This is a genomic window from Senegalia massiliensis, from assembly GCF_009911265.1.
Taxonomy (GTDB): Bacteria; Bacillota; Clostridia; order Tissierellales; family SIT17; genus Anaeromonas; species Anaeromonas massiliensis_A.
This window is the reverse complement of sequence record NZ_QXXA01000011.1, coordinates 1-115,343: the sequence shown is the minus strand read 5'-3', so window position 1 is coordinate 115,343 and position 115,343 is coordinate 1. Positions and strand designations below refer to the sequence as shown.

General features: G+C 27.9%; 115 protein-coding genes, 3 tRNA genes, 5 pseudogenes and 3 riboswitches (1 of these 126 running past the window's edge). Of the genes and pseudogenes, 94 read left to right on the top strand and 29 right to left on the bottom strand.

Going from position 1 to position 115,343, the window contains the following annotated elements; all coding sequences use genetic code 11:
• The 9 genes from D3Z33_RS10905 to D3Z33_RS10865 form a co-directional block, all read left to right on the top strand.
• A protein-coding gene (locus D3Z33_RS10905; RefSeq protein ID WP_160197789.1) for a metal ABC transporter permease crosses the window boundary here: on the top strand, positions 1–435 show its 3' portion. 378 nt of this gene lie to the left of the window's left edge; the window shows 435 of its 813 coding nt (coding positions 379–813); its start codon lies off the left edge, out of view; it ends in the stop codon at positions 433–435.
• 102 nt (positions 436–537) lie between these two features.
• On the top strand, positions 538–1,773 hold the full coding sequence (locus tag D3Z33_RS10900) for an MFS transporter (protein ID WP_243153489.1): 1,236 nt from the start codon (positions 538–540) through the stop codon (positions 1,771–1,773).
• 177 nt (positions 1,774–1,950) lie between these two features.
• Positions 1,951–7,308, top strand: coding sequence for a SpaA isopeptide-forming pilin-related protein (locus D3Z33_RS10895; protein ID WP_160197787.1), 5,358 nt, complete (start codon positions 1,951–1,953; stop codon positions 7,306–7,308).
• 92 nt (positions 7,309–7,400) lie between these two features.
• A riboswitch (FMN riboswitch) is annotated at positions 7,401–7,522 on the top strand.
• Between the two features lie 97 nt (positions 7,523–7,619).
• On the top strand, positions 7,620–8,222 hold the full coding sequence (locus D3Z33_RS10890) for an ECF transporter S component (RefSeq protein WP_160197786.1): 603 nt from the start codon (positions 7,620–7,622) through the stop codon (positions 8,220–8,222).
• 88 nt (positions 8,223–8,310) lie between these two features.
• Positions 8,311–8,799, top strand: coding sequence for a tRNA (adenosine(37)-N6)-threonylcarbamoyltransferase complex ATPase subunit type 1 TsaE (gene tsaE, locus D3Z33_RS10885; protein WP_160197785.1), 489 nt, complete (start codon positions 8,311–8,313; stop codon positions 8,797–8,799).
• On the top strand, positions 8,768–9,481 hold the full coding sequence (gene tsaB, locus D3Z33_RS10880; RefSeq protein ID WP_160197784.1) for a tRNA (adenosine(37)-N6)-threonylcarbamoyltransferase complex dimerization subunit type 1 TsaB: 714 nt from the start codon (positions 8,768–8,770) through the stop codon (positions 9,479–9,481). Before tsaE ends, tsaB begins: the two co-directional genes overlap by 32 nt.
• On the top strand, positions 9,474–9,926 hold the full coding sequence (rimI, locus tag D3Z33_RS10875) for a ribosomal protein S18-alanine N-acetyltransferase (protein WP_160197783.1): 453 nt from the start codon (positions 9,474–9,476) through the stop codon (positions 9,924–9,926). Before tsaB ends, rimI begins: the two co-directional genes overlap by 8 nt.
• A gap of 13 nt (positions 9,927–9,939) precedes the next feature.
• Positions 9,940–10,662 (top strand): Yip1 family protein, encoded by a 723-nt coding sequence (locus D3Z33_RS10870; protein WP_160197782.1) that lies wholly within the window; start codon positions 9,940–9,942, stop codon positions 10,660–10,662.
• 49 nt (positions 10,663–10,711) lie between these two features.
• Complete coding sequence (locus D3Z33_RS10865) at positions 10,712–10,933, top strand: hypothetical protein (RefSeq protein ID WP_160197781.1); 222 nt, start codon at positions 10,712–10,714, stop codon at positions 10,931–10,933.
• Positions 10,934–10,968: 35 nt separating this feature from the next.
• Here the strand turns inward: D3Z33_RS10865 and D3Z33_RS10860 are convergent, their stop codons facing one another.
• Positions 10,969–11,145, bottom strand: coding sequence for a hypothetical protein (locus D3Z33_RS10860; protein WP_160197780.1), 177 nt, complete (start codon positions 11,143–11,145; stop codon positions 10,969–10,971).
• A 102-nt stretch (positions 11,146–11,247) separates the two neighbouring features.
• Between D3Z33_RS10860 and tsaD the strand changes: the two genes are divergently transcribed.
• Positions 11,248–12,267, top strand: coding sequence for a tRNA (adenosine(37)-N6)-threonylcarbamoyltransferase complex transferase subunit TsaD (gene tsaD / locus D3Z33_RS10855; protein WP_347561263.1), 1,020 nt, complete (start codon positions 11,248–11,250; stop codon positions 12,265–12,267).
• 295 nt (positions 12,268–12,562) lie between these two features.
• On the opposite strand, the gene D3Z33_RS10850 is transcribed toward tsaD, so the two are convergent.
• Positions 12,563–14,473: an ABC-F family ATP-binding cassette domain-containing protein gene (locus tag D3Z33_RS10850; protein ID WP_160197778.1), complete on the bottom strand. Its 1,911-nt coding sequence runs from the start codon at positions 14,471–14,473 to the stop codon at positions 12,563–12,565.
• Positions 14,474–14,695: 222 nt separating this feature from the next.
• Between D3Z33_RS10850 and D3Z33_RS10845 the strand changes: the two genes are divergently transcribed.
• The 13 genes from D3Z33_RS10845 (at position 14,696) to groL (ending at position 30,264) form a co-directional block, all read left to right on the top strand.
• Positions 14,696–15,325, top strand: coding sequence for a redox-sensing transcriptional repressor Rex (locus D3Z33_RS10845; protein WP_160197777.1), 630 nt, complete (start codon positions 14,696–14,698; stop codon positions 15,323–15,325).
• Positions 15,326–15,366: 41 nt separating this feature from the next.
• Positions 15,367–17,115 carry a sigma 54-interacting transcriptional regulator gene (locus D3Z33_RS10840; RefSeq protein WP_160197776.1) on the top strand — a complete coding sequence of 583 codons (1,749 nt, stop codon included), beginning with the start codon at positions 15,367–15,369 and terminating at the stop codon, positions 17,113–17,115.
• 320 nt (positions 17,116–17,435) lie between these two features.
• The gene (locus tag D3Z33_RS10835; RefSeq protein ID WP_160197775.1) at positions 17,436–18,575 is read left to right on the top strand and encodes an acyl-CoA dehydrogenase; all 1,140 of its coding nucleotides are present in this window, start codon (positions 17,436–17,438) and stop codon (positions 18,573–18,575) included.
• A gap of 20 nt (positions 18,576–18,595) precedes the next feature.
• Positions 18,596–19,381, top strand: coding sequence for an electron transfer flavoprotein subunit beta/FixA family protein (locus D3Z33_RS10830; protein ID WP_160197774.1), 786 nt, complete (start codon positions 18,596–18,598; stop codon positions 19,379–19,381).
• Positions 19,382–19,400: 19 nt separating this feature from the next.
• Positions 19,401–20,624, top strand: a complete 1,224-nt coding sequence (locus D3Z33_RS10825) for an electron transfer flavoprotein subunit alpha (RefSeq protein ID WP_160197773.1) — start codon at positions 19,401–19,403, stop codon at positions 20,622–20,624.
• A gap of 176 nt (positions 20,625–20,800) precedes the next feature.
• A complete protein-coding gene (locus tag D3Z33_RS10820; protein WP_160197772.1) occupies positions 20,801–22,882 on the top strand; it encodes a methyl-accepting chemotaxis protein in 2,082 nt (693 codons plus the stop codon).
• Between the two features lie 73 nt (positions 22,883–22,955).
• Positions 22,956–23,771 carry a hypothetical protein gene (locus tag D3Z33_RS10815; protein ID WP_160197771.1) on the top strand — a complete coding sequence of 272 codons (816 nt, stop codon included), beginning with the start codon at positions 22,956–22,958 and terminating at the stop codon, positions 23,769–23,771.
• Between the two features lie 142 nt (positions 23,772–23,913).
• Positions 23,914–25,257 carry an NADP-specific glutamate dehydrogenase gene (gene gdhA, locus D3Z33_RS10810; RefSeq protein ID WP_160197770.1) on the top strand — a complete coding sequence of 448 codons (1,344 nt, stop codon included), beginning with the start codon at positions 23,914–23,916 and terminating at the stop codon, positions 25,255–25,257.
• Positions 25,258–25,360: 103 nt separating this feature from the next.
• The gene (locus D3Z33_RS10805) at positions 25,361–26,245 is read left to right on the top strand and encodes a DNA-3-methyladenine glycosylase family protein (RefSeq protein ID WP_160197769.1); all 885 of its coding nucleotides are present in this window, start codon (positions 25,361–25,363) and stop codon (positions 26,243–26,245) included.
• A gap of 14 nt (positions 26,246–26,259) precedes the next feature.
• Positions 26,260–26,952 carry a DUF554 domain-containing protein gene (locus tag D3Z33_RS10800; protein WP_160197768.1) on the top strand — a complete coding sequence of 231 codons (693 nt, stop codon included), beginning with the start codon at positions 26,260–26,262 and terminating at the stop codon, positions 26,950–26,952.
• Between the two features lie 67 nt (positions 26,953–27,019).
• A complete protein-coding gene (locus D3Z33_RS10795; protein ID WP_160197767.1) occupies positions 27,020–28,117 on the top strand; it encodes an AI-2E family transporter in 1,098 nt (365 codons plus the stop codon).
• A 196-nt stretch (positions 28,118–28,313) separates the two neighbouring features.
• Entirely contained in the window at positions 28,314–28,595 is a 282-nt protein-coding gene (locus tag D3Z33_RS10790; RefSeq protein WP_130806008.1) for a co-chaperone GroES, read from the top strand.
• Between the two features lie 31 nt (positions 28,596–28,626).
• Positions 28,627–30,264 carry a chaperonin GroEL gene (gene groL, locus D3Z33_RS10785; protein ID WP_160197766.1) on the top strand — a complete coding sequence of 546 codons (1,638 nt, stop codon included), beginning with the start codon at positions 28,627–28,629 and terminating at the stop codon, positions 30,262–30,264.
• Between the two features lie 78 nt (positions 30,265–30,342).
• On the opposite strand, the gene D3Z33_RS10780 is transcribed toward groL, so the two are convergent.
• Positions 30,343–30,528 carry a CsbD family protein gene (locus tag D3Z33_RS10780; RefSeq protein WP_130806011.1) on the bottom strand — a complete coding sequence of 62 codons (186 nt, stop codon included), beginning with the start codon at positions 30,526–30,528 and terminating at the stop codon, positions 30,343–30,345.
• A 140-nt stretch (positions 30,529–30,668) separates the two neighbouring features.
• On the bottom strand, positions 30,669–32,210 hold the full coding sequence (locus D3Z33_RS10775; RefSeq protein ID WP_243153488.1) for a Na+/H+ antiporter NhaC family protein: 1,542 nt from the start codon (positions 32,208–32,210) through the stop codon (positions 30,669–30,671).
• 302 nt (positions 32,211–32,512) lie between these two features.
• Between D3Z33_RS10775 and larE the strand changes: the two genes are divergently transcribed.
• The 3 genes and pseudogenes from larE to larC all read left to right on the top strand — a co-directional run bounded on the left by larE (position 32,513) and on the right by larC (position 35,283).
• Entirely contained in the window at positions 32,513–33,325 is an 813-nt protein-coding gene (gene larE, locus D3Z33_RS10770; protein ID WP_160197765.1) for an ATP-dependent sacrificial sulfur transferase LarE, read from the top strand.
• Positions 33,318–34,073: a nickel pincer cofactor biosynthesis protein LarB gene (gene larB / locus D3Z33_RS10765; RefSeq protein ID WP_160197764.1), complete on the top strand. Its 756-nt coding sequence runs from the start codon at positions 33,318–33,320 to the stop codon at positions 34,071–34,073. The genes larE and larB overlap by 8 nt, the downstream gene beginning before the upstream one ends.
• Positions 34,074–34,108: 35 nt before the next feature.
• Positions 34,109–35,283, top strand: a pseudogene (gene larC, locus D3Z33_RS10760) (nickel pincer cofactor biosynthesis protein LarC).
• A 45-nt stretch (positions 35,284–35,328) separates the two neighbouring features.
• Here the strand turns inward: larC and D3Z33_RS10755 are convergent.
• On the bottom strand, positions 35,329–36,291 hold the full coding sequence (locus D3Z33_RS10755; protein ID WP_431768836.1) for an LCP family protein: 963 nt from the start codon (positions 36,289–36,291) through the stop codon (positions 35,329–35,331).
• A 122-nt stretch (positions 36,292–36,413) separates the two neighbouring features.
• Positions 36,414–36,515, top strand: a riboswitch (purine riboswitch).
• 76 nt (positions 36,516–36,591) lie between these two features.
• On the opposite strand from D3Z33_RS10755, the gene guaB reads away from it, so the two are divergent.
• Together guaB and guaA are read left to right on the top strand one after the other, a co-directional pair.
• Positions 36,592–38,046 (top strand): IMP dehydrogenase, encoded by a 1,455-nt coding sequence (guaB, locus tag D3Z33_RS10750; protein WP_160197762.1) that lies wholly within the window; start codon positions 36,592–36,594, stop codon positions 38,044–38,046.
• 11 nt (positions 38,047–38,057) lie between these two features.
• Positions 38,058–39,602: a glutamine-hydrolyzing GMP synthase gene (gene guaA, locus D3Z33_RS10745; RefSeq protein ID WP_160197761.1), complete on the top strand. Its 1,545-nt coding sequence runs from the start codon at positions 38,058–38,060 to the stop codon at positions 39,600–39,602.
• Positions 39,603–39,709: 107 nt separating this feature from the next.
• Here the strand turns inward: guaA and D3Z33_RS10740 are convergent, their stop codons facing one another.
• The 10 genes from D3Z33_RS10740 to D3Z33_RS10695 all read right to left on the bottom strand — a co-directional run bounded on the left by D3Z33_RS10740 (position 39,710) and on the right by D3Z33_RS10695 (position 45,550).
• Complete coding sequence (locus tag D3Z33_RS10740) at positions 39,710–39,937, bottom strand: hypothetical protein (protein ID WP_160197760.1); 228 nt, start codon at positions 39,935–39,937, stop codon at positions 39,710–39,712.
• Between the two features lie 69 nt (positions 39,938–40,006).
• Complete coding sequence (locus D3Z33_RS10735; RefSeq protein WP_160197759.1) at positions 40,007–41,170, bottom strand: tyrosine-type recombinase/integrase; 1,164 nt, start codon at positions 41,168–41,170, stop codon at positions 40,007–40,009.
• Entirely contained in the window at positions 41,154–41,369 is a 216-nt protein-coding gene (locus tag D3Z33_RS10730) for a DUF3173 domain-containing protein (RefSeq protein ID WP_431768835.1), read from the bottom strand. Before D3Z33_RS10730 ends, D3Z33_RS10735 begins: the two co-directional genes overlap by 17 nt.
• Positions 41,359–41,973: a rolling circle replication-associated protein gene (locus tag D3Z33_RS10725; protein WP_243153487.1), complete on the bottom strand. Its 615-nt coding sequence runs from the start codon at positions 41,971–41,973 to the stop codon at positions 41,359–41,361. Before D3Z33_RS10725 ends, D3Z33_RS10730 begins: the two co-directional genes overlap by 11 nt.
• 443 nt (positions 41,974–42,416) lie before the next feature.
• Complete coding sequence (locus D3Z33_RS10720) at positions 42,417–43,772, bottom strand: FtsK/SpoIIIE domain-containing protein (RefSeq protein WP_160197757.1); 1,356 nt, start codon at positions 43,770–43,772, stop codon at positions 42,417–42,419.
• Positions 43,753–44,106, bottom strand: coding sequence for a hypothetical protein (locus D3Z33_RS10715; RefSeq protein WP_160197756.1), 354 nt, complete (start codon positions 44,104–44,106; stop codon positions 43,753–43,755). The genes D3Z33_RS10720 and D3Z33_RS10715 overlap by 20 nt, the downstream gene beginning before the upstream one ends.
• A complete protein-coding gene (locus tag D3Z33_RS10710; protein ID WP_160197755.1) occupies positions 44,107–44,646 on the bottom strand; it encodes a hypothetical protein in 540 nt (179 codons plus the stop codon).
• Positions 44,647–44,659: 13 nt separating this feature from the next.
• Positions 44,660–44,884 (bottom strand): hypothetical protein, encoded by a 225-nt coding sequence (locus tag D3Z33_RS10705; RefSeq protein WP_160197754.1) that lies wholly within the window; start codon positions 44,882–44,884, stop codon positions 44,660–44,662.
• Between the two features lie 36 nt (positions 44,885–44,920).
• A complete protein-coding gene (locus D3Z33_RS10700; RefSeq protein WP_160197753.1) occupies positions 44,921–45,142 on the bottom strand; it encodes a hypothetical protein in 222 nt (73 codons plus the stop codon).
• A gap of 48 nt (positions 45,143–45,190) precedes the next feature.
• On the bottom strand, positions 45,191–45,550 hold the full coding sequence (locus tag D3Z33_RS10695; protein WP_160197752.1) for a hypothetical protein: 360 nt from the start codon (positions 45,548–45,550) through the stop codon (positions 45,191–45,193).
• Between the two features lie 261 nt (positions 45,551–45,811).
• Here D3Z33_RS10695 and D3Z33_RS10690 point away from each other — a divergent pair, with 261 nt between their 5' ends.
• The 4 genes from D3Z33_RS10690 (at position 45,812) to D3Z33_RS10675 (ending at position 48,305) form a co-directional block, all read left to right on the top strand.
• Positions 45,812–46,279 carry a hypothetical protein gene (locus tag D3Z33_RS10690; RefSeq protein WP_160197751.1) on the top strand — a complete coding sequence of 156 codons (468 nt, stop codon included), beginning with the start codon at positions 45,812–45,814 and terminating at the stop codon, positions 46,277–46,279.
• Positions 46,280–46,481: 202 nt separating this feature from the next.
• On the top strand, positions 46,482–46,661 hold the full coding sequence (locus D3Z33_RS10685; RefSeq protein WP_160197750.1) for a hypothetical protein: 180 nt from the start codon (positions 46,482–46,484) through the stop codon (positions 46,659–46,661).
• A 126-nt stretch (positions 46,662–46,787) separates the two neighbouring features.
• Positions 46,788–47,219: a DUF2871 domain-containing protein gene (locus tag D3Z33_RS10680; RefSeq protein WP_130806027.1), complete on the top strand. Its 432-nt coding sequence runs from the start codon at positions 46,788–46,790 to the stop codon at positions 47,217–47,219.
• A gap of 102 nt (positions 47,220–47,321) precedes the next feature.
• Positions 47,322–48,305, top strand: a complete 984-nt coding sequence (locus D3Z33_RS10675; RefSeq protein WP_160197749.1) for a D-cysteine desulfhydrase family protein — start codon at positions 47,322–47,324, stop codon at positions 48,303–48,305.
• 224 nt (positions 48,306–48,529) lie between these two features.
• On the opposite strand, the gene D3Z33_RS10670 is transcribed toward D3Z33_RS10675, so the two are convergent.
• The 3 genes from D3Z33_RS10670 to D3Z33_RS16970 form a co-directional block, all read right to left on the bottom strand.
• A complete protein-coding gene (locus D3Z33_RS10670) occupies positions 48,530–49,108 on the bottom strand; it encodes a methyltransferase domain-containing protein (RefSeq protein WP_201750503.1) in 579 nt (192 codons plus the stop codon).
• A 92-nt stretch (positions 49,109–49,200) separates the two neighbouring features.
• On the bottom strand, positions 49,201–50,382 hold the full coding sequence (locus tag D3Z33_RS10665) for an FAD-dependent oxidoreductase (protein WP_347561262.1): 1,182 nt from the start codon (positions 50,380–50,382) through the stop codon (positions 49,201–49,203).
• Between the two features lie 36 nt (positions 50,383–50,418).
• Positions 50,419–50,544 (bottom strand): hypothetical protein, encoded by a 126-nt coding sequence (locus tag D3Z33_RS16970; RefSeq protein ID WP_278044677.1) that lies wholly within the window; start codon positions 50,542–50,544, stop codon positions 50,419–50,421.
• A gap of 140 nt (positions 50,545–50,684) precedes the next feature.
• Between D3Z33_RS16970 and D3Z33_RS16755 the strand changes: the two are divergent.
• The 4 genes and pseudogenes from D3Z33_RS16755 (at position 50,685) to D3Z33_RS16745 (ending at position 53,330) form a co-directional block, all read left to right on the top strand.
• Positions 50,685–51,959, top strand: a pseudogene (locus tag D3Z33_RS16755) (NAD(P)/FAD-dependent oxidoreductase).
• Positions 51,960–51,986: 27 nt separating this feature from the next.
• Positions 51,987–52,196, top strand: a pseudogene (locus D3Z33_RS10650) (Rieske 2Fe-2S domain-containing protein); the annotation flags it as partial.
• Positions 52,197–52,291: 95 nt separating this feature from the next.
• Complete coding sequence (locus tag D3Z33_RS16750) at positions 52,292–52,600, top strand: hypothetical protein (RefSeq protein WP_243153486.1); 309 nt, start codon at positions 52,292–52,294, stop codon at positions 52,598–52,600.
• Between the two features lie 160 nt (positions 52,601–52,760).
• Positions 52,761–53,330: a hypothetical protein gene (locus tag D3Z33_RS16745; RefSeq protein ID WP_243153485.1), complete on the top strand. Its 570-nt coding sequence runs from the start codon at positions 52,761–52,763 to the stop codon at positions 53,328–53,330.
• 142 nt (positions 53,331–53,472) lie between these two features.
• Here D3Z33_RS16745 and sfsA read toward each other — a convergent pair whose 3' ends face one another.
• Complete coding sequence (gene sfsA / locus D3Z33_RS10640; RefSeq protein WP_160197744.1) at positions 53,473–54,168, bottom strand: DNA/RNA nuclease SfsA; 696 nt, start codon at positions 54,166–54,168, stop codon at positions 53,473–53,475.
• A 27-nt stretch (positions 54,169–54,195) separates the two neighbouring features.
• The gene (locus tag D3Z33_RS10635) at positions 54,196–54,777 is read right to left on the bottom strand and encodes a rhomboid family intramembrane serine protease (protein ID WP_160197743.1); all 582 of its coding nucleotides are present in this window, start codon (positions 54,775–54,777) and stop codon (positions 54,196–54,198) included.
• A gap of 230 nt (positions 54,778–55,007) precedes the next feature.
• On the opposite strand from D3Z33_RS10635, the gene D3Z33_RS10630 reads away from it, so the two are divergent.
• The 13 genes and pseudogenes from D3Z33_RS10630 (at position 55,008) to D3Z33_RS10570 (ending at position 62,677) form a co-directional block, all read left to right on the top strand.
• A complete protein-coding gene (locus tag D3Z33_RS10630) occupies positions 55,008–55,469 on the top strand; it encodes a GNAT family N-acetyltransferase (RefSeq protein ID WP_160197742.1) in 462 nt (153 codons plus the stop codon).
• Positions 55,470–55,486: 17 nt separating this feature from the next.
• Positions 55,487–56,299, top strand: a complete 813-nt coding sequence (locus D3Z33_RS10625) for an EFR1 family ferrodoxin (protein WP_160197860.1) — start codon at positions 55,487–55,489, stop codon at positions 56,297–56,299.
• 146 nt (positions 56,300–56,445) lie between these two features.
• Positions 56,446–56,919 carry a DUF2975 domain-containing protein gene (locus tag D3Z33_RS10620; RefSeq protein ID WP_160197741.1) on the top strand — a complete coding sequence of 158 codons (474 nt, stop codon included), beginning with the start codon at positions 56,446–56,448 and terminating at the stop codon, positions 56,917–56,919.
• A gap of 35 nt (positions 56,920–56,954) precedes the next feature.
• A pseudogene (locus D3Z33_RS10615) lies at positions 56,955–57,133 on the top strand (helix-turn-helix domain-containing protein).
• 170 nt (positions 57,134–57,303) lie between these two features.
• Complete coding sequence (locus D3Z33_RS10610; protein ID WP_160197740.1) at positions 57,304–57,729, top strand: universal stress protein; 426 nt, start codon at positions 57,304–57,306, stop codon at positions 57,727–57,729.
• 277 nt (positions 57,730–58,006) lie between these two features.
• The gene (locus D3Z33_RS10605) at positions 58,007–58,435 is read left to right on the top strand and encodes a C-GCAxxG-C-C family protein (RefSeq protein ID WP_160197739.1); all 429 of its coding nucleotides are present in this window, start codon (positions 58,007–58,009) and stop codon (positions 58,433–58,435) included.
• Positions 58,436–58,450: 15 nt separating this feature from the next.
• Positions 58,451–58,642: a transcription initiation factor TFIIIB gene (locus tag D3Z33_RS10600; protein ID WP_160197738.1), complete on the top strand. Its 192-nt coding sequence runs from the start codon at positions 58,451–58,453 to the stop codon at positions 58,640–58,642.
• Positions 58,643–58,777: 135 nt separating this feature from the next.
• On the top strand, positions 58,778–59,152 hold the full coding sequence (locus D3Z33_RS10595; protein ID WP_160197737.1) for a GntR family transcriptional regulator: 375 nt from the start codon (positions 58,778–58,780) through the stop codon (positions 59,150–59,152).
• A 1-nt stretch (position 59,153) separates the two neighbouring features.
• Complete coding sequence (locus tag D3Z33_RS10590) at positions 59,154–59,999, top strand: ABC transporter ATP-binding protein (protein ID WP_160197736.1); 846 nt, start codon at positions 59,154–59,156, stop codon at positions 59,997–59,999.
• A gap of 2 nt (positions 60,000–60,001) precedes the next feature.
• Positions 60,002–60,640: an ABC-2 transporter permease gene (locus D3Z33_RS10585; protein WP_160197735.1), complete on the top strand. Its 639-nt coding sequence runs from the start codon at positions 60,002–60,004 to the stop codon at positions 60,638–60,640.
• A gap of 10 nt (positions 60,641–60,650) precedes the next feature.
• Entirely contained in the window at positions 60,651–61,310 is a 660-nt protein-coding gene (locus tag D3Z33_RS10580; RefSeq protein WP_160197734.1) for an ABC-2 transporter permease, read from the top strand.
• Positions 61,311–61,476: 166 nt separating this feature from the next.
• Positions 61,477–62,178, top strand: coding sequence for a GTP pyrophosphokinase (locus D3Z33_RS10575; protein ID WP_160197733.1), 702 nt, complete (start codon positions 61,477–61,479; stop codon positions 62,176–62,178).
• A complete protein-coding gene (locus D3Z33_RS10570) occupies positions 62,168–62,677 on the top strand; it encodes a GNAT family N-acetyltransferase (protein ID WP_160197732.1) in 510 nt (169 codons plus the stop codon). Before D3Z33_RS10575 ends, D3Z33_RS10570 begins: the two co-directional genes overlap by 11 nt.
• Before the next feature lie 85 nt (positions 62,678–62,762).
• Here D3Z33_RS10570 and hutG read toward each other — a convergent pair whose 3' ends face one another.
• Positions 62,763–63,764: a formimidoylglutamase gene (gene hutG / locus D3Z33_RS10565; protein ID WP_160197731.1), complete on the bottom strand. Its 1,002-nt coding sequence runs from the start codon at positions 63,762–63,764 to the stop codon at positions 62,763–62,765.
• A gap of 159 nt (positions 63,765–63,923) precedes the next feature.
• Here hutG and D3Z33_RS10560 point away from each other — a divergent pair, with 159 nt between their 5' ends.
• The 6 genes from D3Z33_RS10560 to D3Z33_RS10535 all read left to right on the top strand — a co-directional run bounded on the left by D3Z33_RS10560 (position 63,924) and on the right by D3Z33_RS10535 (position 68,022).
• Entirely contained in the window at positions 63,924–64,214 is a 291-nt protein-coding gene (locus tag D3Z33_RS10560) for a DUF488 domain-containing protein (protein WP_160197730.1), read from the top strand.
• A gap of 111 nt (positions 64,215–64,325) precedes the next feature.
• On the top strand, positions 64,326–64,631 hold the full coding sequence (locus D3Z33_RS10555; RefSeq protein ID WP_160197729.1) for a DUF3784 domain-containing protein: 306 nt from the start codon (positions 64,326–64,328) through the stop codon (positions 64,629–64,631).
• Between the two features lie 115 nt (positions 64,632–64,746).
• Entirely contained in the window at positions 64,747–65,133 is a 387-nt protein-coding gene (locus D3Z33_RS10550; RefSeq protein WP_160197728.1) for a PadR family transcriptional regulator, read from the top strand.
• 81 nt (positions 65,134–65,214) lie between these two features.
• A complete protein-coding gene (locus tag D3Z33_RS10545) occupies positions 65,215–65,736 on the top strand; it encodes an ECF transporter S component (RefSeq protein ID WP_243153484.1) in 522 nt (173 codons plus the stop codon).
• A 1-nt stretch (position 65,737) separates the two neighbouring features.
• Complete coding sequence (locus tag D3Z33_RS10540) at positions 65,738–66,304, top strand: uridine kinase family protein (RefSeq protein ID WP_160197726.1); 567 nt, start codon at positions 65,738–65,740, stop codon at positions 66,302–66,304.
• Positions 66,305–66,464: 160 nt separating this feature from the next.
• A riboswitch (purine riboswitch) is annotated at positions 66,465–66,567 on the top strand.
• A 75-nt stretch (positions 66,568–66,642) separates the two neighbouring features.
• Complete coding sequence (locus tag D3Z33_RS10535) at positions 66,643–68,022, top strand: NCS2 family permease (RefSeq protein WP_160197725.1); 1,380 nt, start codon at positions 66,643–66,645, stop codon at positions 68,020–68,022.
• Between the two features lie 56 nt (positions 68,023–68,078).
• On the opposite strand, the gene D3Z33_RS10530 is transcribed toward D3Z33_RS10535, so the two are convergent.
• The 3 genes from D3Z33_RS10530 to D3Z33_RS10520 all read right to left on the bottom strand — a co-directional run bounded on the left by D3Z33_RS10530 (position 68,079) and on the right by D3Z33_RS10520 (position 71,948).
• Positions 68,079–68,225, bottom strand: a complete 147-nt coding sequence (locus D3Z33_RS10530; protein WP_160197724.1) for a hypothetical protein — start codon at positions 68,223–68,225, stop codon at positions 68,079–68,081.
• Positions 68,226–68,286: 61 nt separating this feature from the next.
• Complete coding sequence (locus D3Z33_RS10525; protein WP_160197723.1) at positions 68,287–68,679, bottom strand: YkvA family protein; 393 nt, start codon at positions 68,677–68,679, stop codon at positions 68,287–68,289.
• A 32-nt stretch (positions 68,680–68,711) separates the two neighbouring features.
• A complete protein-coding gene (locus tag D3Z33_RS10520; RefSeq protein ID WP_160197722.1) occupies positions 68,712–71,948 on the bottom strand; it encodes a DEAD/DEAH box helicase in 3,237 nt (1,078 codons plus the stop codon).
• Positions 71,949–72,176: 228 nt separating this feature from the next.
• Here D3Z33_RS10520 and D3Z33_RS10515 point away from each other — a divergent pair, with 228 nt between their 5' ends.
• The 9 genes from D3Z33_RS10515 (at position 72,177) to D3Z33_RS10475 (ending at position 80,853) form a co-directional block, all read left to right on the top strand.
• Complete coding sequence (locus tag D3Z33_RS10515) at positions 72,177–73,778, top strand: ABC transporter substrate-binding protein (RefSeq protein WP_160197721.1); 1,602 nt, start codon at positions 72,177–72,179, stop codon at positions 73,776–73,778.
• A 58-nt stretch (positions 73,779–73,836) separates the two neighbouring features.
• Complete coding sequence (locus D3Z33_RS10510; protein ID WP_160197720.1) at positions 73,837–74,790, top strand: ABC transporter permease; 954 nt, start codon at positions 73,837–73,839, stop codon at positions 74,788–74,790.
• A 19-nt stretch (positions 74,791–74,809) separates the two neighbouring features.
• Positions 74,810–75,634: an ABC transporter permease gene (locus tag D3Z33_RS10505; protein ID WP_431768834.1), complete on the top strand. Its 825-nt coding sequence runs from the start codon at positions 74,810–74,812 to the stop codon at positions 75,632–75,634.
• A gap of 1 nt (position 75,635) precedes the next feature.
• Positions 75,636–76,607, top strand: a complete 972-nt coding sequence (locus D3Z33_RS10500) for an ABC transporter ATP-binding protein (protein WP_160197718.1) — start codon at positions 75,636–75,638, stop codon at positions 76,605–76,607.
• Positions 76,608–77,576, top strand: coding sequence for an ABC transporter ATP-binding protein (locus D3Z33_RS10495; RefSeq protein WP_160197717.1), 969 nt, complete (start codon positions 76,608–76,610; stop codon positions 77,574–77,576).
• Between the two features lie 155 nt (positions 77,577–77,731).
• Positions 77,732–79,750, top strand: coding sequence for a copper-translocating P-type ATPase (locus D3Z33_RS10490; RefSeq protein ID WP_160197716.1), 2,019 nt, complete (start codon positions 77,732–77,734; stop codon positions 79,748–79,750).
• A 179-nt stretch (positions 79,751–79,929) separates the two neighbouring features.
• Positions 79,930–80,157, top strand: coding sequence for an SHOCT domain-containing protein (locus D3Z33_RS10485; RefSeq protein ID WP_201750502.1), 228 nt, complete (start codon positions 79,930–79,932; stop codon positions 80,155–80,157).
• A 12-nt stretch (positions 80,158–80,169) separates the two neighbouring features.
• Positions 80,170–80,430, top strand: a complete 261-nt coding sequence (locus D3Z33_RS10480) for an SHOCT domain-containing protein (RefSeq protein WP_160197715.1) — start codon at positions 80,170–80,172, stop codon at positions 80,428–80,430.
• 36 nt (positions 80,431–80,466) lie between these two features.
• The gene (locus D3Z33_RS10475) at positions 80,467–80,853 is read left to right on the top strand and encodes a DUF302 domain-containing protein (RefSeq protein ID WP_160197714.1); all 387 of its coding nucleotides are present in this window, start codon (positions 80,467–80,469) and stop codon (positions 80,851–80,853) included.
• A gap of 225 nt (positions 80,854–81,078) precedes the next feature.
• On the opposite strand, the gene D3Z33_RS10470 is transcribed toward D3Z33_RS10475, so the two are convergent.
• Entirely contained in the window at positions 81,079–82,509 is a 1,431-nt protein-coding gene (locus D3Z33_RS10470; RefSeq protein WP_347561257.1) for a sodium:solute symporter family protein, read from the bottom strand.
• Between the two features lie 265 nt (positions 82,510–82,774).
• Between D3Z33_RS10470 and D3Z33_RS10465 the strand changes: the two genes are divergently transcribed.
• From D3Z33_RS10465 to D3Z33_RS10390, 16 genes are all read left to right on the top strand, one after another.
• A complete protein-coding gene (locus tag D3Z33_RS10465; RefSeq protein WP_160197712.1) occupies positions 82,775–83,308 on the top strand; it encodes a hypothetical protein in 534 nt (177 codons plus the stop codon).
• A gap of 403 nt (positions 83,309–83,711) precedes the next feature.
• Positions 83,712–85,511, top strand: coding sequence for an ABC transporter ATP-binding protein (locus D3Z33_RS10460; RefSeq protein WP_243153483.1), 1,800 nt, complete (start codon positions 83,712–83,714; stop codon positions 85,509–85,511).
• Complete coding sequence (locus tag D3Z33_RS10455; RefSeq protein WP_160197711.1) at positions 85,508–87,322, top strand: ABC transporter ATP-binding protein; 1,815 nt, start codon at positions 85,508–85,510, stop codon at positions 87,320–87,322. The genes D3Z33_RS10460 and D3Z33_RS10455 overlap by 4 nt, the downstream gene beginning before the upstream one ends.
• Positions 87,323–87,383: 61 nt before the next feature.
• Complete coding sequence (locus tag D3Z33_RS10450) at positions 87,384–88,280, top strand: GNAT family N-acetyltransferase (protein WP_160197710.1); 897 nt, start codon at positions 87,384–87,386, stop codon at positions 88,278–88,280.
• A 133-nt stretch (positions 88,281–88,413) separates the two neighbouring features.
• Entirely contained in the window at positions 88,414–88,950 is a 537-nt protein-coding gene (locus D3Z33_RS10445) for a GNAT family N-acetyltransferase (protein WP_160197709.1), read from the top strand.
• 137 nt (positions 88,951–89,087) lie between these two features.
• Complete coding sequence (locus D3Z33_RS10440) at positions 89,088–91,895, top strand: UvrD-helicase domain-containing protein (protein WP_160197708.1); 2,808 nt, start codon at positions 89,088–89,090, stop codon at positions 91,893–91,895.
• Positions 91,896–91,908: 13 nt separating this feature from the next.
• Complete coding sequence (gene ligA / locus D3Z33_RS10435) at positions 91,909–93,903, top strand: NAD-dependent DNA ligase LigA (RefSeq protein ID WP_160197707.1); 1,995 nt, start codon at positions 91,909–91,911, stop codon at positions 93,901–93,903.
• Between the two features lie 64 nt (positions 93,904–93,967).
• Entirely contained in the window at positions 93,968–94,258 is a 291-nt protein-coding gene (gene gatC, locus D3Z33_RS10430) for an Asp-tRNA(Asn)/Glu-tRNA(Gln) amidotransferase subunit GatC (RefSeq protein WP_160197706.1), read from the top strand.
• A gap of 12 nt (positions 94,259–94,270) precedes the next feature.
• Positions 94,271–95,734 (top strand): Asp-tRNA(Asn)/Glu-tRNA(Gln) amidotransferase subunit GatA, encoded by a 1,464-nt coding sequence (gene gatA / locus D3Z33_RS10425; protein ID WP_160197705.1) that lies wholly within the window; start codon positions 94,271–94,273, stop codon positions 95,732–95,734.
• The gene (gene gatB, locus D3Z33_RS10420) at positions 95,734–97,161 is read left to right on the top strand and encodes an Asp-tRNA(Asn)/Glu-tRNA(Gln) amidotransferase subunit GatB (protein ID WP_160197704.1); all 1,428 of its coding nucleotides are present in this window, start codon (positions 95,734–95,736) and stop codon (positions 97,159–97,161) included. Before gatA ends, gatB begins: the two co-directional genes overlap by 1 nt.
• 452 nt (positions 97,162–97,613) lie before the next feature.
• A complete protein-coding gene (locus tag D3Z33_RS10415; RefSeq protein WP_160197703.1) occupies positions 97,614–98,537 on the top strand; it encodes an ABC transporter permease in 924 nt (307 codons plus the stop codon).
• Positions 98,538–98,552: 15 nt separating this feature from the next.
• On the top strand, positions 98,553–99,470 hold the full coding sequence (locus tag D3Z33_RS10410; protein ID WP_160197702.1) for an ABC transporter permease: 918 nt from the start codon (positions 98,553–98,555) through the stop codon (positions 99,468–99,470).
• 11 nt (positions 99,471–99,481) lie between these two features.
• Positions 99,482–100,510 (top strand): ABC transporter ATP-binding protein, encoded by a 1,029-nt coding sequence (locus tag D3Z33_RS10405; protein WP_160197701.1) that lies wholly within the window; start codon positions 99,482–99,484, stop codon positions 100,508–100,510.
• Positions 100,510–101,487, top strand: coding sequence for an ABC transporter ATP-binding protein (locus tag D3Z33_RS10400; RefSeq protein WP_160197700.1), 978 nt, complete (start codon positions 100,510–100,512; stop codon positions 101,485–101,487). Before D3Z33_RS10405 ends, D3Z33_RS10400 begins: the two co-directional genes overlap by 1 nt.
• 551 nt (positions 101,488–102,038) lie before the next feature.
• Positions 102,039–103,745, top strand: coding sequence for a peptide ABC transporter substrate-binding protein (locus D3Z33_RS10395; RefSeq protein WP_160197699.1), 1,707 nt, complete (start codon positions 102,039–102,041; stop codon positions 103,743–103,745).
• Positions 103,746–104,056: 311 nt separating this feature from the next.
• The gene (locus D3Z33_RS10390) at positions 104,057–105,727 is read left to right on the top strand and encodes a peptide ABC transporter substrate-binding protein (RefSeq protein ID WP_160197698.1); all 1,671 of its coding nucleotides are present in this window, start codon (positions 104,057–104,059) and stop codon (positions 105,725–105,727) included.
• A gap of 15 nt (positions 105,728–105,742) precedes the next feature.
• Here D3Z33_RS10390 and D3Z33_RS10385 read toward each other — a convergent pair whose 3' ends face one another.
• On the bottom strand, positions 105,743–105,886 hold the full coding sequence (locus D3Z33_RS10385; protein ID WP_160197697.1) for a hydroxymyristoyl-ACP dehydratase: 144 nt from the start codon (positions 105,884–105,886) through the stop codon (positions 105,743–105,745).
• Positions 105,887–106,031: 145 nt separating this feature from the next.
• Between D3Z33_RS10385 and D3Z33_RS10380 the strand changes: the two genes are divergently transcribed.
• From D3Z33_RS10380 to D3Z33_RS10340, 9 genes are all read left to right on the top strand, one after another.
• On the top strand, positions 106,032–106,652 hold the full coding sequence (locus D3Z33_RS10380; protein ID WP_201750501.1) for a hypothetical protein: 621 nt from the start codon (positions 106,032–106,034) through the stop codon (positions 106,650–106,652).
• Complete coding sequence (locus tag D3Z33_RS10375) at positions 106,630–107,604, top strand: AIR synthase family protein (RefSeq protein WP_160197696.1); 975 nt, start codon at positions 106,630–106,632, stop codon at positions 107,602–107,604. Before D3Z33_RS10380 ends, D3Z33_RS10375 begins: the two co-directional genes overlap by 23 nt.
• A gap of 82 nt (positions 107,605–107,686) precedes the next feature.
• Entirely contained in the window at positions 107,687–108,703 is a 1,017-nt protein-coding gene (locus D3Z33_RS10370) for a GerMN domain-containing protein (protein WP_160197695.1), read from the top strand.
• Between the two features lie 89 nt (positions 108,704–108,792).
• Positions 108,793–109,527, top strand: a complete 735-nt coding sequence (rph, locus tag D3Z33_RS10365; RefSeq protein WP_160197694.1) for a ribonuclease PH — start codon at positions 108,793–108,795, stop codon at positions 109,525–109,527.
• Position 109,528: 1 nt separating this feature from the next.
• Positions 109,529–110,140: an RdgB/HAM1 family non-canonical purine NTP pyrophosphatase gene (gene rdgB / locus D3Z33_RS10360; protein WP_160197693.1), complete on the top strand. Its 612-nt coding sequence runs from the start codon at positions 109,529–109,531 to the stop codon at positions 110,138–110,140.
• Positions 110,133–110,624, top strand: a complete 492-nt coding sequence (locus D3Z33_RS10355) for a metallophosphoesterase (protein ID WP_160197692.1) — start codon at positions 110,133–110,135, stop codon at positions 110,622–110,624. Before rdgB ends, D3Z33_RS10355 begins: the two co-directional genes overlap by 8 nt.
• 73 nt (positions 110,625–110,697) lie before the next feature.
• Positions 110,698–110,774, top strand: a tRNA-Arg gene (locus D3Z33_RS10350).
• Positions 110,775–110,803: 29 nt separating this feature from the next.
• Positions 110,804–110,880, top strand: a tRNA-Arg gene (locus D3Z33_RS10345).
• 38 nt (positions 110,881–110,918) lie between these two features.
• Positions 110,919–110,995 (top strand) — tRNA-Arg (locus tag D3Z33_RS10340).
• Between the two features lie 96 nt (positions 110,996–111,091).
• On the opposite strand, the gene D3Z33_RS10335 is transcribed toward D3Z33_RS10340, so the two are convergent.
• The 3 genes from D3Z33_RS10335 to D3Z33_RS16740 are packed head-to-tail and all read right to left on the bottom strand — an operon-like array spanning position 111,092 to position 113,176.
• Positions 111,092–112,264, bottom strand: coding sequence for a tyrosine-type recombinase/integrase (locus D3Z33_RS10335; RefSeq protein ID WP_160197691.1), 1,173 nt, complete (start codon positions 112,262–112,264; stop codon positions 111,092–111,094).
• A gap of 55 nt (positions 112,265–112,319) precedes the next feature.
• Positions 112,320–112,766, bottom strand: coding sequence for an ImmA/IrrE family metallo-endopeptidase (locus tag D3Z33_RS10330; protein WP_160197690.1), 447 nt, complete (start codon positions 112,764–112,766; stop codon positions 112,320–112,322).
• A 2-nt stretch (positions 112,767–112,768) separates the two neighbouring features.
• A complete protein-coding gene (locus tag D3Z33_RS16740; protein WP_243153482.1) occupies positions 112,769–113,176 on the bottom strand; it encodes a helix-turn-helix domain-containing protein in 408 nt (135 codons plus the stop codon).
• 174 nt (positions 113,177–113,350) lie between these two features.
• On the opposite strand from D3Z33_RS16740, the gene D3Z33_RS10320 reads away from it, so the two are divergent.
• From D3Z33_RS10320 to D3Z33_RS10300, 5 genes and pseudogenes are all read left to right on the top strand, one after another.
• Complete coding sequence (locus D3Z33_RS10320; RefSeq protein WP_160197689.1) at positions 113,351–113,578, top strand: helix-turn-helix transcriptional regulator; 228 nt, start codon at positions 113,351–113,353, stop codon at positions 113,576–113,578.
• A gap of 89 nt (positions 113,579–113,667) precedes the next feature.
• Complete coding sequence (locus D3Z33_RS10315) at positions 113,668–114,018, top strand: helix-turn-helix domain-containing protein (protein ID WP_160197688.1); 351 nt, start codon at positions 113,668–113,670, stop codon at positions 114,016–114,018.
• A gap of 137 nt (positions 114,019–114,155) precedes the next feature.
• Positions 114,156–114,635 carry a helix-turn-helix domain-containing protein gene (locus D3Z33_RS10310; RefSeq protein ID WP_160197687.1) on the top strand — a complete coding sequence of 160 codons (480 nt, stop codon included), beginning with the start codon at positions 114,156–114,158 and terminating at the stop codon, positions 114,633–114,635.
• A gap of 46 nt (positions 114,636–114,681) precedes the next feature.
• Positions 114,682–115,143 (top strand): hypothetical protein, encoded by a 462-nt coding sequence (locus D3Z33_RS10305; RefSeq protein ID WP_160197686.1) that lies wholly within the window; start codon positions 114,682–114,684, stop codon positions 115,141–115,143.
• Positions 115,144–115,343: pseudogene (locus D3Z33_RS10300) on the top strand (hypothetical protein); the annotation flags it as partial.

The following is a 115,343-nucleotide window of genomic DNA, read 5'->3' as shown; positions in this document are numbered from 1 at the left end:
ACAGTATCAGATTTTTCTATGAACATAATGATTGTAGCAAATATTGTGGTAGTTACTTCTATTGTATTATTATTTAATTATTGGAAATCTTATTTATTTGATGAAGAATTTTCAAGAGTATTGGGAATAAAAACTAGATTTTTAGAGAACTTTTTATTTGTAATGATAGCTTTAACTATTGTAGTATTACTTAAAGTAGTAGGGATAATACTTGTTATAGCTCTTCTTACTATACCACCTGCTATTGCTAAATTATTTACTTATGATTTGAAAAATATGATGATAATTTCCAGTATAATAGGAATTGTATTTACAGTTACAGGATTATTTATATCATATACATTTGATATAGCTTCAGGGGCTACAATAATACTTTTATCAGCATCAACATATTTCATATTAACTATTATTAAGGGAAAAATTTTAAAGAAATAAACTTATTAATCTTGGAGAATACTCTTCAAGATTTTTTTATTAATTGTATTATTATGTATGATATACTTAAAATTAGATATATATTTTAAAGGAGGAATTTATTTGGAAAGCATAAATGAGAAGGAATATAATAGGCGATGGATTATATGGGGAGTACTTGCTCTTTCTTATGTTATAGTATTTTTTCATAGGGTAGCAGCAGGTGTTGTAAGAGAAGAACTTATAAATTCATTTAGTATAACAGATGTAGAATTTGGAAATTTTGGTTCCATGTATTTTTATCCATATATGTTAATGCAAATACCAAGTGGAATACTTGCGGATACTTTAGGCGCTAGGAAAACGGTTACATTAGGAGCCGTATTTGCAGGAATAGGCTCTATTATATTTGGATTTTCTCAAAATATTACTATGGCTTATATTGGCAGGCTTATAGTAGGTTTTGGAGTTTCTGTAATTTTTATTTCAATACTTAAAGTATTATCACAGTGGTTTAAGCCTTCCGAATTCGGAAAAATGTCAGGCCTTACATCTTTTATCGGAAATGGTGGAGCTTTACTTGCCCAATATCCTTTGGTATTACTAGTAGCAACTATTGGATGGAGAAATTCTTTTTCTGTAATTGGATTTATAAGTATTGGTATAGCAATACTTGCCTATATTATAGTAAGAAATAATCCTGAGGATGTAGGGCTTGAGCCTATTGTGATTATTAATGAAAAAGACGATTTAAATATTAGAAGTGGTATCAAAACAGTATTTAAAAATCCACATACATGGCCAAGTTTCTTTGCCATGGGAGGAATTTTTGGTACAGTCATAGCTTTTATGGGTACATGGGGAGTTCCTTATATGATTTATACATATAATATTTCTAAAAGTGAAGCTTCCATATTCACCATGATGATAACAATTGGACTTATGATAGGAAGCTTAGTTATTGGGAATATTTCAGATAAATTAAAGAAAAGAAAATTGCCATTTATAATTTCAACTATAATTTATTTATTCATATGGTTAATATTTATATTTGTAGATCTTGATATAAATTATTTGTATATATTATTTTTTCTTATGGGATTATTTTCTTCTGGATTTATACTTTCATGGGCAATAGCAAAAGAAGTGAATCCTGAGAAATATCCAGGAGTATCTACATCTATAGCTAATATGGGAGGATTTTTGTTTGCAGCAATTATTCAACCACTTATAGGGTATGTTTTAGAATTAAGTAACTATGATTATACTTTAATCTTATATGTTTGTTTAATATTTATAATAATGTCTATGGTATCAATATTATTTATAAAGGAAACTAACTGTAAAAATATTTATTAATTTGAGAAAAGAATTACATTTTAATTATTTTAGTAATATATTACATAATAAATGTTATATCTTAATTAAAACGGGTATAGTTCTAATATCCTATTGTAAATAGGAAATTAGAACCAAGTTTAAAAGGAGGATAGAACTATAACGTTATGTAATATAAAAAAGTAAGGAGAATGTAATATGAAAATGTCATGGACAAATAGCAAGAAATTTTTAGCTGTGCTTTTAGTATTAACATTAGTTCTGCAAATGGGAAGTACTTTCACTTTAAATACTGTATCTGCAGATGAAAATGTTAATACTCAACAGCTTGACGAAGAGATTACAAATGTAAGTAGTCAACAAAAGCTTGTTGATGAACAGCAAAAATCAATTGAATTAGATAATTCTAAGGGTACAGAACCTATAGAAACTGAAGAAAATTTAGAAGAAACTAATTCAAATAAAACAGAGCCTGAACAAAATAATGAAGGAGAAACAGACAATTCATTAATAAAAGCTTCTCAAAGTTCAGAGTCTAAGGATTTAGGTAATATTTTCAGCTCTGTAATTCTCAAAGTTAATGGAAATCAAATATCTACAGATACTACAATTGAAGTAACAGAGGATACTACAATAAGAATAGATTATAATTGGGAATTAGAAGATAGTGTAAATCTTCAATCAGGTGATTGGGCTGAAATTTCAATACCAGATGAATTTATACCATTTTCAGATACAGATGGTGATTTATTAAGTGGTGAAAATATAAAAATAGGTACATACTATTTAAATAAAAATAGTAAAACACTAAGAGTAGAATTTAATGATGAATTAGTAGGAAAACAACAGAGAAGTGGAAATGTATGGTTTAATTTTGAATTCGATTTAGAAGAATTTGAAGATGATACTTCTCAAGAGGTTAAGTTTAATGATAAAACAGATAAATCTTTTACTATTACACTTAAACCTAAAGGTAATAATCCTATAATTGATAAAAGTGGTTTAGCTGATAAAAAAATGAACCCAACTAATATTACTTGGACATTAGATATAAATAAAGGTCTAGAAGAGTTAAAAGGAGTAACAGTAGAAGATGTTCTTCCAGAAGGAGTAGAACTTGAAAATATAGAAATATATGATCTTACTATTGGTTATGATGGAAGTATAACTGGTGAAAAACCTAGTACTGATAAAAGTGCAACTAAATTTCCAATAGATTTTGGAGATATAAATAGTGCATATAGTATAAGATATACTACAAAAATAACTGATAATAGTAAATTATCATTTACAAATGAAGCTACTATAAATAGTAATGATGGACCTCATACAGATAATGCCACAGTAGAAATTACTAGAGGAAACTATATAGAAAAGAAAGATGGAATAGCTAATAAAGACTTAGATGCAACTGAGATTAATTGGGTTATAAATGTAAACGAATCTGAAGACACAATTAATAATGCTAAGATTATAGATCAATTACCGGATGGATTAACTGTCCAAGAGGGTACTATAAAAATATATGAATTGACTTTTGATAATGCTGGTAATGAAGTAATAGGTAATGAAATAAAAGATAAAATTATAACTAATAATGGAGATAACTTTGAAATAGCATTAGGAGATATAAATGAAGCTTATCAAATTAAGTATACTACTGATATAGACTATAGCAAAGTAAATAGTGGTGAATACCAACAATCTAATAAATTCATAAATAAAGCTACTTTAACAGCAAGTAATATAGAACAAAAAGAAGATACTGGTGAAGTTACAATTAAAAGAGATAGTCTATTGAAAAAAAATGGTGACGCTGATATAGATTATAATAATAAAACAATTGAATGGACTATACATGTAAATAAAGCTAATGCTAATATCAAAAATGTAAAAATAACTGATACAATTGGTGAAGGATTAGAATTAATAGAAGATAGTTTCATAATAACTGATTCTAGTGGAAAGGAAATTACAAATCCTAAACCACAAGTAACTACTGATGGATTTACAATAGATTTTGGAAATATAGATTCATCATATAAAATTGTATATAAAACAGAAATAACTAATTATGATCAAGTAAGTTTTGAAAATAAAGCAAAACTTACTGGTGATGGAATTGGTGTAGGTGATATTACCGAGGAAGCAAATGAAGAACCTGAAATATCAAATAACTTTAATAAAAGTGCAAAAGACATTAATTATAAAGATAAAACAATGAGTTGGGAATTAAAGATCGATCCTAAAAAAGGTAAGATAACAGATCTTAAAATAGTAGATACATTCCCCAATAATGGGTTAGTGTTTTTAGAAGATAGTTTAGTGTTTAAAGGATTTGATAAAGAATTAGAAAAAGGTACTGACTATACTATAATACCTAATGGTAGTAATTATGGTGAAGGTTTTATATTGGAATTTAAAAATACAGTGTTACCACTTGAAGGAAAAGAGTATTCTATATCATATAAAACATCATTTGATCCAGATGATAAGCATCTTACAGAAAATACTGGCTCAGATAAAAGTATATATAAAAATAAGGCAGAGTTTATAGGAAAAACTGAGTATAACGGAAAAACTGTAGATTTCAAAGAACCAAGAAAAGCAAGTCATAAAATAAATGACACAGCAACGAACAATGGTAAGAAGTCAGGTAAACTTAATAAACCAGAAAGAAAAGTTGATTGGAAATTACATTTAAACTATTTATCTAAAGACTATACAGGTAGTGAATTTGTAGTTGAAGATACATTAAGTGAGGGTCAATATATAATAGATTTAGATAGTATTGTAATAAAAGAATATAGTGTAAATCCTGATGGGACTATAGATGAAACAGGACAAGTCTTAACTACTGATTCATATACTATAAAAGGAGTAGGAGAAGAAGGAAAATATACAGGCTTCAACCTAACATTCCATGGTGGTATAGATAAACCTTATTTAGTAGAGTATACTACTAATATAGAGGGCATATCAAAACCTAATTATTCTAATTCTGCAACTGTTAATAAGGATAAAACTTATACTGCAGAGGTAAAGTATCCAAAATCCAACAGTTTTGTAGTAAAGGAAGGCGAAGGTATAGAAGGTAATACTGTTTATACTGATGATGAAATAAACTGGAAAATTACTATAAATGAATCCTTATCAGAAATTAAGCCAGGCTCAGTATTTATAGATACAATAAGTTCAGGCCTTGTATATATTCAAGATAGTTTGAAAATATATGATAAATCAGATAATAGTGAATTAGTAAAAGGTGAAGATTATACATTAAAAACTAATGATTTAGCTAATGATGAAACTGAATTAAAAATAGAATTTTTAAATAGCATAAATTCAGTCTATGAAGTTAAATATGATACAGTTGTAATATCTGAAACAGGTACAGTTAAAAATAATGCAAGTTTCTCAGGATCAGAACAAAATATAGACCAAAATGATTCTGTAGAGTATACAGCTAAACAAACTTCAGGTGGATCAGGAAGTGGAGTTAATAGAGGTTCTATATTAGTAGAAAAGAAAGATGGAGAATCTGGAGATTTATTACCTGGAGCAGAGTTTGAGTTGTATTATCTGTTAAATGGTGATGAAAAGATAGTTGAAACAAAAGCTACTGATAAAAACGGAAAGTTAGTTTTTGAAGGCTTATCATATAGAACATATTATTTAAGAGAAAAAGCAGCACCAGATGGATATGAAATAATTGATGAAGAGGCAATAGAAATAAAAGTAGATTCAACTAATCAAATAAAACAAACAATAGAGAATCTTAAAAAAGGATCTTTATCAATAGTAAAGAAAGATGGTTATACGGAATCACCATTATCTGGAGCAGAGTTTAAGATAACAAGTGAAGATGGGACATTTGAAAAGACTTTAAAAACAGATAATGACGGTAAGGCAAATATAAGCAATTTACCAAGAGGTAAGTATACTCTTAAAGAAACAAAAGCACCAGAAGGTTATGTGCTAGATGAAACTATTCATGAAATAAATATAAACTCTGAAACATTAAATATAGAAAAAACTATTCAAAACTATAAAAATGCTTCTATATTAATAGTTAAAGATGATGGTTATACCGAATCACCATTATCAGGTGCAGAGTTTAAGATAACAAGTGAAGATGGTACATTTGAAAAGACTTTAAAAACAGATGATGAAGGTAAAGCAAGTGTAGATAATTTAAGAAGAGGTAATTATACTATAGAAGAAACAAAAGCACCAGAAGGTTATGAATTAGATGATACGAAGCATCAAATAGAATTAAATGATGAAAATCTAAATTATACTCATAAAGTTTCAAATTTCATGAAAGCATCAATATCAATAGTTAAAAAAGATGGCTATACAGAAGCACCATTATCTGGAGCAGAATTTAAGGTAACAAATGAAACAGGAACAGTAAACGAAATTCTAACAACAGACGAAAATGGTGAAGCAAGCCTTGATAACTTAAGAAGAGGTAAGTATACTATAGAAGAAACAAAAGCACCAGAAGGATATATTATAGATGAAACAAAACATGAAGTAGAATTAAATGCTGAAAACTTAAATTATGAGTATGAAGTATCAAACTTTATGAAAGCATCAATATCAATTAATAAGATAGATGGAGATACTGAAGAACCTCTATCAGGTGTGAAGTTTAAGGTAACAAATGAAGCTGGAACAGTAGATGAAGAGCTAGTAACAGACGAAAATGGTTATGCAAGTCTTGGTGATTTAAGAAGAGGCGAGTACATTATAGAAGAAATAGAAACAAAAGAAGGATATGTACTAAATGAAACAAAACATAAAATAGAATTAAATTCTGAGAACTTAAATCCAGAAATGACTATTAAAAACTTTAAACATGGTTCAATAATTATAAACAAGATAGATGGAGATACAGAGGAGCCTCTATCTGGAGCAGAGTTTGAACTAAGAGATAGTGAAGGAAACTTAGTAGAAACTCTAGTATCAGATGAAAATGGTCAAGCAGGTATTGGTAGCTTACCAAGAGGTAAGTATACTATTCAAGAAATAAAAGCACCAGAAGGATATGAGTTAGATGAAACAAAATATGAAGTAGAGTTAACTGCAGATGAATTAGATATCCAAAAGACAGTTGAAAACTTCATGAGAGGATCTATTAATATTCTTAAAGTAGAAAAAGACACAGATAAAGTACTATCTGGAGCTAAATTTGAATTAAGAGACAGTGAAGGAAACTTAGTAGAAACTTTAGTAACAGATAAAGAAGGAAAGGTAAGTGTTAACGATTTAATAAGAGGAGAATATACAATACAAGAAATTGAATCACCAGAAGGATATGTATTAGATAAAACTAAGCATAAAGTGGAAATCACTTCTGATAATTTAAACTTAGAATTAGAGATTGAAAATGAACTAGAAGATTCTAAAGTTGCAGGAGCGGATGATTCAAATAAAGATGGCTCATTACCACAAACAGGTGAAAAGAGTAGTTTATCATTTTATATAACAGGATTAACACTTATATTAATTGGTTTCTTTATGGCAAGAAAGCATAAACTATCTCTTTAAATAAAAACTAGAAGGAAGTTTCCTTCTAGTTTTTTTATTGACAAACTAATAACTATATATTATAATTAAGTTAACAAAAATAAAAAATAATAGTTAATCTTCAGGGCAGGGTGAAATTCCCGACCGGCGGTAAAGTCCGCGACCCATATGAAAATATGGTTGACTTGGTGAAACTCCAAGACCGACAGTAAAGTCTGGATGGAAGAGGATTAAGTATGATACATACTTAATTATGTAGAATTTAAAGCCCTTGGAGTTTTCCAAGGGCTTATATTATCTACCTGAAGAAACTAACACAGGAGGTAAGTTAAATGTTGGCAACTAAAAAGAAAGTAAATACAAAATATCTTACAAAAACAGCAGTGTTATCAGTATTAGCATTTTTAATTATGTTTATAGAGGTACCATTATGGTTTGCTCCACCATTTTTAAAGATCGATTTTAGTGATATACCAGCTTTGATAGGTGCATTTGCTTTAGGACCAATGACAGGAGTTGTTATTGAACTACTTAAAAATATTTTAAATCTTGCACTTGAAGGTACAGCTACAGCAGGTGTAGGAGAGCTTGCCAATTTTATAGTAGGTAGTTTATTCGTATTTACTGCAGGAATAATTTATGAAAAGGGAAAAAGTTTTAAATCAGCTGTAGTTGGGTTATTAGCAGGAACTATTGTTATGACCATTGTAGCAGGTATTGCAAATTACTTTTTCTTATTACCTTTTTATTCAAAGCTATATGGATTACCAATAAGTAGTTTTGTGGAAATGGGATCTGCCCTTAATGGTTTTGTAAAAGATGTAGAAACACTTGTTATATTTGCAATAACACCTTTTAATATTGTAAAAGGTATACTAATTTCCGCTATAACTATACCATTATATAAGAGAATATCACCGTTACTTCATAAATAACCAAAGCTAATTGCTTTGGTTTTTTCTTGTATATAATGGGCAATAATTATATAATACATATTAGGATTAGGAAAGGAAAAGATTAAATATGATAAGAATAATTACAGAAAGTACAGAACAAACAGAAAGATTAGGAAAATTAATAGGTAGTTTATTAAACTCAGGAGATATAATTTGTTTAGATGGTGATTTAGGTGCAGGAAAAACTACACTTACTAAATCTATTGTAAAGGGTTTAGGCGTAGATGAATATGTAACAAGCCCTACATTCACTATAGTAAATGAGTATGAGGGAAAAGTACATGTAAATCATTTTGATGTTTACAGAATATCAGATGTAGATGAGATGTATGATATAGGTTATGATGAATATATGGATTCAGAAAGTGTAAATATAATTGAATGGTCATCTATTATAAAGGAGATACTTCCAGAAGATAGGATAGAAATAAATATAGAAAGATTAGAAAAAGATAATAAAAGAAAGTTTAATATAAACTCGATAGGTGAAAGATATAAAGATTTAGTTGAGGAGTTGAAAAAATATGAAGATACTAGCAATAGAAAGTTCCTCTAGAGTAGCAACATGTGCAGTAATGGAGGATGAAACTTTATTAGGTGAATATATAATAAATGACAATATGACTCATTCAGTGAAATTAATGCCTAGCATAAAGACACTTATGGATAGTTTAGATTTAAAACCGGAAGATATTGATATATATGCAGCAGGAGTAGGTCCAGGCTCTTTTACAGGTCTTAGAATAGGATTAGCAAGTATTAAGGCAATGGCACATGCTCACAATAAAAAGACAGTAGGAATACCAACAATGGATGCTTTAGCATTTAATATACCATTTGGAGATGGAATTATAGTTCCAATGATGGATGCTAGACGTGATAGAGTATATACTGGAATATATAAATGGGTAGATGGAAAATTTAATATATGTATGGAACAGGATGTTTTAGAATTAGACAATATAATAGAAATACTTGAAAAAAGAGATGAAGATATAATTATAAATGGGGATGTAGAATCTAAATATGGAAGCATATTAAAAAACAGATTAGGTGATAGAATAATATTTTCAACTGTTTCTACAAGAATGCCAAGGGCATCATCAATAGCAGAACTTGCATTTAGAAAAGTGAAAAATGGTGAATATATAGATTATAAATTATTGGTCCCTGACTATTTAAGAAAATCTCAAGCAGAGAGACAATATGATGAGAAGATGAAGAAAAAAGATGAATAGTATAGTGATTAGAAATATGGAATCTGAAGATATTGATAATATATTAGAATTAGAAAATATGTCATTTTCAACTCCATGGTCAAAAGAATCATTTATAAAAGAGATAAAAGAAAATAAGCTTGCAAGATACATAGTGGCCAAAAATGATACTAAAATAGTTGGTTATGGGGGAATGTGGCTTATACTTGATGAAGCTCATATTACAAATATTGCAGTTCATCCTGAATATAGAGGAGAAGGGGTAGGGACTAAACTATTAAATGGACTTGTAGAAATATCTAAAGAAATGATGATAAAAAGGATGACACTTGAAGTAAGAAAGTCTAATGATCCTGCTATAAAATTATATAAAAATAATGATTTTGTAGAAGTGGGAATCAGACCTGGATATTATTCTGATACAAATGAAGATGCAATTATTATGTGGAAAGAAGTTTTATTTTAAAAGGAGTGTTTTTATGAGTGATAATTTTAATGAATTTATAGATTATAGTGATGCACGTGAACTTACAATGAAAGAAAAGATAAAAGATGTATTTACAAATCCAAAAGAATTGTTTAAAAGCATAAAATTTTATCCGAATTTAAAATTGGCTATAATAATTATATTGGTAATTTCATTTTTAGCAGCATTTATTGAAATAAGTTCTACTGATTTTATAAATAGTATGATAGATAGTGCAAAACAAAGTGGCCAACCTATTCCAAGTGATTCTCAATTAGAAGTATATAAATACATGACAATTGCTTTAGCTGGAATAATGCCTTTAATTGTAATTGGTTTTAAAGCCTTTATGATAACAGGTCTTTCTGTACTTGTTGGAGGAGATGGAGATACAAAAGAAGGCATGCTTGTAACAAGTTATTCATATATACCTATAGTGCTTGGAACATTAATTTCTAGAACAATAATATATTTCACAAATTTTGATGTTTTTAAATTTAATTTAGCTCAGATATTACCTTCATCATTAGAAGGGACGCTATTTTTTGGAATAGCTTTGAGTATAGATATTTTTATAATATGGTATCTTGTACTATCATTTATTGGAACAAAATATATATTTGAAATTTCATATAAAAAGGCAATATTACCAGTACTTATTCCGTGGATTTTTTGGGTTATATTTTATGCAGGAGTTTATATTCTAACAAGTGGTGGTTTAAATATTGGAATATAATTTTCTAAAATAGTTATACTAAGGATATAACTATTTGGGAGATGATAAATTGAGCGATATAAATATGGCAAATAAAGATCAATTAAAAAATATAGCTGAGAGATGTAGTGAATATAATTTTGAAGAAAATGAAAATCTAAGGTCAGAAGTAAAGTCTATGGGGGAAGAGACTATTAGTTGTGAAAATTGCAAACATTTTAATGCAAATCATAAATGTAGTTTAAATCTTATAGATCAAATTTTATCAAGTATGGATGTAAAGTTAGATTAGGACACCTAATTAGGTGTCCTAATATTTTTTATTACTTATCTAAATTCATTTTTTCTTTTATCAAAATGAATTTTATCTCTTTTTGGATTTGTAAATTCATTCATATTGTTATAAAGAGATAAATCACCAAAGGCAGTTGCTTTATATACTTCTTTGAAAAAACTATTATTTTTATCTACACCATCATATCCTATATGTCTATTTTTTGGCATAAGATCACACTCCTTTTTAAAGTGATTAAAATTAGTTTTTGTAGAACTTGTTTATAATATTCAACATGGTATATAATTAAATTAAATAATTTTGGAGGGATAATTTTGAAAAATGTAATTACATTGGGAGTAGAAACGTCTTGTGATGAAACTTCAATAGCTATAGTTAAAAATGGACGAGAAGTTTTAACTAATAGAATATCTTCACAAATAGATCTTCATAAAAAATTTGGAGGAGTAGTTCCAGAAGTTGCTTCCAGAAAACATATTGAAACAATAGATTATATATTAGATGATGCTTTAAATGAAGCAAAGTTATCATTAAATGATATAGATAATATAGCAGTAACATATGGACCTGGTCTTGTAGGAGCTCTCTTAGTTGGGCTATCATATGCTAAAGCACTTAGTTTTGCATTAGATAAACCTTTAATAGGAGTTAATCATATAGAAGGTCATATTAGTGCAAATTATATAGAATATCCAGATCTTAAACCACCTTTTGTATGTCTTATAGTATCAGGTGGACATTCACATTTAGTTTATATAAAAGATTATGGGAAATATGAAATATTAGGTCGAACTCGAGATGATGCTGCAGGTGAAGCATTTGATAAAATAGCAAGAGCTATGAATTTAGGTTATCCAGGTGGTCCAATCATTGATGATTTAGCAAAAAAAGGAAATGAAGATGCAATAGATTTTCCAAGAAGTTATTTAGAGGAAGACAGCTTTGATTTTAGTTTCAGTGGTCTTAAGTCAGCAGTATTAAATTATCTTAATAGCATGAAGCAAAAAGGTGAAGATATAGTTGTAGAAGATGTTTGTGCAAGCTTTCAAAATGCTGTAATAGAGGTATTAGTTGATAAAACAGTTAAATTAGCTAATATGAAAAACTCTAAAATAATAGCTATAGCTGGAGGAGTAGCATCAAATAGTGGACTTCGTGAATTAATGAAGAAAAAAGCTGGAGAATATAATATAGAGGTTAAATATCCATCAAGACTATTATGTACTGATAATGCAGCTATGATTGCATCAGCTGGATATTACAATTATATAAATAATAAGTATTCTGACCTTAGTTTAAATGCAGTTCCAAATTTAAAACTTGGAGATTAGGTATTATGTTAACTTAAAAATTGAATTTTGACGAAAAATATAATAACATGACTTTTCCACAATGTTTACAGTTTTATCTACAAATTCTGTGGATAATGTGGAAAAGAACTCTGAAATAGATATGTTCTAAAAAAAAATGTTGATAAGTTTGGGGATTATGTGTATAAAATGTGGACTATTTGTATATAATTTTTAATTTATACCTAATTATATATAAACATATATAATTAGTACGCATGTTTGGTAAACAATAATCTTTTTTTAATGATAAATTAAGACAAAATGCTACTTTCTATTAATCTGAAAGTAGCATTTCCCATTCATTATATAAATGTTCTAATTTTTCATTTATTATTTTACTTTGTTTTATATTTTCAGTACTTTTTTCAGGATCTGAATATATTTCAGGTAAACACATATCATATTCTAATTGAATTAATTGTTTTTCATAATCAGAAATTTGTTTTTCTATTTCTTTAACTTTCTTTTTTTTCTTTTTTTCATTACGTATTTTTTCTTTTTGCTTTTTTTGTTCATTTTTTAATTGAGTTTTTGTTTTAGTAGGTTTATTTTCTTCAACATCTATTATTTCATTCTTTTTTTCAATATAGTAATCATAATTTCCTAGGTATTCTTCTAAACCTTCATTAGTTAATTCAAGTATTTTGTCTGTTACTTTATTTAGAAAATATCTATCATGAGATATTACAAATAAAGTGCCTGTATAATCTATTAAAGCATCTTCTAATGATTCCTTTGAATCAATATCTAAATGATTTGTTGGCTCGTCCATAAGTAGGAAATTAGCTTTAGAAAGCATTAGTTTCATAAGAGATAATCTGCTTTTTTCTCCACCACTAAGTGTAGATATTTCTTTGAATATATCATCACCAGTAAATAAAAATCTAGCTAAAATACTTCTAATAGTATAATGATCAAAGGATGGATTTTCATCCCAAATTTCATCTACTATTGTTTTATTATTATTTAAGTTTGTTTGTTCTTGGTCATAATATGCTGCATTTACTTTGTGACCAATATTTACTTTGCCACTATCTGCTTCTATGGTTTTTAATATTATATTGAAAAGTGTTGTTTTACCAACACCATTTGGTCCTATTAATCCTACTTTTTCTTCTCTATATATATTAAATGAAACATTTCCAAATAATTTATTTTCTCCAAAGGATTTTGATATTTCTTCTACTTTTAAAACATCATCGCCACTTTTTATTTTAGGATCAAATTTTATTTTGGAACGACCATCAATAGATTTAGGCTTATCTAAAACATTTATTTTATCAAGCATTTTTTGTCTGCTTTTAGATTGTCTAATGGCTCTTTTACCACCTAATGCAAGTTTTCTTATTTTTTCTTTTTCATCTTTTATTTCTTTTCTTTGATTTTCATAATCTTTAGTTTTTAGTTCTATTATTTTTTTTCTCTTTTTCATGAATGTACTATAATTACCATTATATATTTGAAGTTTTCTATTTTCTAATTCAAATATTTTAGTAACAGTAGAATCTAGAAAATATCTGTCATGAGAGATTATAATTGCAGCTCCATTATATTCTTTTATATATTTTTCTAACCAATTTATTGCATCAATATCTAGGTGATTAGTAGGCTCATCTAATAATAATAAATTTGGTTTTTTAAGTAATAGCTTTGCAAGTAGAACTCTTGATTTTTGACCACCACTTAAGTTATTTATGGGTTTGTAGAATTCTTCTTCTGAAAAACCAAGTCCCTTTAATACACCTTTAATTTCACTACTATATGCATATCCATTTTTTTCATTAAATTCTTCTGATAATCTAGAATATTTATTCATAAGTTTATCCATTTGTTCTAAGTTATCACATTTACTTTTTTCACTTATTTCTATTTCTAATTTTCTTATACTTTTTTCTAAATCAATAATATTTTTAAATTCTTCTAAAGCTTCATCATATACTGTTTTTTCACTTTCAAACAATGTATTTTGTTTTAAATAACCTAATTTAGTTTCATTTGCAATATATATTTCTCCACTATCCATAGAAATTTCATCTATTAGTATTTTAAAAAGTGTAGATTTTCCAGCACCATTTAATCCTACTAATCCTACTTTTTCTTTTTCATTTATTGCAAAAGATATACTTTCTAAAATTGGCTCTCCAATATAAGATTTATTTATATTATTGCATGATAAAATTATCATTTTTTTCACTCCTTATTTCTTATCCTATTATATATGATATTTTTTTTTTAGTACAGTTTTTAAAAATAGATATAATTGGGTATAGTATTAAGAATGGTAGATAACCTTTGATAATTATATAAAAATCTAGTATAATAATCTTAGTGCAAAATTTGACACATGCTGATATTATGTTATATAATTAACATATTTATAAATTTGAATGAATGAGAGGGATTAGAAATGAAAAATAAAAATGTTTCTATGGCTGTAATAAGAAGACTGCCGAAATATTATAGATATTTGTCTGAACTTCTAGAAAATGATATTAAAAGGATTTCATCAAAGGAGCTAAGTAAACTTACAGATTTTACTGCTTCTCAGATAAGACAAGATTTAAATAATTTTGGTGGGTTTGGACAACAAGGTTATGGTTATAATGTAGAAGATCTACAAAGAGAATTAGGGAAAATTTTAGGATTAGATAAAACATATCGTGCTGTACTAATAGGAGCAGGTAATTTAGGTCAAGCAATTGCAAATTACAGAGGGTTTTCAGATTCAGGATTTGAAATTTTAGGTATATTTGATAAAAATCCTAAAGTAACAGGAAAAAAATTAAGAGATGTAGAAGTTAAGGCTATGGAAGATATGGGTGATTTTATAAAAGAGAATGATATTGAAATAGGTATTATATGTACACCTAAAGAAGGTAGTCAAGAAATAGCTGATACTTTAGTAGAAAGTGGAGTTACAGGTATTTGGAACTTTGCTCCAGCAGATCTAAAAGTACCAGAAAACATAACAGTTGAAGATGTACATTTAAATGAGAGTTTATTTACATTATCTTATCTTTTAAAAGAGAAAAAATAAAGGCCGTCTTATAGATGGCCTTTTCTAATATGGAGGAAATTATGAGAGTAAATGATGTAATGACTAGAAATCCTATAACTATAAATCAAGATAAACAAATAATATATGCTACAAAATTAATGTATGATAATAAGATAGACTCTTTACCTGTATTAGATTCTAAAGGAGAACTTATAGGGATTTTTCAAAAAGAAAACTTGTATTATGCTATATCGAATAATATAGATTTAAATAGTGAAATTAAAGATATAATGAATAAGGACATCAAATGGATTTATCCAGATCAGGACACAGATAAAATATTAGATATGAATATGGGTAGGAATTTAGTATTAGATAAAGAAAATAATTTAGTAGGAGTTTTGACAAATACTGATTTATTAAAAGCATATTATAATACAAACAATGTAATTAATAGGAAGTTAGATACAGAAAAAAACTTAACTGGAACATTAAAGACCATATTAAACAATGCATATGATGGAATAGTTGTAATTGATAAAAGTAGAAAAATAACTATGATAAATCAGTCTTATGCAAAATTTTTGAATGTGGATAAAGATGATGTAATAGGAAAAGATGTTACAAATGTAATAGAAAATACAAGACTTCATGTAATACTTGATACAGGCGAATCAGAAATTGGAGAAATACAAAAAATAGGTTCAAGAAATATTGTAGCTATGAGAATACCAATTGTTGAAGATGGTAAAGTGGTTGGTGCTATAGGAAAAATCATGTTTAGAGACATACAACAGGTAAATTCACTTGCTAACAAGTTAAATGTTATTAAAAATGAACTTAAATATTATAAAAAAGAACTTATAAAAGAAAGAAGAGCTAAATATTCATTTGAAAATATTCCATCAAATAGTGATATTATGAATAAAGTAAAGTTACTTGCACAAAAATCTTCAAAAAGTAACTCTACAATACTTGTAGTAGGTGAGAGTGGAACAGGTAAAGAGTTATTTGCCCATTCTATTCATAATGCAAGTCCAAGAAAATTAAAACCATTTGTAAAAATGAATTGTGCTGCAATACCAGAGGATTTATTAGAATCAGAGTTATTTGGATATGAAGAAGGAGCTTTCACTGGTTCAAAAAAAGGTGGTAAAATAGGAAAATTTAAATTAGCTGATGGAGGTACTATTTTCTTAGATGAAATAGGAGATATGCCATTAAATATGCAAGCTAAGATACTTAGAGTTTTACAAGAAAAAGAATTGGAACCAATTGGTTCTAATAAGACACATCCAATTGATGTAAGGGTTATATCTGCTACGAATAAAGATTTAAGCAGTATGATTAGAAAAGGCGAATTTAGAGAAGATTTATATTATAGATTAAATGTTATAAAACTTAATATTCCTCCTTTAAGAGAAAGAAAAGAAGATTTAGATATTTTAATAGATATATTGTTAGAAAAACATAAAGGTGATGTAGGTAAATATATTAAGGGAATATCTGATGGGGCTAGGAATGTTTTAAAGACATATCATTGGCCTGGTAATGTAAGACAACTTGAAAATGTACTTGAAAGAGCTATAAATATTGTTGAGTCAGGATGTGAGATAGATATTCCTCATTTACCTGAATATATAAGAGGTAAAAATAATAATAATGAAGAAAGTAGTTTTTCATTAAAAAAAGCAGTAGAAATTACTGAGAGAAATACAATAATAAATGCCCTTGAACTTACAAGTGGAAATAGGGTACATGCAGCAAAGATACTAAATATTAGTAGGTCTTCATTATATGAAAAAATGGATAAATATAAGATAGAATAAAAGCTTAGGGAAACCTAAGTTTTTATTATGTCTTGATTTCCATACAGTGTATAAAATTTAACACACATCATCTTTGTCTTGTAATTAACAATAGTATTAGGGGTTTTTATTTTGAGTGTATAAGAAACAACACAGAATTAGTTATATAATTAACAATAAAATATAGTTATTATTTTTCAAGAAAAATTATATAACATAGTAATTTAAGCATTTAAATATAAAAAATGATAATTTTTTATCTATTGGCACGTATTATGCATTATAAATAGACGAAACGAAAAAGTAAATAATTGTTTTGTATATTTAAGGAGGGTAAAAAAATGAATTTCAGTCTAAATGACGAGCAAAAAATGATTAGAAAAGTCATGGAAGAGTTTTCTGAAAAAGAAGTTAAACCTATTGCAGCAGAAATAGATGAAACTGAAAGATATCCAAAAGAAACAGTTGAAAAAATGGTGAAAGCCAAAATGATGGGAATACCATTTCCTAAAGAGTATGGTGGAGCAGGTGGAGACGAAGTTGCTTATGCTATAGCAGTTGAAGAGCTATCTAAGAAATGCGGTACTACAGGTGTTATATTATCAGCACATACATCACTTGGTGCATGGCCAATATATAAATATGGTACAGAAGAACAAAAGCAAAAATATTTAAAACCTCTTGCAGAAGGAAAATCAATAGGAGCATTTGGTTTAACAGAGCCTAATGCTGGTACTGATGCAGCTGGTCAACAAACAGTTGCAAAATTAGAAGGAGACCATTATATATTAAATGGTTCAAAAGTATTTATTACAAATGGTGGCCAAGCAGATGTTTACATCATAATGGCTATGACTGATAAATTAAAGGGTACTCGCGGTATAAGTGCATTTATAGTTGAAGCAGACTATGAAGGATTTAAAATTGGTAAAAAAGAAGATAAATTAGGTATAAGAGCATCAGCTACAACAGAATTAATATTCCAAAATGTAAAAGTTCCTAAAGAAAACTTATTAGGTTCTGAAGGAAAAGGATTTAAAATAGCTATGTCTACTCTTGATGGAGGAAGAATTGGTATTGCTGCTCAAGCACTAGGAATTGCTCAAGGTGCTATGGATGAAGCAGTGAAATATGTAAAAGAAAGAGAACAGTTTGGTAGACCGATAGCAAAATTCCAAGGATTACAATGGATGATAGCAGAAATGGAAACTAAAATTAATGCAGCAAGATTACTTGTATATAATGCAGCAGATAAAAAGGCAAAAGGTCTTTCTTATGGAAAAGAAGCTGCTATGGCAAAACTTTATGCATCAGAAGTTGCAATGGAAGTTACTACAAAAGCAGTTCAATTACATGGTGGATATGGATATACAAAAGATTATCCAGTAGAAAGAATGATGAGAGATGCTAAGATTACAGAGATATATGAAGGAACTTCAGAAGTTCAAAAAATGGTTATAGCTGGAAATGTGTTAGCTTAAAAATGATAGGAGGAAAGAGGATGAATATTATTGTATGTATAAAGCAAGTTCCTGATACAAATGAAGTAAGAATAGACAAAAAAACAGGAACTCTTATAAGAGAAGGCGTTCCAAGTATAATAAATCCTGATGATAGAAATGCTTTGGAAGAAGCTTTAAGATTAAAAGATAAATATAATGCAAATGTAACTGTACTAACTATGGGACCACCTCAAGCAAAATTAGCTCTAAAAGAAGCTTTAGCTATGGGTGCAGATGATGCTATATTATTAAGTGATAGAGCGTTTGCTGGAGCAGACACTTGGGCAACATCTACTACCCTTGCTGGAGCAATAAAGAGATTAGGTAATTTTGATATCATATTCTGTGGAAGACAAGCAATAGATGGTGATACAGCACAAGTTGGACCACAAATTGCAGAGCATCTTGATTTGCCACAAATAACTTATGTTGAAAAATTAGACGTGGAAGGAGATGCAGTAATAGCTCATAGAGCAATAGAAGATGGATATTATAAAGTAAAGACAAATATGCCAGTACTTCTTACTGCAATAGGTGAATTAAATGAACCTAGATATCCTTCAATTAGAGGAATATATGATGCATTTAGAGAAAAGGAAATAAAAGTATGGTCATTAGATGACATAATAGTTGATAATACACAAATAGGACTTAAAGGATCTCCAACACAGGTTAAAAAGTCATTTACACCTGCTACAAAAGGTGCTGGAGAAAAATTAGAAGGAACAACTGAAGAAAAAGTAAGAAATTTAATAGTTAGACTTAAAGAAAGACAAATAATATAAAACCAAAGGAGGGACAATAATGGCTATAAGAGTAATAACAGACAAATGTATTGGTTGTGGAATATGCGTAAAAGTATGTCCATTTGATGCTATAGATATGATTGATAAAAAAGCAACTATAAAGGATAATTGTACACTTTGTGGACAATGTGTTGAAGCTTGTCCAGTGGATGCAATAGTTAAAGATGAAGAAGAGGTACAAAGTAAAATTAATATAGATGACTATAAAGGAGTATGGGTATTTGCAGAGCAAAGATCTGGTGAAGTATTAAATGTTTCTATAGAGCTCCTTGGTGAAGGAAGAAAAATAGCAGATAAACGTGGAGTAGAATTAAGTGCTGTATTATTAGGTAAAGATTTAGATGAAAACGCTGAAAAGCTAGTTAAATATGGTGCAGATAAAGTTCTAAAAGTAGATCATGAAAAATTAGAAAATTATACTACTGATGCTTATGCTAAGGTAATATCTGATCTTATAGAAGATAAAAAGCCTGAAATAATGTTGATAGGTGCTACAACAATTGGTAGAGATTTAGGACCAAGAGTATCAGCTAAAGTAGCTACAGGACTTACAGCAGATTGTACTCGCTTAGAAATAGATGAAGAAGATGGAAAATTACTTCAAACACGTCCAGCGTTTGGTGGAAATTTAATGGCTACAATAGTTTGTCCAAATAACAGACCACAAATGTCTACAGTTAGACCTGGAGTTATGGAAAAAGCTAAGTACAATGAAAATGCAGTAGGAACTATAGAAAATATTGAAGTAGCATTTAAAGATGGAGATCTTAAAACAGAAGTATTAGAAATAGTAAAATCTGAAAAAGAAACAGTAGCTCTTGATGAAGCTCCAATAATTGTTGCTGGTGGTAGAGGAGTTCAAACAATTGAAGGATTTGAATTACTTGAAAAATTATCAGAAAAATTAGGTGGAGTAGTAGGAGCATCTCGTGCAGCAGTAGATGAAGGATGGATTGAGCATTCTCATCAAGTAGGTCAAACTGGAACTACAGTAAGACCAAAATTATATATTGCAGCAGGAATATCAGGTGCTATACAGCATTTAGCTGGTATGCAATCTTCTGATTGTATTGTAGCAATAAATAAAAATCCTGATGCACCAATATTTAAAGTTGCAGACTATGGTATTGTAGGAGACTTATTTGAAGTAATTCCAGAATTATTAGAAGCTCTTGACAATGTAGATGATATAGTTACAGCTTTAAAGGCAGTAGAATCTTAAATTAAGGCAGTTGATTTCTAAAAGTTACAGCTGACCAAAAATAATTTTTAAATAGTCTAGTTAATTTTAACTAGACTATTTTTTATGTAAAAAGTGATATGTATTTATTAAAATATTTTAATAACATTAAAAAAAGTACGAAATATGTCGATATATATAATGGAGGTGGGGAAAAATTGAAACAATTCAAAAAAATATTATCAAAATTTAAACAAGGGGGTAAAGGTGAAAAGAAAAAAAGAATAGGAAAAAAGAGCTTAACTAAAAAACTGGTAACATTAATAATAGTAATAATACTTTTAACAGTAGTGTTTATTGGGAGTTCTTCTTTTTTAGTGACTGTTAACTCATTAAAAGGTGAGTTACAAGATACATCAAAAATATTCACAAAAGAAGTAAAAAGCACTATGGATAAGTATTTTTCAAGTTATGAAAAGAGTTTAAATATTATATCAAATGATCCAAGTCTTACAAATATAGATTTGGCAGAAGAAAATAGTGAATTAAGTGAAGAGCAAATATCTAAAATTTCAAATTCATTAGAAAGATATTATAATACATATAATGAAATAATAAGTATATATTTTGGAGACACAAATGGTGGTTTTTATGATTTTCCTATAACTGACTTAGGAGAATCTTCTTATGATCCAACTACAAGACCATGGTATAACTTGGCAAAAGAGTCTAATGGTTTAGTCTGGAATGAACCTTATGTAGACGCAGATACAAAAGATACAATAATAACTCTTTCTAACCCTGTATACAATGGAGATAAACTCGTTGGAGTAATAGCTATTGACCTGTCTTTAAATGTTATAAATGAAAGGTTAGCTGAGATAGATTTTGGTGAAAATACTCAACTAGTCTTATTAGATAAAAATAATAATATAATGACACATCCAAATAGTGAATTGATTGGTAAGGAAATCCCTGTTGAAAAACTAAAAAAAGCTGTAGAGAAAGATAAGTCAGGTTTAGTAGAATATTCAATGGAAGAAGAAGGAAAAGAACTAGATAAATTTACAACATTTGATACAATAGATAGATTAGATTGGAAAGTTTTAAATGCTACATATATGAATGAAATAAAAGATGAAGTTAATAAAATACTTATTTATACAATAGAAATAGCTCTAGTTGTATTATTAATAGGAAGTATAATAGCAATAATCTTTTCTAGAAGAATAACAAAACCTATAAATAAGTTAGTAACTGATATGGAAAAAGTGAAAAAAGGTGATTTTACTGTGCGATCAGATGTAAAATCTAATGATGAAATTGGAATATTATCTGATACATTTAATTTGATGATAGAAGAAGTTAAAAACCTTATAAAAGGTTCAAAAAATGTATCTATGGAAGTAATCAGTTCTTCTCAAGAATTAGCAGCTACATCGGAGCAAACTAGTGCATCTGCTGAAGAAGTAGCTCGTACAGTAGAAGAGATAGCGAAGGGAGCATCTGAGCAAGCAGGAGATGCAGAAACGGGAGCACAGATGGTTTCAGGATTTGGAGATAAAATAAACGAGCTTGTGACAAGTAGTGAACAGATAATGAATTCTACTAATGATGTAATGGATTTAAATATAAGTGGTGTAGAAGCAGTAGAAACATTAAAGAATGAAAATATAGAAAATAAGACTACTACAGAAAACATAGAAAAAGCAGTACTTGAATTAAATGATAAATCTAAAAACATAGGAAATATATTAGAAACTATTACATCAATAGCAGAACAGACAAATTTACTTGCATTAAATGCATCTATAGAAGCTGCAAGAGCAGGAGAGCATGGAAAAGGATTTGCAGTTGTTGCAAATGAAATAAGACAACTTGCAGAAGGGTCTGGAAAAGCAGCAGATGAAATAAGAGAAATAATAGTTGGAATTCAAACTCAAAGTAAAAACACAGTAAATGTTATGAATGATGTAAAAGAAAGTTCAGTTAAACAAGGTAATGCAGTAGGTAAAGTAAATGATAGTTTTGGAAAAATATCATACAAAATTGACGATATATCAAGCAGAATTGAAGGAATGAATGATGCTATAAAATCTATAGAAAGTGGAAAAGATAAATTAATAGATTCTATACAAAATATATCATCTGTATCAGAAGAGACAGCTGCAGCTTCAGAAGAAGTTAGTGCTTCAATGCAACAACAAACATCTGCAGTGGAACAAGTAGCAGTACTTGCTAATAATTTAAATAGTTTAGCAGATAAGCTAAATAGTGAAATTGATAGATTTAAAATATAAATTTAAAAGGAATTAGCATATGCTGATTCCTTTTGTTATAATATTCTATATCTAAAAATTTGAGGTGATTTATTTGAAGGTTTATGCCTTAGTAGGAGAAAGTGGAACAGGAAAGAGCTATAAAGCTATAAATGTTGCAAAAGATAAAAAAATTAAATATATATTGGATGATGGATTACTTATAAAAGGAGCAAAAGTAATGGCAGGTAAATCTGCTAAAAGAGAAAGTTCAACTATTAGTGCAGTGAAAAGAGCATTATTTATGGACGATGATCATAAAAAAGAAGTAATGGAGGTATTAAAAGCAGGTGCTCTAGATAAAATTTTAATACTTGGTACTTCAGATAAAATGGTAGAAAGAATTGCAAATACATTAGAACTTCCTAAAATATCTGAAAGAATTTATATAGATCAAATATCTAAAAAAGAAGAAATACTAATTGCAAAAAAATCTAGACAAAAAGAAGGAAAGCATATAATCCCAGTACCTACATTTGAAGTTAAAAAAGATTTTTCAGGATATTTTATTGATACACTTAAAATATTTAGAAGAAAAGATGAAAAAAATAAAGAAGATGTTTATGAAAAAACTGTAGTACGACCTACATTTAGTTATTTTGGTAAATATACTATATCCAATGGAGTACTTAAAGATTTAATAAAAATTGCAGGATACAAATTATCTAATGTAGAAAGAATAAATAATATTTATATAAAAAATAACATTCATGGTATAGAAATAAATGTAGATATAAATATTAATAAATTAGAAGTCTTACCTTCATTTATAGAGAAGTTACAAAGATATATAATTGAAGAAATAGAGTATACTACTTCTTTAAATGTATTAAGTGTTAATGTTAATATAAAAAAAGTTATGAATCCTTAATATTTATTTACAAAAAAAATTTCTTATGTTATCATAAGATTGTATTGAAAGGCAATATTCGTGAAAAGGTTTTCATAATTTGAGTTTGGTTAATATAGTTACATAATATATTAATAGTTCAAAAAAAGGGAGGAGTTTTTTAATGTCTTATGTAGAAGAGGTAATTGAGAAAGTAAAGCAGAGGAATGCAGATGAACCAGAATTTATTCAAACAATAGAAGAGGTTTATAGTACATTAGAACCAGTATTAGAAAATCATCCAGAATATGTTGAAGCAAATATATTAGAAAGAATGGCTGAACCTGAAAGACAAATATCTTTTAAAGTAGCTTGGCAAGATGATGAAGGTAAAATTCAAGTTAATCGTGGTATGAGAGTTCAATTTAACGGAGCAATAGGACCATATAAAGGTGGATTAAGATTCCATCCATCAGTATATTCAGGTATTATAAAGTTTTTAGGATTTGAACAAACATTTAAAAATTCACTTACAGGTCTTCCAATGGGTGGAGGTAAAGGTGGTTCTGATTTTGACCCAAGAGGTAAATCTGATCGTGAAATAAGAAATTTCTGTGAAGCTTATATGACTGAATTATATAGACATATTGGACCAGATGTAGATATTCCAGCAGGGGACATAGGTGTAAGTGCTAGAGAAATAGGATATTTATATGGACAATATAGAAGAATAAGAGGCGCATTTGAAAACGGGGTTATAACAGGTAAAGGATTATCATATGGTGGAAGTTTAATAAGACCAGAAGCAACAGGTTTTGGTGCTGCATACTTTATGAATGAAATATTAAATTATCATGGAGATACATTTGAAGGCAAAACAGTATCTATTTCTGGATTTGGTAATGTGTCTTGGGGTATAGTTCAAAAAATAAATGAACTAGGTGGAAAAGTAGTTACACTTTCAGGACCAGATGGGTATATTTATGATCCAGATGGAGTAACTGGAGAAGAAAAAATAAACTACATGGTTGAAATGAGAATGTCAGGTAGAGATAAAGTAAAAGATTATGCTGATAAATTTGGAGTAGAGTATTTTGAAGGAGAAAAACCATGGGGTGTTAAAGTTGATATAGCAATGCCTTGTGCAACTCAAAATGAAGTGCATATGGAAGATGCTAAGAAAATGGTAGAAAATGGATTAAAATACTACTGTGAAGTGTCAAATATGCCTACAACAAATGATGCACTTAAATATTTACAAGAACAAGGATTAATAGTAGGTCCTTCAAAAGCAGCAAATGCTGGTGGAGTTGCATGTTCTGGACTTGAAATGGCACAAAATAGCTTAAGATTATCATGGACAGAAGAAGAAGTAGACCAAAATTTAAAAAAGATAATGAAAGATATACATGAAAATGCTCGTTTTGCAGCAGAACAAAATGGATTTGGATATAATCTAGTTGCTGGTGCAAATATTGCAGGATTCTTAAAAGTAGCAGAAGCAATGATGGCACAAGGAATATATTAATATATAAAGGTCCCTTTAAAAGGGACCTTTTACTATTGTATAGGTTTAAAAATATCCTATTAGGGTAATTATCTTAGGTAAAGAAATAGGAGGTAATTGTAAAATGAGCTATGAATTAATAGAACAAAATGATAAAATCATAATAAAAGATATAAAGAATTTTGAGCCTAAACATATATTTGAGTGTGGCCAAGCATTTAGATGGCATGTAGAAGATGATGGAAGTTATACTATAGTTGCTTATGGAAAGATACTTAATATAAAAAAAGAAGGTAATGATGCAGTATTTTCCAATACTAATAAAGAAGATTTTAAAAGTATTTGGTATTATTATTTTGATTTACATAGGGATTATGATGAAATTAAAAAAGAATTATCAAAAGATCCTATACTGGAAAAAGCTATTAAATTTGGAGAAGGAATGAGAATATTAAATCAAGATGAATGGGAAATACTCATTTCTTTTATTACATCAGCAAATAATATGATTTCTAGAATAAAGAAATCATTAAATTTATTAAGTGAAAAATATGGAGAATTTATAGGAGAATATAGAGGAAATAAATATTATAGTTTTCCTACAGCAAATAGTTTAAATAAATTATCAGTAGAAGATATAAAAGAATGTGGCTTAGGATTTAGGGCTAAATATATATTATCAGCTGCTAATATAGTTGATAGAAGAGAGATGGATATTTATGCTATAAAGAATATGCCTACAGATGATGCAAGAAAAAATCTTTTAATATTTCCAGGAGTGGGACCTAAAGTAGCAGATTGTATAATGTTATTTTCTATGGAGAAATCAGATGCATTTCCAATAGATGTATGGGTTAAAAGGGTTATGGAGTATTTTTATTTAGAGGAAGATACAAAACTTAAACTTATACAAGAGTATGGCCAAGAAAAATTTGGAGAGTTAGCAGGATTTGCACAACAATATCTATTTTATTATGCACGAGAATTAGGTATAGGTAAGAAAAAATAAGGAGTTGATGTAGATTGATAGGTACTATAGTTAATTTCCTTGCTATATTGTTAGGAGGAATAATAGGTGTAAGTATTAAAGAAGGATTAAAAGAAAATTATAAAGAAATAATAATGGATTCACTTGCACTTATTGTAATAGTAATAGGCCTTACATCTGCTCTTAAAAGTGAAAGTATTCTTACTATGATATTTAGTCTGATAATAGGAGTAATTATAGGTGAAAGTTTAAAAATAGATAAAAAGTTAAATAAAATAGGAGAATTCTTAGAAAGAAAGTTTGGGAGAAGTGATTCAAATTTTTCCAAAGGGTTTGTAACGACTTCCTTGATATTTTGTGTAGGTGCTATGGCTATAGTTGGTTCACTTGAAAGTGGATTAACAGGAAATCACAATACACTCTATGCAAAATCAGTAATAGATGGTATAACATCTATAGTATTTGCATCTACACTTGGAATAGGAGTAGCATTTTCTAGTTTTGCTGTATTTTTGTATCAAGGTACTATAACAATATTAGCATCATTTTTAACTGATTTTTTAATAGATTCAGTAGTTTTAGAAATGTCAGCTGTAGGTGGAATTCTTATATCAGCTATTGGAATAAATATATTAGGATTAAAAGAGATAAAGGTAAGTAATATGCTTCCAGCAATTTTTTTACCTTTAGTATTTTATATTGTTAAATTAATATATCTTAGCATTTAAGTTATATCATTTTTAATATATATAATATATAATAGAAGGAAGAATAAATATTTGAAGGGGAGTAGCGATGAACAAAAAGAAAGTTGTTTCATATTTAAATTTTCTACCACTAATTATATTATCTATACTTTTGTTTAAATTTATAGATAATCCATATTCACTTCTTGATTTTATTAATGTTTTAAGTCCATTTTTAATTGCATTTAGTATAGCCTACCTTTTAAATCCTTTAGTTATATATATTGAAAAATCATTTAAGATTAATAGGTTAGGAAGTATATTCTTTTCTTATATTATAGTACTTGGGATACTAGTGTTTTTAATTGCTATAGTAACTCCAAATATAATTAAGAGTATAACTACACTTATAGATAATACACCAACTTATGTAAAAAATATTCAGGAATTTATTGAATATAATATAACTAAATTTGAAATATTAAGTAATAGTATTGCAACTGAAAATTTAGAAAAAATACTATTAGATTCACTGGCTAAAATAACAGAATTAGCTAATTTAGCAGTTAATCAGGTTGTATTTCAAGCTATAAATGTAACAGCTTTCTTACTTAAAATAGTTTTATCTATAGTTATATCAATATACATGCTTAAAGATAAAGAAAATTTCAAAAGACAAATTAAAAGATTACTTTATTCCATCCTAAGTTATACCAATGCTACTAAGATAATAGAATTAGGTAGAGATGTAAATAGAGTATTTTCTAGATATTTAGTAGGAAAACTTATAGATTCATTAATAGTATCAATAATATGTTTTTTAGTATTATTTTTAGTAGTAAAAGCTCCATTTGCTATGTTACTAAGTGTTATTGTAGGAATCACTAATATGATACCTTATTTTGGTCCATTTATTGGAGCAGTACCTGCTATTATTATCACACTTTTCAGCTCTCCAATAAAAGCATTGTGGGTTGCAATAACTATACTTGTTATCCAACAATTTGATGGTTTATATTTAGGGCCTAAAATTTTAGGAGATCATGTAGGAGTCAAACCTTTTTGGATAATCTCTGCAATTACTATTGGTGGTGCTTTATTTGGATTTATGGGTATGCTTTTAGGGGTACCTGTTGTTGCAGTACTTAGACTTTTAGTAATGAGATTTGTAGATAAGAGGTTAAAAAATAATAATATTAATATTTAAACAAAACAAGAGAAAAACCAAGAAAAAGATAGATTTTATGAGTTAATACTAAATAAATCAAAATAATCTACAATTATTTGCTATATTTAGATTTGCATATAATAGTACAAAATTGTACTATTATATTTGTAAGGATTAGCACTCACACCTAATGAGTGCTAATAATAAAAACAGGATATATTCAAGGAGGGTAATTATGAATTTAAAGCCATTAGGAGATAGGTTAGTTATTAAAAAGATAGAAGCTCAAGAGAAAACTAAAAGTGGTATAGTATTACCAAACTCAGCGCAGGAACAACCACAAATTTCAGAAATTTTAGCATTAGGCGATGGAATAACATCAGATGATAAAAAGAAAGACACAATAAAGGTAGGCGATAAAGTTATAGCTTCTAAATTTTCAGGTACAGAAGTTAAACTTGATGGTGAAGAATATACAATTATTAAATTGAATGATGTATTAGCAATTGTTGAATAAAGCTTAAAAAATATAAAGGAGTGATTATTTAATGGCTAAACAAATTAGATTTGGAGAAGAAGCCCGCCGTTCAATGGAGAAGGGTATAAATAAATTAGCAGATACAGTAAAAGTTACATTAGGACCTAAAGGAAGAAATGTAGTACTTGATAAAAAGTTTGGTTCACCTTTAATTACTAATGATGGTGTTACTATTGCTCGTGAAATTGAGTTAAAAGATGCATATGAAAATATGGGAGCACAACTTGTTAAAGAAGTAGCTACAAAAACAAATGATGTTGCAGGAGATGGAACAACTACTGCTACTTTACTTGCTCAAGCAATGATAAGAGAAGGACTTAAAAATGTTGCAGCTGGAGCAAACCCTATGATTCTTAAAAAAGGAATACATAAAGCTGTAGAAACTTCAGTAGAAGAAATCAAAAACATCTCAAAAATTGTAGAAGGAAAAGATGCTATAGCACAAGTTGCATCTATTTCGGCAGATGATGAAACTATTGGAAAATTAATAGCAGAAGCTATGGAGAAAGTAGGAAAAGATGGCGTTATAACTGTTGAAGAATCACGTTCAATGGGTACTACTCTAGACGTAGTTGAAGGTATGCAATTTGACAGAGGGTATTTATCACCATATATGGTAACAGATACTGAAAAGATGGAAGCATCTTTAGAAGAACCATATATTTTAATTACAGATAAAAAGATAACTAATATTCAAGAAATATTACCAGTACTTGAACAAATAGTTCAACAAGGAAAGCAATTACTTATAATTGCAGAGGATATAGAAGGAGAGGCATTAGCAACTCTTGTAGTAAATAAGATTAGAGGTACATTTAACTGTGTAGCAATAAAAGCACCAGGATTTGGTGATAGAAGAAAAGAAATGTTAAGAGATATTGCTATACTTACAGGTGGAGAAGTTATTTCTGAAGAATTAGGATATGATATAAAGGAAACTACATTAGATATGTTAGGTTCTGCATCTACTGTTAGAATAGACAAAGATAACACTACGATAGTAAGTGGAAATGGTAATGAAAATGAAATTGCTAATAGAGTAAATGAAATAAAAGCTCAAATTGAAGGATCAGATTCTGAGTTTGATACTGAAAAGCTTCAAGAAAGACTTGCAAAACTTGCAGGAGGAGTAGCAGTTATACAAGTTGGAGCAGCTACAGAAACAGAACTTAAAGAAAGAAAATTAAGAATAGAAGATGCATTAGCTGCAACACGTGCTGCAGTAGAAGAAGGAATAGTACCTGGTGGTGGAACAGCTCTAATAAATGCTGTACCAAAAGTAAAAGAGCTTGTGAAAAATACTAAAGGTGATGAAAGAACTGGAGTTAATATAGTGCTTCGTTCACTTGAAGAACCAGTAAGACAAATTTGTGAAAATGCAGGGCTTGAAGGTTCAGTTATAGTTGAAAAAGTAAAAACAAGTGATAAAGGTATTGGATTTGATGCATTAAATGAAGAGTATGTTGACATGATAGCTTCTGGTATAGTTGATCCAACAAAAGTAACAAGATCAGCATTACAAAATGCTGCATCAGTATCAGCAATGGTACTTACTACAGAATCTGTAGTAGCAGATGAAGAAGATGAGGACGATATGCCAGCAGGCGGCGGAATGCCAGGCGGTATGGGCGGAATGCCAATGATGTAATAAAAAAATCTGGGTTAACCCAGATTTTTTTATTATGTTTTTTTATTATCTTCCTTTTTATCTATTGTTAATATGGAACTAATTGTGGTACATATTATCTCTTTCTATTTCATCATAAGATTTTCCATATCTTTCTCTAAATTTTTCATTTAATCTTTCTGTGTCACCATTAATATATTCAATGTCTTCATCTGTAAGTTCATGCCATTTTTCTTTGATATTTTGTTTTATTTTTTCCCATTTTGATTTTTCTTCATGTGCCATGGGTGCACCTCCTTTAGTCAGTATATACCCTATAAATGGAAAAATAAAAGGAATGTTTTCAAGTAATTTTTGAAAACATTCCTTAATTGCTTAATTTAATATGTTTAGTTAAAGTTTTTCCTATATGTTTTTAACAAAATCTATTTTCCAGCTGCAGCTTTATTGGTTGACGTAAATTCTTCTTTAGATCCTTTTTCAGATTGCTTTTTAATTTTAACATCTGGTTCAGAAGGTATTCCAAATAAAGGAACAAATCTATCTAACCCAGTTAATGTAAGAATTAAGATTGAAGAAACAGCAATCATTGCCATAAAATTATATTTAATAATATCAATTGCTGAGAATTTGGCTAATGGATATACTGCAGTAGCAATTCCTACATAAAAACTCATATAAACATGCCATGGAATTAACTGAGAACCGAACACTCCTAATGCATCATTAAAAGTTGCATTTCTGAGTCTTAATTTATACATATCTTCTTCACTAGCTTCTACATTTTCATCAGTAAGATTTTTCATAATAGGGCCAATAGTTACTATTTGAGCCATCTCATCAGATAATGCAGCATTACCTGCTATAGAAAGTAAACCATTAGCAAACATAAGTTGTCTAACTTTAGTAATATTTCTAGATATAAAATTAGATAGAGGTGCAAAAGCATTCATTTTTGCCATTATACCACCAAATGCACCTACCCACATCATCATTACTATAACCCAACTTCCTGCATCAGCAAATCCTGTCATCATTAACTTTAAGAATCCATCATCACCAGTTATAGATGTTACAGTACCTGCAAATAATCCTAAAATTAATGATGAAATTATACCAATACCAAGACATGCTAGAGTAGGTAGTCCTTTAATAGCTACGCCTATAACTAATATAAGTGGAATAACCATGTAAAAAGGAACTCCATCTTGTACTTGGTTTAATAATGTAACAGCAGAAGGTCTTTCTGCATTAAGGTTAGACCATACTTCTTCTGGAATCTGATTAATAGCATCTCCTGCATTACCGACTACATCAGGTAATCCCATTCCTGCGCCAACTATAAAAATAACAATAGCTGCTAAAAGTAAACAACTTACAGACCAAACACCTTGATGTCTGATTCTGTGTATAACTTCAACTTTGTGTATACCAGAACTTACAACAGTAGTATCAGATATAAGACCTATGTTATCACCGAAACAAGCTCCCCCAGCTACTGCTGCGGTAGTAAGCATAAGGTCTCCACCTACGATATGATTTAACCATAGGAATATTGGAGCAGATGCAGCAAAAGTTCCCCAAGATGTACCTGTAGCTACTGATAAAATACCAGTTACAATTAATCCTGTAACTGCTACAGTTTTTCCATTGAGTCCAAGAGTTAAAGCGGAATTAATTATAGCAGCGCCAACTCCTGTAGCCATAAATGCTTCTGCCATTGCATAAGCTGCCATAAGAATAAAAAATACTAATTGCATTTCTTTCACATTTTCAACAGCACTATCTAATAAGTCATTGAAAGAAAATTTTTCTGTTGCATAAGCTACAATAGCAGCATAGATTGTAGCTATTGGTGCTGCTATTAATGCATCAAATTTTGCTATCATTAGTCCAGCCATTAAAAAAACTGGTGAAAACTTAAGGAACCCTACAAAAAAATTCATAAACAACACTTTTAATTTCATTAATAATCTCCCCATTATAATATATTTTATAAAACAAAAAATAAAACTACAAAAAAATAAAACGTATAGCTAAGCTATTGTAATACATTATAGAACATATAGGAAATAAAAAATAGCTTCAATGAAATACAATTTAATGCAAATAAAACGATTTCATTGATAATATCATAACAAATATTTGAATATCAGACAAGCTTTTTAAAATATTCATAATAGTAAATTTTTTATAGCATATATCTTATGGGTCTCTATGATATAATTATCTTAGACTAAAAATTAAGTAATTCACAGGAGTTGATTATGTGACAAGTTCAAAATCAGAAAAATTAAGAAAGTATATAAAAAATTTAGATAATCTAGCAGTTGCTTTTTCTGGTGGAGTAGATAGTACACTTTTAGCTAAGATTGCAGCTGATGAATTGGGACAAGATGCAATAGCTATAACTATTAGTGGACCACAACATTCAAAATCAGAAATAGAAGAAGCAAAAGAATTTGCAAAAAAATTAGGAATAAATCATAGAATTATAGAAATAGAAAAAATAGAAAACGAAAAATTAATATATAATACAGAAGATAGATGTTATATATGTAAAAAAGATGTGTTTTCTGTAATAAGAGAAGAAGCCAAAAAATATGGAATAACTAATATAGTAGATGGTACAAATGTAGATGATTTAGGAGATTATAGACCTGGATTAAAAGCACTTAAAGAATTAAATGTAATAAGTCCTTTAAAAGAAGTAGGACTTACTAAGGCTGATATTAGACAAATATCTAAAGAGTTAAATTTGCTAACTTGGAATAAGCCTGCTTTTGCATGTCTTATAACTAGGATTCCTTATGGAGAAGAACTTACAAATGAAAAATTAAGATTATTAGAAGAGGCAGAAGAGTATATAAAAAGCTTAGGATTTAATCAATATAGAGTAAGATATCATAATGGTATTGCTAGAATAGAAGTATTACCAGAAGACTTATCTAAATTTTTTGATGTAGATATGATGAAAAAAATCTCAGACAAATTAAAGAGTATAGGATTTAAATATGTTACATTAGATTTGGAAGGCTATAGAATGGGTAAAATGAATGATGGACTTGATCAAAATGAATAAAGATCAATTAAAATTATTTTTAGAAAAGATAAAAAGTGAAGAAATATCAATAGATGAAGGCATAGAAACTATAAAGAATTTAGAATATGATGACTTAGGCTATGCAAAAATAGATAATCATAGAGAAATTAGAAATGGGTATCCTGAAGTAATTTATTGTGAAGGCAAAACTAATGAACATATAAGAGGTATTGTAAAACAGATGCTTTATACAGGCAAAAATATATTGGCAACAAGAGCTACAAGAGAAGTTTATGAAGCTATAAAAGATTTAGATGATAATATTGAATATTATGAGCTACCTAGTCTTATAGTTATAAAAAAGGAACAATTAAAAAACACAAATGGGACTGTACTTGTAGTAACTGGCGGAACATCTGATATAAAAGTTGCAGAAGAAGCAGCAATAACACTTGAGATATTTGGAAACAATGTGGAAAGATTATATGATGTAGGAGTTGCTGGAATTCATAGGTTATTATCAAATAAAAATAAATTAAATTCAGCAAATGTTATAATAGCTGTTGCTGGGATGGAAGGAGCACTTGCTTCAGTTGTAGGTGGTCTTGTAGATAAACCTGTTATAGCCGTTCCTACAAGTGTAGGATATGGTGCTAATTTTAATGGGCTTGCAGCCCTTCTAGCTATGCTTAACAGCTGTGCAAGTGGTATAGGGGTAGTGAACATTGATAATGGGTTTGGAGCAGGATATTTGGCTAGTACAATAAATAGACAGATTAATTTATAGTGTAGTAGATTATTTGAAATTTGGAGGTAATAACAATGGAAGAGAAAATATTATATTTTGATTGTCTATCTGGAATAAGTGGAGATATGACAATAGGGGCATTACTTGATCTAGGTGTAGACAAGGATGAATTTTTAAAAGAAATAGCAAAATTAAATATAGATGAATTTGATTTAGAAATAAAAAAGAACGAAAAAAATGGTATAACAGGAATAGGTTTTGATGTAATAATAAAACATAGTCATGACCATGAGCATCATCATGAGCATAGAAATTTAACTAAAATAGAAAATATAATTGATAATAGTAATTTAAATAATAATGTAAAAAAAATGAGTAAAAAAATATTCAAAAATGTTGCTGAAGCAGAGGCAAAAATTCATGGGAAAAGTATAGATGAAGTACATTTTCATGAAGTAGGAGCAGTAGACTCTATAGTTGACATTGTAGGAACTGCCATATGTATAGATTTACTAGATATAGATAAAATATATTCTTCACCTATTCACATAGGTACAGGTCATGTGAAATGTGCTCATGGAGTAATACCAGTTCCAGCACCAGCTACTCTTGAAATTTTAAAAGGAGTAGAGGTATATTCTACAGGTATAAAATCAGAACTTGTAACTCCAACAGGAGCTGCTATAATAAAAGCTTTAGCTGATGATATAATAGATACCCCTCAAATGGAAATAGAGAAGATAGGTTATGGGATAGGGACAAAGGACTTAGATATTACAAATGTACTTAGAGTAATCATAGGTAAAAAAAAAGTGAAGAAAAATTAGTATTAATTCAAACAAATATAGATGATATGAATTCAGAAATATATTCTTATATATTTCCTAGACTATTTGAAAAAGGTGCATTAGATGTATATCTTAAAAATATAATTATGAAAAAAAATAGACCAGGAATAGAACTTTCTGTCATATTAAATGAAGATAAAAAAGAAGATATTATAAATGAAATTTTCAAGCAAACTACTACATTTGGAGTAAGAATTATTGAGATTAATAGAGAAATTCTTGAAAGAAGATTTAACTATATAGATACAAAATATGGGAAAATTAAAGTGAAAATTGGGTCAAAAGATGGGGAAATAATTCAAATTTCACCTGAATATGAAGATATAAAATCAGTAGCAGAAAGAAATAATATATCTATAAAAAGGATATATGATGAAGTTAATAAAAATATAGTATATTAAAAAAGTGAATGCCTAGGCATTCACTTTTTTTAATCCATTTGAATTCTATTTAGAATCTAAATTTTTATCTTCAAATATATAATCATGCATTGTTTGAATAGTTTCTTCTTCATCATATACTAAATAATATACACCATTAATTTTTTCTCCATGAGCATGCTCATCTCTTGGGAAACGTGACATTTCAGGAGTCATTGAACCATTTTTCATAACAGATGTTCCCATTTTTATAATCTCTGAATTTGTAAGACTAGTTTTTATAAGTGGAAGTATTTCATTTGCAAGAGAAATATTTGAAGTTATACTTCTATTTTTCACTTTGTTAAAAAGTGACATTAACACTTCTCTTTGTCTTTGTGTTCTTTCAAAATCTCCATTTCCTGCATATCTGATTCTACTATATTTTAAAGCTTGTTCACCGTTTAGCGTTTGAAGACCTGCACTAGATACACCAGCCCTTGAAACTTCATAATCTTTTATATTTATTTCAATACCACCTACTGCATCTATAATTTTTGGCAATGTTGAAAAGTTAACTGTAGCGAAGTCTTTTATATTAAGATTGAAGTTTTGGTTTATAGTTTTTATAGCAAGTTCAGGACCTCCAAAAGCATAAGCATGGTTTAATTTGTCCTGACCTCTACCTTCCATCTTTACATAAGAATCTCTCATTATAGAAGTAAGTTTCAATTTATTATGCTTATCATCTATAGTAAGAACCATAATAGCATCAGATCTTCCTTTAAGTCCTTCTTCTGCATCAATACCAAAAAGTGCTATGTTTTTTATATTACTATTTTTTTCTTCTAATTCTTTTGCTACTTCTTTATCAATTCCTAGATCTTCATCATCAGTAGAGATATCAGACCTGTCTAGTTTATTTATTGTAGAAAGAAAATAAGCTCCTCCACCTAAAACTAATCCTATAAATAAAGCTAAAAATCCTATTAAAAATATCTTCTTTTTCGACATATTATCATTCCTTTTTATAAAATACCTACTCAACATTATATATCTATATAATGTAAACCACAATAGGAAATTTAAATATTAACACAGTTGTAATAATACATTATTGTAACAAAATAAAACTTTTCTTGACACCAATTTAAAAATTTGTTACCATTATTAAAACTTAATAAACGATTACTCATATATACTCTGGAATATGGCCAGAAAGTCTCTACCGGACAACCATAAATTGTCTGACTATGAGTGGAAAACTTAGGATATAATATGATTATATGAAGCCTTAGGTTCCACTTATGGAGCTTAAGGTTTTTTAAAATATTGAAAGGGAGGATTACAATGGAAAAATTTCTTAAAGAAGGATTAACATTTGATGATGTATTATTAGTACCAGCGAGGTCAGAAGTCTTACCAAAAAACACTAAAACAGCAACAAGACTTACAAATAAAATAAGATTAAATATACCACTACTCACTGCAGGAATGGATACAGTAACTGAAGCTAAAATGGCTATAGCAATAGCTCGTGAAGGCGGTATAGGCATAATTCATAAAAATATGAGCATAGAAAAACAAGCTTTAGAAGTAGATAGAGTAAAGAGATCAGAACATGGTGTAATAACAGATCCATTTTATTTATCACGTGAAAATCTCATATCTGATTCATTAGCACTTATGGAGAGATATAGAATATCAGGAGTTCCTATCACAGATAATGATAATAAATTAGTAGGAATAATAACTAATAGAGATATAAGATTTGAAAAACAATTAGATAAAAAAATAGATGATGTAATGACAAAAGAAAATTTAATCACAGCAAAAGAAGGCATAATTATGGATGATGCTCTTGAAATAATGAAAAAGAACAAAATAGAAAAATTGCCATTAGTAGATGATGAGAATCATCTAAAAGGACTTATAACTATAAAAGATATTGAAAAGGCTATAGAACATCCAAACTCTGCAAAAGATGAAGGTGGAAGATTATTAGTAGGTGGCGCAGTAGGTGTAACTAATGATATGATGGAAAGAGTAAGTGCATTAAGGGATAAAAAAGTGGATGTAATAGTAGTAGATACAGCTCATGGTCATTCTAAAGGAGTAATGGAAGCAGTAAAGACAATAAAAGATAAGTATCCAGAACTTCAAGTAATAGCAGGAAATGTAGCAACAGCATCAGCTACAGAAGATCTTATAAAAGCAGGTGCAGATGCAGTAAAAGTAGGAATAGGGCCTGGATCAATTTGTACTACAAGAGTTGTAGCAGGAGTAGGAGTACCACAAATAACTGCAGTTTATGACTGTGCTAAAGCAGCAGCAAAGTATAATATTCCTGTAATAGCAGATGGAGGAATCAAATATTCTGGTGATGTAGTAAAAGCACTTGCAGCAGGTGCAGATACAGTAATGTTAGGCTCACTTTTTGCAGGATGTGAAGAAAGTCCAGGACATACTGAGCTATATAAAGGTAGAAGATTTAAAGTATATAGAGGTATGGGCTCTATGGGTGCAATGGCAGAAGGAAGTAAAGATAGATATTTCCAAGAAGATAACAAAAAATTTGTTCCAGAAGGAATAGAAGGAATAGTACCTTATAAAGGTCCTCTTAAAGATACAATATATCAATTAATTGGAGGATTAAAATCAGGTATGGGCTATTGTGGAACAGCTACTATAAAAGATTTAAAAGAAAAAGCTCAATTTATAAAAATAACTGGTGCAGGTCTTATTGAAAGTCATCCACATGATGTAGAACTTACAAAAGAAGCTCCAAATTATACTAAAGGTTAAAGGGTGATTAAATGAAAAATAATTATATATTAATACTAGATTTTGGTGGACAATATAGTCAATTAATAGCAAGAAGAGTAAGAGAAGCAGGAATATTCTGCGAAATATTACCATATGACACAGATGTAGAAAAAATAAAATCTCTAAATCCTGATGGAATAATATTCTCAGGAGGACCAAATAGCGTGTACGGGGAGAGTTCTCCTAAAGTAAGTTCAGAAATATTTTCATTGAATGCTCCAATACTTGGAATATGTTATGGTGGCCAATTAATAGCAGAACAATTTGGTGGAAAAGTTATGAGAGCTGAAAAAAGAGAATATGGAAAAACAGAACTAAATATATTAGATGATGAAGGAATATTCAAAGATTTAGGTGACAATTTAAATTGTTGGATGAGTCATACAGATTTTATAAGTGAATTACCAGAAGGATTTGAAGTAACAGCGAATACAGATTCTTGTCCAGTAGCAGCTATGAAAAATAGTGAAAAGAAAATATATGCAATTCAATTTCATCCAGAAGTTAATCACACAGAAAAAGGAACAGATATGATAAGAAACTTCCTATATAATGTATGTGATTTAAAAGAAGATTGGAATATGGGAGATTTTGCTGAAGAAGAAATCCAAAGAATTAAAAATCAAATAGGAGATAAAAGAGCAATATGTGCATTATCTGGTGGAGTAGATTCATCAGTTGCAGCAGTACTTGTTCATAAAGCAATAGGCAAAAATCTTACATGTATATTTGTAGATCATGGACTACTTAGAAAAGATGAAGGGGATCAAGTAGAAAAAGTATTTAAAGAAAGATTTGACATGAACCTTATAAGAGTAAATGCACAGGATATATTCTTATCAAAATTAGAAGGCGTAACAGACCCTGAAACTAAAAGAAAAATTATTGGTGAAGAATTTATAAGAGTATTTGAAAGAGAAAAAGAAAAGTTAAAAAAAGAATTTAAGGATATTGATTATCTTGTTCAAGGTACAATTTATCCTGATGTAATTGAAAGTGGAACAGATAAAGCAGAAGTTATAAAATCACATCATAATGTAGGAGGACTTCCAGAAGATGTAGATTTTGAACTTGTAGAACCTTTAAGAGAATTATTTAAAGATGAAGTAAGAGTACTTGGAAAAGCACTTAATATGCCTGATGATATAATAATGAGGCAACCATTCCCAGGACCAGGACTTGCAATAAGAGTTTTAGGTGAAATAACAGAAGAAAAGCTTCATATAGTAAGAGAAGCAGATTATATATTTAGAGAAGAAATAAAAAAAGCTGGACTTGAAAATAGTATATGGCAATACTTTGCAGTATTACCTAATATAAAAAGTGTTGGAGTAATGGGAGATGGTAGAACTTATGCTCATACAGTTGGACTTCGTGCAGTTAACAGTTCAGATGGAATGACAAGTGATTGGGCAAGAATACCATATGAAGTATTAGAAAGAGCATCAAATAAGATAGTTAACAATGTAGATGGAGTAAATAGAATAGTATATGATATAACAAGTAAACCACCTTCAACAATAGAGTGGGAATAATAATTAAAAGCATGAAGCCTTTGTATATCAAGGTTTTCATGCTTTTTTTTATGATATTGCAAACATATTGCAAACAATCCTAGATTATTCAAACAATAAAACTATTATTAATATTCTTTTCTCCCATCTGGAAAAAATAAATAAAGTATGTTTTTTTCTGAATCATATCGTACTACTGGATTTTTATTAAGAAGCTTTTTAATATCTTCTAAAATAATGCCTGCACTAAGAAGCATGGAAATATCGTCGTCTTCATCTTTTTTATTCTCCATATTTTCTACTATCTTATTGAGGTCATCAGTTAATTGTCTTACTATGATTGGTAATTGACTCATTTTCTCAACACTCCTTTTTGATAACTAACTTTACTCTTTACATTATTGCCCAAAGCTTTTGTTTTCTGCTTAACGTTTTACATATTGATTTGATGTTAATTTACGTTTAAATTCATTTTTACTAACTGTTACGATACTATTTAATTTTTTTGCTACTTGTTTGTTAATGTTAGGGTATAGGTGTCCATAAGTTCCTAGAGTTGTTTCAATATCTTCATGTCCTAATCGGTCTCTTATTACTAGAGCATTTTCTCCTAATGATATTAATAGTGAAGCGTGGGAATGCCTTAAAGCATGAGTTTTTATAAAATGAACACCTGCCAACTTGCTATGAGTCCTTATAAACTTCCGAGGAGCATGCCTATATATTGGTAATCCATTGTATGAGAGTGCATATTTAGTAATTATATTTTTACTTTGTATCTCTTTCCATTTTTGCAAATAATAAATTGTATCATCATCTAATGCAATTACTCGATTTCCTGCTTTTGTTTTAGGCTCGTTTATATAATATTCATCAGAATTTTTGTAATACATAGACTTAGACACTTTTAATGTTTTTTCTTTGAAATCTATATCATTCCATTCTAATGCTTGTGCTTCACCCATTCTTAATCCGGTCATAAACAAGAGCCATATTATAGTAAATATGCAATGTTCATAATAATCAGAGGTATCAAAGGTAGAAATGACCTTTTCGAATTCTTCAAGTGTCCAGAATTGGACTTTTTTCTTTTCTTTTCTCACATTTCCGACTTGCTTTGCTACATTTTTCTGTAATAATCCAAGTATTACGGCTAAATCTAAACTTTTTTGGAATAATCCATATGTTGCTCTTATGTAACCATTTGAATATTTTTCTGATAAATGATTTTGCCATTTTTTAAGCATAGGAGCATTTATATCTTTTAATTTTTTCTTGTAAAAATAAGAAAAATGTAATCTCATTGATGAAATTCTATTTTCAAAAGTACTTTGGGCTACTGAACGCTTATAATCGGGTTCAAAATATGTTTTATAAAATTCTTCATAATACATAGTAGAGTTAATTTTAACAGATGATTTTGAATGATTACTCATATATTCGTCATAAGCTGATTTTGCTTCTTTTTGTGTTGAAAAACCTCTTTTCCAATGTTGTAGACGTTTACCATTTTTATCATAGCCTAGGTTAGCGACAAAATACCATTTCCCGTTTCTCTTATCTTGATAAACATTAGATATTTTCGGCATTAGTAAATACTCCTTTATTATCTAATAATTCAATCCCGAGTATCTCTTCAACTGCTTCAATTGGGACTCTGCCTAATCTACGATTTTCATAATAGCCATATCCTTTATTTACCATTAAATATTTAGCTTTTCTTATAATGTCAGAAGATTGACTCGGTCCAAAACCTAATTTTTCTATTAAATCATTTTTAGTTATCATTATCATTTTTTATATCTTCCTTTCTAATTTTAGTATATTTTACTGTACTCTCTTTAAAAGAAATATCAATTCCTCCATATTCAAATTTTGGTACTTTACGTGTATATGTTTTTGTATAAACAATATTTTTTTCTTCTAAATCAAAAGGCTTTTCACCATATGTATTGAAATGTTTTATTTCAGGTAAAATCAAATTTTGAGATTTGAAAAATGCTTTTTGTTTATAATCTTTTTCATCTATATCTTTTGAAAAATACTTACTTACATATCGACCTCTATTATCCTTTGAATCTACATCTATTTTATTTATTTTTATAAACCCTTGTGACCAGATCTGCTCAAGCTTTATTGCTTCTATATATGGAAAATCAAAGAATATAATATGATAGTGTATTGCTCCTCTTTTTTGCTTTTCCCAAACAGCTAGATATTTTAAATGATGTTTCTTGGTCTTGTATAAATTATAATTCAATCTCTTAATAAATTTTTTAAGTTCTTTATTTGTATAACTTACATCTTTTATATTATCTCTAAAAGTTAGTGTCATGAATTTAGTATCATTATCAAAATTACAATCTATTATCCTAGCTATTTCCCATCTCATAGCTTCATAATGCTTTTGTTTTCTTCTTAAGGCGTCATAGTGTTTAAGTGCTTTTTTATCATCTTCTTTTTTCTGTTGTTCATCATCATTTTCTTCACTATGGATATAATCTGATAATAGTTCTTCGTCATGTGAACCTAGAGAATAAATAACTGGGTCATCAAGATATTCATATATCTCAATAGTAGTAGGAGTTTCAATAGTCTTTACATTATAAGATTGGAAAACTTTTTTCAGTTTATCACCTACTTTTTACCATTAGTGGAAATCAAAGTTTTTCGCCACTTGTTGTCCTATATATCTAGTTAAGATAGAAGAGCAAAGAAAAGCCTTTTGCTCTTCGGACTTTATTTTTTTAACAGGTATTCTAACGCTCCGCTCCGGGGGCACACCCCCGCTAGAAACCCATTAAAAAAATAAAGTTTGTTTTTAAAGATTTGTTTTTATTTATACTTTTTTAATTCTTCTATAAAATCAAAATTTTCATAATCTAAGTATGGTGCTTCAAAATATTTTGGTAACTGCCAACCTTGACCGTCTAAGAAGATATAACCAGCCCCCATGGCATTAATAGTCTGTAAATCAGCTAAACTATCACCAAAGACCATACGATAGGCTTCAGAACTCATATTACCCATTGCAAGACGTACAGAAAGGTTATCTCGTAGCTCTGTTGGTATATTGGAAGAATTTGGTTGCTGTGTCGATAAGACTACAAACACTCCCATTTCACGACCTTTTAATATCACTTCTGTAAGATTTTTCATTGTTTCTTGAAATACTTTCTTATCTGCTCCTGCTCTAAAGGCTCCTAATTCATCAAATATTAAAAATACTGGTTTTAAACCGTAGTCCACGTATGAATAACCATAGGAAAATTTGTCAGGATTTTCTTTATACTCTATAAATCTATTTGTCATAACTTCTTTTACTATACGAGATAATTTAGCTATATTATTGACTTCACTTGCTACATAATCATCACCTAAATAATGCTTTAAACTTGATAAATCAGACCTTTTTGGGTCGCATATGAATAACTCTGCGTTCATTTTCTTGATTTCGATTATAAGGTAATTCAAAAATGTTGTTTTTCCACTTCCAGTAACTCCTGCTAATAATAAATGGGGTTGCTTGAGTATATTCCAGTTTAAATTGTTATTTAATGGTAAATCTACAGAATTATTCTCTTTTTGATTTTCACTAGAGACAATTATTCTTTTATCTTTTACTTTTTTAAATATATAATCTGTATGGGTAATAGTATCTAACTTATTATCTATTTCTAAGCCTAATAAGGCACTTAATCCACTGTCTAAATCTGACATCTTCTCCGTGAAGATATTAGCATCCTTATATGCTCTTATTCTTATTTTCTCATCTTCTTCTAAAACTCCCAATCTGGCAGAAGATACAATAATTTTTTCATTTTGCTTTTTTATGCGTCCATTTTCAAAAGTTTCATATTCTATTATTTCATTCTCGAAAAAATTATTAGCTTTTAGGAAGTACCTTAATTGTTTTTCATAAGAAGTTTTATTTCTAAATTTAAAATATCTTTTCCATATTTTATAAATAGTATAGAGCCATAAAGGAAATAGTATTATATCTCCTAATCCTATTATAGATAATGGAAGTACATTAAAAATTTTATTAAATATATATGTAACTAAAATAGTAAGAATTATATATATAAATGTTCTTAGGATTTCCCAAGGGAAATTTTTATTTAATAGTGAGACTACCCTGAAGGTAGCCTCATCATTTTTCTTTAATTTTTTAAGCTTTTTTAGAAGCATTAGTTTTATCCTCTTTGATGTGAACACTTTTTGCTTTTGCTTTCACATGCACATTGCCATTCATATAATATGAACCTACTTCCAAGCCGTGAAAGTCAATTTTCATCCCTATGGGGATCTCTTCATTTTCTATATCTATTAGGGGAGTAAGATTCTCAACTTTTACTCCTAATTTTTCTAATTTCTTACTAGGGAGAGCTACGTCATATCTATAGCCAAGGAGCTTATCACTTTTTTTCCCGTCAATATATTCATAGAAGGGAGAAATATTTGCTAGAATAAACTCTCCTAAATCTTTCGTATCAATCCTTAAGTCGGTAATTCTTAAAGCCATTTAAATCAATCCTTTCATTTTTTTAGATTTTCTAATTTTGTAAAGTAATTTATTTATGTAAATATTTATTACTGTTATTATACTAGGTGTTACAATCATAGCTAATATAAGAGATATTACTAAATTAATAATTGATGAATATGGAACATGTATCATGTTATTAGAGTAATAATAAAAGTTCCATAAAGCATTTAATTTTTCAAAAGTTGTAAAATGAATGAAAATAAATGTTATTACAACTAAGAAAAAGTCAATTATCATTAAGAAACGTTTGTTTTTATTTCCAATAATACGTATATCTTTTTTTGCAAATTTGAAGTACAAAAAATTAAGTAAATAAATAGTTATTAAACTTAATAGGGTAGATATAAATATTTGTGGAAATCCTAAGGAAACAGTTGTTAACTTATTATTTTGCATCATAGTATAGATCGAATAAGATATATTTTTTAAAATTAAATTATCTGTTAAATAATGTGAAATGAATATAATCATAAAAAAATCTAATCCTATGATACTTAATAAATGTTTTTTATTCATTAGTTACACCTCCTTAATATCCCATTACTACTGCTGTAGCAACTAATCTGCAATAAGTAGGATAATTAATTCTTGTACCATATTTCTTCTTAAATAAATCATTGAATTTTTTATAACTATCACTATCTTTTTTAGCTGCGTGAATTACATATCTTCGGAAATCTTCTTCTGAATTTTCCAATGCTTTTTTCCAATCATGTTTATGAAATTCTTTTACATACCTTTCATGTGTTTTCATAATAATAATAATCCTCCTTGTAATTTAATTTTAAAATCAATACCATGTTTTATTAGGGGTGTAGTGCCACCAATTTCCATCATTATAATAGACGTTTAAACAATTTTCAGAGATATTACGTTCTACTTTTGTGATATCTGATAAAGTGTGATTTTTTCTATCTTCAAAATCCATACTTGAATTATGTTCTGCATATGTTTCTAATAGAAATTTATACTCTAAATCATTTAAATGTTTTGCTACTGGTAACTTTTCCATAGTATCACCTCCTATATTTTAATTTTTATTAAGAGATTTAGAAGCTGATTAATCAGCTTCATGTTCTCCAAATATATAATTTTCAAGAAGAGCAATATATTTCATCATTTTATTACCAAAAACCTTATGTTTATCTGTATTAGCTTCATAAAGCATAAGTTTTAATGTAATGTCCTCAATATTTTGTAATTTATTAACTTTCTCTTCTTCAAAATCATAGAAATCATTATTTTTAAATAATTCTTTCATATATTGTCTATGTTTTTTTAAATACTCAATATAATTTATTTCTTCTGAATAATCTTCCACTTCATCTGGAAAATTTATAGCATATACTGATTCTATTAATTTATTTCTCTTTTCTCTCTCCTTTCTTTCTATTTCTTCCAATTTTTTAATTTTGCTCATTTGCTTTTCCTCCTTTTAATTTATCCCTATAAATTATAGATTATTAATTAATATAGAGTATCAAAATACATATAATTAGTTATATTGCTATATAATCAACTCTATAAGCTTATAACAAGTATAACATACTTATAATACATATACAATATTATTTAATATTTATTTTATTTATTTAAGTATTTGAATATTATTTTGAGTATATAGAGGATTTATGGTAATATTAATTAAAAGGAGTGATAAAAAATGATGGAGGATAGAAGCTTGAAATTTATTAAACTTTCAGAGCAGAGAATGACGCGGATATATCAAACAGCAAACTTAATAGCCAATTTATCAAACACCACTAACTACACATATTCAAAAGAGGAAATTAATGAATTATTTTCGGTATATTTTGAACAAGGGGAAAAGATAAAAGATTTTTTTTCAAATAACACTTATCAGCCTGCGAATGAAAAATTGAATTTTAAATTTAGTGTTTCAAATATAGGAGGAAATAAAAAGAACCAAAAGTTTAGAAAATTAGCAGAGCAACGTTTAAACAAAATATTACAAAATCTTATTCTTATTAGCAGATTATCTAATAGAAGAAATTATAAATACAGTACAGAAGAAATTGACTATCTTTTTTCTTGTTATATGGAAAAGGGAGAAGAAATTAAAAGATTTTTTGAACCTCATTTAGAACCATTAAATGATAATTTTTCATATGATAACTTTAAAATATAATTTACAAACATTTTGCAAACAATAGATAATATTTATAATGTTTTCAAACAATTTTAATAAACTGAAAGCATTGATAAATAAACAAATAAATATAAATAGATTGTTAAATCAATAGAGTGGGAGTAGATGATAAAAACAAAGTATTTATTTCTTAACTTTAACACATACTATAAAATATAAATTTATAGTAGAGGTGAAAAGTATGAATAAGAAATATGTAGTTATAACAGACAAAGAGTTTTCAGAACCTATGTCAAGACATAGTGCTATAAATATAGTTAAAGATTATGATAGAAAAGGCATATCAAGTCATATAGTTTCAGAAGAAGAAGCAAGTAGGATAGGAAGTCCAGAAAATTTTAATGATCCTAAATGGGAATAAAGGTAAGATGAACATAGTTTAAACATCTGATACAGTTTAAACTATGTTCATCTTTTATTTAATAATTTTTTAATAATCTAATATCAGGGTATGTATATATTACTATATTTATGGAGGTGAAAAACAATGAACAAATATATAAAAATTGCAATATACTATGCTGTACTTGGACTAATTTCAGGTGTTTTCTATAGAGAATTTACTAAATTCAATGGAGTAGATGGAGGTACATCTTTAGCATATTTACATGTGCATATATTAACTTTAGGAATGTTCTTTTTTATGATACTCTCTCTATTTGAATCAAAGCTTAATATGAGTAATTTTAAAGGATTTAAGTTGTTTAATATTACATATAATCTAGGTCTACATATAACTCTTGGGGTATTTATTGTAAGAGGTGTTACAGAAGTTTTAGGTTCTAATTATAGTAGGGCATTTGATAAATCTATTAGTGGAATTGCTGGGATAGGTCATATCCTTCTAGCTACTGGAATCATTACAATTTTAATAATATTAAATAAATCTTCTAAAAAACTTGAAGTTTATAATCAATAATTATGAAAAGAAATCTATTGGACTAAAGCTTTTTTAAAAAGTATAATATTCATAGATTTCTTTTTGTGTTTATAAATATATTTTAAATAAGGAGGTTTTGTCATGGATCATAGTAGAGTTTTCATAGCAAATTTACCAACACCTATACAAAAATTAAATAATCTAAGTGATAAATATGGTATAAATATATATTTAAAAAGAGATGATTTTACTGGAGTAGAGGTTTCTGGAAATAAAATAAGGAAACTAGAATTTGTGTTAGGTGATGCACTTGAAAAAGGGTGTGATACAATTATCACAGCTGGTGCTATTCAATCAAATCACTGTAGAGCAACAGCTGCAGTTTGTGCAAAGCTTGGATTAAATTGTGAGTTAGTTATTAAAGGTGAAAAGCCAGATGATTTTGAAGGAAATATTTTTCTTTCTAATATGTTAGGAGCAAATATTCATTACACCACTCCAGATGTTGCAGTAGATGAAAAAATGGAAGAAATCAATAAAGAAATAAGTCACAATGGTAAAAAGGGTTATATTATTCCAATTGGAGCTTCTAATGCTGTAGGTTCTCTAGGTTATGCGGAAAATATTAAAGAAATTATAAAGCAAGAAAAAGAATTAGGTTTAGAATTTGATGCTATTATAGTTACTGTCGGGTCAGGTGGTACATATGCTGGACTATGTTATGCTAATGAAACTATAGAAAATCCAAAAGATATAATAGGATTTAGTGTATCGGAATCTAGTGAAAAGTTCACTCTAGATATAAAAGATATTTTAATAGATATGTATAAAAGAGATGGAATTATTAAAGAAAAAATTAACGAGAATCGTATAATTATTAAAGATGAATACGTAGGAGATGGATATGCATTAAGCAGATCAGAGGAAATAGAATTTATTTGTGAGATGGCAAAATTAGAAGGGATTATATTTGATCCTGTATATACAGGAAAGGCATTCCGAGGTATGGTAAGTGAAATTGAAAGTGGAAATTTTGATAAGTATAAAAATATTCTATTTATTCATACTGGTGGTTTGTTAGGATGGACAAATGAACAAAGAAATATGGCAATGAAATTTAATTAGAATTAATTTAGAAAATAGGTAGTTTCATAACAAATTTGTTATGAAACTACCTATTATTTATAAGCTAAAATTTCTCCATTTCCAATATATTCTTTTATTTTTAAACCATATCCCCATTTTCTTGCATATTCATCTGTAACTTCATTTAACTTTATATCTATATTTTTAAAACCAGTATTAACTAAAATTTCTTTTATCTCTTCCAGAGATATTGCACCACCTACTCAGGTTCCATGTACATTTGGATCTTCTTTGATTTCATCTGGTAATTCTTTTTTTAATAATATATCTGAAATGCTTATTCTTCCATTAGGTTTTAATACTCTATAAATGTCACTATAAACTTGTTTTTTATCAGTTGATAAATTGATTACACAGTTTGACATAAGTAGATCTAAATAATTATCTCTTATAGGTATATACTCAATTTCACCTAATCTAAATTCTGTATTTTTAAAGCCTTTTTTATCAACTATATCTCTAGCTTTTTCAATCATTTTATAGTTGTTGTCAATTCCTATTACATATCCTTCTTCTCCTACTGATTTTGATGCTAAAAAAACATCCATTCCTCTTCCAGAACCAAGATCTGCTACTATTTCTCCTGTTTTAGGCTTTCCCTTCTCCTTAGGATTTCCACATCCTAGTCCTAATTGTGCTTCTTCAGGAATGTTTTTTAAATCTTCTTCACTATAACCTAAAGACTTATTTAATTTATCTATATCACCTGTTACTTTTCTTTCTTTACTTGCTATGTCATCATAAAAATCATTAATAGATTTTCTGACTTTTTTCTTATCCATAAAAATCTCCTCCTGATAGTAAGGTTCCATTTGATTATATAAAAAATAATTGATTTAATCAATAAGTCAAAAAAGTTGCAAAGTAATTGAATTTACTTTGCAACAGAGGATGCAATATTTACTGCTTCCCAAGAGAGAGAAAATGGTGGAGAATAAGCATAATCATAATATGATAAATCTTTTGTTGTAAGACCTGAATGAATTGCTGTAGTAAATGGAAGTAAACGAAGGACAGCATCTTTTTTACCAAAAACTCTAGCTCCAAGTATTTTATAACTATTCTTTTCGTATATAATTCTAAAGTTTAATTTATAAGAATCAGGCATATATGATGGTTTATTAAGAACCTCAGATTCTGCTATACCATAATAATAGCCTAAATCTTTAGCTTGAGATTCAGTAAGTCCCGTTGTTCCAAATTCTAAATCTCCTACTTTAACTGAATTGCTACCTAATGATTCATAAGAAGCAAATAGATTGTCTTTAGACCTTGATAAATTTATACCTATTTGTCTACCTATTTTATTAGCACTAGTACCAAGTGGAATATATGCATCTTTTAAAAATTTATGTGGTACAGTTGCACAATCTCCTACACTCCATACATTTTCAATATTAGTACGACCATATTTATCAATTACAATAGCACCGTTTTTTATTTTCTTTAGTCTTCCATTATTAAATATTTGAGTATTAGGTCTTACTCCTATAGCTAAAATTAGTGCATCTATTTTATCTTTTCTATTTGTAGTAATAATTTCTTTTACCACTTCATTTTCTGAGACTACATTTTCTAATCTTTCAGAAAAATGAATGTTTATGCCATGTCTTTCTATTTCCTTTTTTGCAGCTTCTCCGGCTTTTTTGTCATATACGCCATTTAAAAGATAATCTCTTGAATGATAGAGGTTTATATTTAAATGATCATATTTAGAAAGTTGTTCAGCTACTTCAACTCCTATAAATCCGCCTCCTACTATAGCTATATTTTTATATTTATTTATGTTTTCCTTTAAATCCTTAGCTATATAAGGTTTAGTAACTGTATATACATTCTTAGAATTTATTCCTTTAATATCTGGAATAAAAGGTGTTGCTCCTGTTGTTATTACCAATTCATTATAATCAAATACTTTTTCTTTTGAGTTTTCCAAATCCTTTACAAAAACTTTCTTTTCATCAAAGTCTACTGATTTTACTTCATGTTTTTCGAGTAAATTAATATTATTTTCTTTTGCATCTTTTAATGTTTTTGAAAATAACTTTTCATCTATATTATCAAATATATCACCGATATAATAGGGAAGACCTCAGGCCCCAAAAGATATATAATCTTCTTTTTCTAATACTGTAATTTCTAAGTTTGGGTTTTCACGTATTGCTTTAAATGCAACACTCATGCCTCCAGCAATCCCACCTATAACAACTATTTTCATATTTATCACCTCACAAACTATTTACCCCTTAACAAGTAGACTAATCTAATAAGTGTCCTTTGTTAGTTAATAGTGTTAAAATACTAAATCTCGAGTATTAACTTAATTAGAGAACTTATTTTAATAGAGGAGGTTTAATTATGAATAGTGAAAAATTGCCAAAGCATACTGAATCCTTTTGGCATAAAACTAGCCATGTAAATGAATATCCTAAGTTAGATAAGGATTTATATGTAGATGTTGCAATTATAGGTGGTGGAATAGCAGGTATACTTGCTGCTTACGAAATTGCAAAGCTTGGTAAATCTGTTACATTATTAGAAGCAAGAAAATTAATCTATGGAACTACAGGATTTACAACATCAAAATTAAGTGCACAACATAATATAATTTACAATGAGTTAATTGAAAGGTATGGAAAAGAAAAAGCTAGAAATTATTATGATGCAAATATGGAAGGTATTGAGATTATCAAGAATATAGCAAAAAAACATGATATAAAATGTGAATTAAAAGAACAAGATGCTTATGTATATACTATAGATAAATCTAAAGTAAGTCATATAAAAAAAGAAGCTAAAGCCTATGAAAATTTATCTATTGATGGAGAATTGGTAGAAAAATTACCTGTTGATTTAGATATAGAAGCTGGAATAGTGATGCATAAACAATATGAATTTCATCCAGTTATGTTTTTATCTGGAGTACTTAAATAATTAGAAAAAATGAAAGTTTCTATATATGAAAATACAATGGTTACAGAGGTAAATGATGGACAAACAGTATCATTAAAAACAGAAACAGGTAAAACTATAAATTGTAAAAAAGCTATATGTGCATCACATTATCCAGTGGATGATCCAGATAAATACTATACTAATATGGATCCAGAAATGTCTCTTGCTACTATATATGAATTAGATGATGAATATCCAGGTGGCATGTATATTAGCCACGATGATCCAAGAAGGACATTTCGTTCAGTAGATGTAGAAGGTAAAAAATATATGTTAGTTGGTGGAGAAAGTCATACTCTTGGGACAGGAACTTCTGATTTCGAAAGATATAAATCTATAGTGGATTTTGCAAAAGAAACTTTTGGAGTTAAAGATGTTATATCATATTTTTCTTCCCATGATTACTTAACAAAAGACAGAATGCCTTTTGTAGGACTTAGTGATCCTAATAGAAAAAACGTATATGTAGTAACAGGACTTAGTAAATGGGGATTAGCTAATTCAGCAATAAGCGGAAAAATTTTAGCAGATACTATTGAAGAGAAAGACAATCCATATAAAGAATTATTCAATCCTCATAGGGAAATACCAGAAATAGAAGAGATTCAACAAGAGAAATCTAAAGAAAAGCCAAGTAGCTCTACTTCTAAAGAAAAAATTGATGATTTAGAAAAATAAGAGGCACTTACTTATGAAAAAGATGATAAAAAAATTGGTGTGTTTAAAGATAGTAATGGAGAAATTTATCATTTAGATTTATCATGTACTCATTTAGGGTGCAACCTTGGATGGAATGATGGAGACAAAACATGGGATTGTAAATGTCATGGTTCTCGTTTTAATGCTAAAGGAGAAGTAATAGAAGGACCAGCAATGAAATATTTAAAAATAATAAGCAAAAAAGAGAAAAAGTAAATTTTATCTAAAAATAGTAAGAATATATTAAATTAAATGTTATAATATATCTGACAAAGTTTCAAACTGTCTATAAATAAAAAGGGGAATGTAAAATGACAAAAGAATTAAAAATAGCAATGCTTGGTTTTGGAAGTGCTGGTAAAGCGTTTGCAAAATTACTAATGGATAAACATGGGGAAATATTAGATAAATATAAATATGATGTAAAAGTAGTTGCAATAGTTACAAATAGCAAAGGTAGTATGGTAGATGAAAATGGTATTGATTTAAAATCAGCATTATCTGATATTAGTAATTTAAATCATTTTGATGAAGTCAGAAAAGGATATTCTAATTTAAATTCAATAGAAATTGCAGAAAAGATAAATTATGATGTGATTATGGAATTTAACACCTCTTAAAATTTTCACAGGACAACCTGCAATAGATCATATTAAGGCAGCACTTAATAGAAAAAAACATGCAATAACTGCAAACAAAGGTCCAATTGCATGGGCATATGAAGAGTTAAGAGATTTAGCCAAAAGACAAAACAGCTTATTTTATTATGAAACAACAGTAATGGATGGAACACCTGTATTTAATCTTGTAGATGAAACTTTAGATCTTTGTAAAGTAACAGAAGTAAATGGAATATTAAACTCTACTACAAATTTCATATTAGAAGAAACAGCAAAAGGAAAAGCATATGATGATGTAATAGTAGAAGGAAAGAAAAGGGGATTTATAGAAGCAGATCCAGCTATGGATATAGAAGGTTGGGATGCTGCAGCAAAGACTGCAGTACTTTTAAATGTACTTATGGGAGCAAATATAACACCTGTTGATATAGAAAGAAAAGGAATAGAAGATATTACAGATGAACAAATAGAATATGTAAATAAAAAAGGAAATGTAATAAAACTTATATGTCATGGTTCTATAAAAAATGGTAAAGTTATTGGAAAAGTTGAGCCAAAAGAAATAGGTAAAGATGATATATATTCAAATATAAAAGGAACTTCATCAGTTGTAACTATAACTACTGATTTAATGAGAGACTTAACAATAGTAGAACATGATCCAGAAATAGAACAGACAGCATATGGAGTATTTAGTGATCTTTTAAGAGTTATAAAAAATATAAAATAGGTATATTTAGATACTCCTACTATAATCATCTTATTTCTAAAGCAGTTTCAAATAATGCTGATTTGTTAACTTTAACAAAACAATTTAATACGAAAGTAACAAACAAAAGGCTTTAAACTTCTAATTAGAAGTTTAAAGCCTTTTATATATTAAAATCTATTTTAATCTGTGATCCTATAGATATACTATTTTCAGTAACAATAGAATCGTATACAAGTACTTCTACTCCTTTTTCATTTGCAAACTTTACAGCATCAGAAAATTTTTTATCCATCTCTTTATTTAATCTAAAGACTTTTGGTCCTTTCATTTGAATTAAGAAAAATATAATTCCTCTATATCCATTCTTTACAGCATCAATCATTTCAAGTACATGCTTTGTTCCTCGTAAAGTTGGAGCATCAGGAAACATTGCAATATCATTATTTTCTAAGGTGACACCTTTTATTTCAATAAATCCTTTTTCATTTTCATTTTCAAAATATATATCATACCTTGAATTACCATATGTTACTTCTCTTTTTACTAAATTCAAGTTAAGTAATTTTTTTATGTTATTTTGAATTATTGCATCGTAGACAACTTTATTAGGTACTTGAGAATCCATATTTACAAGGATATCATTTTTCCAAACAGCGATTAATGAATATTTTGTTTTCCTATTTTTATTATGAGAACAATCCTCTAGTATTATATTAGCTCCTGGTACAAGTAATTCTTTACATCTTCCAGTATTTTTAACATGTACAGTTTCTTCTTTTCCATCTATTAATACTTGAGCAATAAATCTATTTGGTCTTTTTAAAAATATTCCTTTTACAACTTTTTTATATTTCATAAATATCACCTTAAATTTAAAATTATATTATTTAATAAACACATAAGAAAGTAAATACCCTATAACAAGGCCCCCAATATGAGCTGTAACACTTATACTTGGTATAAATATTGTTAGTGCTAAATTTATTCCAAGAAGACTTAATATACTTTTTCTACCTTCTGGAGTAACCATATTTTTGTGACGATGAATTAAGTATAAAAAGGCTCCAAATAATCCAAATAAACTTCCAGAAGCTCCTGCAGATAAAGTAAGAAAATTAAAGAAAAAAGTAGCTAAGTTTCCTCCTATTCCTGTCAATAAGAAAAAAAGTAAATACTTAGTACTTCCCATAAGCCTTTCAATTTGAGGTCCAAATATATACAGAGCATACCCATTGAAAAATATATGCGTAACTCCTATATGAATAAAAATTGAAGTTATAAATCTGTAATATTCATTATATCTTAAAATAAAAGGAGGGAATAAAGCACCATATCTTACAAGTGTTTCATTATTTGTAGATCCACCATTTAAAGTAATAAATATAAAATAAATTATCATTATAGTTAAAAATATAAATGTTATTTTACTCTTTTTATAAAAATCTTTCATTCTTTCAATTAACATAATTATCTCCTATTTCTTATATATTAAATTTCTCTAATCGTATTATCACATAATAAGTGTTAAATATCAAATATAAAACTGACTTAATAAGTGATATAATATGATATAAAATAAAAGCTTGAGGAGCAAATGTGACTAAATACTTTCAAACTAATAAACTTTTATAACTATTATTTATTATATACTATATATACAAATAATTATAAGTATCAATGAATGGAGAATTTAATATGAGTGAAATGAAAATAATTAATTATCAAGAAAAATATCATGATAATTTAAAAAGACTTTCTTATGAATGGCTTGAAAAATATAAATTATTAGAACCAGAAGATGAAAAGATGTTAAATAATCCTAAAGAAATTATTTTAGACAAAGGTGGGTTTATATTTTTAGCTCAATATGGTGAAGAAATAGTAGGGACTGTATCATTAATGAAGATTAATGATGATACCTTTGAAATAGTAAAACTTTCTGTAACTAAAAAATATCAAGGGTTAAATATAGGAGAAATACTCATAAGAAAGTGTCTATATATTTCAAAACAAAATAAGGCTATAAAAGTTATTCTTTTTTCAAATCATATATTAAAATACGCCATAGATTTATATAAAAGGATTGGATTTAAAGAAGTAGCCTTTGAAAACAATAAATACATAGAATCTGATTTAAAAATGGAACTTATATTTTAATTTTAGAAGGGGGATTAATTTTGAAGAAATTAAATACAATGTATTTTAGTGCTACTGGTACAACTAAAAAGGTGTTGGATGAAATAGCCGAAAAATTGTTAAAGAATATAGATATATTAAAAGGAGATACTATTGATTTTACATTACCAGACATAAGAAAAAATAGTGTTTTATTTTCTGAAAATGACATACTTTTAATAGGGATTCCAGTATATGCAGGAAGAGTACCAAATGTACTTTTGAAATATTTAAATTCTATAAAAGGTAAAAGAAGCAAAGCTATCCCCATAGTTCTATATGGAAATAGAAATTATGATGATGCTTTAATAGAGTTAAATGATATATTAAGTAATAATGGATTTGATGTAATAGCTGCTGCAAGTTTTATAGGAGAGCACAGTTTTTCTTATACTTTAGCAAAGAATAGACCAGATGCTAGTGACTTATCTATTGCTAGAAATTTTGGAGATGAAATATATAATAAAATAAAAAAGAATATAGATAAAGATTTAAATATAAAAGGACTTCATCCTTATAGAAAATATTATATCCCAAAGGATGAAGTAGGAAACCCAGTAGATATAAGAAAGATTACACCTAAAACTAATAATACATGCATAGATTGTAAACTATGTGTGGAAATTTGCCCTATGGGTTCAATTGATTATGAAGATGTAAGTATCCTAAATGGAATATGTATAAAATGCGGAGCATGTATAAAAAGATGTCCTACTAATTCAAAATATTTTGATGATGAAGGGTACTTAAGACATAAAAGAGAACTTGAATATGAATTTAAAGGTAGGAAATCACCGGATATTTTCATATAAGGATCTAACTGATAATAACTGTTTAATAGAATATCCTTAAATATAAATAAGAACATATATTATTTTAAATCGTTAAATATTTATTGAATAACAACAAATAATATAGTATAATATAATGTAATATAACAATTGAAAGGAGATTTATCATGAAGAACAAAAAAAGAATTAGATTTTTAAATGGATTTCTTAATATCATATTAGTATTTACTACATTACTTTTTATAATTTTAATCTTTTCTGCGTTTAAGACAGCAGATAGAAATATAATAAATATTATTTTAGAGATTATATTGGGATTAATATTTTTTGGTAGTTATTTTATGATTACATTTACGTTGAAAAAGATTTTAAAATTAATAAGAGATAAAAATCCTTTTAACATTAATAATATTACTTATTTCAAAAGAATTGGTTACTATATTTTTATTGTTGGAGTTACAGATGCTATTATAAATTATCCTAAGCCAACTAATTTAGGATTCGAAATTATGTCAACACAATATGGTTCTTTAAAACCTATATTTTTCTTATATTTAGTTCTAAGTATTTTATCTCTTATATTAAGTGATGTATTTAGAATGGCTATGGAAATCAAACAAGAAAATGATTTGACTGTATAGGAGAAATTGTATTGATCATTGTAAATCTAGACGTAATGATGGCTAAAAGAAAGATGAGCCTTAACGAATTATCAGATAGAGTAGGTATTACAAATTTGAATTTATCAATACTCAAAAACAACAAAGCAATAGTCATTAGATTTTCAACATAGAAGCAATTTGTAAAGAGTTAAAATATAAACCAGGTGATATACTTGAATATAAAGATGTATAGAACTAAATGATTTTAATATAAATATATCTGATATTTAAAATAATATAGATATATGAATAAATTTAACAATATTAATAATAAAGATATGATAAATATATATTTAAAAGGGGTATTAATATAATAGAACAAGTTTCATTTAAATTATAAGATTCTAAAGGAGGAGTGTAAGAATGAAAAAAATTTTAGTTACAACAGATGGTTCAAACAATTCTAAAAAAGCATTACTTGAAGCTAAAAAATTAGCAGAAGCATTAGATGCAAAGTTAGATATACTAAGTGTAGTACAAAATCTAATGATAACTCCTTATGTGACAGAACAATACTATAATGCAGAAATAAATGAAAGCTTAATTCAGTCAGGAGAAGTTATTTTACAAGAATCATTAAAATTATTTGATGATTTTAAAGGAGAAGTAAAAACTAAATTGAGAAAAGGAAATCCTGGAGACGAAATAATAAGAGAAGTAGAGGAAGAAAACTATGATTTAGTTGTAATGGGAAGTAGAGGACTTGGAGCTTTCTCAAGAGCAATGGTTGGAAGTGTTTCACATAAAGTTTTAAATCATGTAAAAACTAATGTATTAATAGTTAAATAAAAATTAAATAGTAAACTCACATAAAGTCTTAGGTCTAAATTAAAGGTCTAAGACTTTATGTGAGTTTATTATCAAAATATTAAATATATGATTAATAAATAGACAATAAATGATATAATATATTATGATTCAACAAAAGTATAAGACAAATAATAGATAATCTTGATTTATTAATAAAAAAATTAAAATTTAATATAATTAAAATAATAAAGATGAAAAAGATATAAAGTTTATTAAACTTGAAAAGAATATAAATTTGTAGAAAGGAGCTTAAAATATGTTAAAAGATGAAGCTAAAAAATATATTGAATCAGAACTTAAATATGGAGATAAAAAAGAACTTTATCATTATAACTGTGCAGAAATAATACTAAATTCTTGTAATGACTATTATAATTTAAACTTAGATTCAAAAACTTTAAAGGCTATTACACCTTTTGGTGGAGGTCTATGTTCTGAAAAAACTTGTGGAATTATTACAGGAGGAGCTGCAGCTATAGGAGTTATGTTTACAGAAGATAAGCCAAGTTTAAATTCTAAAATGAAAGAAATAACAAGAAGATGGGTAGAGGAATTTGAAAAAGAATTTGAAAATACTGATTGTAAGATCATAAAGGAAACAAAAAGAGATGAAAATGAAGGATGCAAACCTTTAATAATAAAAGGTGCAGAAATTTTAGAAGAAATAATAGATGAATATAAATAAGGGAGTTAATATATTATGATAGAAAATAAGGTATGTCCAAAATGTAGAAGTAAAGAAATAGGTCAAGGTAAACAAATAGGACATGGAAAGATGCTTCCTGTAAATAATACATTTATGTCCCTTGGATCAAATATAGTAGCTGATATTTGTACTGAATGTGGATATATTCTAGAAATGAGAGTAGAAAAACCTCATAAATTCAAATAATTAATAAAAATATGCTATTTAAATAGCATATTTTTTATTGTTTATTTATTCTTGACAAAATATAATTTTAAACATATACTGTACATATAATATATAAACAGTATATACATAGTAAACAGTAAAGAGAGGTGGAGTATGCGAATTATAGTATCCAATTCTTCAAATGATCCTATATATGAACAAATATCTAGCCAAATAAAATCTATGATAATAAAAGGAGAATTAGAAGTAGGAGAAGGATTACCTTCTATAAGAGGACTTGCAAAGGGTTTACAAATATCTGTAATCACTACTAAAAGAGCATATGAAGAGTTAGAAAAAGAAGGTTTTATAGAGACTATACAAGGAAAAGGCTCTTTTGTAGCCATGCAAAATAAAGAACTGATGAAAGAGAAAAAGCTAAAAATTATAGAAGAAAAATTAGTAGAAGTGGTCAATGAATCAAAATTACTAGGACTTAATTATAGAGAAATAGAAGAAATGCTAAGGATTTTATTTGAGGAGGTATAATATGTTAAAATTACAAAATTTGAATAAAGAATTTAAGAACTTTAAATTAAAAAATATTTCATTTAATCTTGAACCAGGTTATATTATGGGCTTTATTGGACCAAATGGAGCAGGTAAAACTACTACTATAAAATTAATAATGAATTTGATAAAAATGGATTCAGGTAGTATTGAAATATTTGGACTTGATAACAAAAAATTCGAAAGAAAAGTAAAAGAAAGAATAGGGTTTGTATATGATGAATCATATTTTTATGAAGATTTAACTATAAAACAAATGAAAAATATAGTGGCACCATTTTATAGTAAGTGGGATGAAAAAGTATTTAAGGAATACATAAAAAAGTTTTCTTTAGATGAAAATTCAAAAATAAAGACACTTTCAAAAGGTATGAAGATGAAATTTTCATTAAGTCTTGCATTATCACATAATGCAGATTTAATCATAATGGATGAACCTACATCAGGTCTTGATCCAGTATTTAGAAGAGAAATATTAGATATATTATATGATGTCATACAAGACGAGAATAAATCTATATTTTTCTCAACTCATATAACTACAGATCTTGAAAAGATAGCTGATTATATAACATTTATAAATGATGGAGAAATAGTTTTTACAAAACCAAAAGATGAAATATTAGAAACATATAGAATAATAAAAGGTGGAAAAGAAATATTAAATTCAAATAATAGAATTAAGTTTATAGGTGTTAGAGAAACTACAGTAGGATTTGAAGCACTTACAGATAATGAAGATTTTATTAAAAAATTATCTAAAGATAAAATATTGGTAGAAAAGCCATCTCTTGAAGATATAATGTTTTATACAGTGAGGAGGTAAGTATGCTTAATTTAATAAAGAAAGATATTATAGTTAGTCTTTCAAATAAGTCTATATTGTTAATGCTTTTAATATATGTACCATTTATAATTTTAGCATTTGGAACGGAAAGTATAAGTAAGATATTTTTATTTTCTACATTTGGATTTTGTCATATGATTATTACGACACCTTTTTCATACGAAATAGAAGATAAGCCTCATATATTTATTCAATCATTGCCAGTAAAGAAAACAGATATAGTGATTAGCAAATATATAAATATAATTATAAGTTTCATATTAGGAACTATCTATAGTTTAGTTTATATCTGGATTATGAATATCATAGGCATTTTAGATAGTAGTAAAATTGATATTATTACCTTGGTATTTGCATTTGGTCTTACTATAGTAGTATCATCTGTTTCACTACCAACACAATTTAAATTTTCACCTAAAATTGCAAAATTCATTAATACACTTCTCTTTTTAATGTTTTTTGTAAATATAACAACAATAAATTATGTATCTAGAAATTTTACTAGACTAGATTTTTCAAATTTTAATAATTTATTAATTGTGTCTGCTATAATTTCAGTTATATATTTTATATCAATGGGTATTTCCATAACATTATATACTACTAGAAAATTTTATTAGGAGGATATTTATGAAGCAGCTTATAATGAAAGATATAAGAGTACTTGGATTTATGAATTTAATTATACTAATAATAGCTATAGGAAGTGGCTATATGGGAACTTCTGTAAGTAATATATATAAATCTAATTTTATATATGGATTTTCAATTGTTATTAGTATATATCTTATTACAGCTAGAATAACTACTAAAGAATATAAGGAAAATTCAAACACGTTAATAGTATCAATGCCTGTTAAAAAATTTGATGTAGTTAAAGCTAGATATTTATTTATGATAATATATATAATTGCAATTTCTATGATTATATATTTATCATCAAATATAAGTAGAATTTTATTTGATGATGTATCAGGCAATTCTTTAGGATTAGTTGAGATATCTATAATAAGTTCTCTAATAATAATATACTTAGTATTTAATATTCCATTTCAATATTACAATATAGGAAAAGCTCAAATAGTTAATGCTATATTCTATATGATGATTATATTAACTCCTAATATATTAAATAGATATGATATTAATATATTGGATATTAGTTTAGTTAAAAAGTTATTGACTCTAAATCTAAACCAACTTAGTATAACATTATTTGGAACGAGCATTTTACTTTATTTCATATCTTTATTTGTATCTAAATTCATATATGAAGCTAAGGAATTTTAAAAAAATATATTTAAATAATTATAAGTTCTTAATTCATTTTAAAACGAATTAAGAACTTATTTGTATTTTAGTATTTCTAAAAAGATGATATAATTGTACATAGAATAAATATACTTAGATATGATTATTAGACTAAGTATAAAAGTATTATATGAGGTGAAAGCAAATGATAAATAAAGATTTTAATAAAATAGTTTTAAATAAATCATCATTACCTAATGATCCAGAAAAATTCTTTGAAGGTATGTCTCATTTTAGAGAACTTATGATGATGTATCAATCTGCTATTAGAGAAGTGACTACAAAACTTACCATACTTAATGATGAATTATCTATAGGTAATAGAAAAAATCCAATACAATTTATTAAATCTAGAGTTAAAAAGCCACTTAGCATAGTGAATAAGTTGGAAAGACTAGAAAAAGAAATTAGTATTGAATCAATTATGAATTCGTTAAATGATGTTGCTGGAATACGAGTAGTCTGTTCTTTTATAGATGATGTATATAAAATTTCAGATATGCTTACAAAACAAGATGATATTAAATTAATTAGAGTTAAAGATTATATAAAGAATCCTAAACCTAATGGATATAGAAGTTATCATATGATAATTGAAATTCCTGTTTTCTTTTCAGATAGTAAGCAATGGATAAGAGTAGAAATACAAATCCGAACAGTTGCAATGGATTTTTGGGCAAGCCTTGAGCATGAATTAAAGTATAAAAAAGGTATAGAAGATTCAAAGGAAATTGAAAAAGAACTTAAAAGATGTGCAAATACTATTGCACAAACTGATCACAAGATGATGAGTATTAGAAATAAAATTCAAGGCAATTCAAGTAAAGGAGGAAAACATGAAATTTAGATTAGCAGAATTTAAAGATATAGATGAAATAATGGATATAATAACAAAAGCACAAAATTATATGCATAGTGAAGGAATACCTCAATGGACAAATGGATATCCAAATAGTGATACAATAAAAGAAGATATAAACAATGGATATAGTTATTTATTGGAACAAAATCAAAAAATATATGTAACAGGATCAGTTAATTTTGAAGGTGAAGAAACTTATGATAATATATATGAAGGTGAGTGGCTTACCCATGATAAATATGCAGTAATTCATAGAATAGCTATAGATATGGACTATAAAAGCTCTGGTATGTCAACTGAGTTTTTAAAAGAAGTAGAAACTTTAAGTAAAAAGAAAAATATATATAGTATAAAAATAGATACTCATAGAAAAAACAAATCCATGCAGAAATTTTTAAAGAAAAACGGATTTAAATATTGTGGAATTATATATATTAAAGATGGAAGTGAAAGGTTTGCATATGAGAAAACCTTAGAAAAATAAAAAGATATTTAAAAAGTTTTCAAAAATATACTTACAGTGTTTTTATTATAATAAATTAATCACCGACAAAAATGTCGGTGATTTTTTACATTATTTTAGAAAGAGTATTTACAACTGCAAAAATCATAACAGAAGCTAAATTTGCAGTAGTATTATCTAGATCAAATCTAGGAGAAACTTCAGCTATATCAAAAGATATAACTTTTTTAGAACGCAATAAATATTTTAAAAAGTTTAATACATTGTCTGGGTAAAGCCCTAATGCTTGAGGAGCACTTACACCAGGAGCAAAAGCAGATGAAAACACATTTGAACAAAGTGTAACATATAGATGATCTTTATCTTTTATGAAATCATCTAATTTTTCTATGATTGAGTAATAATCCATATTAATGATATCTTTTGCAAGTATATATTCTACACCTAATTTATCAGCAGTTTTAAATAAGCTTAAAGTATTACTATGCTTTTGAATACCCAAGCAAAAGTAAGAATAATTTATATCATGAGCATCAGTTATATCAGCTATTTGATTAAACATAGTACCAGAAGTACCACCTTTTTTATAAGGTCTTAAATCAAAATGAGCATCAAAGTTTATTATACCTATATTTTTTTCTTCATTTTTATCTTTTAAATAATCAAATATTCCTTTATAATGACCAAAAGCAATACTATGATCTCCACCTAATAATATAGGAAATAAATTTAAACTTAATATTTTTTCTACTGCCTTTGAAAGTGAGTGTTGAGCTTCATCTAAAGTGCAATTTTCACAAGTGATATCTCCTGAATCAAAAATCTCTACATCCTTTGAAGATTGCCAAGGAAGGTTAGAAAGTTCTTTTCTAATACTCTTAGGTCCTTTAGCTGCTCCAGTTCTTCCTTTGTTTAATTTAACACCTATATCACATGCAAATCCAAGTAGAGCGAAACCTAATTTTCCTTCATATGATTTCAAGTTTTGATCATTTAAATCAATAGATTTCATCCATTGATGCCACCTAAAACTATCAAAATCATCTTCGCTATCAATTCTACCTGTCCATTGTGATTTTTTTACTACATTATAATTTTCAATAAACATTTCTATCTCCTTTAATTTTTAATGTCTATATATAATCTTATCATATATTTAGATGATTTTTATGGAATTACAATTTTATTATTTTAAAATACGGTCATATAAATTATTGAAGTAATATAAAAGGAGTTATATAATATATATAATAGATCATTCTACTCTTTGAAAAAAGAATTTATTTCAATTTTAGAATCATATGATATAGAAGTATTAGTAGATGTAAGATCATATCCAGACAGCAAACATGTGCCTCAATTTAATAAAGAAAATATGGAAAAATGGGTACCAGAACATGATATCAAATATATTCATATGAAAGAATTGGATTGTAGAAGAAAAAGTAGAAAATACATAGATGAATTAATATCATTAGCAAAAGAACAAAAGGTATGCTATATGGTGAAGAAGCAGTTCCGTGGAGATGTAATACGCTTATTATTTCAAATAATTTAATTTCAAAAGGATTAGATGTATATCATACAAATGAAATCAATAGAAGATATAAATAAAGACTATAGACATTATAGAAGAAATATATAATTTGGATACAAGGGGGGTAGCCAAATGCTAGATATAGTCTTAAGTATATTAATAATGCTTTTAGCACTATTAATATATAAAAAAGAATATATATTTTTAATGGGCTATACTAAAAGAAGTAAAGATACTAAAAAAGTAAAGGATAAAAAGAAATTATCAAAAGATCTATCCCTTAATATTTTTATTATGGGATTAACATTTTTAATTACAAATGTATTAAATGATTTATATTTTGATGGAGATTTAGATGTATTATTGGACTTTTTTGTGATAGTATTTTTAGTTCCATTTTGGTTAATATCATTAAAAGTTGGTAGAGGAGAATATTAGATTATTTACAGACTAAAACTTTAGTCTGTTTTTATTTTGAAAATATTGACATTATATCGACCACCGATATATAATATAAGTATATCGATAGTCAATACAATTAGGAGTGAATGATATGAGATATTTTGATAAACTTACTCAACCAATGTTTTATGTACTATTGAGTTTATATGAAAAAAGACATGGTTATGAGATAATGAATTTTATTAAAGAACTTACAGATGAAAGAGTAGTAGTTGGTCCAGGGACATTATATAATTTGCTTGGTAGATTTTTAGATGCAGGTTATATTGATATAGTTACAGAAAAAGATAATAAAAAAATATACATAATAAATGATAATGGGAAAAAACTTTTAAAAAGGGAAATAGAGAGATTAAATCAGCTTATAAAAGATGCAAATAATATCATTAAAGGGGGGGGAATGATGAAAGGTTATGATTTTAAAGATGATGAAAATATAAAAAAAGTAAAAGAAAAATTAAAATTAAATAAAAGATAGCAATAGTAAAAATAAATTTGGATGGATTTTTATGTTATAATAATTTATGCAAATAAAAAATATACAATTAGAGGTGAAAATTTGAAGAAGACAGTTAATAAAATTACATTATCAGGAGTGTTTATTGCACTTGGTATTTTACTTCCATATATGACAGGCAATATTCAAAGTTTAGGTGTTAATTTATTACCTATGCATATACCTGTATTACTAGCTGGTTTTATAGTACGGTGGAAATATGGTCTTTTAGTTGGAATTATAACTCCTTTACTTAGAAGTGCTTTAGTTGGTATGCCACCATTATTTCCAGTTGCTATAGCTATGGCTTTTGAATTAGGTATATATGGATTAGTTACAGGACTATTATATAGTATGTTAAAAAAGAGCAAAATATCTGTTTTTATATCACTAATAGTTGCAATGATTAGTGGAAGAATAGTTTGGGGAATAGTTAGTTACTTTTTATTCTTTTTAAATAATACAAGTTTCACTATAAATATGTTTATAACAGGGGCATTTGCTAATTCTATAATAGGTATTATTATTCAATTAATACTTGTTCCAATAATAGTTATCAGATTAGAACGAGTAGGTATTATATAATATGAGTTCAAAGGAAATTATATTTAAAAATATAGACAAGCTCCTGGAATATAAATACAAAGTTTTAGTAGCAATAGATGGAAAAAGTGCAGCAGGTAAAAGTAGTTTTTCTGATTTACTTAATAAAAAATATGATTGTAATTTATTTCATATGGATGATTTCTTTTTGCCAGCTAAATTAAAGACTAAAGAAAGATTACAAGAGGCAGGGGGAAATGTAGACTATACTCGTTTTAAAGAAGAGATATTAGAAAATATTAATAAAAATAATTGTTTTAAATATCAAATTTTTAATTGTAAGGTACAAGAATTAACAGAATACAGAACTGTTACTCCAAAAAAGTTAAATATAATAGAAGGAGTATATAGCATGCATCCTGAGCTTATAAATTACTATAATTTAAAAATATTTTTTGATATTGATGATGATACTCAAAAAGAAAGAATAATAGATAGAAATGGTAAAGATATGTATAAAAAGTTTAGAGATATTTGGATTCCATTGGAAAATAAATATTTTAAAGAACTTGATATAAGAAAAAAAGCAGATGTATTAATATATAACTAATATTAATTTCCATATTTTTTTTGGTTAGAGGTAATTATAATAACAAATAAATCCAAGGATTTATTACTTGTGAAAAAGATAATCAAAACATTAACCTAAATTAATAAAAAAATATTCGTTTTTTCTATTGACTTATTTTAATATATCTGTTAGTATAATTTTAGAATTAAATAGTGATACTCATATAATAATCTGGAATATGGCCAGAAAGTTTCTACCTAAGAACCGTAAATTCTTAGACTATGAGTGTGTGTCTTTGAATTTAACTCTAAAGATGAACACTTATAGTGTTTATCTTTAGAGTTTTTTTATTTATTTAAATTAGAGGAGGTATTATAATGGATTCATTTTTTAAATTAAAAGAGAACAAAACAGATGTAAAAACAGAAATAATGGCTGGTATTACTACATTTGTAACTATGGCTTATATTATTTTTGTAAATCCTAATGTATTAAAATTAGCAGGTATGAATGAAGCAGGTGCTCTAGGAGATGCAGCAGCTGGTATTGGATTTGAAGATCCTATAGTAGGATCAATATTTGTAGCAACATGTGTAGCTGGTGCAATAGGTACTCTAATAATGGGGTTATATGCAAATTTACCATTTGGACTAGCACCTGGAATGGGTCTTAATGCATTTTTTACTTATGGAGTTGTTTTAGGACTTGGATATACTTGGCAAGAAGCACTTGCAGCAGTATTTATTTCTGGAATATTATTTATAATTTTAACAATTACAGGACTTAGAGAAGCAATAGTAAATGCACTTCCAGATTCACTTAAAAGAGCAATTGGTGGTGGTATTGGTTTATTTATAGCATTAATTGGTTTTCAACAAGGACATATTATAGTGGATAATCCAGCAACATTAATTGGATTTGGAGATTTCACTCAAAACGCAACAATTGTAACAATTATAGGACTTTTAATAATTGGAGTACTTATGACAAGAGGAATAAAAGGTTCAATTCTTATTGGAATAATTGCAACTACAATTATAAGCATACCACTAGGTGTTACAACTGTACCTACAGATTTTAGTTTTTCAATTCCAAGTATTGCACCGACACTTTTTAAAGCAGATTTTGTTGGATTATTAAACTTAGGTGAAGTTGGATTAATTGGAGCAATAATGAGTGTTGTAACAGTTGTTATATCATTTTCTTTAGTAGATATGTTTGATACTATAGGAACTCTTGTTGGAACTGGAGCAAAGGCAGGATTTATACAAGAAGACGGAAGACTTAAGAATATGAATAAAGCACTTTTTGCTGATTCAATTGCAACATCAGTAGGAGCACTTCTTGGTACATCTACTACAACTACATTTGTAGAAAGTGCATCAGGAGTTAGTGAAGGTGGAAGAACTGGACTTACTGCTGTTACAACAGGTATATTATTCTTATTATCATTATTTTTAGCACCTCTTGTAGGAATGGTACCAGCTGAAGCTACTGCACCTGCACTTATAGTAGTTGGAGTATTAATGATGACAAGTATTAAACATATAGATTTTGAAGACTTTTCAGAAGCATTACCTGCATTTTTAACAATGGCTATTATGCCTTTTAGTTATAGTATTGCAAATGGTATTGCAGCAGGACTTATATTTTATCCTATAACAAAAATAACAACAGGAAAAGGAAAAGAAGTTCATCCTGCAATATATGTACTTGCTATATTATTTATATTGAGATTTACTATACTTCCTCATTAATCATAGAAAAAGGATTCTCCAATTTGTTGGAGAATCCTTTTGATTTCTATAGGAGTTTATCTGAATTTTTTAGGATCTATATAATCTATATCTCTTAACATATCTAAAGGGAATATATTTGCATTGACATTGTTCTCAATAATAGAAAAATTTTCTTTATTTTTTGTATTTATAATATATTTTTCTTCAATATTTTTGTCCATATAGATCATCCTTTTAACTGGGGGTATTAATATTATTTACAGAAAAGATGATTAAAATGTATTAATATTCTTTCATACTTTGCCATTTTTTATAGTTTTCAATTTCTTTTTTTATGCTACGAAGTAACATAGAAAATACTAGAGCATCATCAATATATCCTGCATATATTATGAAGTCTGGAACTACATCAAAAGGATTTACAAAATAAAGTATTGCGGCAACTATAGAGATTATTGTTTTCTTGGAGATATTCCTATATTCTCCAGAGAGAAAAGACTTAAACATGGATATACTTATTTTAAGATCACTTTTAAATTCTTTTGTTCCACTATCTTCATTTCTTGCTTTATGAACAGCTTCATCAATAAGTTTTTTACCTTTTTCTTTATTTTTAATATATTCCAATGCTTTTTTCTTATCTTTTTTAACCATATTTTCAACTTTAGTTTCCATCAAATCGTCTCCTCTAGAATAGTTTTACCCGATTATATTCCAAATATATCTCTTAATTCTTTTTCTGTCATTTTTGATACCATTTTTTCACCTGGTTTTATAACTGAATCTACAATTTTTTTCTTTTTTTCTTGAAGCTCATATATCTTTTCTTCAATGGTTCCTTTAGTTATAAGATTCATCACATGAACAGTATTTTTTTGGCCAATTCTATGTGCTCTATCTGTAGCTTGATTTTCTACTGCAGGATTCCACCAAGGATCAAAGTGAATAACAGTATCTGCACCAGTAAGATTAAGTCCTGTTCCACCTGCACGAAGTGAAATTAAGAATACATCTCCCTCTCCATTATTGAACTCTTTTACTAATTCTCTTCTTTCTTCTGATTTTGTACTTCCATCTAAGTATTTATACTTTATATTTTTAGATTTTAATAATTTTTTTATAATAAATAGCATTGATGTAAATTGAGAGAATAGAAGTATTCTATGATTACTTTCTAAAGTATCATCTAATATTTCTTCCAGCAATTTTAACTTTCCACTTGATCCATTATAATTTTCTATAAAAGTATTAGGATGACAACAAATTTGTCTAAGTCTTGTAAGTCCTGCTAATATTTTCATTTGAGACTTATTAAATCCCTTTTCAGCTATACTTGATTTGATTTCACCTTTGATTTCATTTAAGAAACTAAGATATACTTTCTTTTGATCATTTGTAAGTTCTGCTGTTATTTTATGTTCTATTTTTTCAGGTAATTCTTGTAATACATCCTTTTTTAATCGTCTAAGAATAAATGGAGTAATATGTTTTTTAAAAGTATCTAAAGCTTCATTATTATCATTTTTTATTATAGGTTTTTCAAATTTTTTCATAAATTTATTGTGACTAAATAGATATCCTGGCATTATAAAATCGAAAATAGACCATAATTCAGTAAGTGAGTTTTCAATTGGTGTTCCTGTTAAAGCAAAGTTATTTTCGGAATTTATCATTTTTACTGATTTTGCATTTTGAGAAGTTGGATTCTTTATATGCTGAGCTTCATCTAAAATGCAATATCTAAAATTAAAATCACTATATAATTCGGAGTCACGTCTTATTAAAGGATAAGAAGTGATTATTAAATCATATTCATTTATTTGATTTATCATTTCTTTTCGTGAGTTTTTATCTCCTGAAATCACAAGAGTATTTAAATTTTTTGCAAATTTATTTTTTTCATCTTCCCAATTGTATACAAGGGATGTAGGAACAATTATTAGTGAAGGTTTAGATCCTTTTTCTTTTTTCTCACTTAATAGAAATGATAATACTTGAAGGGTCTTTCCAAGTCCCATATCATCAGCAAGTATTCCACCTAGGGAATATGTTGATAGTGTTTTTAACCATTTAAATCCAACCATTTGATAATTTCTAAGGATATTTGTCAAATCCTCAGGAGGTGAAAATTCCATATCTTTTGGTTCTTTTATATTTTGGACAAGTTGTTTAAATGCTAAATTTCTATTAATATAATTAAACTCTCCTTGAAACTCACTATCCAAATAGAGTGAATTGAATTTTGGTATTTCAATTATAGAGTTATTAAAATTATCTAAATCTAAATCAAGATTATCTATAATGTTTGACATATGAGTTAGGTTATTTATACTAAGAGGTAAAAATGAACCATCTTTTAATCTATAGTATTTTTTATTTTTCTTTATTGAATTAAATATCTCTCTTAGATCATCATCATTTACTCCATCAATTTCAAAGTTGAATTCTAACATATCTGTTTTTTCATTTAATCTTATACCTCCAGAAAAAGCAGAAGAGGTTTTTACCTCTATATTCTTAAAACTATTAGAATAATAAATATCAGCTTGTTTTTGTAATTTAGGAAGCATGTTATTTAAAAAGTTATATATATCTTCTTCATCATCTAAATAAATATTATTATCTTTATTTACTTTAAAATTTGCATTTTCAAATATATTTAGTATTTCATTTTCTTTTTCTAGATCTCTTAGAAGTATTTTTTCATCATTTTGCAAATCTCGTTTTTCTTTAGAAAAAGGTTCTATTGTTGTATCTCCATATATTAGTTTTATACTAGCTATAATATTATTATTTTCGTTATCTAAATATACTTCTTTTATTAAATCAGGATTATAAATAGATGATTTTACTTTTTCATCAATATTTATATTCCCTATTTTTTTTATAGAAGGGTAAATTTCAGAAATAAAATCTTCTCTATATTCTTTTGGTATTTTTATAGAAGTTTCTATATTTTTACTTAATTGATTATATATAGGTATTAAATTTTTTCTTTGTTTTTCTGAGATATTTAATATAGATTTATTTGAAAAAAAGTAGTTACCATTTTGATCTAATGGTACAAGTAGACCATTATAATCCATTTCTAAAGATAAGTTTTTTTCGGAATCTTTAAGTGAGAAACTTAAATCTATATCGTCATCTTTAACTTCTATATTTTCATAATAATTATGATATATTCTTGCATTTAATTTTCTTTGTTTCATCATAGAAAAAAATCTTTTAAGGGTATTTGGAGTCAATATGACATTTTTCCCCTTAAATAAACTACCACTACCATATGAAGAATATTCATTTATATAGCTCTCATTATCATATATTTCTTTTAACATATCTATTATAGGTTGATCTTCTTCTTTAAATTTATGAATTTTAGGTTCAAAAGTAAAATTTTTTCCATATACCATTGATTCATTATGTTCTATATGTTGAAAAAGTGCCTTTATACTTTTAACGACATATAGTTTATCTTCACCTATTCTTAAGTTTAAAGTAGATGCATTTTTATATCCACTGGTTCCATGTGGGTAAAATTCATAATTATATTCAATATTTATAGGAATCTTAGAATCAGAATTGAATCTGTAATTATCTAGTAATTTTTGAATTTGTTCATTATTTCGCTTTTCTTTTGAATCAAAAGTACCAATTTTATCTTTATGCATTATATCTAACAATGTTGCACTAATATGTTTGCAATATCCCCAGTATTCTCTATAAGCAGGGCAATTACATTCTGCATGTTGTAATTCTCCATTTTTATCAAAATTTATATCTACATTGTAGTTTTTAGTACCTTCCACAATTGCAGAAAAGGTAAATTTATTTTTATAATATAATAAATTTTTAACATAGTTATTTTTATAATAATTTATACTCTTTTTAAATGTTCTATCATTTAAGGTAGATTTTTTTATAGAATCTTCAGTAATATTAAACATCAAAACACCCTTATAAAATAATTTGATATTATATTATATCATATGAATGATAATAAATGAAAAATAAGATTTAATTTTTATTATAGTAAAACATAATAATCCATAGATAAAATCTATCAAGGTGGCGCTCATTATTTAAAGATTTTATATTTAAAAATATTAATGATAATACAGTTAAAAGTATGCTATACTTTCTTTGATTTGAAAATAAAAAATGGGGGTTTAAGTATGAATAAAAAAGTATTAACTTTATTTTTAATTTTAGTAATATCCACTTCGTTTATTTTTATAGCATGTGGAGATGAAAATTCATCAGATGACAAACAAGATAAACAAGTTTCAAAAAATGAAAAAGAAGATGAGGGAAAAAAAGTAGAAGGAGGTCAAATGATATTTAGAGTTAGTTCAGATTCTAGAGTTATTCATCCTTTATATGGTAATGATAGGACAACCTTAACTTTAGTAAATCACATATTTGCTCCTCTTTATAATTTGAAAGGTGAGGATATAGATTATTGGTTAGCAGAAAAGGTTGAACCATCCGAAGATTATTTATCATATAAAGTTAAATTAAAGGATGAACTTACTTGGCATGATGGTGAAGTTTTAGATGCTGATGATTTAGTTTTTACATTTAATACGATTATGGATAAAAAACAAGGAAGTCATTTAAGAGATAGTTTTGTAACTACAGAAGGTGAAGTTAAAATAGAAAAAATAGATGACTTAACTGTTAAGTTTATATTACCAGAAGTTCAAATTGGATTTTTGGATACTATAGGTGGAATAAGAATGTTCCCAGAACATGTATATGGAGATATAGAAAATATTCAAGCAAGTGATGTGAATAATAATCCGGTTGGTTCAGGTTCATTTAAATTTGAAGAAAGAAAATCAGGCGAATCTATAACTCTTTCTAAATTTGATAATTTCTTTAAAGGTACTCCTCATTTAGATAATGTGGTCTATAGAGTAATTCCTGAGACATCTTCAGCAGAAATTGCACTTCAAAATGGCGAAATAGATGCTATGAGCATAACTGCTGATAAGGTGGAAAAATTTGAGGAAAGTAATAACATTTTAGCTTTTGATGAAGATAGATTAGATTACATAATATTTAATCAAAATGGTGGTAAACTTGATAATGAAAATTTAAGAAAAGCAATTGCTTATGCATTAGATAGAGATGAATTATTAAAAGCAAATTATTTATCTACTGACTATGCAAAACCTGCTTATTCATTTTTTGCAGATAAAACACTTTATAAAACAGATGATGTTGAAAAATATGAATATAATATAGAAAAAGCAAAAGAACTATTAGAAGAAAGTGGCCTTAAAGATATCAATTTAACTATGGTGTATAGAGGCAAAGATAATGTTAGAGAACTATTAGTTCAACAATATTTAAAAGAAATTGGAATAAATGTAGAACTTAAAGCAATGGATATGGCATCATTTTTTAATGCTTTATTTGAAAAAGAACATCAAGATGAATATGATTTAGCTTTCAATGGCTATATATATGGTAAAGAACCATCTACGTATGCACAGGTATTTAAAGCTGAAAGTATGAATAATGTAAGTGGATATAAAAATGAAGAAGTCGATAAATTATGGGATGAAGCTGCAAAGGAAAAAGATTCAAGTAAAAGAGAAAAATTATATGAAAAGATTCAAAAAGAAATAATAAAAGATGCTGCAATGTATCCTATAGATTATGGATATGCCATAGTTGCAGTAAATCCAAAATTCAAAGGATTGGAAGATGCAGCTCCAGCTCCTATTCATATGTTTGATGATTTATCTCAAATATACATGGTTGAATAATATAAAAGACAGTTCATTCTGAGCTGTCTTTTAAAATTAATTTGAAAGTTGGTGAAATATGACAAATTATATTTTAAAAAGAATACTACAAGGAATTACTATGCTTATTATAATATCTATAATATCTTTTACTTTAATGCATATGGCACCAGGTGATCCATCAACTAGCTATATTTCGCCTAAGATGAATGCTAGTGAAATACAAGCAGTAAAAGAAAGATTAGGATTAAATGAACCTATATATATTCAATACATAAAATGGATTAAAAAAGTATTACAAGGAGATTTAGGATATTCATTAATAGATTTTAAGCCTGTTACACAAGTAATAAAATCTCGACTTCCAGCTACTGTAGGACTTATGGGAAGTTCTTTATTATTATCTTTATTGATTTCTATACCCTTAGGATTATATACAGGAAAGAAGAAAGGAAAAACTATAGATAATATTATTACCACAATATCTTATATTGGAATATCAATACCAAGTTTTTGGTTTGGAATATTACTTATATATGTGTTTGCTTATAAATTAAATTTATTACCTAGTGTTGGAATGAGAACCTTAGGAGAGCCAGATTCTATACTTGATGTCATAAAACATGGAATATTACCTTGTATTGTTTTAAGTTTTTCTAGTATATCTATTTATACAAGATATATAAGGACAAGCACTATAGTACAATTAAATGCAAATTATGTTAGAACTGAAGAAGCATATGGATTTTCAAAATATAAAATTATGTTTAAATATGTACTTAAAAATGTATTACTTCCTATAATTACAATATTAGGAATGAGTTTGCCTAATATTGTAACAGGTGCATTTGTTACAGAAACAGTATTTGGATGGCCAGGAATGGGAAGGCTTGGAGTTGATTCTATATTTAATTATGATTATCCTGTGATAATGGCAACTACAATGCTTACTGCTACACTACTTATTATAGGAAATTTAGTTGCAGATATTTTATATGGGATAGTAGACCCAAGAATTAGAAATATGAGGTGATTTGATGTATATTAAATTAATGAAAGGATTAAAAAATCAAGTATTTAGCAATAAATTAGGAAAGTTTGCTTTTTTTATAATAATTACTTTTACTGTTATATCTATATTTGCATTTTTATCGCCCTATGATCCAAATGAAATAGATATGGCATCTAGATTTACATCACCTAATATTAAAAATATATTTGGCACTGATATAATGGGAAGAGATTATTTTACTAGAATATTATATGGTGGGAGGATATCTTTAAGTGTTGGTTTTTTGTCTATGTTAATTTCTACAATAATTGGAACTATAGTTGGCTCTATAAGTGGGTATTTTGAAGGGAGAATTGATTCGTTTTTAATGAGAACAGTAGATATACTTATGTCAATACCAAGCTTTTTTATAATATTAATTTTAAATGCTTACCTTAAACCTAGTATGGGAATAATAATTTCAGTAATAGGATTACTTGGATGGATGACAACAGCAAGATTAGTGCGTGCAGAAACACTTAGCATAAAAAGTAGTGAATATGTATTGTATGCAAAAAGTTTAGGAATATCAAATTTTAAAATAATAAAAAAACATATAATACCAAATGTATTACCTACAATTATTGTGGCAGCTACTTTAAGTATAGCTAGTGCAATACTCATTGAATCTTCACTTAGTTTTTTAGGTATGGGTGTACAAGCTCCTGATGCTTCTTGGGGAAGTATGTTAAGTAACTCTCAAGGGTATATAGATGAAGCACCATATTTAGGAGTTTTCCCTGGTATATTTATATTACTTACAGTTCTCAGTTTTAATATATTAGGAGATGTTATTAGAAATACACTGGATTCAAGGGGAGAGTAAAATGAATAATATATTAAAAGTAAAAAATTTAAAGACATCTTTTTTCACAAGCAATGGAGAAGTACAAGCTGTTAGAGGAATAAGTTTTAATGTTAAACAAGGAGAAGTTTTAGGAATAGTTGGAGAGTCTGGTAGTGGTAAAAGTGTTACTTCAATGTCTATAATGGGGCTTATAAAAAATTCTGGAAAAATAAAAGATGGAGATATAACATTTAAAGGTGAAAATATAAAAAATTATTCTCAAAAAAAATTAAGAAATATAAGAGGAAACGAAATATCAATGATATTTCAAGATCCAATGACTTCTTTAAATCCTGTTTATACTGTTGGGGAACAAATGTCAGATATTTTAATTAAAAACAAAGGATTAAATAAAAAACAAGCTAGGATTGAAGTAATAAAATATTTGGAATCGGTTGGAATATCATCACCAGAAACTAGAATAGATAATTATCCTCATGAATTTAGTGGGGGAATGAGACAACGTGTTATGATTGCTATGGCACTATCCTGTAAACCTAAGTTACTCATAGCAGATGAGCCTACTACAGCTTTAGACGTTACAATTCAAGCACAAATATTAGATTTAATGAAAGAGTTAAAACATAAGACTAATACATCTACAATTATAATAACTCATGATTTAGGAGTGGTTGCAGAAATTTGTGATAGAATAATTGTAATGTATGGTGGACTTATAATGGAAGAAGGCACAGTAAGAGAAATATTTTATCATACTAATCATCCCTATACCAAGGGACTTTTAAATTCTATACCTAAGATTGGAAAAGAAGAAAAACTTTTACCTATAGAAGGATTTCCACCTAACCTATTAAATCCACCTAAAGGGTGCCCATTTTATGAGAGATGTAATTTTAGAATGGATATTTGTAAAGAAAAAAGACCAGATACTTTTAATCTTTCTGATACTCATAAATCTATGTGTTTTTTAAATAGAAAGGTGGAAATTTAGATGAAAGAGCCTTTAATTGAAATAAAAAATCTTAAAAAATATTTTGAAGTAAAAAATAGCTTTTTAAAAAGAAATGAATTTGTAAAAGCAGTTGATAATGTCAGCTTTAATATAAATAAAGGAGAGACTTTTGGACTTGTAGGAGAATCTGGATGTGGGAAATCTACTATTGGTAGGACTATTACTAGATTGTATAAGCCTACAGAGGGAAAAATAATATTTAATGGTAATAATATTTCTCACATGAAAGAAAGGGGTTTAAAGAAACATAGAAAAGATATGCAAATAATATTTCAAGATCCCTTTGCATCTTTAAATCCTTATATGAGTGTAGGGGATATTATAAATGAGCCACTTGAGATACTTAATATAAGTAAAAAAGATAGATTTAATATTATATATGATTTGTTAGAAAAAGTAGGATTAAATAAAGGGGATATAGATAGATATCCTGGAGAATTCAGTGGTGGACAAAGACAGAGGATAGGTATAGCAAGAGCCCTATCTGTAAAACCTAAATTTATATTATGTGATGAACCAACTTCTGCATTGGACGTATCCATACAAGCTCAAGTTATAAATATATTAAAAGATTTACAAGATGAGTTTGGTTTGACATATTTATTTATATCTCATGATTTATCTATGGTAAATCATATTTCAGATAGAATAGGTGTAATGTATTTAGGAAAATTAGTTGAAGTAAATACAAGTGATAATTTATATAAAGATCCACTTCATCCATATACAAAAGCATTATTATCATCTATACCAATAGCAGATCCTGATTTAGCTAAGAATAGAAATAGAGAAATACTTACAGGAGATGTGCCAAGTCCAATTAATCCTCCAAAGGGTTGTAGATTTAAAACTAGGTGTAAATATAAAATAGATAAATGTGAATATATAGAACCGGAACTTAGAGAAATAAAAAAAGGACATAGCGTAGCTTGTCATCTAACTATATAAGATTAGTATAAAATAAAGAAGATCTATTATTAAATTTAATAATAGATCTTCTTTATTAGTATACGGATATAAATCCTAAAGTTTAAAATTAATCTATAACATATATTATTGAAGGGTATATTAGTAACAAATATAAATTGAAAGGAGATTTTCTAATGAATGAAAAAAATCATCACGATGAACATCAAAATCATGAACATAGTCATGAGCATAATCATGATGACCATGATCATTCAGGTCATCATGAAATGATGATAGAAGATTTCAAGAGAAGATTTTTTATATCATTAATTGTTACAATTCCTATACTTATACTTTCTCCTATGATACAAGAATGGATAAATTTAAGTATAGAGTTTACAGGAGACAGTTATATATTATTTGCACTAGCTACATTTATATACTTTTATGGTGGATGGCCATTTTTAACTGGACTTAAAGATGAATTAAAAGAAAAGAAACCAGGTATGATGACTTTAATAGCTATGGCAATTTCAGTAGCATATTTATATAGTACTGCTACGGTATTGGGACTAGAAGGAAGTGATTTTTTCTGGGAACTTGCTACATTAATAGATATTATGCTTTTAGGTCATTGGATAGAAATGAGATCTGTAATGAGTGCATCAAATGCACTTGATAAATTAGCTGAGCTTATGCCAAATACAGCTCATTTATTTAAAGATGGTGACGTAGTAGATGTAGATATAAGTAAACTTAAATCAAATGATAAAATACTTATTAAACCAGGAGAAAAAGTACCAGCAGATGGTATTATAGTAAAAGGAAATAGTTATATAAATGAATCAATGTTAACGGGAGAATCAAAACCTGTAGAAAAAGTAAAAGGCGATAAATTAATTGGTGGTTCTGTAAATGGTGATGGTTCCCTTGAAGTAGAAGTTAAAAATATTGGAGAAGATTCATATTTATCAAAAGTTATTGATATGGTTAAAAGAGCTCAAGAATCTAAATCTAAAACTCAACATTTAGCAGATAAGGCTGCCTTTTGGTTAACTATTGTAGCACTTACTGTAGGATTTACTACTCTTATTGTTTGGTACATTATAAGTGGAGATTTTACATTTGCAATAGCCAGAATGGCTACAGTAATGGTAATAACATGTCCTCATGCATTAGGACTTGCAACACCACTTGTAGTAGCAACATCAACAGCACAATCAGCTAAAAATGGTTTGCTAATAAGAAATAGAACTCAATTTGAGAATTCAAGAAAAATTGATACATTAGTATTTGATAAAACAGGAACATTAACAAAAGGAGAGTTTGGAGTTAATTTTATAGAAGTATTTGATGATAAATATGATAAAGAAAAAGTAATACAATTAGCTGCTACACTTGAAAACAATTCTGAACATCCAATTGCAACAGGTATAATGGATAAGTTAAAGGAAATGAAATTAGATATTTTAGAAATGGATAATTTTCAGGCTATAAAAGGAAAAGGCGTAGAAGGAACAATAGATAATAAAGATATAATGGTAGTAAGTCCTGGATATCTAAATGAAAACAATATTGAAGTTCCAAAAGAGTTGCCTTCAAAAGGTGTATCAACTGATGTATTTTTATTAGTAGATAATAAGTTAGTGGCAGCAATAGGACTTTCAGATAAAATAAGAGAAGAATCATACAATGCTATAAAAAGACTTAAAGATGAAGGAATTAAAACATGGATGCTTACAGGAGATAATGAAAAAACAGCCAAGCAAGTATCTGAAGAATTAGGATTAGATGGATATTTTGCAGAAGTATTACCTGATGAAAAACAAGAAAAAATTAAAGAATTACAATCAGAAGGTAGATTTGTAGCAATGACAGGAGATGGAGTAAATGATGCACCAGCTTTAGCACAAGCTGATGTAGGTATAGCAGTAGGCTCAGGTACAGATGTTGCCGCAGAAACTGCAGATATAATACTGGTAAACTCTAATCCTGAAGATGTAGTATCCCTTATTGACTTTGGTAAAGCTACTTATAGAAAAATGATACAAAATCTTATATGGGCAACTGGATACAATGTATTTGCAATACCACTTGCAGCAGGTGTATTATATGGAATTGGTATAGTAGTTTCACCAGCAGTAGGAGCGGTTCTTATGTCACTTAGTACAATTATAGTATCTATAAATGCTAAACTTCTTAAAGTAGAATAGTTACTTTTGAAATTTTATAGGATGAGTCTATTTTAGATTCATCCTATATATATTATTAATTATAAGTATATTGATATTTATGATAAGAAAAATAATTTAAATCACCTTAAGTAATTTCTTCATATTTTCTTCAAATTTAAGTATTATAATGGGTTTAGAAAGAAAAAGGAGATGATATTATGATGCACGGAGGATATGGAATGTTTGGAGGAGGTGGCATCTTGGGATTAATTTTAGTAGCCGTAGTTGTTTATTTTTTAATAAAATATTTTAATGAGAATAATAACAATAATACAAATACATTCAGCAAAAAAAGTAATTCTCTTGATATTTTAAATGAAAGATATGCTAGAGGAGAAATAGATGATGAAGAATATAATAGAAAGAAAAAAATATTAAAAGACTAAGAGGTGAATTAAATGCATAGATATTGGGGTAATGGTTTCAATGATATGATGAACTTTGGTAATAGAGCTAGTGAATGGTTCATTCTATATGATGTAGTAAAATTACTGATAATAGTAGCAGTAGTAATGGTGATTGCTAGAATGTTTATAAAAAGCTCTAGGAATAATAGTAATGTAGGTTCAAGTAGAGCAATTGAGATATTGAAAGAAAGATATGCTTCTGGTGAGATTTCAGAACAAGAATATAAGGAAAAATTGAAGAACTTAAAATAAATACTAATTGTATTTCTAATTTAAGGAGGCTAAACAATGAATATAGTTTATGAAAAAAGTACAAATAAAAATTTAAATGAAGCGATTAAATCTTTAGAAGAAAATTTAAAAGAAAATAGCTTTGGAGTATTGTGGCAATTAAATTTTAAGGATAAGCTTAAAGAAAAAGGGTTAGAATTCGATAATGATTTTGTAGTACTTGAAGTATGTAATCCAAAACAAGCAAAAGAAGTATTAGAAAAAAATATTCATATAGGCTATGTTTTACCTTGTAAAATGATAGTAAGAACTGAAGGTAATAAAACATATATAGGAATGACAAGACCAGAGGGTCTAATAGGTTTATTCGGTGAACCTGAATTAAAAGAAGTTGCAAATAAAGTTGAAGAAACACTTAAAAATGCAATTGAATCTTCAATTTAAATAATATAAGAGTAGTAAAATAGTACAATTCTTAAGAATTGTACTATTTTTTTATGTCTTCATATTATCTTCAAACTTATATTTTATAATTTAGTTAAAGAAAGAGAAGAGATGATAGAAATGCATAATTATATGCATGGAGATGATGATGGATATAGAAATGGTATGCATAATAGATGGTAATAAAAAAGATATGGCTCGTTAATTAACGAGCCATATCTTTTTTTATTCATGAATCAGTTTTGTTGTATCTCTTTTATTAGGCCATATATTACTGAATAATATAAACACGATAGCACTAGAAATTAATCCAGGGAATATAGGATCTAGGTCAAAAAATGACATTATATTTTTTTCAACTAAAAGCACTGAAATACTTCCTATTATAACAGAAGATAATGCGCCAGCAACACTTGCTTTTCTCCAGTAGTGACCTACTACATAAGGTAAGAAGGAGCCTCCTGCTCTTAGAGTAAATGAGAACATTAAAAGTGCTATAATACTCTGAGTATTTGCAAGTGCTACAATCATACCTAATATTCCAACTAGAATCATAGTAAATTGAGTTACTCTCAATACTCTCTTATCTGAAGCATTTTTATTTAAATAAACTTTATAAATATCATTTGCAAATATTGAACCTGCTCCTAAAAGGTCTGAATCTGCACTACTCATTGTTGCAGATATAAGCCCTGCAAATAAAAGGCCAACTAAAATAGGTGGCATAGTTTGAATTGCAAGAGTTGGAAGTGCATATCTTGCACCATTTGTCATAATTTGAGTAGCATCAAGAGCACCAGTTTGAACCATTGAGTATGTTATAACTCCAAGTATTGCAGGGATGAATGCAAAAACTACATAAACTCCAGCTGCAATAAAAGAACCTTTTACAGCAGATTTCCCATCTTTTGCTGCATAATACCTTTGGACAGCTTCTTGACCAACAGCAAATGAAGCAGTATACATCACTATAAGTGATATTATAGTTTTAAAACCTATTCCTTCTGTATATGATAGTTTTGCAGCAGGTACTATTTCTGTAACATTACCCCATCCACCTGCAGCATCTAATGCAAATGGTACAACTAATATCATGCCTATTACAATTAGAAACATTTGGACAAAATCTGTAAGAGTAACACTCCAAAGACCACCTAAAACTGAATATGTAGTAACAACTACTGAAACTATAACTACTGCTAGGCTATATTTAATACCAATCATAACTGAAAGAATAACAGAAGATGCAATTATTTGACTTGCTGTAAGACCAATTAAAGGTAATATCATTATAATTGCAGTAACTATTCCTGGAGCTTTGCCATACCTGCGTCTAAAATATTCTGGAACAGTCTTAACAAGTGCATCCCGTAATTTTGGTGCTACAAAAGCAAGTACAATAAAAGTGATAGCCATTGTAAGTACATACCAAACAGCACTCATACCCCAATTTCCATAAGCTTTTTCTACAACACCCATTGAACTTCCTCCACCAATTTCAGTTGCAGCAAGAGTTCCAGCCATCATTATAGGACCTAAACGACGACCTGCAACCATAAAATCTTCATTGCTATCAATTTTGGTAGATGCATACCATCCAATAAAAAGCATAATACATAAATAAATAAATACAATACTAACTACTATTAGACTCATATCATTCATCTCTCCTTTTTAAGTTATATTTAATAAGTATTAAGAAGAAAAAAGAAATATTTGTATTATGAGAATATTTAATATTTGAATCTATAATAATGAAAGTTAAATATCCTTATGATATAATTAAAGAAAATTAAAAATTAGAAGAATTTACTTTTTTTGATAGATTTAAAATGGTAAGAGCTTTTAAAGAATTTAAATTTTATCAATACTTACTTTAGTAATGAAAAGTAAAAAGTGGTGATTTATTAGGGGGTATGGGATGAATAAAAGTAGAATAATTGTTCCTATAATTTCATTTTTAATTTTTGCTGTGTTTTATATTTTTTTAAATTACGATGGATTTGATGGATTTACTGAATATTTTAAATCACAAAATTTTGATGAAATTGCACTTAAGTATTATGATGATACTGAATTTGACCATATGTCAATGTATATTAATCATTATGAAAGTGCTCGAAGTACTGATAAAGAAAAATTTAATAAGTTATTAAACCACTTTAAAACATTAGAGTATAAAAGAATAAGTAGAGATAAATGGTATTCTTTAAGAGGGGATATAAAGACAATATGGTTATTTACTGAGGATTCTGGTAGTTTAGGGATAAAAATATATAATGAAAAGTATATTATGATAAATTTAGGATACATAATTGAGAAGAAATATGAAGAAAAAAATCTAACTAAAATATATCCAAATAATGAATATAAAGCATATAAAGTTGTAGGTGGCAAGATAGACATGGATTTAATAAAATTAATATATGATAGCATGGAGATAGAAGAATATTGAATATGATTTTAAGAATCACTAAGGGGGAAGATCTAAATTGATATTTTTTTTAGCATTAATATTTATACCAATTATTTATCTTATAGTCTTAGAAGCAGCAAAAGAAGGTACTAAAAAAGCATTACAAGAATTTAATCAAAATAAAGAATAGAAGAAACTATTAATGAAGAGACTTTGGGAATTTTCTAAGTCTCTTTTTTATTTTAGACATGAGGAGAAGATCTTAAATGTTATTTTTTAAAAATATTGGAATAAATAAAGGATATTGTAATGAAAAGTAGAATGTTATTTATAAGGAATATTAAGAATAGTCTAAAAGGTATAAAATAATTTTTTTAAGGAGGTGAGTTAAAATCAAACTCAAAATTTTATGACATAAAACTAAAATATAAGGGAGAAGATCATGAATACAAGTACTAATGTTAGACATAAAAAAATAGGTATACTAAAAACTCCATTAATTTATGCTAGGAAATATGCAGTTATAATAGCAATTCAAAAGATTTTAGAAGGAATAGTTCCAACTCTTCAGATATTAGCAACGGCTAAATTTTTAGACACTGCTATAGCTATAGTGGATAAAAACAAGAATTTTAATGATATATTTATACCTTTAGGATTAGTTATGTTGCTTTTAGTTTATTCCTTAATGTCTCAAAAACTTGTAAAATTTATAGAGGTAAAGTTGGAGATGGAATTAAGGGAAAAATTAAGAGTTAGTATTACAGAAAAGAGAGCAAAGCTAAAATATAGTCATGTAGAAAATAACTGTACATGGGACTTGATTTCGAGAGTTTCTAAGGATCCAGAAATTAGATTTAAGGATGCATATAATGAGTTTTTATCTATGGTAGCTATGTTCATTAGAATTATTGGGTTATTATTTGTTATTTTTATTCATGCTTGGTGGGCAGCAATAATAATTCTTTTAATATCTTTCCCATTATTTAAAGTAGCATTAAAAAATGGAACAGATAGTTATGAAGCAGATAGAGAGATATCTAAATATAGAAGAAGGTTTGAATATTTAGGAAAGGTTTTAACAGGAAGGGAAAGTGCAGAGGAAAGAACTCTATTTGGTTATAGTAAAGGGATTAATGAAAAATGGAAAGAGCAATATGAAATTGCAAGAAAGATTGAGTATAAAACAGTCCTGAAAAATGTTACAAGAACACGAATTAGGGGGATAATTACAGCAATAATTTCTATAATTATAATTATAATTCTATTAAAGCCAGTACAAATGGAATCATTAAGTATAGGGTTATTTATATCTATTGCAAATGGTGTTTTTGAACTTATTCAATTAATGTCTTGGCAGTTTACATATTATATTGAAGAACTGGCTAAAAACAAAGAATATGTTGTAGATTTTAATGAATTTTACAGTTTAGATGAAACAGAAGGTGCAATAGATAAGCCTTCAAAGGAAAATATAGATTTTGATTGCTTAGAGTTTAAAGATGTATCTTTTAAATATCCAAAAACAAATAATTATATATTAAAAAATCTATCATTTGTTATAAAGAAAGGTGGCCATTATTCTTTTGTAGGTGTTAATGGAGCAGGAAAAACTACGATAACTAAACTTATAACTGGATTATATGATAACTTTGAAGGACAAATTTTTATAAATGGTAAAGATATTAGAGAATATAAACAAAGTGAGTTAAAGTCATTCTGCTCAGTGGTTTATCAGGATTTTGCTAAGTATTTTATTTCATTTAGAGATAATATTGCATTAGGAGATATTAATAACATAGAAAATAATAATATGAAAGATAAAGTTAAATCTTCTATGAGAATTATGGGTTTGTATGATGTAGCAGAAAAGCTAAGAAATGGAATAGAAACGCAGCTTGGCAAAATTAAAGAAAATGGAGTTGACTTATCAGGAGGACAATGGCAAAGAATAGGAATGGCAAGAGCTATTAATAATAATGCACCAATTAGAATATTAGATGAACCAACAGCATCTCTTGATCCTATAAGTGAGAGTAATATCTATGAACATTTTGAGGAGATAAGTAAGGGTGGAACTACAATTTTCATAAGCCATAGATTAGGATCAACTAAGCTTGCTAGTGAAATATTTGTAATAGGTAACGGAACTATAATAGAGAAAGGGTCTCATGAGGAACTTATGAAGTTAAGAGGGATTTATTCAGACATGTATGAAAGTCAAAGGAGTTGGTATTTATGATAAATAATAACAAGAATAATATTTCTATTATGAAGATAATATTTAGAATATTCCCTATGGCTTTTGCTGCAAGTCCTCTTTATTTTATTTTAGGAAACTTAGTAGCCATTTTACATGGTATCTCTCATGGTTTCAGAACATTAATGACTCAGAAGCTTTTTGATTCTGTACCACTTTTAATATTAAATGATAATGTTTTTGGAGAAGTGATATTAATAGCAATTACCTTAGCTTTAACATTTATTATGATTCAAATATTAAATGGAGCTGATAATTTTATGATTATTGATAATGAAAATATAATAATCGGATATATAGAGCAGAAAGTAAATGAGAAAGCAGGTAAAGTAGATATTATATCATTTGAAAATCCAGAATATTTAGATGATATAAGAAGAGCAAAAGAAGGAATTAGTGGTAGTGCAGAACTAGTATCTACATTAACAAGTTTGATAAGTCTTTATGTACCATATTTTATATTTATGGGAATTTATCTTTATAATTTAAAGCCGATTCTTATGGTATCGCTTATTATTATATTTATACCTACATTTATAACTCAATTTATTAGGGTGAAAATTTTTACAGATTTAGCTGATGAATCAGGTCCTATAAGAAGAGAATATGAATACTATGAAAAGTGCATAGTAGATAAACAATATTTCAAAGAAACAAGAATATTAGGGGCATTTCATTACTTTAAAGAGTTATATACTTGTTCACTAAATTTACTTAACAAAGAAATATGGAAAGCAGAAAAGAAAATAGGTATTATAGAACTATTTATGAGATTATTAACTGTTTTAGGGTATATTGGAGTGTTATATTTACTTTTCATATCCCTTTTAAATGGAGAGATATCTCCAGGGGCTTTTGGAGCAGTATTTGGTTCATTAGGTTTTATGTTTAATGTAATGGAGCAAATAGTATGTATACGCATAGGTGAAATTTCAAATAATCTTGGAACTATAAAAAATCTTATAAGATTTTTAGATATGCCTGAAAGAGATGGAAAAGATTATAATATTGATGAAAAGCCTGATATAGCATTAAACAATGTAAGCTTTTCTTATCCAGGAGCAAAAAAACCTTCTCTAACTAATATTAACTTAAATATTAAATCAGGAGAAACTATAGCTATAGTAGGAGAAAATGGAGCAGGGAAAACAACTTTTGTTAAACTTATAATGGGGTTATACACACCTATAAAAGGGAAAGTAACAATTGGAGGAAAAGATACATCAGAGATTTCAACTAAATCAATATATATAAATGTTTCAGCTGTATTTCAAAAATACCAGAGATATGAGATGACTTTAGGTGAGAATATTGAAATAGGGTCATTAAATAAGATAGCTAATAAAGATAGTATAACTAGAAATAAATTTTTAGATGAAGCTGTTTTAAAAGCTGATTTAGAAATTAGTGAAGAAAAGCTTGAAAATGGCTATGATACAATGATTTCACGTGAATTTAATGGAATAGATCTATCAGGAGGCCAGTGGCAAAAAATAGCTATAGCTAGAGGATTTTATAGAAATCATAACATGATAGTTCTTGATGAACCAACAGCAGCTATAGATCCAGCTATGGAAACAAATTTATATAATAAATTTGCAGAGTTGGCTAAGGAAAAAACTGCTATAATAGTCACTCATAGATTGGGTTCAGCTAAGATTGGTGACAGAATAATTGTTATGGATAATGGACAAATTGCTGAAATAGGAAGTCATGATGAGTTAATGGACATGGATGGGAAATATACAAGAATGTACAGTGCTCAAAGTAAGTGGTATTCACAAACGTGCTAAAATATAAAGTTAGTAAACTAGATGGACTTATTAAAATTAAAGATAATAAAAGGAAGATGTTATGAATATAGTAAAATTAACTTCTGAAAGAAAAACAGAATTTATTAATTATTGTATTAATTATAGGCATGAATTTGATAGTACTTTTTTAGATGATCAAGAGTTGATGAGTTTTGAACCTAATGAAGAAAATCCAACATATATTTTGTTAGATAAAAATAATAATATCATTGGAGCAATTTCTCTCATTATTAATTCATACTATAGAAGATCACGATCAGGTCGTTTTAGAATATTTCATACAATAAAGTTTGATAAAGAAGTATATAAAAAAATGTTAGAATTAGTATTAAATCATACAAAAGGACTTCACAAGGTATTTCTTTTTATAGATAGTGAAAATAAGAAAATGACTGAATTATTAAAAGTATTAAATTTTAGTCTAAAAAGATATTCTTATACACTTATTAATCATAGTTTAGAAGACGTACAAGTAATTTTTCCTATAGGTTATGAATTAAGAGAGTTTCAAGCTGGTAGGGATGAAGCAGATTGGTGTAAAGTAAGAAACTTAGGGTTTGATAAAATTGCAGGTTGTGATACTCCCAAAACGCCAAAAATGTACTCTGAAATGGAAAAAGATTATGGTCATTTATCTGGTGGTATAATAATGCTATATCATGAAAATACGCCAATAGGACAGGTTCGTGCAACTAAAGAAGTAGAAGATAATATTGAATATGTATTTATTTCATCATTATGTGTTATTCCAGAATATCAAGGAAGTGGATTAGGAAGAAATCTTTTAAAAGCTGCATTAAGTTTTGGGAAAAGTAAAAATATAAAAAAAGGAATGCTTTCTGTTAATGCAGAAAATGAAAATGCAATTTCCTTATATTTAAATGAAGGATTTGAAAAAAAATCTGTTTCAATATGCTATGAATATTATTTAAGTTAAAAAAGATTCTTTATGATATTAATTGTAAATATAATAATTTAAATCATATAATATTATAAAATAGCAATAAATGTAATGAACTTAATAATTATTGAATTGTACTAAAGAATAATTAAAAAATGGGGTTGATACTATGGAATTTAATTTTGTTCCAATGAATTTAGACTATGCAAAGGAAATGATAGATAATTGGAAGTATGGTGAAGAATACTATATTTATGATTATGTTAATGAAGAAGAACTATTATTAAATGAAGAGAGTTGGGGACATGGAAAATTTGCAGTATTAAATGAAAAAGGTGAACTTGTTGGAGAATTTACGATAGAGTTTTTCAAAGAAGGAGAAGAAGATTCGGAAGATGAAGGATATGTTGAACATAAAGTAGTGAGAAGCAATCCTAAGAGTACATATGAAATGTGGGTTGGATGGGGACTAAAACCTGAGCTATGTGGAAAAGGACTTGGAGAACATTACATATCATCATGCATTGATTTTGCAATAGAAGAGTACAATTACAAAGGAAAATATATTCATTTCGGAGTAGCTTCATTTAATAAAAGAGCAATTAAAGTATATGAGAGATTAGGGTTTAAAACATTTCGAACATGTGAAGGTGAAATCTCAAATGAAAAATTTGATATTTATCAGATGAGAAGGAAAGTCATATAACATACTATAAGAGAATAAAGATATAAAAACTTCTAGTTATTCTACTAGAAGTTTTTTCTATGCCTTCAAATAGAACTTATTTTCGTATATAATAGAGTTTAGAGTTGATTTTGGTTTTAGAGAGGAGTACGTGATAAATGAGTTTTTTAGATGGACTTAATGATGAACAAAGAGAAGCTGTAAAGACTACTGAAGGTCCACTTTTAGTTTTAGCTGGAGCTGGAAGTGGGAAAACTAGAGTTTTGACACATAGAATAGCATATATATTAGAACAAAAGGATATATTTCCAGATAATATTCTTGCAATTACATTTACTAATAAAGCTGCAAAAGAGATGAAAGAAAGAATACAAAGATTGGTAGATATAAGAGTGGAAGATATGTGGGTTGGAACATTTCACTCAATGTGTGTAAGGATGCTTAGACGTGATATTGATAAAATTGACTATAATAGAAATTTTGTTATATTTGATGGGTCAGATCAAAATACAGTTATAAAAGATACTATAAAAGAATTAAATGTAAATGAGAAAATGTATGAGCCTAAAAAAATGATTCATTTTATAAGTAGTTTAAAGGATAAATTAATAGATCCAGACACCTACATAAATGATAATTATAGTGATTTTAGGGAAAGACAAAAAGGAGAAATATATAGACTTTACCAAGAAAAGTTGCAAAAAAATAATGCTCTTGATTTTGATGATTTAATTGGAAAGACTATAGAATTATTTAGAAATAATCCTGATATACTTAAGTTTTATCAAAAGAAATTTAAATATATCTTAGTAGATGAGTATCAAGATACTAATCGTGCTCAATATGAATTAGTGAAATTACTTGGAAATGCTCATAAAAATGTATGTGTGGTAGGGGATGATGACCAGTGTGTTCTTCCAGATATGCAAATAAAAACTAGTGACGGTTATAGTGAAATGAACTCCTTAGAAGATCAAAGCACTATAATATCTGCTGGTGGATGGGGAAAAGTACTTCAAGGAAAATTTGATAAAAAGAAAGAAAATTATTATAAAGGACCTATTATAGAAATTAAAACTAAAAAAGGTAAAATGATAAAAACAACACCTAATCATATGATGTTTGGAAAATTGAATATAGAAGAAAATCCAAATAAAAAAATATATATTGATTTCTTTGGGAGTAAGGAAAATAATAATGAAGGATATTATAATCATGTAGTTCAGTTTAATAATAAACCTACTTATATAGAAGAATACGACGAAGCCCTCACTTATTCCAAGAAAATAATATCATTAGAAGATGATATTGAAATAATGAAAAGAGCAAGACTTACAAAGGATACTACTTTTAATTATATGCCAGCATCTCATATAAGACCTAGTATGTCTATACCTATATATGAAGATGGTGGAATAGTAGATGACATTGTAGAAGAAGTTAATGTATTAGATTATGAAGGATATGTTTATGATATATCTGTACCTAATTTAAGACAGTATATATCTAATGATATAGTAGTTCATAATTCAATTTACGGATGGAGAGGCGCTGACATACGCAATATTCTTGACTTTGAAGAAGATTATCCAAATGCAAAAACTATAAAACTTGAACAAAATTATCGTTCAACTAAAAATATATTAGATGCTGCAAACAAAGTAATAGATAATAATATGGGGAGAAAAGGCAAAAATCTTTGGACTTCACAAAATGAAGGTACAAACATAGGCTTATATAATGGTGATAATGAGCATGATGAAGCTAAATTTATAGCAAGTAAAATAAAAGAAATAAAAAATACAGACCATAAAAATTATTCTGATTTTGCAATTCTTTATAGAACTAATGCACAATCACGTGTACTTGAAGAATCCCTGGTTAAATCAAACATTCCTTATAAAATTGTAGGAGGTCTTAAGTTCTATGATAGAAAAGAAATAAAAGATATTATAGCATTTTTAAGACTTATTCAAAATCCAGTAGATAATATTTCTTTAAAGAGAATAATAAATGTTCCAAAAAGAGGAATAGGTAAAAGAACTGTAGAAAAAATAGAACAATTAAGTATTGAAAAAGGCGAAAGCATATATAGTGTAATACTTGATATAGATGAAATGGCAAGTCTATCCCATAGAGCAAAATCAAAAGTAAAAGATTTTGTATCAATTATAAATAAATTCATAGCAATGAAGGAAATATTATCTGTAAAAGATTTAATAGAGAATGTAATTGAATCAACAGGATATATAAAAGAACTTCAAAAAGAAGATACACTTGAAGCACAGAGTAGAATAGAGAATATAGAAGAGTTTATATCTGTTGCAATTGATTTTGAAAATACAAGTGAAGAAAATACTTTAGAAGAATTTTTAGCTAATATTTCACTTTTATCAGATATAGATAGACTAGATGAAGATGATGACTTTGTAACACTTATGACACTTCACAGTGCAAAAGGTCTTGAATATGATATAGTATTTTTAACAGGAATGGAAGAAGGCATATTCCCTATATCAAGAGCTATGGTAAGTGAAGATGACTTAGAAGAGGAAAGAAGACTTTGCTATGTTGGTATTACTCGTGCAAAAGAACATTTATTTATAACATATACAACACTTAGAACTATTTATGGTAAGACAAATTACAATTCAATTTCAAGATTTATTGATGAGATTCCAGATAGTTTAATTGACAATATAAATGATAAAGCAAAAAGGAAGGCTAAAATATCACAACAAAAAACTAATAAATATTTTACTGGTTATACTCATGAAAATACAGGCATAAAAAGAAAAAATGATCCTAATATAAATATAGGTGACAAAGTAAAGCATAAAACTTTAGGATTAGGAACAGTAGTAGGTATGAAAGGCAGTGGAGATAAAAAAGAAGCTACTATTGCATTTAATGAAAAAGGAATAAAGAAATTATTAATATCTCTTGCACCAATAGAAAAAGTGTAGGTAAGGTGATAATATGGAAAAGATAGAAAGAATAGAAGAGTTAGTAGAAAAATTAAATGAGTTAAATTATTATTATTATACTTTAGACAAACCAAAGGTAAGTGATAAGGAATATGATGAACTTTATGATGAATTAGTTAATTTAGAAGAAAAAACAGGTCATATATTACCTGCATCTCCCACTAGGAGAGTAGGTGGAGAAGTGCTTGAAAAATTTGAAAAGCATATTCATTTGTCTCCACTTTATAGTCTTGATAAATCTCAAAATTATGGAGAACTTAGAGAATGGGAAGCTAGAGTAAAAAGAATTATAAATGAATATAATTCTACAAATGACGACAAACTCCCAGATCCCTTATATATAATGGAATATAAATTTGATGGTTTAACTATAAACTTAACTTATGATAATGGAAAATTAGTTCAAGGTGCTACAAGAGGTAATGGTGAAATAGGTGAAGCAATACTTCCTCAAATAAAAACTATAAAAAATATACCACTTTTTATTCCAACAAAAAATAAAATGGAAATACAAGGTGAGGGGTTAATGCCTTTATCTGAGTTAGAAAAATATAATGAAACAGCTGATGAACCTCTTAAAAATGCAAGGAATGCAGCAGCAGGAGCACTTAGAAACTTAAATTCTAAGGCTACAGCAAAGAGAAATCTCACTGCTTATTTTTATAATATAGGATATATTGAAGATAAAAGTTTTTCTACTCATTTAGAAATGATAGATTATTTAAAGGAAAATAGACTTCCTGTAAAAAATTACTTTAAAAAATTTAAAAATATTGATGATATGATAGAGGAAATAGAGAAAATAGATCAAGATAGACATAATTTAGATATATTAACTGATGGATTAGTTATAAAAATAAATGATATGAAAACAAGGGAAGTATTAGGCTATACTCAGAAATTCCCAAGATGGGCAATAGCATATAAATTCAAAGCAGAAGAAGTTACAACAGAGCTACTAGACATTAATTGGAATGTAGGGAGAACTGGTAAAGTAACACCTTCAGCAATACTTGAACCAGTAGATATTGGAGGAGTTACAGTTAGAAGAGCTACACTTAATAATATGGATGATATTAAGAGAAAAAATGTAGCATTAGGATGTCGAGTTTGGCTTAGAAGATCTAATGATGTAATTCCTGAGATAATGGGGATTGTAGAAGATAGTTGTGAAGAAAGAATAGAAATAGAAAAACCTAAAGAGTGTCCAGCCTGTAGTACAGAGCTTATACAAGATGGAGTTCATATATTTTGTCCTAACTCCATGAGCTGTAAACCACAACTTGTTGCAAGAATGGAGCATTTTGCAAGTCGTAATGCTATGAATATAGAAGGGTTTAGTGAGAAAACTGCCAAGCAATTATTTGAAGAATTAGATTTAAAAGAATTATCTCAAATTTATGAATTAGAATATGATGATTTAATAAATCTTGAGAGATTTGGGGATAAAAAAACTAATAACTTATTAAATGCTATAGAAAAGAGTAAAGATGTAACTCTTGCAGCATTTATTTATGCATTAGGAATACCAAATGTAGGTAGAAAGACTGCAGGAGATCTTGCAAATAAGTATAAGTCATATGAAAACTTAAAAAATGCAAACTATGAAGATTTAATTTCAATCAGAGATGTTGGAGATATTGTTGCAAAAGAAATAATAGAATTTTTCAGCGATGAAGAAATAACATCAAAAATAGAGCATTTATTTGAACTGGGAGTAAATCCTCATTATGAAAAAGAAGAAGTAGAAGAAAATACTATATTTACAGATAAAAAAATAGTTATAACTGGTTCAATAGAAGGAGTGCCAAGAAAAGAAATCAAAGAACTAGTTGAAAAAATGGGTGGCAGAATAACAGGAAGTGTAAGTAAAAATACTGACTTTGTAATAGTAGGCAAAGATCCTGGGAGTAAATATGATAAAGCTGTAGATTTAAATATAGAAATAATAGATGAAAACAAATTAAAAGATATAATAAATATGTAAGTTTACAATTAAGTTTAGTTATTATATTATATTATCAACAATCTATATGGAAGGAGAAATGTAAATGAGTATCACTAAAGATCAAATAAAGCATGTTGCAAAGCTTTCTAGACTTGAATTTAAAGATGAAAATATTGAAGATTTCACTTCAAAATTTGATTCTGTAATAAATTATGTAGAAAAACTTAAGTCAGTAGATACTACAGGTGTAAAACCTACATACCATCCTCATTCTGATATTAAAAATGTTATGAGAGATGATGTGGTCAAAGAATCACTTGAAAGAGATAAAATAATGAAAAATGCACCTGAAAGTGAGAATGGTTATATAAAGGTAAAAAAAGTAATAGACTAAAGAGGTGAGAAAATGGATTATAATGAACTTAGTATCACAAGATTAAAAGATAAATTAGAATCTGGAGAAGTAACGTCTGTAGATTTAATAGAAGAATATTTCAAAAGAATAGAAAAATATGATAATAGTATAGAAGCTTTTTTAACATTAAATAAAGAAGAAGCGCTTAAAAAAGCAAAAGAAATTGATGAAAAAAGAAAAAATGGTGAACAATTAGGATATTTAGCAGGAATCCCTGTAGCAATAAAAGATAACATTTCTACAAAAGGATTAAAAACTACATGTGCTTCTAATATAATTAAAGATTATATTCCACCATTTGATGCTACAGTTATAGAGAATTTAAAAAATGCAGATGCCATAATAATAGGTAAAACTAATTTGGATGAATTTGCTATGGGATCATCTACTGAAACTTCAGCATTTCAAATCACAAAAAATCCTTGGGATATTTCTCGTGTTCCAGGAGGTTCTAGTGGAGGTTCTGCAGCAGCAGTAGCTTCTCAAATGGCACCTTTTTCATTAGGATCTGAAACAGGAGGTTCAGTACGTCAACCTGCTTCTTTTTGTGGGCTTGTAGGTCTTAAACCAACATATGGACTTGTATCTAGATATGGTTTAATTGCATTTGCATCTTCTTTTGATCAAATAGGACCATTTACAAGAAATGTAGAAGATGCTGCTATAGTTATGAATGTTATTGCAGGATATGACAAAATGGATTCTACTTCAGTTAAAAGAGAAAAAGAAAATTATTTAGATGGATTAAAAAATGATATAAAAGGACTTAAAATTGGAGTACCTAAAGAATATCTAGAAGGATTAGAAGGTAACGTTAAAAGTCAAATGGAACAATCTATAAAAACATTTGAAAACTTAGGTGCAGAAGTTGAAATGATGAGTCTTCCTCATTCAGGATATGGGCTTGAAACATACTATATATTAGCTCCTTCTGAAGCAAGTTCAAATTTAGCTCGTTTCGATGGAATAAGATATGGAAATAGATCTAGCAATTATAATAATACTGAAGAGTTATTTGTAAAAACTAGATCTGAAGGTTTTGGAGAAGAAGTTAAAAGAAGAATTATGATGGGAACTTATTGTTTAAGTTCTGGTTATTATGATGCATATTATAAAAAAGCTCAAGAAGTTAGAACTCTAATAAAAAATGATTTTGATAAGGCATTTGAAAAATATGATATATTAATATCTCCTACTACACTTTCTACTGCATTTAAAATAGGTGAGAAGAATGATGATCCTATTGCTATGTATCAGTCAGATAAATTAACTGTAGGAGTTAATATAGCAGGAGTACCAGCAATATCAATTCCTTGTGGATTATCAGATAATATGCCTATAGGACTTCAAATAATAGGTAAGAATTTCGATGAAGCTAAAATATTAAATGTAGCATATAATTTCGAAAAGGAAATAAATTTTAAACAAACTCCAGATTTGGGAGGTGTGAAATAATGTCATATAAAACTATAATAGGACTTGAAATACATTCAGAACTCTCAACAAATTCTAAGATATTTTGTTCATGTACTACAGAATATGGAGGAGATCCTAATACACACTGTTGTCCAATATGTCTAGGGCTTCCAGGTTCACTTCCTGTATTAAATGAAAAGGTAGTTGAGTATGGAATAAAAGCAGGTCTTGCTTTTAATTCAAATATAGCAAATCATACAAAAATGGATAGAAAAAATTATTATTATCCTGATTTAGTAAAGGGATATCAAATATCTCAATATGATAAGCCTCTTTGTGAAGGTGGATATATTGAAGTAGATACTGAAAACGGAAAAAAGAAAATAAATCTTACTAGAATTCATATAGAAGAGGATACTGGGAAATCTATTCATTCAAAAGATGGTGGTACATTATTAGATTATAATAGAGCAGGTGTTCCATTAATAGAGATAGTTTCAGAACCGGATATGAACTCTCCAGAAGAAGCAAAACAGTTTCTAGAAAAGTTGAAATCTGTATTACAATATATTGAGGTTTCTGATTGTAAAATGGAAGAAGGATCTTTGAGATGTGATGTAAATATCAATATTGTTGATGAAGAAACTGGTAAAAAAAGTACTATAACAGAAATAAAGAACTTGAATTCATTTAAATCAGCAGTAAAAGCAATGGAATTTGAGCAAAAAAGACATATTGAATTATTGGAAAAAGGTGAAGATACTGTCCGTGAAACTAGACGTTATGACGATTTAAAAGGTGAAACTATATCTATGAGAACAAAAGAAGATGCAAGTGATTATAGATATTTCCCTGAGCCTGATATAGTTGATATGGAAATAAGTAATGAATGGATAGAGAATATAAGAAAAAGTTTACCAGAATTACCTGAGGATAAGATGAATAGATTTATTAAACAATATGATTTACCAGAATATGATGCAGAAGTTCTTACAGCTTCAAAAAATTTAGCTTTATTTTATGAAGATACCGTATCTCATTCAGTAGATTTCAAAACTGCAAGTAATCTTATAATGGGTGATATTTTAAGAAGATTAAAAGATGAAGATATGGAAGTTGAAGATATGAGATTTTCATCAAAAGAATTTGCGGATCTTATAAAAATTATAGATAGTGGCAAGATAAGCAATAAGATTGGTAAAAAAGTTTTAAGAGAAATGTTTGAAGAAGGTAAAGATCCAAATAAAATAGTAAAAGAAAAAGGGCTTATCCAAATTAATGACGAAGGTGAAATAGAAAAAATTGTGGATGAAACATTGGATGAAAATCCGGAGTCAATAGAAGATTATAAAAATGGTAAAGATAGAGCACTTGGATTTTTAGTTGGTCAAGTTATGAAAAAGACACGTGGTAAGGCTAATCCTGGAATTGTAAACAAATTAATAAGTAAAAAATTAAATAGCTAAAATTAGGGCCTCTAAGTATTTAGAGGCTTTAATTTTAAAAAATATTAATATTGTTTTGAGAATATTATTTTGAAATATTCAATAAAATGTATTATAATACATAAATAAGTTTTATAGCATTACTCATTATATTAATAAAACGTAATAAAATATTAAAAATTATGTAATTGCATAAATGTTTAAAAAATTATATTATATATATAACTTATCATTACTATTCTTCTAATCACTAATGGGATAGAGTTTCTTTTCAAGATTAAAACCCTTTTTTGAAAATTAAATTATAAAAGTTTATTTTTTTAAAAGGCATTTTTCTGAAAATTATAATCATTTGTAATTTTTGTTTTATTATATTTATACTTATAGTTTGTTTTTTTAGGGGGTGAATAGACAAGTTATAAATCGGCAATTCAGAAATTATTTATTTTATAAAACTTATGGAGGTGTGTTAAATGGGAAGGTATATAATTAAACGTATATTTTTCATGATTATTAGTATATGGCTTATAGCTACAATTACGTTTTTCTTGATGCATCAATTGCCAGGAGATCCATTAGCTAGTGGAGGTAAGAGATTAGAGCCAGAAATACGTAGAAACTTAGAAGCAAAATATGGTTTGGACAAACCTTTAATTGTACAATATGGTTATTTTCTTAAAAATGCAGTAAAAGGTGATTTTGGTTTATCGATGGTGTATAAAACTAGAACAGTAAATGATATAATTATGGAAGCATTTCCTAAGTCAATGACATTAGGACTTTGGGCAGTAGGTATTGGACTCTTCTTTGGACTGACCTTTGGTATAATAGCCGCCCTAAATAATAAAGGATTTTTTGATTACTTCGTTATAATACTCGCGGTTGTAGGGGTTTCGGTACCTAACTTTGTGTTTGCATCGCTATTCCAATACGTTTTTGGACGGGAGCTTGGGTGGTTCCCAGTAGCAGGTTGGAATGGACCGGTTTATATGATTTTACCAGTACTTGCATTAGGTCTTAGACTTATAGCTTACCAAGCTAGAATGATGAAGACAAATATGATTGAAATTATGGGTTCAGATTATGTGAAAACAGCTAAAGCTAAGGGATTATCTAAGACAGCTATAGTAATAAAGCATGTTATTAGAAATGCTATACTTCCGATAATTACACTTCTTGGACCACTTATTGCATCAATAGTAACAGGTTCATTTGTTATAGAAAGAATATTTGCTATACCAGGAATGGGTAAATTCTTCGTAGATGCAGTTAACCAATATGATTATACACTTATACTAGGTACTACGCTTTTCTATGCAATGTTACTTATTTTTATGGTGTTTGTAGTAGATATAGTATATGGTTTTGTTGATCCAAGAATAAGAATAGACGAATAGAATAGGAGGTATATTATGGCGGAATTAAGTAAAGATAAATTTGTTATAGAAGGAAAAACTGCTTCTGATGCTGAAGCTATTGTAAGACCATCTCTTACATACTGGGCAGATGCATGGAGAAGATTAAAATCAAATAAATTAGCTATTGTTTCTATGGGTATTTTAATTATAATTGCATTATTTGCAATATTTGCACCAATGTTAAGTCAATATGATTCAGTAACAGGTGATTTATTACTTACAAACGAAAAACCAAGTGGTGAACATTGGTTTGGTACAGATGAATTAGGAAGAGATTTATATGTAAGAGTTTGGGAAGGAACTAGAATATCATTATTTATAGGTGTTGTTACAGCTTTACTTAACTTTACAATCGGTGTTATATATGGTGGTATTTCAGGATATACAGGCGGAAATGTAGATAATATAATGATGCGTTTTGTAGAAATTATATTTGCAATACCTTATCTTATTTGGGTTATACTTCTTACAACAGTATTACCTCCAGGACTTTTAAGTATTATAGTTGCATTATCTATTGCTGGATGGGGTGGAATGGCAAGACTTGTTCGTGGACAAATACTTCAAATAAAAGAAATGGAATTTGTAATGGCAGCTAAAACTCTTGGAGCAGATGCAGGAAGAATAATCTCAAAGCATCTTATTCCAAATACTATAGGTGTTATAATTGTTAGTATAACTTTTGCAATACCTTCAGCAATATTCTCTGAAGCATTCTTAAGTTATATAGGCCTTGGAATTCCAGTACCAGATGCAAGTCTTGGTGCTTTATCAAAAGATGGAACACGTATGCTTTTATTAGAGCCATATCAATTAGTATTTCCATCAGTAGTAATAAGTTTAATAATGCTCGCATTCCAAATATTCGGTGATGGACTTAGAGATGCATTAGACCCAAGACTAAGACAATAGGAGGAATATAGATGGCTAGAGATAAAAGTAAGACTTTAATAGATGTTAAAGATTTAAGAGTATCCTTTGACACATATGCAGGAGAAGTGCAAGCAGTTAGAGGAGTATCATTTTATGTAAATAAAGGAGAGGCTGTGGCTATAGTTGGTGAATCTGGCTGTGGTAAATCTGTTACTGCACAATCAACAATGCAACTTATTCCAATGCCTCCAGGTAGAATAAAAGATGGTCAGGTTATGTTTAATGGAAAAGATCTTACTAAACTTACTGACAAACAAATGGAATCTATTCGTGGTAGTGAGATAAGTATGATTTTCCAAGATCCTATGACGTCTTTAAATCCTACTATGAAAGTAGGTAAACAAATTATGGAAGGACTTATAAAACATCAAAGACTTTCAAAAGCTGAAGCAAAGAAAAAAGCCATTGAAATGTTAGATGTTGTTGGTATTCCTAATCCAGAAAAGCGTGTAGAGCAATATCCACATGAATTTAGTGGTGGTATGAGACAACGTGCAATGATAGCTATAGCATTATCTTGCGATCCTAAGCTTTTGATTGCTGATGAACCTACTACAGCTCTAGATGTTACAATACAAGCTCAAATACTTGATTTAATGAAAGATTTACAGAGAGATTTTGATACAGCAATAATATTAATAACTCATGACCTTGGTGTGGTAGCTGATATTGCACAAAGAGTAGTTGTTATGTATGCCGGACTTGTTATTGAATCAGGTACATTAGATGAAATATTCTATAATGGGCAACATCCATATACTTGGGGACTTATGAGATCAATACCAAAAGTTAATACAGATGAAAAAGAAAGATTAGTTCCTATTGAAGGAACACCTCCAGATTTATTCTCTCCACCGAAAGGTTGTCCATTTGCAGCAAGATGTAAATATGCAATGCCTATTTGTAAGGAGCAAATGCCAGAAAAAACTTACCTTTCTGAAGATCATTATGTGAAATGTTGGTTACAACATGAGATGGCTCCAGATGTAGAAAATCCTATCAAGAAGGGGAGAGAATAATGGCAGAAAAAAATTTAGATAACAAAAAGAATTTAATTGAAGTTAAAAATTTAAAAAAGCATTTTAAAGTTGGTAGAAATCAAATTCTTAAAGCGGTAGATGGTATATCATTCGCTATAAAAGAAGGAGAAACATTAGGTCTTGTAGGTGAATCTGGTTGTGGTAAATCTACTACTGGAAGAACTCTTATACGTCTATATGATGCTACTGATGGAGAAGTAATTTTTGATGGAATGAATGTTCATAAATTAAATAAAAAAGAAATGAAAAATTTTGCAAAAGAAACTCAAATGATATTCCAAGATCCATATGCTTCACTTAATCCTCGTATGACAGTTGGAGATATTATTGGTGAAGGAATGGATATACACAATTTGAGAAAAGGCAAAGAAAGAATGAAGAGAATATATGAACTGCTTGAAACTGTAGGTCTTAACAGAGAACATGCTTCTCGTTTCCCACATGAATTTAGTGGTGGACAAAGACAACGTATAGGTATAGCACGTGCTCTTTCTGTTGAACCTAAATTTATAGTATGTGACGAGCCTATTTCTGCACTTGATGTGTCTATTCAAGCCCAAGTTGTAAATTTACTTGAAGATTTACAAAAAGAGATGGGATTAACATATTTATTTATAGCTCATGATCTTTCAATGGTTAAGCATATATCAGATAGAATAGCAGTAATGTATTTAGGTGCGATAATGGAACTTACATCAAGTAATGACCTTTATAATGAGCCATTACACCCATATACTCAAGCATTACTTTCTGCAATACCTATTGCAGATCCTGAAGCATCTAAAGGGAGAAAGAGAATTATACTTGAAGGAGATGTTCCGAGTCCAATTAATCCTCCTGAAGGCTGTAAATTCCAAAATAGATGTAAATATGCTAAAGACATATGTAGACAAAAAGCACCAGAACTAAGAGAAGTAAAACCAGGTCATTATGTAGCATGTCATTTAGTAGAATAAGTTTTTTGAAAAGTATCGAGTTAATAACTTGATACTTTTTCTTTGCTTTTTTTTAATATTTGAATATTAAGATTCTATTACAAAAACAGAAAAAGTAATTAAATATAATGCTTGTGCATATAAATAATTTAGAGATACAAGAAAGAATAGTATATGGATTATATCTCTAAATAGCTTTTATTAGACAATTGACAAAATATAATTATATAGTTAACAAAGTAATACTATTGTAATATATATAATATTTAGAATATAAGCAAGATACACACAAATAAAAAAAGCGAAATATATTCTTGACATTAATTTAAAAATTCCGTATAATTTAATTAATCTATTAAACAAAAGTAATACTTTTAAGAGCTTTCAGAAATATTGTTAATAGATAATTTATATTTTTTTATTAGAATATTTAAAATATTTCTAAAATTGAGAAGGATTTTAAATATTCTTATGGAATATAAAATATAAGTTAATTAACATCAGAGGGGGTGACATAAGGAATTTTCTGGCAGTAATTATTGATTATAAAATATGAAAGGGGAACAAATTTAATGAAAAAAAATAAGTTGTTAGTAATGCTATTAATCTTTGCAATGGTATTTTCAGTAGCTCTTGCTGGTTGTGCTGGCGATGATGATACAAAAGAAAGCACAGATGATCCGGCAACAGAAGGTGAAAATAATGATGAAGGTGAAGATGCAGGCGAAGAGGAAATGGCTGAAGATCAAGTGCTTAGAATAAATTGGCAGTCAGAGCCTCCAAGTTTAGATCCACAAATATCACAAGATGCTACTTCAAGTAGAATACTTAATGATACATTAGAAGGTATGGTAAGATTAGATGAAGATGGTGTACCAGAAGAAGGTTCAGCAATGGCTGAAACTTGGGAAGTAAATGAAGACGGAACAGAATATATATTCAATTTAAGAGATGCTAAGTGGTCAGATGGAGAACCTGTAACAGCAGCAGATTTTGAATATTCTTGGAAAAGAGCATTAGATCCAGAAACAGCTTCAACTTATGCTTTCATGCTTTATGCTATAAAAAATGCAGAAGCTTATAATTCAGGAGATATAGATAATGCTGATGAAGTAGGAATAACAGCAGAAGATGAAAAAACTCTTAAAGTAACACTTGAAAGACCAGATCCAACTTTCTTAAGTAAATTACAAAATAGTACTTTCTTACCTGCAAGAGAAGATAAAGTTAAAGAGTGGGGAGAAAAGTATGCTTCAGAGGTTGAGTATTTAGTGTCTAACGGACCATTTAAAGTAGTAGAATGGGAACATGAAAATAAATTAGTTATGGAAAAGAATGCAGATTATTGGAATGCTGAAAATGTTAAACTTGAAAGAGTAGAAGGTATCATGGTAAACGATCCTAATACTATAATGAACCTTTATGAAACAGGAGAATTAGATTGGATAAATGTACCATCACAATATATAGAGCAATATAAAGATAAATTAAATACTTATCCAGAAGCATCTACTTTCTACTATACATTTAATACTGAAAATGAATTCTTTAAAAATGTTAAGATAAGAAAAGCATTTGGTATGGCAGTAGATAGAAAGAAAATACAAGAAGCTAGAACTCAAGGTGTAGTTCCACCAGCATGGGCATTTGTACCACCTGGAATGCCAGGACCTGAAGGAACAACATTTAGAGAAGCTAATGGAGAATTATTAAAAGACTTAGGTAATGGTGCTACAGCTGAAGAAGCTAAGAAGTTATTAGAAGAAGGATTAGACGAAATTGGAAAGACAGTAGAAGATATGAAAGGAATCAAATTCCTTACTTTTGATAGTGAAAACTCACTTCAAAGAGCGCAAATTTGGCAACAATATTGGAAAGAAAATTTAGGTATAGAAGTAGGAATAGACACTGCTACATTTAAAGTTAAGATTGATAGAGAAAACAAAAAAGACTTTGCATTCTCATATTCAGGATGGATTGGAGATTACAATGATCCTATGACTTTCATGGATATGTGGGTTACAGATGGACCACAAAATACTGCTGCTTGGTCTAATGCAGAGTATGATGAGTTAATTAAAACAGCTCAAACTACTAATGATAGTGAAGAAAGAATGAATGCAATGTTAGAAGCTGAAAAGATCTTAATGGAAGAACTACCAGTAGCTCCTCAAGATCACTCAGTGGCTGTATTACTTGAAAACCCTAAACTAAAAGGCGTTGTAAGATTACCACTTCAAGTTACAGATGGATTATATAAAGCTTATTTTGTAAAATAAGATATATTTAAAGGATGAATCTTTTGATTCATCCTTTAAATATTACAAAATATTTATAAATGTGAAATAATTTAAAATATATCATTAATTATATGTACTCCTGTAATTAACAAGGTTATAAAATAATAATGAAAAGTAAAAAATAAAGCATTCTTTATAAAAACTTAATAATTTTGACTTTATTTTTTCACTATTCTATAATTTTATATAAGTCATTTTCAGTTTACAATTAAAGGGATGCATTAAATATCCAGAAAATTTAAAACAAACTAAGGTGATTAACTTTAATAACAGAATGGAGGACATAATTAATGAAAAGAACCAAATTACTATCACTATTATTAGTATTTGTTCTTGTAGGTTCATTAGCTCTTACTGCTTGTGGGGGAGATGATAGCTCTACAGATGAAGGCTCAAAGGATGAATCATCAAGCAAGGAATTGGCTGAAGAGCAGGTACTTAGAATGAATTGGAATTCAGAACCACCAAGTCTTGATCCACAAATATCACAAGATGCTACTTCAAGTAGAATACTTATTGATACATTAGATGGACTAATAAGACTTAATGAAGAAGGGTTACCAGAAGAAGGTTCAGCAATGGCAGAATCTTGGGAAGTAAATGAAGACGGAACAGAATATATATTCAAGTTGAGAGATGCTAAGTGGTCAGATGGAGAACCTGTAACAGCTCAAGATTTTGAATATTCATGGTTAAGAGGTTTAGATCCTAAAACTGCATCAACATATGCATATATGCTATATGATATTGTAAATGCAGAAGCTTATAACTCAGGTGATATAAAAGATTCAGCTGAAGTAGGAATTAAAGCAGAAGATGAAAAAACTCTTAAGGTAACATTAAAATCACCAAATCCAGCATTTTTAAGTAAATTACAAAATAGTATTTTCTTACCTGCAAGACAAGATAAAGTAGAAGAGTGGGGAGAAAAATATGCATCAGATGTAGAATACATGGTATCTAATGGAGCATTTAAAGTAACAGAATGGGAACATGAAAACAAATTAGTTATGGAAAAAAATGATAATTACTGGGATGCAGAAAATGTAACTCTTGACAAAGTAGAAGGTATTATGACTAGTGACCCTAATACAATCATAAACCTTTATGAAACAGGAGAATTAGATGTTATAAATGTACCATCACAATATTTAGAAAAATATAAAGATGATTTAATTAAATCACCAGAAGCATCTACTTTCTACTATACATTTAATACTGAAAATGAATTCTTTAAAAATGCTAAGATAAGAAAAGCGTTCGGTATGGCAATAGATAGAGAAAAAATACAACAAGCTAGAACTGAAGGTATTGTTCCTCCAGCATGGGCATTTGTACCACCTGGAATACCAGGACCTGGAGATAAGACTTTTAGAGAAGCTAATGGAGAGTTATTAAAAGATGTAGGTAATGGTTCATCTGCTGAAGAAGCTAAGAAGTTATTAGAAGAAGGATTAGAGGAAATTGGCAAGACAGTAGAAGATATGAATGGAATCAAATTCCTTACTTTTGATAGTGAAAACTCACTTCAAAGAGCACAAATTTGGCAACAATATTGGAAAGAAAATTTAGGTGTAGAAGTGGGGATAGATACTGCTACATTTAAAGTTAAGATTGATAGAGAAAACAAAAAAGATTTTGCATTCTCATATTCAGGATGGGTTGGAGATTACAATGATCCTATGACTTTCATGGATATGTGGATAACAGATGGACCACAAAATACTGCTGGTTGGTCTAATGCAGAGTATGATGAGTTAATTAAAACAGCTCAAACAACAACTGGTGAAGAGCGTATGCAAGCAATGATGGATGCTGAAAAGATTTTAATAGATGAAATGGTTGTATCACCAACAGATCATTCTGTAAAAATCTACTTACAAAATCCAAAAGTAGATGGAATAGTAAGACTTCCACTTGCAATTACAAATGGATATAAAACAGCCTATATAACAAAATAATAAAAAAACTCCGATTTAAATCGGAGTTTTTTTATCCTTTTCATTTTTATAATCGAAATAAGGACAATTGTTTTTAACTATTCCAGTGGAATTTACAATATAGTTTAGATTACATATTCCATCTTTTTGATGTATACAATTTTCTGAGCAATTTATCATAAATTATTCCACCACCATAGAATATATTTGATTTTAGTTTGCCCAATTATAATAATATAATTACAAAAAAATAAAGCTATGATATTATATAATATGTAGGATTAAATAAATCATCTTTGAGAATAATATTTAAAGGGTGATTTAAATGATATTTAATGATTTTACAAAAACTAATATGGTATATCATGTTGTTAATATAAATGATTTATCATTAATTTTAAAAAATGGGATTAAATTTAATGATAAGAATAGTTACAGACAAAAATATTTAGAGTTTCATAAGTTTATTGACAATTATAAACCATCGTATTATCCAAGTTGGGTAATACGACAAAAGGCAATATTTGCGAGTTTAAACTATAAAAAAAATCATCATTTTCATTCTCATAGTATAATTCTGGGAGTGAAAATAAATCAAGATAGGTGTTTTATAGCTAATGAAAATTTAGTTAATCAAATATATGAACCTTTTATACTTAAAGATGATTGTGAATTTAAATTTATGAAGGAATATATAGAAACTATAGGAATAAATAGTATTAAAGATTATTGGAATACTTCATTAAGTTTCAAAGAAAATTTAAAACTTAGAAGAGATAATCTATCTAATTATGATGCTGAAGTTTTAGTATTTCATGAGATTTTGCCAGAAGACATATCTCCTATAGCACTTATAACTGATCATAAATATATACCATATAATAATATTAAATATGTATATTCAAACAAAGGGGAGAAAATGAATGAAAATAGGGAAACTACCTAATGAATTGCTAGAAAATTTAGTTTTCAAATTATTAGAAAATAAAAGAACTGACATAATTACTAGAGGTGCAGTAGGTGAAGATTCAGCAGTAATTGATTTTGATAAATATGCATGTGTTGTATCTACTGATCCAATAACTGGGGCATCGAAAAATATAGGGAAACTAGCTATACATATATCAGCTAATGATGTAGCTTCTAATGGGGCAGAGCCAGTAGGTATACTTCTTACAATATTAGCACCACCAAATACTACTAAACAAGAGATTGAAAATATAATGATTGATGCATCAAACACTGCTAAAGAATTGAACATAGACATAATAGGTGGACATACAGAAATAACAAATGCAGTTAATAAAATAGTGATAAACTCTACAGCTATAGGTAAGCAGCTTAAAGAAAAAACATTAGATTCAAAGAAAGTTGAAAGAGGGTACAAAGTTATACTTACAAAAAAGATTGCAATAGAAGGTACATCAATAATAGCTGAAGATATAGAAGATAAATTAAGAAATAATATAGATGATAATTTAATACAAGAAGCAAAGAATTTAATGAAAAATATTAGTGTAGTAAAAGAAGGTATGATAGCAGGAAATATTGGTGTTGAATATATGCATGATATAACAGAAGGTGGATTATTTGGAGCTATATATGAAGCTTCTCAAGCTATAGATAAAGGAATAAGGATTTATAAAGATCAAATAAAATTAGAAAAGTCTACTGAAATTATATGCAATGAATTAGATATTGATCCATATAGATTGATAGCAAGTGGTAGTCTTATAATAATAACTGATAATGAAAAAGCAGAAAATATATTGAAAAAATTTAAAGAAGCCCAAATAGAATCAAGTATTATAGGTGAGGTTATAGATGATGGTGTATTTTTAGATAATGAAAGAATAGATCCTCCAGAAAGTGATGAACTTTATAAAGTTATAGAATAATGATAAAATTATTTTTATATTTACTCATAGTATTACTTGTTGTCTAATATAATTATATATAGATAACTAAGGGGGTAAATATATGGTTTCTAAAAAACTTATAAGTATATTTTTACTTTTGATTATTTTAGTATCAATTACAGGATGTGGAAAGATGCAAGCTATGAAAGAGATGATTACATCTGAAGAAGATCAAAAAGATACAGCAGAAAAACCAACAGATTCAGTTGAAATAACGGTTGAACAAGAGGATGCAAGGGATACTGTTATTTACTATAAAAGTGACAAAAATTTATTAGTGCCTATAAAAAGAAAAATATCTTGGGATACTGGAATTGCTAAAAAGACATTATCTTATATGGTAAACAATGATAAAAATCAAACTGATATGGTTAAATCAGGATTAAATCCAGTATTACCTACTGGTAGCGAAGTAATAGGTATGTCAGTTGATGAAGAAACTGGTCTTGCTAAGGTTAATTTTTCAAAAGAGATATTAAATACTAATGACAAGGTTGAGGAAGTAAGTTTAGTTAATGCAGTTGTATACACGTTAACAGAATTTCCTACAATTAACAAAGTTCAGTTTATGATTGATGGTGGAATAAAAGAAACATTAACTTATGGAACAGATGTTTTTGACCCTATTGAAAGAAGAGATATAAACTTAGTAGACAATAATGGAGATTCTAAAGTAGTAGTATATTATAAAGGAACTACAAATGGAGAATATGAATATTATGTACCTGTAACTAAAACAGTAACAGCACCTTCTCCAGATATGTATACAGCTTTAGAAGAACTGTTTGAAGGTCCGCCTGAGTCTAGTGGTCTTTATACTGATATTCCAATGGGAGTAGAGCTAAAAGGTGTTGAAGTTAAAGATGGAGTAGCCGTTGTTGATTTATCTGGTGATACAAAAGAAAATATAATGAATCAACAAGCATTTGATTCAATGAATAAAAATATAGCTTTAACATTATCTCAGTTTGATGAAATTGAAAAAGTAGAAATGCTTATAGATGGTAAGACATTAGAAGAAGCTAAAATGAACTTATCTACACCTGAATCTATACCAACATTTGCAAATGAGTATTAATAAAGGGCATCTATAGATGCTCTTTTGTTGTTATAAAAACAAATATTTGGTATCATAATTATACTAGATAAATAAAAGGAAGTGAAAATATGAATAGAAACGATGGAAGAAAAAATAATGAACTCAGAAAAGTAAAAATGACTAGGGATTATCTTTTGCATCCTAATGGTTCAGTTCTTATAGAAATGGGTAATACAAAGGTGATTTGTACAGCTATGATAGAAGAAAAAGTACCGCCATTTTTAAGAAATACAGGTCAGGGTTGGATTACAGCTGAATATTCTATGTTGCCAGCATCAACTATAACTAGAAAAAGAAGAGAAGCAACTAAAGGTAAGTTGGAAGGTAGAACTCAAGAAATTAAAAGACTTATTGGTAGATCACTAAGGTCGGTTGTAGATTTAGATAAATTAGGTGAAAGAACAATTTGGGTTGATTGTGATGTAATTCAAGCTGATGGTGGAACTAGAACAGCATCCATTACAGGTGCATTTGTTGCTGTTGCTGATGCATTAAATTTCCTTAAAGAAGAGGGACAAATTGATGATATTCCATTAAAATCATTTATATCAGCTATTAGTGTAGGGATAGTTGAAAATGAAAAATTATTAGATTTATGTTATATAGAGGATTCAAATGCACATGTGGATATGAATATAGTAATGACAGACAAAGGAGAAATTGTTGAAATACAGGGTACAGGAGAACAAGCACCCTTTAACAGAGTAGACTTAAATGAATTATTAGATTTAGCTGAAAAGGGTAATAAAGAACTTATAGAAATGCAAAAAGATATATTAAATGGAATTACAAAAGGAGAATAAAATGAACAGAAGAAAAATAATAGTTGCAAGTGGAAATATAAATAAAATAAAAGAAATAAAAAAAATTTTAGATGGACTAAATTTAGATATAATTTCAAAAAATGAAGTAGGTTTAAAAGATATAGAAGTAATAGAAGATAAGGATACATTAGAAGGAAATGCTATAAAAAAAGCTAAAGAAATCTCTGAATTAGTTGATGGTATAGTACTTGCTGATGATACTGGATTATTTGTAGATAAATTAAATGGAGAACCTGGAGTATATTCTGCTAGATATGCAGGAGAAGATGCTAATGACCTGAACAATAATAAAAAGCTTTTAAAGAAACTAGAAGGGTTAAATTTAGAAGATAGAACTGCTGAATTTAGAACAGTGATAGCTATAGTGTTAGAAGATAAAACTGTTAAAACTCTTACAGGTGTATGTAAAGGGAAGATTGCTTTAGAAAGAACAGGAAATAATGATTTTGGATATGATCCACTATTTATACCTGATGGATATAAGGAAACATTTGCTGAAATGCCACAAAAAATTAAAAATGATATAAGTCATAGAGCAAATGCATTAAAAAAATTAAGATTAAAATTAGAAGAAGTGCTAGATAATGAATAAAGTTAAAATAGCAGTTATATCCGATAGTCATGGTTCAGATGATAAAATTGAAACAATTATAGATACATTAAAGTCTATGAATGATTTAGATATTTTTGTACATTTAGGTGATTTTGCATTAGATGCTGAATATATTAAAGAACAAACTAATATAGATATGATAGTAGTAAGAGGGAATTGTGACTTTGAATTATATGAAATAAATGAGGAAGAGATTTTAAATATAAATGATAAAAAAATATTATTAACTCATGGACATAAATATAATATAAAAGATAATTTAAATAATTTATATTATAGAGCAAAAGAATTACAAGTGGATGCAGTTTTATTTGGGCATATTCATAGGCCTGTTAATGTTATTGAAGATAATATTTTACTATTTAACCCTGGAAGTATCTCGGAACCAAGAGGAGGCAGTACTAATAGTTATGGTATATTGACTATTGACAATAATATAAAGTCGAATATAGTCGAAATTTAACTAATATGAAAATTTTTCATATTGACTTAGATAATTTTCTATGTTATACTTTTTATTGTTAAAGAACAATATTGCACCTGTAGCTCAGTAGGATAGAGCAACGGACTTCTAATCCGTGTGCCGGGGGTTCGAATCCTCCCAGGTGCACCATAATTTTTTAGCTTAATATAATAAAATATGCACCTGTAGCTCAGTAGGATAGAGCAATGGACTTCTAATCCATGTGCCGGGGGTTCGAATCCTCCCAGGTGCACCATTAAAAAAGGACTTTCTTAAGTCCTTTTACTTATATATGCGTCCTTAGCTCAGTTGGATAGAGTGGCTGACTTCGAATCAGTTTGTCGCGGGTTCGAATCCTGCAGGGCGCACCATTAAAAACACTGTAAAAATAGAGGATATGACTTAATTGCCATATTCTCTATTTTAGTTTACATAATTCAATTTGGGGACATTTTGGGGACTTGGCGTTATTTTATGTCTTTTTCCCCAGTTTCAAAGAACATTTCTTCTAGTTTATCAGCTGCAGCTTTATCTACAGATTTTAACTCATGAGCATATATATTCATTGTTGTGCTTGTATTACTATGGCCAAGTCTTGATGATAAAGCTCTTACATTTATACCTGAATTAATAAGCATAGTAGCAGAGGTATGTCTTAATTGGTGAAATGTTATTTTTTTTAGTCCATTTCTTTTAATAAATTTATCAAACCATTTTGAAGGTGTATAAGGATGCATAGCTTTACCATTCCATTGAGTAAATAGAAATCCAGTTTCTTCCCATAAATCTCCACACTTCAATTTATTTTCTAATTGTTCTATTTGATACTTTTTAATTAGTTTAGTTATAGATCCAGGAACAGATATAGTTCTGTTTGATGAAAAGTTTTTTGGGTCTTTAGTAAAAGTACCTTTTTTTGATAAATATTGATTAGCTTGTTCTATAGTTATAGTATTATTTTCAAAGTCAATATGCTCCCATTTAAGGCCCATTAATTCACCTAATCTTAATCCAGCAGTTACTGTAATCATTATTGCGACTTTATATTTCATAGGTTCATTTTTTAAGCAGCTAATTAATAATTTTACTTCTTCTTCATCATAAAATTCATGCTTTGGTTTTACGTATTTAGCTGGTGAAATATTTTCTGCTGGGTTTTTAGAAAGTATTTCCCACTTAACTGCAGTTTTAAAAATTACATTTAATAATTTATGGTATTTTATTATACTATTATTAGATAAAGGCTCACCATTTTTCTTTTTATATTTTTCTTTTAAAAACTTATAATAATCTAATAGATGCATTGGTTTAATTTGTGATAGCTTCATATGTCCTATATAAGGCAGTATTTTAGTATCAAGGTATCCTTGGTATGTGTTTATAGTTTTATCTGCTAAATTAGGCATAGCATAAACTTCTAACCATTTGTATGCAAAGGCACTAAGTGTAACTTTTGCAGGCTCAATGAAAGTATCATTTTCTACACTGGCCACAAACTTGACTAATTCTTTTCTGGCCTGAGTAATATTTTTACATTTTACTGTTTTAGTAAACTTTTTTCTTTTTCCCTCTAATCCATATCCAGCTGATACTACCAATCTATAAGAATTTTTACCACGTTTTTCAATTGATCCAGCCATTTTATCACTCCTTCATAAGAATATATGTTCGGTTTAATACTAAAAAATATAATACTCAATATGAGTACATTTCTAAACTTTTTTCACTTACATGTAATGATTTTGATATTTGCTCTATTGTGTAACCTTCATAATCTATACTATCTATTTCAATATTAAGCAGTTTAAGAGCAAAATAATCAGCTTGTTTTTCTAGCTTACCTTTATTGATTAAATTTTTATTGTATGCAGCTTGATATATTTCAGTATGCAAGATGGCATGTCCTAACTCATGGGCTAGGACAAACTTTTCATACTGGAAATCTAAATTATCTTTAATAAAAACTGTTTCTTGATTAAAATAATCTCTCATATAAAGAGCTTCATTATCTTCAATCATTAAACTATGCTTAGGTATCTTTTTTATATTGATATTTAAAGCATTGTAGATCTCATATATATCGCTAGATTTACAGTGCTCAATAAGACCATATATGTATTCGTTGATCCATCTTAGACCCATAGTTAATCCCCCTTACTTTTATATTTATAGCTTAATAACCTTATATGAGTAAGTACTTCATTAGCAAACTGTACAACTTTTTCATCTGACATTTTATTTACATCAAATCCACCGAATCCCATAATTACATTTTGCTCAAGTAAAAATTTTACTGCTTCCTCTGGAGAAGTGAATTCTTCTGGTAATAAATCTTGTTTATCTGAATCTCTTTTATCGGTTTTTCCTAATAAATAATCAATAGATACGTCGAAAAAATTAGAAAGGTAATCTAATGTTTCAATGTTAGGCTCTATTCTTCCAGTTTCATATTTTGATATATTTGCTTTTGTTACATTTAGCTTATTACCTAGCTCTTCTTGAGTTAATTTTTTTTCTAGCCTTAAACTTTTAAGTCTTTCAGGAAATCCCATTTTTATTCACTCCAATATTATAACTTATCTAATATTCTAATATATCTTAATTGGAAACTAAAGCAATAATCCAAAAAAGATTTTTTATTTCAAAAAACTATTGACAGTATCGAAAAAAGATACTATAATTAAAATATACCAAGTATCGTAAAAGGAAACTTAGGAGGTGTAAGCTTGTACTCAAAACTAAGAAGTATAAGAAATGATAGGAAAGTATCAGCTTCAGAAATGAAAAAAATTTTAGGCCTTAAAACTGAAGCAGCATATTATAAGAAAGAATCTGGTATGGTTAAATTTTCATTAATAGAAGCTAAGATAGTTTCAGAAAAATTTAATATTCCAATAGAAGAACTTTTTTTTGAAGAAGAAGTATCGAAAAATGAAACAAATCATACTGCATAAACTAATGACTAAGTTAATTATCTCATGATGGAGATTTTCAAGAAAGCTGTAAATATTGGCAAATGAGGAACTGTGAGGAGGTGAGAGAAATGGACAAAGACATAAAAGAGCAAGATATTGAGAAGAAGAATAAAAATGAAGAGAAAGATATTAAAGACAATAAAAAAGATAAAAAGACTTCAAAGTATAAAAGAGCTACATTAACAGCAAAGCAAGCAGCTGACTATATAGGAATAAGTTACTGGTTAATTTTAGAGCTAGTAAAAAGAAAAAGAATACCTTGTATAGATTTAGGTGGAAGGAAATTATTCAGAAAAAAATCTTTAGATGATTGGATGACTAAAGAAGAAAATAAAATTATGGCTATAGATACAAACGATCCTTCGTCAGTAGAAAAGTATTTAAATGCACAAGAAAATAATAGAAGGGAGGTGTCTTGATGACACCTAGTAAGAAAAGAGTTATTGCTAGTTATATAGGAAAAGTTAGGGACATGCCTAGATTTAAGAAAGAGATTATCGATTTAACTATTAAGTAGTTGTTACTTATATTTTATAACGAAAGGAAGGTTATTGGAATGAACATTAATTGCAGAAGTATCTATAAATTGGCTAGGGATATTGCAGGTTTAACTCAAAAAGATGCAGCTGAGAAAATAGGGGTTAGCATTAGAACTCTTGCAGGATATGAAGCATTAAAGCCAGTACCACATAGTGACATAGTAAAGAATATGGTAAGTGTGTATAAAGCTAATTGGTTAGGATATGAGCATTTAAGAAGTACATCAGAGTTGGGAAAAAGTTGTTTACCAAAGATAGCATTTAAGAGCATTGCAGAATCAGTATTAATGTTTCAAAAAGAGGTTAATGACCTAGAAAGTATTAATAATGACATGATAAATATTGCTTGTGACAATATAATTCAAAGTCATGAGAAAGGAAGGTGGAAGGAAGTTACAAAGGAAATTGAGGAAGTAGCAGGAGCAGCATTAAGTTTAATCTTTACACAAAATAAAAAGACTTCCCTAGACGGCCATCTAGAAGAAGTCAGCATTTAAAAATATATTATACGTTAATTATACCAAAATAAGGAGGAATGTACAAATGAAATTACCATACGGATCATACTCTAAGAAAGGGTTTAGAGGTAGTGGAATGAAATTGCGACGTAGTGAATACTTTGAATACATTTATAAAGGAAAGTCATATTTCTATAAAAGGAAAGTTTATACAAGTGCTTATGATGGAGATATTCAATATGAAAAGATAACAAAAGCTACATTTAAAAGAGCAATAACTAGAGGGAATAAAACAGAAACAATGTATGTTGATAACGATTTTGAAGAAATATTTTTTGGTACAGTAGCAAAAGTTTTAGCAGATTTTTATGATATTAAAGTGAAATATGCAAGAGAAGCTTTAGAGAATACTCTAGATACCATAAATGAACTTAAAAAAATATATGGATCTATAGATGAAAATTTTAAAAGTATTCTTTTTAGACAAAGAATAGAAAATTTTGTTGAGTATGTTATTCCAGTTAAAAAGATGAAGGAGGCAATATAGATGGAAAATAAACTTCATGAAGAATTTTTAAAACTATTTAACAAGATTGAAAATGAAGATACTACAGATCTATTGGAATATTTGAGATTAACTGATTATTTTACAGCTCCATCTTCTACAAAGTTTCATGGAGCTAAAGAAAGTGGGAATTTAGAGCATAGTATAAATGTTACAAAATTTGCTTTAGATTTAAATAAAAA

Bases quoted from the DNA above. Each gene is read 5' to 3' on its own strand.
- D3Z33_RS10895 (WP_160197787.1), top strand. From the start codon at position 1,951: ATGAAAATGTCATGGACAAATAGCAAGAAATTTTTAGCTGTGCTTTTA.
- D3Z33_RS10890 (WP_160197786.1), top strand. From the start codon at position 7,620: ATGTTGGCAACTAAAAAGAAAGTAAATACAAAATATCTTACAAAAACA.
- tsaE (WP_160197785.1), top strand. From the start codon at position 8,311: ATGATAAGAATAATTACAGAAAGTACAGAACAAACAGAAAGATTAGGA.
- tsaB (WP_160197784.1), top strand. From the start codon at position 8,768: ATGAAGATACTAGCAATAGAAAGTTCCTCTAGAGTAGCAACATGTGCA.
- rimI (WP_160197783.1), top strand. From the start codon at position 9,474: ATGAATAGTATAGTGATTAGAAATATGGAATCTGAAGATATTGATAAT.
- D3Z33_RS10870 (WP_160197782.1), top strand. From the start codon at position 9,940: ATGAGTGATAATTTTAATGAATTTATAGATTATAGTGATGCACGTGAA.
- D3Z33_RS10860 (WP_160197780.1), bottom strand. From the start codon at position 11,145: ATGCCAAAAAATAGACATATAGGATATGATGGTGTAGATAAAAATAAT.
- D3Z33_RS10850 (WP_160197778.1), bottom strand. From the start codon at position 14,473: ATGATAATTTTATCATGCAATAATATAAATAAATCTTATATTGGAGAG.
- D3Z33_RS10845 (WP_160197777.1), top strand. From the start codon at position 14,696: ATGAAAAATAAAAATGTTTCTATGGCTGTAATAAGAAGACTGCCGAAA.
- D3Z33_RS10840 (WP_160197776.1), top strand. From the start codon at position 15,367: ATGAGAGTAAATGATGTAATGACTAGAAATCCTATAACTATAAATCAA.
- D3Z33_RS10835 (WP_160197775.1), top strand. From the start codon at position 17,436: ATGAATTTCAGTCTAAATGACGAGCAAAAAATGATTAGAAAAGTCATG.
- D3Z33_RS10830 (WP_160197774.1), top strand. From the start codon at position 18,596: ATGAATATTATTGTATGTATAAAGCAAGTTCCTGATACAAATGAAGTA.
- D3Z33_RS10825 (WP_160197773.1), top strand. From the start codon at position 19,401: ATGGCTATAAGAGTAATAACAGACAAATGTATTGGTTGTGGAATATGC.
- gdhA (WP_160197770.1), top strand. From the start codon at position 23,914: ATGTCTTATGTAGAAGAGGTAATTGAGAAAGTAAAGCAGAGGAATGCA.
- D3Z33_RS10805 (WP_160197769.1), top strand. From the start codon at position 25,361: ATGAGCTATGAATTAATAGAACAAAATGATAAAATCATAATAAAAGAT.
- D3Z33_RS10795 (WP_160197767.1), top strand. From the start codon at position 27,020: ATGAACAAAAAGAAAGTTGTTTCATATTTAAATTTTCTACCACTAATT.
- D3Z33_RS10790 (WP_130806008.1), top strand. From the start codon at position 28,314: ATGAATTTAAAGCCATTAGGAGATAGGTTAGTTATTAAAAAGATAGAA.
- groL (WP_160197766.1), top strand. From the start codon at position 28,627: ATGGCTAAACAAATTAGATTTGGAGAAGAAGCCCGCCGTTCAATGGAG.
- D3Z33_RS10780 (WP_130806011.1), bottom strand. From the start codon at position 30,528: ATGGCACATGAAGAAAAATCAAAATGGGAAAAAATAAAACAAAATATC.
- D3Z33_RS10775 (WP_243153488.1), bottom strand. From the start codon at position 32,210: ATGAAATTAAAAGTGTTGTTTATGAATTTTTTTGTAGGGTTCCTTAAG.
- larB (WP_160197764.1), top strand. From the start codon at position 33,318: ATGAATAAAGATCAATTAAAATTATTTTTAGAAAAGATAAAAAGTGAA.
- D3Z33_RS10755 (WP_431768836.1), bottom strand. From the start codon at position 36,291: ATGTTGAGTAGGTATTTTATAAAAAGGAATGATAATATGTCGAAAAAG.
- guaB (WP_160197762.1), top strand. From the start codon at position 36,592: ATGGAAAAATTTCTTAAAGAAGGATTAACATTTGATGATGTATTATTA.
- guaA (WP_160197761.1), top strand. From the start codon at position 38,058: ATGAAAAATAATTATATATTAATACTAGATTTTGGTGGACAATATAGT.
- D3Z33_RS10740 (WP_160197760.1), bottom strand. From the start codon at position 39,937: ATGAGTCAATTACCAATCATAGTAAGACAATTAACTGATGACCTCAAT.
- D3Z33_RS10735 (WP_160197759.1), bottom strand. From the start codon at position 41,170: ATGCCGAAAATATCTAATGTTTATCAAGATAAGAGAAACGGGAAATGG.
- D3Z33_RS10730 (WP_431768835.1), bottom strand. From the start codon at position 41,369: ATGATAACTAAAAATGATTTAATAGAAAAATTAGGTTTTGGACCGAGT.
- D3Z33_RS10725 (WP_243153487.1), bottom strand. From the start codon at position 41,973: ATGAGATGGGAAATAGCTAGGATAATAGATTGTAATTTTGATAATGAT.
- D3Z33_RS10720 (WP_160197757.1), bottom strand. From the start codon at position 43,772: ATGCTTCTAAAAAAGCTTAAAAAATTAAAGAAAAATGATGAGGCTACC.
- D3Z33_RS10715 (WP_160197756.1), bottom strand. From the start codon at position 44,106: ATGGCTTTAAGAATTACCGACTTAAGGATTGATACGAAAGATTTAGGA.
- D3Z33_RS10710 (WP_160197755.1), bottom strand. From the start codon at position 44,646: ATGAATAAAAAACATTTATTAAGTATCATAGGATTAGATTTTTTTATG.
- D3Z33_RS10705 (WP_160197754.1), bottom strand. From the start codon at position 44,884: ATGAAAACACATGAAAGGTATGTAAAAGAATTTCATAAACATGATTGG.
- D3Z33_RS10700 (WP_160197753.1), bottom strand. From the start codon at position 45,142: ATGGAAAAGTTACCAGTAGCAAAACATTTAAATGATTTAGAGTATAAA.
- D3Z33_RS10695 (WP_160197752.1), bottom strand. From the start codon at position 45,550: ATGAGCAAAATTAAAAAATTGGAAGAAATAGAAAGAAAGGAGAGAGAA.
- D3Z33_RS10685 (WP_160197750.1), top strand. From the start codon at position 46,482: ATGAATAAGAAATATGTAGTTATAACAGACAAAGAGTTTTCAGAACCT.
- D3Z33_RS10680 (WP_130806027.1), top strand. From the start codon at position 46,788: ATGAACAAATATATAAAAATTGCAATATACTATGCTGTACTTGGACTA.
- D3Z33_RS10675 (WP_160197749.1), top strand. From the start codon at position 47,322: ATGGATCATAGTAGAGTTTTCATAGCAAATTTACCAACACCTATACAA.
- D3Z33_RS10670 (WP_201750503.1), bottom strand. From the start codon at position 49,108: ATGGATAAGAAAAAAGTCAGAAAATCTATTAATGATTTTTATGATGAC.
- D3Z33_RS16970 (WP_278044677.1), bottom strand. From the start codon at position 50,544: ATGAAAATAGTTGTTATAGGTGGGATTGCTGGAGGCATGAGTGTTGCA.
- D3Z33_RS16750 (WP_243153486.1), top strand. From the start codon at position 52,292: ATGACAAAAGAATTAAAAATAGCAATGCTTGGTTTTGGAAGTGCTGGT.
- D3Z33_RS16745 (WP_243153485.1), top strand. From the start codon at position 52,761: ATGGATGGAACACCTGTATTTAATCTTGTAGATGAAACTTTAGATCTT.
- sfsA (WP_160197744.1), bottom strand. From the start codon at position 54,168: ATGAAATATAAAAAAGTTGTAAAAGGAATATTTTTAAAAAGACCAAAT.
- D3Z33_RS10635 (WP_160197743.1), bottom strand. From the start codon at position 54,777: ATGTTAATTGAAAGAATGAAAGATTTTTATAAAAAGAGTAAAATAACA.
- D3Z33_RS10630 (WP_160197742.1), top strand. From the start codon at position 55,008: ATGAGTGAAATGAAAATAATTAATTATCAAGAAAAATATCATGATAAT.
- D3Z33_RS10620 (WP_160197741.1), top strand. From the start codon at position 56,446: ATGAAGAACAAAAAAAGAATTAGATTTTTAAATGGATTTCTTAATATC.
- D3Z33_RS10610 (WP_160197740.1), top strand. From the start codon at position 57,304: ATGAAAAAAATTTTAGTTACAACAGATGGTTCAAACAATTCTAAAAAA.
- D3Z33_RS10605 (WP_160197739.1), top strand. From the start codon at position 58,007: ATGTTAAAAGATGAAGCTAAAAAATATATTGAATCAGAACTTAAATAT.
- D3Z33_RS10600 (WP_160197738.1), top strand. From the start codon at position 58,451: ATGATAGAAAATAAGGTATGTCCAAAATGTAGAAGTAAAGAAATAGGT.
- D3Z33_RS10595 (WP_160197737.1), top strand. From the start codon at position 58,778: ATGCGAATTATAGTATCCAATTCTTCAAATGATCCTATATATGAACAA.
- D3Z33_RS10590 (WP_160197736.1), top strand. From the start codon at position 59,154: ATGTTAAAATTACAAAATTTGAATAAAGAATTTAAGAACTTTAAATTA.
- D3Z33_RS10585 (WP_160197735.1), top strand. From the start codon at position 60,002: ATGCTTAATTTAATAAAGAAAGATATTATAGTTAGTCTTTCAAATAAG.
- D3Z33_RS10580 (WP_160197734.1), top strand. From the start codon at position 60,651: ATGAAGCAGCTTATAATGAAAGATATAAGAGTACTTGGATTTATGAAT.
- D3Z33_RS10575 (WP_160197733.1), top strand. From the start codon at position 61,477: ATGATAAATAAAGATTTTAATAAAATAGTTTTAAATAAATCATCATTA.
- D3Z33_RS10570 (WP_160197732.1), top strand. From the start codon at position 62,168: ATGAAATTTAGATTAGCAGAATTTAAAGATATAGATGAAATAATGGAT.
- hutG (WP_160197731.1), bottom strand. From the start codon at position 63,764: ATGTTTATTGAAAATTATAATGTAGTAAAAAAATCACAATGGACAGGT.
- D3Z33_RS10555 (WP_160197729.1), top strand. From the start codon at position 64,326: ATGCTAGATATAGTCTTAAGTATATTAATAATGCTTTTAGCACTATTA.
- D3Z33_RS10550 (WP_160197728.1), top strand. From the start codon at position 64,747: ATGAGATATTTTGATAAACTTACTCAACCAATGTTTTATGTACTATTG.
- D3Z33_RS10540 (WP_160197726.1), top strand. From the start codon at position 65,738: ATGAGTTCAAAGGAAATTATATTTAAAAATATAGACAAGCTCCTGGAA.
- D3Z33_RS10535 (WP_160197725.1), top strand. From the start codon at position 66,643: ATGGATTCATTTTTTAAATTAAAAGAGAACAAAACAGATGTAAAAACA.
- D3Z33_RS10530 (WP_160197724.1), bottom strand. From the start codon at position 68,225: ATGGACAAAAATATTGAAGAAAAATATATTATAAATACAAAAAATAAA.
- D3Z33_RS10525 (WP_160197723.1), bottom strand. From the start codon at position 68,679: ATGGAAACTAAAGTTGAAAATATGGTTAAAAAAGATAAGAAAAAAGCA.
- D3Z33_RS10520 (WP_160197722.1), bottom strand. From the start codon at position 71,948: ATGTTTAATATTACTGAAGATTCTATAAAAAAATCTACCTTAAATGAT.
- D3Z33_RS10515 (WP_160197721.1), top strand. From the start codon at position 72,177: ATGAATAAAAAAGTATTAACTTTATTTTTAATTTTAGTAATATCCACT.
- D3Z33_RS10510 (WP_160197720.1), top strand. From the start codon at position 73,837: ATGACAAATTATATTTTAAAAAGAATACTACAAGGAATTACTATGCTT.
- D3Z33_RS10505 (WP_431768834.1), top strand. From the start codon at position 74,810: ATGAAAGGATTAAAAAATCAAGTATTTAGCAATAAATTAGGAAAGTTT.
- D3Z33_RS10500 (WP_160197718.1), top strand. From the start codon at position 75,636: ATGAATAATATATTAAAAGTAAAAAATTTAAAGACATCTTTTTTCACA.
- D3Z33_RS10495 (WP_160197717.1), top strand. From the start codon at position 76,608: ATGAAAGAGCCTTTAATTGAAATAAAAAATCTTAAAAAATATTTTGAA.
- D3Z33_RS10490 (WP_160197716.1), top strand. From the start codon at position 77,732: ATGAATGAAAAAAATCATCACGATGAACATCAAAATCATGAACATAGT.
- D3Z33_RS10485 (WP_201750502.1), top strand. From the start codon at position 79,930: ATGATGCACGGAGGATATGGAATGTTTGGAGGAGGTGGCATCTTGGGA.
- D3Z33_RS10480 (WP_160197715.1), top strand. From the start codon at position 80,170: ATGCATAGATATTGGGGTAATGGTTTCAATGATATGATGAACTTTGGT.
- D3Z33_RS10475 (WP_160197714.1), top strand. From the start codon at position 80,467: ATGAATATAGTTTATGAAAAAAGTACAAATAAAAATTTAAATGAAGCG.
- D3Z33_RS10470 (WP_347561257.1), bottom strand. From the start codon at position 82,509: ATGAGTCTAATAGTAGTTAGTATTGTATTTATTTATTTATGTATTATG.
- D3Z33_RS10465 (WP_160197712.1), top strand. From the start codon at position 82,775: ATGAATAAAAGTAGAATAATTGTTCCTATAATTTCATTTTTAATTTTT.
- D3Z33_RS10460 (WP_243153483.1), top strand. From the start codon at position 83,712: ATGAATACAAGTACTAATGTTAGACATAAAAAAATAGGTATACTAAAA.
- D3Z33_RS10455 (WP_160197711.1), top strand. From the start codon at position 85,508: ATGATAAATAATAACAAGAATAATATTTCTATTATGAAGATAATATTT.
- D3Z33_RS10450 (WP_160197710.1), top strand. From the start codon at position 87,384: ATGAATATAGTAAAATTAACTTCTGAAAGAAAAACAGAATTTATTAAT.
- D3Z33_RS10445 (WP_160197709.1), top strand. From the start codon at position 88,414: ATGGAATTTAATTTTGTTCCAATGAATTTAGACTATGCAAAGGAAATG.
- D3Z33_RS10440 (WP_160197708.1), top strand. From the start codon at position 89,088: ATGAGTTTTTTAGATGGACTTAATGATGAACAAAGAGAAGCTGTAAAG.
- ligA (WP_160197707.1), top strand. From the start codon at position 91,909: ATGGAAAAGATAGAAAGAATAGAAGAGTTAGTAGAAAAATTAAATGAG.
- gatC (WP_160197706.1), top strand. From the start codon at position 93,968: ATGAGTATCACTAAAGATCAAATAAAGCATGTTGCAAAGCTTTCTAGA.
- gatA (WP_160197705.1), top strand. From the start codon at position 94,271: ATGGATTATAATGAACTTAGTATCACAAGATTAAAAGATAAATTAGAA.
- gatB (WP_160197704.1), top strand. From the start codon at position 95,734: ATGTCATATAAAACTATAATAGGACTTGAAATACATTCAGAACTCTCA.
- D3Z33_RS10415 (WP_160197703.1), top strand. From the start codon at position 97,614: ATGGGAAGGTATATAATTAAACGTATATTTTTCATGATTATTAGTATA.
- D3Z33_RS10410 (WP_160197702.1), top strand. From the start codon at position 98,553: ATGGCGGAATTAAGTAAAGATAAATTTGTTATAGAAGGAAAAACTGCT.
- D3Z33_RS10405 (WP_160197701.1), top strand. From the start codon at position 99,482: ATGGCTAGAGATAAAAGTAAGACTTTAATAGATGTTAAAGATTTAAGA.
- D3Z33_RS10400 (WP_160197700.1), top strand. From the start codon at position 100,510: ATGGCAGAAAAAAATTTAGATAACAAAAAGAATTTAATTGAAGTTAAA.
- D3Z33_RS10395 (WP_160197699.1), top strand. From the start codon at position 102,039: ATGAAAAAAAATAAGTTGTTAGTAATGCTATTAATCTTTGCAATGGTA.
- D3Z33_RS10390 (WP_160197698.1), top strand. From the start codon at position 104,057: ATGAAAAGAACCAAATTACTATCACTATTATTAGTATTTGTTCTTGTA.
- D3Z33_RS10385 (WP_160197697.1), bottom strand. From the start codon at position 105,886: ATGATAAATTGCTCAGAAAATTGTATACATCAAAAAGATGGAATATGT.
- D3Z33_RS10380 (WP_201750501.1), top strand. From the start codon at position 106,032: ATGATATTTAATGATTTTACAAAAACTAATATGGTATATCATGTTGTT.
- D3Z33_RS10375 (WP_160197696.1), top strand. From the start codon at position 106,630: ATGAAAATAGGGAAACTACCTAATGAATTGCTAGAAAATTTAGTTTTC.
- D3Z33_RS10370 (WP_160197695.1), top strand. From the start codon at position 107,687: ATGGTTTCTAAAAAACTTATAAGTATATTTTTACTTTTGATTATTTTA.
- rph (WP_160197694.1), top strand. From the start codon at position 108,793: ATGAATAGAAACGATGGAAGAAAAAATAATGAACTCAGAAAAGTAAAA.
- rdgB (WP_160197693.1), top strand. From the start codon at position 109,529: ATGAACAGAAGAAAAATAATAGTTGCAAGTGGAAATATAAATAAAATA.
- D3Z33_RS10355 (WP_160197692.1), top strand. From the start codon at position 110,133: ATGAATAAAGTTAAAATAGCAGTTATATCCGATAGTCATGGTTCAGAT.
- D3Z33_RS10335 (WP_160197691.1), bottom strand. From the start codon at position 112,264: ATGGCTGGATCAATTGAAAAACGTGGTAAAAATTCTTATAGATTGGTA.
- D3Z33_RS10330 (WP_160197690.1), bottom strand. From the start codon at position 112,766: ATGGGTCTAAGATGGATCAACGAATACATATATGGTCTTATTGAGCAC.
- D3Z33_RS16740 (WP_243153482.1), bottom strand. From the start codon at position 113,176: ATGGGATTTCCTGAAAGACTTAAAAGTTTAAGGCTAGAAAAAAAATTA.
- D3Z33_RS10315 (WP_160197688.1), top strand. From the start codon at position 113,668: ATGGACAAAGACATAAAAGAGCAAGATATTGAGAAGAAGAATAAAAAT.
- D3Z33_RS10310 (WP_160197687.1), top strand. From the start codon at position 114,156: ATGAACATTAATTGCAGAAGTATCTATAAATTGGCTAGGGATATTGCA.
- D3Z33_RS10305 (WP_160197686.1), top strand. From the start codon at position 114,682: ATGAAATTACCATACGGATCATACTCTAAGAAAGGGTTTAGAGGTAGT.